The organism is Corynebacterium ureicelerivorans (genome assembly GCF_000747315.1).
Lineage (GTDB): Bacteria > Actinomycetota > Actinomycetes > Mycobacteriales > Mycobacteriaceae > Corynebacterium > Corynebacterium mucifaciens.
In genome coordinates, this window is record NZ_CP009215.1 from 561,278 (window position 1) to 672,929 (window position 111,652).

Annotated in this window: 129 protein-coding genes, 1 tRNA gene and 3 rRNA genes (2 of these 133 cut by a window edge); 100 read left to right on the forward strand and 33 right to left on the reverse strand. The window is 62.5% G+C overall.

Annotated elements, in window-relative coordinates:
• Positions 1-780, forward strand: the 3' portion of a protein-coding gene (locus CUREI_RS02810; protein WP_038610169.1) for a tyrosine-type recombinase/integrase. 447 nt of this gene lie to the left of the window's left edge; 780 of the gene's 1,227 nt are visible here — the last part of the coding sequence; its start codon lies beyond the left edge, outside the window; it ends in the stop codon at positions 778-780.
• Positions 781-837: 57 nt separating this feature from the next.
• Positions 838-1,014, forward strand: coding sequence for a helix-turn-helix domain-containing protein (locus CUREI_RS11900; protein WP_084768136.1), 177 nt, complete (start codon positions 838-840; stop codon positions 1,012-1,014).
• Here the strand turns inward: CUREI_RS11900 and CUREI_RS02815 are convergent.
• Positions 1,011-1,367: a helix-turn-helix domain-containing protein gene (locus CUREI_RS02815; protein WP_051952161.1), complete on the reverse strand. Its 357-nt coding sequence runs from the start codon at positions 1,365-1,367 to the stop codon at positions 1,011-1,013. The genes CUREI_RS11900 and CUREI_RS02815 overlap by 4 nt on opposite strands.
• 172 nt (positions 1,368-1,539) lie before the next feature.
• Between CUREI_RS02815 and CUREI_RS02820 the strand changes: the two genes are divergently transcribed.
• The 65 genes from CUREI_RS02820 (at position 1,540) to CUREI_RS03130 (ending at position 46,415) form a co-directional block, all read left to right on the forward strand.
• Entirely contained in the window at positions 1,540-2,151 is a 612-nt protein-coding gene (locus tag CUREI_RS02820) for a hypothetical protein (protein WP_038610172.1), read from the forward strand.
• 2 nt (positions 2,152-2,153) lie between these two features.
• Positions 2,154-3,185, forward strand: coding sequence for an AAA family ATPase (locus CUREI_RS02825; protein ID WP_038610175.1), 1,032 nt, complete (start codon positions 2,154-2,156; stop codon positions 3,183-3,185).
• A 229-nt stretch (positions 3,186-3,414) separates the two neighbouring features.
• Positions 3,415-3,798, forward strand: a complete 384-nt coding sequence (locus CUREI_RS11540; RefSeq protein WP_051952162.1) for a hypothetical protein — start codon at positions 3,415-3,417, stop codon at positions 3,796-3,798.
• Complete coding sequence (locus tag CUREI_RS02840; protein ID WP_038610180.1) at positions 3,798-4,019, forward strand: hypothetical protein; 222 nt, start codon at positions 3,798-3,800, stop codon at positions 4,017-4,019. The genes CUREI_RS11540 and CUREI_RS02840 overlap by 1 nt, the downstream gene beginning before the upstream one ends.
• Positions 4,020-4,871 carry a MarR family transcriptional regulator gene (locus CUREI_RS02845; protein ID WP_038610183.1) on the forward strand — a complete coding sequence of 284 codons (852 nt, stop codon included), beginning with the start codon at positions 4,020-4,022 and terminating at the stop codon, positions 4,869-4,871.
• Positions 4,868-5,305 carry a hypothetical protein gene (locus CUREI_RS02850; RefSeq protein WP_038610186.1) on the forward strand — a complete coding sequence of 146 codons (438 nt, stop codon included), beginning with the start codon at positions 4,868-4,870 and terminating at the stop codon, positions 5,303-5,305. Before CUREI_RS02845 ends, CUREI_RS02850 begins: the two co-directional genes overlap by 4 nt.
• An 86-nt stretch (positions 5,306-5,391) precedes the next feature.
• Positions 5,392-5,607 carry a hypothetical protein gene (locus tag CUREI_RS02855; protein WP_038610189.1) on the forward strand — a complete coding sequence of 72 codons (216 nt, stop codon included), beginning with the start codon at positions 5,392-5,394 and terminating at the stop codon, positions 5,605-5,607.
• A 131-nt stretch (positions 5,608-5,738) separates the two neighbouring features.
• Positions 5,739-6,023 carry a hypothetical protein gene (locus CUREI_RS02860; RefSeq protein ID WP_038610192.1) on the forward strand — a complete coding sequence of 95 codons (285 nt, stop codon included), beginning with the start codon at positions 5,739-5,741 and terminating at the stop codon, positions 6,021-6,023.
• The gene (locus CUREI_RS02865) at positions 6,023-6,244 is read left to right on the forward strand and encodes a hypothetical protein (RefSeq protein ID WP_038610194.1); all 222 of its coding nucleotides are present in this window, start codon (positions 6,023-6,025) and stop codon (positions 6,242-6,244) included. The genes CUREI_RS02860 and CUREI_RS02865 overlap by 1 nt, the downstream gene beginning before the upstream one ends.
• 201 nt (positions 6,245-6,445) lie before the next feature.
• Positions 6,446-6,898, forward strand: coding sequence for a DUF7432 family protein (locus tag CUREI_RS02870; protein WP_038610197.1), 453 nt, complete (start codon positions 6,446-6,448; stop codon positions 6,896-6,898).
• Positions 6,899-7,191: 293 nt separating this feature from the next.
• Complete coding sequence (locus tag CUREI_RS02875; RefSeq protein WP_038610200.1) at positions 7,192-7,395, forward strand: hypothetical protein; 204 nt, start codon at positions 7,192-7,194, stop codon at positions 7,393-7,395.
• Entirely contained in the window at positions 7,392-7,712 is a 321-nt protein-coding gene (locus CUREI_RS02880; protein WP_144242395.1) for a hypothetical protein, read from the forward strand. Before CUREI_RS02875 ends, CUREI_RS02880 begins: the two co-directional genes overlap by 4 nt.
• 147 nt (positions 7,713-7,859) lie before the next feature.
• Positions 7,860-8,357, forward strand: a complete 498-nt coding sequence (ssb, locus tag CUREI_RS02885; RefSeq protein WP_038610203.1) for a single-stranded DNA-binding protein — start codon at positions 7,860-7,862, stop codon at positions 8,355-8,357.
• A 60-nt stretch (positions 8,358-8,417) separates the two neighbouring features.
• The gene (locus CUREI_RS02890; protein WP_038610205.1) at positions 8,418-8,837 is read left to right on the forward strand and encodes a hypothetical protein; all 420 of its coding nucleotides are present in this window, start codon (positions 8,418-8,420) and stop codon (positions 8,835-8,837) included.
• Complete coding sequence (locus tag CUREI_RS02895) at positions 8,837-9,037, forward strand: helix-turn-helix domain-containing protein (protein WP_038610208.1); 201 nt, start codon at positions 8,837-8,839, stop codon at positions 9,035-9,037. The genes CUREI_RS02890 and CUREI_RS02895 overlap by 1 nt, the downstream gene beginning before the upstream one ends.
• A gap of 133 nt (positions 9,038-9,170) precedes the next feature.
• Positions 9,171-10,016, forward strand: coding sequence for a phage antirepressor KilAC domain-containing protein (locus CUREI_RS02900; protein ID WP_051952164.1), 846 nt, complete (start codon positions 9,171-9,173; stop codon positions 10,014-10,016).
• Between the two features lie 151 nt (positions 10,017-10,167).
• A complete protein-coding gene (locus CUREI_RS02905; RefSeq protein ID WP_038610210.1) occupies positions 10,168-10,347 on the forward strand; it encodes a hypothetical protein in 180 nt (59 codons plus the stop codon).
• A gap of 33 nt (positions 10,348-10,380) precedes the next feature.
• Positions 10,381-10,953 carry a WhiB family transcriptional regulator gene (locus CUREI_RS02910; protein ID WP_051952165.1) on the forward strand — a complete coding sequence of 191 codons (573 nt, stop codon included), beginning with the start codon at positions 10,381-10,383 and terminating at the stop codon, positions 10,951-10,953.
• A complete protein-coding gene (locus tag CUREI_RS02915; RefSeq protein WP_038610213.1) occupies positions 10,950-11,336 on the forward strand; it encodes a RusA family crossover junction endodeoxyribonuclease in 387 nt (128 codons plus the stop codon). The genes CUREI_RS02910 and CUREI_RS02915 overlap by 4 nt, the downstream gene beginning before the upstream one ends.
• A gap of 76 nt (positions 11,337-11,412) precedes the next feature.
• Positions 11,413-11,607, forward strand: coding sequence for a hypothetical protein (locus CUREI_RS02920; protein ID WP_038610215.1), 195 nt, complete (start codon positions 11,413-11,415; stop codon positions 11,605-11,607).
• Between the two features lie 107 nt (positions 11,608-11,714).
• Positions 11,715-11,900: a hypothetical protein gene (locus CUREI_RS02925; RefSeq protein ID WP_038610218.1), complete on the forward strand. Its 186-nt coding sequence runs from the start codon at positions 11,715-11,717 to the stop codon at positions 11,898-11,900.
• 2 nt (positions 11,901-11,902) lie between these two features.
• Positions 11,903-12,073 carry a hypothetical protein gene (locus CUREI_RS12425; protein WP_158407445.1) on the forward strand — a complete coding sequence of 57 codons (171 nt, stop codon included), beginning with the start codon at positions 11,903-11,905 and terminating at the stop codon, positions 12,071-12,073.
• On the forward strand, positions 12,066-12,596 hold the full coding sequence (locus tag CUREI_RS02930) for a hypothetical protein (RefSeq protein WP_038610221.1): 531 nt from the start codon (positions 12,066-12,068) through the stop codon (positions 12,594-12,596). The genes CUREI_RS12425 and CUREI_RS02930 overlap by 8 nt, the downstream gene beginning before the upstream one ends.
• Positions 12,593-12,925, forward strand: coding sequence for a hypothetical protein (locus tag CUREI_RS02935; protein WP_038610223.1), 333 nt, complete (start codon positions 12,593-12,595; stop codon positions 12,923-12,925). The genes CUREI_RS02930 and CUREI_RS02935 overlap by 4 nt, the downstream gene beginning before the upstream one ends.
• Entirely contained in the window at positions 12,922-13,272 is a 351-nt protein-coding gene (locus tag CUREI_RS02940; protein WP_038610226.1) for a hypothetical protein, read from the forward strand. Before CUREI_RS02935 ends, CUREI_RS02940 begins: the two co-directional genes overlap by 4 nt.
• Entirely contained in the window at positions 13,269-13,469 is a 201-nt protein-coding gene (locus tag CUREI_RS02945; protein WP_038610230.1) for a hypothetical protein, read from the forward strand. Before CUREI_RS02940 ends, CUREI_RS02945 begins: the two co-directional genes overlap by 4 nt.
• Entirely contained in the window at positions 13,466-13,708 is a 243-nt protein-coding gene (locus CUREI_RS12195; protein ID WP_144242396.1) for a hypothetical protein, read from the forward strand. Before CUREI_RS02945 ends, CUREI_RS12195 begins: the two co-directional genes overlap by 4 nt.
• Positions 13,705-13,992 carry a hypothetical protein gene (locus CUREI_RS02950; protein WP_051952166.1) on the forward strand — a complete coding sequence of 96 codons (288 nt, stop codon included), beginning with the start codon at positions 13,705-13,707 and terminating at the stop codon, positions 13,990-13,992. Before CUREI_RS12195 ends, CUREI_RS02950 begins: the two co-directional genes overlap by 4 nt.
• A complete protein-coding gene (locus CUREI_RS02955; protein ID WP_038610234.1) occupies positions 13,989-14,237 on the forward strand; it encodes a hypothetical protein in 249 nt (82 codons plus the stop codon). The genes CUREI_RS02950 and CUREI_RS02955 overlap by 4 nt, the downstream gene beginning before the upstream one ends.
• Entirely contained in the window at positions 14,227-14,487 is a 261-nt protein-coding gene (locus CUREI_RS02960; RefSeq protein WP_038610237.1) for a hypothetical protein, read from the forward strand. Before CUREI_RS02955 ends, CUREI_RS02960 begins: the two co-directional genes overlap by 11 nt.
• Positions 14,484-14,840 (forward strand): hypothetical protein, encoded by a 357-nt coding sequence (locus tag CUREI_RS02965; RefSeq protein ID WP_038610240.1) that lies wholly within the window; start codon positions 14,484-14,486, stop codon positions 14,838-14,840. The genes CUREI_RS02960 and CUREI_RS02965 overlap by 4 nt, the downstream gene beginning before the upstream one ends.
• Positions 14,837-14,998, forward strand: a complete 162-nt coding sequence (locus tag CUREI_RS12430) for a hypothetical protein (RefSeq protein WP_158407446.1) — start codon at positions 14,837-14,839, stop codon at positions 14,996-14,998. The genes CUREI_RS02965 and CUREI_RS12430 overlap by 4 nt, the downstream gene beginning before the upstream one ends.
• Positions 14,991-15,218 carry a DUF3310 domain-containing protein gene (locus tag CUREI_RS02970; RefSeq protein WP_038610244.1) on the forward strand — a complete coding sequence of 76 codons (228 nt, stop codon included), beginning with the start codon at positions 14,991-14,993 and terminating at the stop codon, positions 15,216-15,218. Before CUREI_RS12430 ends, CUREI_RS02970 begins: the two co-directional genes overlap by 8 nt.
• Positions 15,215-15,916, forward strand: coding sequence for an FAD-dependent thymidylate synthase (gene thyX, locus CUREI_RS02975; protein ID WP_038610248.1), 702 nt, complete (start codon positions 15,215-15,217; stop codon positions 15,914-15,916). The genes CUREI_RS02970 and thyX overlap by 4 nt, the downstream gene beginning before the upstream one ends.
• Complete coding sequence (locus CUREI_RS12435; RefSeq protein WP_158407447.1) at positions 15,913-16,089, forward strand: hypothetical protein; 177 nt, start codon at positions 15,913-15,915, stop codon at positions 16,087-16,089. Before thyX ends, CUREI_RS12435 begins: the two co-directional genes overlap by 4 nt.
• A complete protein-coding gene (gene nrdF, locus CUREI_RS02980; protein WP_038610252.1) occupies positions 16,086-17,033 on the forward strand; it encodes a class 1b ribonucleoside-diphosphate reductase subunit beta in 948 nt (315 codons plus the stop codon). The genes CUREI_RS12435 and nrdF overlap by 4 nt, the downstream gene beginning before the upstream one ends.
• Entirely contained in the window at positions 17,033-17,785 is a 753-nt protein-coding gene (locus CUREI_RS02985) for a hypothetical protein (protein WP_038610255.1), read from the forward strand. The genes nrdF and CUREI_RS02985 overlap by 1 nt, the downstream gene beginning before the upstream one ends.
• Positions 17,782-18,243 (forward strand): dUTP diphosphatase, encoded by a 462-nt coding sequence (gene dut / locus CUREI_RS02990; protein ID WP_038610258.1) that lies wholly within the window; start codon positions 17,782-17,784, stop codon positions 18,241-18,243. Before CUREI_RS02985 ends, dut begins: the two co-directional genes overlap by 4 nt.
• Positions 18,244-18,259: 16 nt before the next feature.
• Positions 18,260-18,496, forward strand: coding sequence for a hypothetical protein (locus CUREI_RS02995; protein ID WP_038610261.1), 237 nt, complete (start codon positions 18,260-18,262; stop codon positions 18,494-18,496).
• Complete coding sequence (locus tag CUREI_RS03000; RefSeq protein ID WP_038610264.1) at positions 18,489-18,908, forward strand: hypothetical protein; 420 nt, start codon at positions 18,489-18,491, stop codon at positions 18,906-18,908. The genes CUREI_RS02995 and CUREI_RS03000 overlap by 8 nt, the downstream gene beginning before the upstream one ends.
• A gap of 189 nt (positions 18,909-19,097) precedes the next feature.
• Entirely contained in the window at positions 19,098-19,685 is a 588-nt protein-coding gene (locus tag CUREI_RS03005; protein ID WP_144242397.1) for a ParB N-terminal domain-containing protein, read from the forward strand.
• A 251-nt stretch (positions 19,686-19,936) separates the two neighbouring features.
• Positions 19,937-20,329 carry a hypothetical protein gene (locus tag CUREI_RS03010; protein WP_038610267.1) on the forward strand — a complete coding sequence of 131 codons (393 nt, stop codon included), beginning with the start codon at positions 19,937-19,939 and terminating at the stop codon, positions 20,327-20,329.
• Between the two features lie 76 nt (positions 20,330-20,405).
• Positions 20,406-20,855 carry a sigma factor-like helix-turn-helix DNA-binding protein gene (locus tag CUREI_RS03015; protein WP_038610270.1) on the forward strand — a complete coding sequence of 150 codons (450 nt, stop codon included), beginning with the start codon at positions 20,406-20,408 and terminating at the stop codon, positions 20,853-20,855.
• 3 nt (positions 20,856-20,858) lie between these two features.
• Positions 20,859-22,100 (forward strand): PBSX family phage terminase large subunit, encoded by a 1,242-nt coding sequence (locus tag CUREI_RS03020; RefSeq protein ID WP_038610273.1) that lies wholly within the window; start codon positions 20,859-20,861, stop codon positions 22,098-22,100.
• Positions 22,101-22,114: 14 nt separating this feature from the next.
• On the forward strand, positions 22,115-22,339 hold the full coding sequence (locus CUREI_RS03025) for a hypothetical protein (protein ID WP_038610277.1): 225 nt from the start codon (positions 22,115-22,117) through the stop codon (positions 22,337-22,339).
• Positions 22,340-22,370: 31 nt separating this feature from the next.
• The gene (locus CUREI_RS03030; protein ID WP_038613831.1) at positions 22,371-23,930 is read left to right on the forward strand and encodes a phage portal protein; all 1,560 of its coding nucleotides are present in this window, start codon (positions 22,371-22,373) and stop codon (positions 23,928-23,930) included.
• A gap of 3 nt (positions 23,931-23,933) precedes the next feature.
• Positions 23,934-25,007: a phage minor capsid protein gene (locus tag CUREI_RS03035; protein ID WP_038610280.1), complete on the forward strand. Its 1,074-nt coding sequence runs from the start codon at positions 23,934-23,936 to the stop codon at positions 25,005-25,007.
• A 187-nt stretch (positions 25,008-25,194) separates the two neighbouring features.
• Positions 25,195-25,914 carry a hypothetical protein gene (locus tag CUREI_RS03040; protein WP_038610282.1) on the forward strand — a complete coding sequence of 240 codons (720 nt, stop codon included), beginning with the start codon at positions 25,195-25,197 and terminating at the stop codon, positions 25,912-25,914.
• Between the two features lie 20 nt (positions 25,915-25,934).
• Positions 25,935-26,816: a P22 phage major capsid protein family protein gene (locus tag CUREI_RS03045; RefSeq protein WP_038610284.1), complete on the forward strand. Its 882-nt coding sequence runs from the start codon at positions 25,935-25,937 to the stop codon at positions 26,814-26,816.
• A 75-nt stretch (positions 26,817-26,891) separates the two neighbouring features.
• Positions 26,892-27,326, forward strand: a complete 435-nt coding sequence (locus CUREI_RS03050) for a hypothetical protein (RefSeq protein WP_038610287.1) — start codon at positions 26,892-26,894, stop codon at positions 27,324-27,326.
• 13 nt (positions 27,327-27,339) lie between these two features.
• Positions 27,340-27,681 (forward strand): hypothetical protein, encoded by a 342-nt coding sequence (locus CUREI_RS03055; RefSeq protein ID WP_038610290.1) that lies wholly within the window; start codon positions 27,340-27,342, stop codon positions 27,679-27,681.
• Positions 27,678-28,022 carry a hypothetical protein gene (locus CUREI_RS03060; protein WP_038610293.1) on the forward strand — a complete coding sequence of 115 codons (345 nt, stop codon included), beginning with the start codon at positions 27,678-27,680 and terminating at the stop codon, positions 28,020-28,022. The genes CUREI_RS03055 and CUREI_RS03060 overlap by 4 nt, the downstream gene beginning before the upstream one ends.
• A 1-nt stretch (position 28,023) precedes the next feature.
• Positions 28,024-28,482, forward strand: a complete 459-nt coding sequence (locus tag CUREI_RS03065; protein WP_038610296.1) for a minor capsid protein — start codon at positions 28,024-28,026, stop codon at positions 28,480-28,482.
• 12 nt (positions 28,483-28,494) lie between these two features.
• Positions 28,495-29,091 carry a phage tail tube protein gene (locus CUREI_RS03070; RefSeq protein ID WP_051952170.1) on the forward strand — a complete coding sequence of 199 codons (597 nt, stop codon included), beginning with the start codon at positions 28,495-28,497 and terminating at the stop codon, positions 29,089-29,091.
• 138 nt (positions 29,092-29,229) lie between these two features.
• Positions 29,230-29,766, forward strand: a complete 537-nt coding sequence (locus CUREI_RS03075) for a DUF7426 family protein (protein WP_038610299.1) — start codon at positions 29,230-29,232, stop codon at positions 29,764-29,766.
• A 104-nt stretch (positions 29,767-29,870) separates the two neighbouring features.
• The gene (locus CUREI_RS03080) at positions 29,871-30,161 is read left to right on the forward strand and encodes a hypothetical protein (RefSeq protein ID WP_051952171.1); all 291 of its coding nucleotides are present in this window, start codon (positions 29,871-29,873) and stop codon (positions 30,159-30,161) included.
• Positions 30,148-37,275, forward strand: coding sequence for a phage tail tape measure protein (locus CUREI_RS03085; RefSeq protein WP_038610301.1), 7,128 nt, complete (start codon positions 30,148-30,150; stop codon positions 37,273-37,275). Before CUREI_RS03080 ends, CUREI_RS03085 begins: the two co-directional genes overlap by 14 nt.
• 9 nt (positions 37,276-37,284) lie before the next feature.
• A complete protein-coding gene (locus CUREI_RS11545) occupies positions 37,285-38,040 on the forward strand; it encodes a hypothetical protein (protein WP_144242399.1) in 756 nt (251 codons plus the stop codon).
• Positions 38,040-38,954, forward strand: a complete 915-nt coding sequence (locus CUREI_RS03095) for a hypothetical protein (protein WP_038610304.1) — start codon at positions 38,040-38,042, stop codon at positions 38,952-38,954. Before CUREI_RS11545 ends, CUREI_RS03095 begins: the two co-directional genes overlap by 1 nt.
• Positions 38,955-40,520: a hypothetical protein gene (locus CUREI_RS03100; RefSeq protein ID WP_038610307.1), complete on the forward strand. Its 1,566-nt coding sequence runs from the start codon at positions 38,955-38,957 to the stop codon at positions 40,518-40,520. It abuts the gene before it with no gap.
• An 11-nt stretch (positions 40,521-40,531) separates the two neighbouring features.
• Positions 40,532-42,748, forward strand: a complete 2,217-nt coding sequence (locus CUREI_RS03105) for a hypothetical protein (protein WP_144242400.1) — start codon at positions 40,532-40,534, stop codon at positions 42,746-42,748.
• A 1,143-nt stretch (positions 42,749-43,891) separates the two neighbouring features.
• A complete protein-coding gene (locus CUREI_RS11785; RefSeq protein ID WP_038610312.1) occupies positions 43,892-45,301 on the forward strand; it encodes a peptidoglycan DD-metalloendopeptidase family protein in 1,410 nt (469 codons plus the stop codon).
• Entirely contained in the window at positions 45,301-45,669 is a 369-nt protein-coding gene (locus CUREI_RS03120) for a hypothetical protein (protein ID WP_038610314.1), read from the forward strand. The genes CUREI_RS11785 and CUREI_RS03120 overlap by 1 nt, the downstream gene beginning before the upstream one ends.
• Positions 45,659-46,129 (forward strand): hypothetical protein, encoded by a 471-nt coding sequence (locus CUREI_RS03125; RefSeq protein ID WP_038610316.1) that lies wholly within the window; start codon positions 45,659-45,661, stop codon positions 46,127-46,129. The genes CUREI_RS03120 and CUREI_RS03125 overlap by 11 nt, the downstream gene beginning before the upstream one ends.
• Positions 46,110-46,415 carry a hypothetical protein gene (locus CUREI_RS03130; RefSeq protein WP_038610318.1) on the forward strand — a complete coding sequence of 102 codons (306 nt, stop codon included), beginning with the start codon at positions 46,110-46,112 and terminating at the stop codon, positions 46,413-46,415. The genes CUREI_RS03125 and CUREI_RS03130 overlap by 20 nt, the downstream gene beginning before the upstream one ends.
• Positions 46,416-46,561: 146 nt before the next feature.
• On the opposite strand, the gene CUREI_RS03135 is transcribed toward CUREI_RS03130, so the two are convergent.
• The 4 genes from CUREI_RS03135 to CUREI_RS03150 form a co-directional block, all read right to left on the reverse strand.
• On the reverse strand, positions 46,562-47,008 hold the full coding sequence (locus CUREI_RS03135; protein ID WP_038610320.1) for a hypothetical protein: 447 nt from the start codon (positions 47,006-47,008) through the stop codon (positions 46,562-46,564).
• A 2-nt stretch (positions 47,009-47,010) separates the two neighbouring features.
• On the reverse strand, positions 47,011-47,427 hold the full coding sequence (locus CUREI_RS03140; protein ID WP_038610323.1) for a hypothetical protein: 417 nt from the start codon (positions 47,425-47,427) through the stop codon (positions 47,011-47,013).
• A 327-nt stretch (positions 47,428-47,754) separates the two neighbouring features.
• The gene (locus tag CUREI_RS03145; RefSeq protein ID WP_051952174.1) at positions 47,755-49,713 is read right to left on the reverse strand and encodes an MMPL family transporter; all 1,959 of its coding nucleotides are present in this window, start codon (positions 49,711-49,713) and stop codon (positions 47,755-47,757) included.
• A 44-nt stretch (positions 49,714-49,757) separates the two neighbouring features.
• Entirely contained in the window at positions 49,758-50,825 is a 1,068-nt protein-coding gene (locus tag CUREI_RS03150; RefSeq protein WP_038610325.1) for an LLM class flavin-dependent oxidoreductase, read from the reverse strand.
• Positions 50,826-51,057: 232 nt separating this feature from the next.
• Between CUREI_RS03150 and CUREI_RS03155 the strand changes: the two genes are divergently transcribed.
• From CUREI_RS03155 to CUREI_RS03165, 3 genes are all read left to right on the forward strand, one after another.
• A complete protein-coding gene (locus CUREI_RS03155) occupies positions 51,058-51,723 on the forward strand; it encodes a hypothetical protein (protein WP_038610327.1) in 666 nt (221 codons plus the stop codon).
• Positions 51,724-51,828: 105 nt separating this feature from the next.
• A complete protein-coding gene (locus CUREI_RS03160) occupies positions 51,829-52,386 on the forward strand; it encodes an META domain-containing protein (protein ID WP_038610329.1) in 558 nt (185 codons plus the stop codon).
• 171 nt (positions 52,387-52,557) lie between these two features.
• Entirely contained in the window at positions 52,558-53,181 is a 624-nt protein-coding gene (locus tag CUREI_RS03165) for an META domain-containing protein (protein WP_158407448.1), read from the forward strand.
• An 80-nt stretch (positions 53,182-53,261) separates the two neighbouring features.
• On the opposite strand, the gene CUREI_RS03170 is transcribed toward CUREI_RS03165, so the two are convergent.
• A complete protein-coding gene (locus tag CUREI_RS03170) occupies positions 53,262-53,900 on the reverse strand; it encodes a CoA transferase subunit B (protein ID WP_038610333.1) in 639 nt (212 codons plus the stop codon).
• Positions 53,900-54,643 carry a CoA transferase subunit A gene (locus tag CUREI_RS03175; protein ID WP_038610336.1) on the reverse strand — a complete coding sequence of 248 codons (744 nt, stop codon included), beginning with the start codon at positions 54,641-54,643 and terminating at the stop codon, positions 53,900-53,902. Before CUREI_RS03175 ends, CUREI_RS03170 begins: the two co-directional genes overlap by 1 nt.
• Before the next feature lie 75 nt (positions 54,644-54,718).
• Between CUREI_RS03175 and CUREI_RS03180 the strand changes: the two genes are divergently transcribed.
• The 9 genes from CUREI_RS03180 to rrf all read left to right on the forward strand — a co-directional run bounded on the left by CUREI_RS03180 (position 54,719) and on the right by rrf (position 66,510).
• Positions 54,719-55,504 carry an IclR family transcriptional regulator domain-containing protein gene (locus CUREI_RS03180; RefSeq protein ID WP_051952175.1) on the forward strand — a complete coding sequence of 262 codons (786 nt, stop codon included), beginning with the start codon at positions 54,719-54,721 and terminating at the stop codon, positions 55,502-55,504.
• Positions 55,501-56,721: an acetyl-CoA C-acetyltransferase gene (locus CUREI_RS03185; protein ID WP_038610340.1), complete on the forward strand. Its 1,221-nt coding sequence runs from the start codon at positions 55,501-55,503 to the stop codon at positions 56,719-56,721. Before CUREI_RS03180 ends, CUREI_RS03185 begins: the two co-directional genes overlap by 4 nt.
• A gap of 86 nt (positions 56,722-56,807) precedes the next feature.
• Positions 56,808-57,839 (forward strand): siderophore ABC transporter substrate-binding protein, encoded by a 1,032-nt coding sequence (locus tag CUREI_RS03190; protein ID WP_038610342.1) that lies wholly within the window; start codon positions 56,808-56,810, stop codon positions 57,837-57,839.
• A gap of 10 nt (positions 57,840-57,849) precedes the next feature.
• Positions 57,850-58,824: an ABC transporter permease gene (locus CUREI_RS03195; RefSeq protein ID WP_038610344.1), complete on the forward strand. Its 975-nt coding sequence runs from the start codon at positions 57,850-57,852 to the stop codon at positions 58,822-58,824.
• The gene (locus tag CUREI_RS03200; RefSeq protein ID WP_038610346.1) at positions 58,817-59,818 is read left to right on the forward strand and encodes an iron chelate uptake ABC transporter family permease subunit; all 1,002 of its coding nucleotides are present in this window, start codon (positions 58,817-58,819) and stop codon (positions 59,816-59,818) included. Before CUREI_RS03195 ends, CUREI_RS03200 begins: the two co-directional genes overlap by 8 nt.
• Positions 59,815-60,570 (forward strand): iron ABC transporter ATP-binding protein, encoded by a 756-nt coding sequence (locus tag CUREI_RS03205; protein WP_038610351.1) that lies wholly within the window; start codon positions 59,815-59,817, stop codon positions 60,568-60,570. Before CUREI_RS03200 ends, CUREI_RS03205 begins: the two co-directional genes overlap by 4 nt.
• A gap of 614 nt (positions 60,571-61,184) precedes the next feature.
• A 16S ribosomal RNA gene (locus CUREI_RS03210) occupies positions 61,185-62,703 on the forward strand.
• Between the two features lie 412 nt (positions 62,704-63,115).
• Positions 63,116-66,206: ribosomal RNA gene (locus CUREI_RS03215) — 23S ribosomal RNA — on the forward strand.
• 186 nt (positions 66,207-66,392) lie between these two features.
• Positions 66,393-66,510 (forward strand): 5S ribosomal RNA (gene rrf, locus CUREI_RS03220).
• Together the 16S, 23S and 5S rRNA genes form the textbook arrangement of a ribosomal RNA operon.
• Positions 66,511-66,897: 387 nt before the next feature.
• Here rrf and CUREI_RS03225 read toward each other — a convergent pair.
• Together CUREI_RS03225 and CUREI_RS03230 are read right to left on the reverse strand one after the other, a co-directional pair.
• A complete protein-coding gene (locus CUREI_RS03225) occupies positions 66,898-67,551 on the reverse strand; it encodes a DUF3239 domain-containing protein (RefSeq protein ID WP_330216994.1) in 654 nt (217 codons plus the stop codon).
• A gap of 11 nt (positions 67,552-67,562) precedes the next feature.
• Positions 67,563-69,203, reverse strand: a complete 1,641-nt coding sequence (locus CUREI_RS03230; protein WP_038610357.1) for a DNA repair helicase XPB — start codon at positions 69,201-69,203, stop codon at positions 67,563-67,565.
• A 35-nt stretch (positions 69,204-69,238) separates the two neighbouring features.
• On the opposite strand from CUREI_RS03230, the gene CUREI_RS03235 reads away from it, so the two are divergent.
• A complete protein-coding gene (locus CUREI_RS03235; RefSeq protein ID WP_038610359.1) occupies positions 69,239-69,448 on the forward strand; it encodes a type II toxin-antitoxin system ParD family antitoxin in 210 nt (69 codons plus the stop codon).
• A 58-nt stretch (positions 69,449-69,506) separates the two neighbouring features.
• On the opposite strand, the gene CUREI_RS03240 is transcribed toward CUREI_RS03235, so the two are convergent.
• The 4 genes from CUREI_RS03240 to CUREI_RS03255 are packed head-to-tail and all read right to left on the reverse strand — an operon-like array spanning position 69,507 to position 72,287.
• Complete coding sequence (locus CUREI_RS03240) at positions 69,507-70,661, reverse strand: ABC transporter permease (protein ID WP_236627251.1); 1,155 nt, start codon at positions 70,659-70,661, stop codon at positions 69,507-69,509.
• Entirely contained in the window at positions 70,661-71,539 is an 879-nt protein-coding gene (locus tag CUREI_RS03245) for an ABC transporter ATP-binding protein (RefSeq protein WP_038610373.1), read from the reverse strand. Before CUREI_RS03245 ends, CUREI_RS03240 begins: the two co-directional genes overlap by 1 nt.
• Positions 71,536-72,033: a hypothetical protein gene (locus tag CUREI_RS03250; protein WP_038610376.1), complete on the reverse strand. Its 498-nt coding sequence runs from the start codon at positions 72,031-72,033 to the stop codon at positions 71,536-71,538. Before CUREI_RS03250 ends, CUREI_RS03245 begins: the two co-directional genes overlap by 4 nt.
• Entirely contained in the window at positions 72,030-72,287 is a 258-nt protein-coding gene (locus tag CUREI_RS03255) for a helix-turn-helix transcriptional regulator (RefSeq protein WP_038610377.1), read from the reverse strand. Before CUREI_RS03255 ends, CUREI_RS03250 begins: the two co-directional genes overlap by 4 nt.
• Positions 72,288-72,371: 84 nt before the next feature.
• On the opposite strand from CUREI_RS03255, the gene CUREI_RS03260 reads away from it, so the two are divergent.
• Positions 72,372-75,188, forward strand: a complete 2,817-nt coding sequence (locus CUREI_RS03260) for an FAD-binding and (Fe-S)-binding domain-containing protein (protein WP_038610379.1) — start codon at positions 72,372-72,374, stop codon at positions 75,186-75,188.
• On the opposite strand, the gene CUREI_RS03265 is transcribed toward CUREI_RS03260, so the two are convergent.
• Positions 75,185-77,233, reverse strand: coding sequence for a helicase-associated domain-containing protein (locus tag CUREI_RS03265; protein ID WP_038610381.1), 2,049 nt, complete (start codon positions 77,231-77,233; stop codon positions 75,185-75,187). The genes CUREI_RS03260 and CUREI_RS03265 overlap by 4 nt on opposite strands.
• Positions 77,234-77,286: 53 nt before the next feature.
• On the opposite strand from CUREI_RS03265, the gene CUREI_RS03270 reads away from it, so the two are divergent.
• A complete protein-coding gene (locus CUREI_RS03270) occupies positions 77,287-77,481 on the forward strand; it encodes a hypothetical protein (protein ID WP_038610383.1) in 195 nt (64 codons plus the stop codon).
• A 268-nt stretch (positions 77,482-77,749) separates the two neighbouring features.
• Here CUREI_RS03270 and CUREI_RS03275 read toward each other — a convergent pair whose 3' ends face one another.
• Positions 77,750-78,517, reverse strand: coding sequence for a resuscitation-promoting factor Rpf1 domain-containing protein (locus tag CUREI_RS03275; RefSeq protein ID WP_330216995.1), 768 nt, complete (start codon positions 78,515-78,517; stop codon positions 77,750-77,752).
• Positions 78,518-78,716: 199 nt separating this feature from the next.
• Between CUREI_RS03275 and CUREI_RS03280 the strand changes: the two genes are divergently transcribed.
• Positions 78,717-79,100 carry a cold-shock protein gene (locus tag CUREI_RS03280; protein WP_038610385.1) on the forward strand — a complete coding sequence of 128 codons (384 nt, stop codon included), beginning with the start codon at positions 78,717-78,719 and terminating at the stop codon, positions 79,098-79,100.
• Positions 79,101-79,133: 33 nt separating this feature from the next.
• On the opposite strand, the gene CUREI_RS03285 is transcribed toward CUREI_RS03280, so the two are convergent.
• A complete protein-coding gene (locus CUREI_RS03285; protein WP_038610387.1) occupies positions 79,134-79,637 on the reverse strand; it encodes a DUF2771 family protein in 504 nt (167 codons plus the stop codon).
• A gap of 11 nt (positions 79,638-79,648) precedes the next feature.
• The gene (locus tag CUREI_RS03290) at positions 79,649-80,437 is read right to left on the reverse strand and encodes a glutaminyl-peptide cyclotransferase (protein WP_051952381.1); all 789 of its coding nucleotides are present in this window, start codon (positions 80,435-80,437) and stop codon (positions 79,649-79,651) included.
• Between the two features lie 39 nt (positions 80,438-80,476).
• Here CUREI_RS03290 and CUREI_RS03295 point away from each other — a divergent pair, with 39 nt between their 5' ends.
• The 3 genes from CUREI_RS03295 to CUREI_RS03305 are packed head-to-tail and all read left to right on the forward strand — an operon-like array spanning position 80,477 to position 83,486.
• Complete coding sequence (locus CUREI_RS03295; RefSeq protein WP_038613847.1) at positions 80,477-81,157, forward strand: DUF3027 domain-containing protein; 681 nt, start codon at positions 80,477-80,479, stop codon at positions 81,155-81,157.
• A gap of 58 nt (positions 81,158-81,215) precedes the next feature.
• The gene (locus tag CUREI_RS03300) at positions 81,216-82,685 is read left to right on the forward strand and encodes an NCS2 family permease (protein WP_051952176.1); all 1,470 of its coding nucleotides are present in this window, start codon (positions 81,216-81,218) and stop codon (positions 82,683-82,685) included.
• Positions 82,686-83,486, forward strand: a complete 801-nt coding sequence (locus CUREI_RS03305; RefSeq protein WP_038610392.1) for a TrmH family RNA methyltransferase — start codon at positions 82,686-82,688, stop codon at positions 83,484-83,486.
• Here CUREI_RS03305 and CUREI_RS03310 read toward each other — a convergent pair.
• Genes CUREI_RS03310 through serC form a run of 3 tightly spaced genes read right to left on the reverse strand, consistent with a single transcriptional unit; the run spans position 83,483 to position 86,477 of the window.
• Complete coding sequence (locus tag CUREI_RS03310) at positions 83,483-84,328, reverse strand: DUF6928 family protein (RefSeq protein ID WP_038610398.1); 846 nt, start codon at positions 84,326-84,328, stop codon at positions 83,483-83,485. The two genes, CUREI_RS03305 and CUREI_RS03310, sit on opposite strands and share 4 nt — an antisense overlap.
• 18 nt (positions 84,329-84,346) lie before the next feature.
• Positions 84,347-85,312 carry a septation protein SepH gene (sepH, locus tag CUREI_RS03315; RefSeq protein WP_038610400.1) on the reverse strand — a complete coding sequence of 322 codons (966 nt, stop codon included), beginning with the start codon at positions 85,310-85,312 and terminating at the stop codon, positions 84,347-84,349.
• Positions 85,313-85,367: 55 nt separating this feature from the next.
• A complete protein-coding gene (gene serC, locus CUREI_RS03320) occupies positions 85,368-86,477 on the reverse strand; it encodes a phosphoserine transaminase (protein ID WP_144242401.1) in 1,110 nt (369 codons plus the stop codon).
• A gap of 147 nt (positions 86,478-86,624) precedes the next feature.
• Here serC and CUREI_RS03325 point away from each other — a divergent pair, with 147 nt between their 5' ends.
• The 7 genes from CUREI_RS03325 to CUREI_RS03355 all read left to right on the forward strand — a co-directional run bounded on the left by CUREI_RS03325 (position 86,625) and on the right by CUREI_RS03355 (position 92,061).
• On the forward strand, positions 86,625-87,920 hold the full coding sequence (locus CUREI_RS03325) for a citrate synthase (protein ID WP_038610402.1): 1,296 nt from the start codon (positions 86,625-86,627) through the stop codon (positions 87,918-87,920).
• 136 nt (positions 87,921-88,056) lie between these two features.
• Positions 88,057-88,416, forward strand: a complete 360-nt coding sequence (locus CUREI_RS03330; protein ID WP_038610404.1) for an FKBP-type peptidyl-prolyl cis-trans isomerase — start codon at positions 88,057-88,059, stop codon at positions 88,414-88,416.
• Between the two features lie 10 nt (positions 88,417-88,426).
• The gene (locus tag CUREI_RS03335; RefSeq protein WP_038610407.1) at positions 88,427-89,254 is read left to right on the forward strand and encodes an aldo/keto reductase; all 828 of its coding nucleotides are present in this window, start codon (positions 88,427-88,429) and stop codon (positions 89,252-89,254) included.
• A 198-nt stretch (positions 89,255-89,452) separates the two neighbouring features.
• Positions 89,453-89,791, forward strand: coding sequence for a DUF485 domain-containing protein (locus tag CUREI_RS03340; RefSeq protein WP_038610409.1), 339 nt, complete (start codon positions 89,453-89,455; stop codon positions 89,789-89,791).
• A 3-nt stretch (positions 89,792-89,794) separates the two neighbouring features.
• A complete protein-coding gene (locus tag CUREI_RS03345; protein WP_038610411.1) occupies positions 89,795-91,444 on the forward strand; it encodes a solute symporter family protein in 1,650 nt (549 codons plus the stop codon).
• Positions 91,445-91,523: 79 nt separating this feature from the next.
• Positions 91,524-91,940 (forward strand): DoxX family protein, encoded by a 417-nt coding sequence (locus CUREI_RS03350; protein ID WP_051952177.1) that lies wholly within the window; start codon positions 91,524-91,526, stop codon positions 91,938-91,940.
• 45 nt (positions 91,941-91,985) lie between these two features.
• Positions 91,986-92,061, forward strand: a tRNA-Arg gene (locus CUREI_RS03355).
• 224 nt (positions 92,062-92,285) lie between these two features.
• On the opposite strand, the gene CUREI_RS03360 is transcribed toward CUREI_RS03355, so the two are convergent.
• Positions 92,286-94,037 (reverse strand): hypothetical protein, encoded by a 1,752-nt coding sequence (locus tag CUREI_RS03360; protein ID WP_038610414.1) that lies wholly within the window; start codon positions 94,035-94,037, stop codon positions 92,286-92,288.
• A 389-nt stretch (positions 94,038-94,426) separates the two neighbouring features.
• Here CUREI_RS03360 and CUREI_RS12535 point away from each other — a divergent pair, with 389 nt between their 5' ends.
• On the forward strand, positions 94,427-94,768 hold the full coding sequence (locus tag CUREI_RS12535; RefSeq protein ID WP_201773338.1) for a helix-turn-helix domain-containing protein: 342 nt from the start codon (positions 94,427-94,429) through the stop codon (positions 94,766-94,768).
• 124 nt (positions 94,769-94,892) lie between these two features.
• Here CUREI_RS12535 and CUREI_RS03370 read toward each other — a convergent pair whose 3' ends face one another.
• Both CUREI_RS03370 and CUREI_RS03375 read right to left on the reverse strand, forming a co-directional pair.
• Positions 94,893-95,828, reverse strand: a complete 936-nt coding sequence (locus CUREI_RS03370) for a BsuBI/PstI family type II restriction endonuclease (RefSeq protein ID WP_038610417.1) — start codon at positions 95,826-95,828, stop codon at positions 94,893-94,895.
• 10 nt (positions 95,829-95,838) lie between these two features.
• Entirely contained in the window at positions 95,839-97,296 is a 1,458-nt protein-coding gene (locus CUREI_RS03375; RefSeq protein ID WP_038610419.1) for an Eco57I restriction-modification methylase domain-containing protein, read from the reverse strand.
• Positions 97,297-97,496: 200 nt separating this feature from the next.
• On the opposite strand from CUREI_RS03375, the gene CUREI_RS12200 reads away from it, so the two are divergent.
• The 3 genes from CUREI_RS12200 to CUREI_RS11910 all read left to right on the forward strand — a co-directional run bounded on the left by CUREI_RS12200 (position 97,497) and on the right by CUREI_RS11910 (position 100,237).
• Positions 97,497-97,943: a hypothetical protein gene (locus CUREI_RS12200; RefSeq protein ID WP_144242403.1), complete on the forward strand. Its 447-nt coding sequence runs from the start codon at positions 97,497-97,499 to the stop codon at positions 97,941-97,943.
• Positions 97,944-98,534: 591 nt separating this feature from the next.
• Positions 98,535-99,877, forward strand: a protein-coding gene (locus tag CUREI_RS11905) for an IS3 family transposase (protein ID WP_236627221.1) whose coding sequence is annotated in 2 segments (ribosomal slippage) — positions 98,535-98,976 and positions 98,976-99,877 — 1,344 coding nt in all. Because the reading frame shifts where the segments join, the coding sequence is not laid out codon by codon here.
• Between the two features lie 54 nt (positions 99,878-99,931).
• Positions 99,932-100,237 carry a hypothetical protein gene (locus CUREI_RS11910; RefSeq protein WP_236627252.1) on the forward strand — a complete coding sequence of 102 codons (306 nt, stop codon included), beginning with the start codon at positions 99,932-99,934 and terminating at the stop codon, positions 100,235-100,237.
• A gap of 28 nt (positions 100,238-100,265) precedes the next feature.
• Here the strand turns inward: CUREI_RS11910 and CUREI_RS11560 are convergent, their stop codons facing one another.
• The 9 genes from CUREI_RS11560 to CUREI_RS11915 form a co-directional block, all read right to left on the reverse strand.
• Positions 100,266-101,156, reverse strand: coding sequence for a DDE-type integrase/transposase/recombinase (locus tag CUREI_RS11560; protein ID WP_051952091.1), 891 nt, complete (start codon positions 101,154-101,156; stop codon positions 100,266-100,268).
• Positions 101,157-101,257: 101 nt separating this feature from the next.
• Entirely contained in the window at positions 101,258-101,944 is a 687-nt protein-coding gene (locus CUREI_RS12205; RefSeq protein ID WP_144242372.1) for a hypothetical protein, read from the reverse strand.
• Positions 101,945-102,656: 712 nt separating this feature from the next.
• Positions 102,657-103,232, reverse strand: coding sequence for a hypothetical protein (locus tag CUREI_RS03405; RefSeq protein WP_038613858.1), 576 nt, complete (start codon positions 103,230-103,232; stop codon positions 102,657-102,659).
• Positions 103,233-103,319: 87 nt separating this feature from the next.
• Positions 103,320-103,991, reverse strand: a complete 672-nt coding sequence (locus tag CUREI_RS03410) for a hypothetical protein (RefSeq protein WP_038610423.1) — start codon at positions 103,989-103,991, stop codon at positions 103,320-103,322.
• A complete protein-coding gene (locus CUREI_RS12210; protein ID WP_144242404.1) occupies positions 103,992-104,228 on the reverse strand; it encodes a hypothetical protein in 237 nt (78 codons plus the stop codon).
• Between the two features lie 173 nt (positions 104,229-104,401).
• Positions 104,402-105,169: an ATP-binding protein gene (locus CUREI_RS03415; protein WP_038610129.1), complete on the reverse strand. Its 768-nt coding sequence runs from the start codon at positions 105,167-105,169 to the stop codon at positions 104,402-104,404.
• A gap of 3 nt (positions 105,170-105,172) precedes the next feature.
• Positions 105,173-106,813, reverse strand: a complete 1,641-nt coding sequence (gene istA / locus CUREI_RS03420; RefSeq protein ID WP_084768122.1) for an IS21 family transposase — start codon at positions 106,811-106,813, stop codon at positions 105,173-105,175.
• A gap of 90 nt (positions 106,814-106,903) precedes the next feature.
• Entirely contained in the window at positions 106,904-107,782 is an 879-nt protein-coding gene (locus tag CUREI_RS03425; RefSeq protein ID WP_236627253.1) for an integrase, read from the reverse strand.
• A gap of 206 nt (positions 107,783-107,988) precedes the next feature.
• Positions 107,989-108,333, reverse strand: a complete 345-nt coding sequence (locus CUREI_RS11915) for a helix-turn-helix domain-containing protein (RefSeq protein ID WP_084768144.1) — start codon at positions 108,331-108,333, stop codon at positions 107,989-107,991.
• Positions 108,334-108,517: 184 nt separating this feature from the next.
• Between CUREI_RS11915 and CUREI_RS03430 the strand changes: the two genes are divergently transcribed.
• The 3 genes from CUREI_RS03430 to CUREI_RS03440 all read left to right on the forward strand — a co-directional run bounded on the left by CUREI_RS03430 (position 108,518) and on the right by CUREI_RS03440 (position 111,201).
• Complete coding sequence (locus tag CUREI_RS03430; RefSeq protein ID WP_144242405.1) at positions 108,518-109,681, forward strand: hypothetical protein; 1,164 nt, start codon at positions 108,518-108,520, stop codon at positions 109,679-109,681.
• Entirely contained in the window at positions 109,678-110,163 is a 486-nt protein-coding gene (locus CUREI_RS03435; protein WP_038610427.1) for a hypothetical protein, read from the forward strand. Before CUREI_RS03430 ends, CUREI_RS03435 begins: the two co-directional genes overlap by 4 nt.
• A gap of 99 nt (positions 110,164-110,262) precedes the next feature.
• Complete coding sequence (locus CUREI_RS03440) at positions 110,263-111,201, forward strand: site-specific integrase (RefSeq protein ID WP_038610429.1); 939 nt, start codon at positions 110,263-110,265, stop codon at positions 111,199-111,201.
• Between the two features lie 243 nt (positions 111,202-111,444).
• On the opposite strand, the gene CUREI_RS03445 is transcribed toward CUREI_RS03440, so the two are convergent.
• Positions 111,445-111,652 carry the end of a poly-gamma-glutamate biosynthesis protein PgsC/CapC gene (locus CUREI_RS03445; RefSeq protein WP_038610431.1) on the reverse strand. 806 nt of this gene lie beyond the right edge of the window, so 208 of the gene's 1,014 nt are visible here — the last part of the coding sequence; its start codon lies beyond the right edge, outside the window; it ends in the stop codon at positions 111,445-111,447.

The window sequence follows — 111,652 nt, forward strand, 5'->3', positions numbered from 1 at the left end:
ACAACGAACCAGCATGCCTACAAGCGACTTCGAGCCGCGTGCGCAGAAGCCGTCCGGCGCGAGATGATAGACGCGAACCCCGCGGCAGTACGGGAGGCCGGCAAGCGGGTACAGGCGCAGGAGAAGTACCTGCCGGAGGACTGGGAGCTCGCCGCGATACTCGACCACATGGACGCCGCGTACAAGCCGTTGACGTCGCTCATCCTTCATCATGGGGCGCGTATCGGTGAGGCTATAGCGGTGGAGGTGGAGGATGTGACGGTGACGCCGCGCCCGGTGCCGTGGCTCCCTAAAGTCGCCGTGGCGGTACGGCAGAACGCGCAGCGTCTCACCATCGACGGGAAAACCCGGATGGTGGTCATGTCCACCCCCAAGACGTCCGCGGGGAGGCGCACGATACCCATCATGGACGCGGACGCCCCGCTGTTCCTCGCTCACCTATGGGCGCATGACGGGTTGGCCACGTTGGTAGAGACTGACCGTGGGACGCGCAAAATGGTGCTGCTCACCCGCACCGCGACGGGGCAGATGGTGATGGACACCAGCTACCGCAGTATCTTGAACCGGGTGAAGCGGCGGGCCGGCGTCGACGCGGGTATCAACCCTCACACCGGGAGGAACTGGCTGATTACCCGCTTGGCGGAGCAGGGCGCGCACCTGAAGGAGATAGGCGCGCTGCTGGGGCAGGATGATGTTTCCACCATCCTCGACGTGTACATGAAGGTGCGTTCCGGGCGTACGGACGAGCTCATGGAGCGGGTGAGCGCCACCCTCCGGTAGTGTGTACTGTAGTGTCCACTAGTAGACACTAGGAGACGGAGAAAGGAACCGTGAAGCATGGCTGCAACCTTGCTCACTCGACAGCAGGCCGCGGACATTGTCGGCTGCAATGTCCGCACGATTGACCGGCGTATCCGGTCAGGCGACCTACCGGCCCGACGCTCAGGAAGGATGGTGCGTATCGACCCGGCAGACCTCGACAGGATGTTCAGCGACCCGAAACGCTGGGCCTAGCGTTCCAGCTGCTCGATAAGGTTCAGCGCGGCTGGTAGTAGCCGGTCAGGTAGACCCTCCACCTTGCTGTGGAGGGTCTTTCTTTGCACGTCGGCGGGGTTGTAGCCGGCTGCGGAGAGAACCGCGTGGGGGTCTGCGCTGACTGCTTTAGCGGCGGCGGTGAGCTTCTCCACAGAGGGGTTGACGGGTGTGAACTCGCCGTTGATAAGGTGCCCGCCGTCTTCTATGCGCCTGTAGAACGTGGGGGTTATTCCGGCGTTGAGGGCAGCTTGGCGTTTAGACAGTCCCGCCTGTTCTCGGGCGGTTTGGAGTATGCGCCCGGGGAGCCATTGTGGGGGCGGGTTGGGTGTCATGGGTTTTAGCGTATCGCACTAGGTTTGACTTTTTTACAAACTGTGTACTAGAGTGCATACCAGTACACACCGCAGAGTGCGTACACCGGGCTGCAACCCGGCAAAACGAAGGCCCGGCTGGCGCTGCAACACCAACCGGGCAAAGACGCTCACGGAGAAAGGAATTCAGACCATGAGCACCTCTAATCCTAACCACCCCGCCACACAGGGGCAACTAACCAAAAACGAGCGCGCAGCACGCCTCATCAAGCAGAAGTTCGTGCTCGACATGCTGTACGCCGTCCACAAAGACGAAACCGCCGAGCTCGCCGCGCAGTACGAACCCGGCGACAAGGCCGAAATCAAGAACGACAACGGCGTGAAGATTGGCACCGTGTCCATGTCCACCCCGAACAAGAAGGCGGTGCCGGACGATGATTCCGTGCTGCTGGGCTACGCCGTCGAGCACGGCCACGAGGTCGAGGACATGCTGCCGGCCAACGGCACACCGGAAGCCGCGGAAATCGTGAAGCTGGTCGAGGCCGCAGGCCGCGAAGACCTGCTGGTGCCGTCCGTGACCGCAGAGGTGGAGAAGGAAGTCTGCCAGGAGGTTCTGAAGGGCTGGGAGTTCAGCGGGGGCAAGGAGCTGCCGTTGGGCTGGGAGATTCAGGACGCCTCGAGCCCGCGATTCACAGTGGCGAAGGGGCGCAGCGCGCAGGCGAAGGCCGCGTTCGAGCGCGAGATGGAACCGATTAAGGACGCGCTGGCGCAGTCAGCGTTCCGCGAGATTGAGGAGGGCAAGTAACAATGACCATCACCACTAGGAAACCCACCGGGCAGACCTCATGGCCGTTTATCCTCCTCGCCGGCGTCGAGGGTGGAGGTAAAACTTGGGCCGCTGTCGAAGCAACCGGCATGGAATCGGTCGACAGGGCATTCTTCATCGAGCTTGGCGAGGGCATGGCCGATGAATACGGGCAGGTTCCGGGTGCTGACTTTGAAATCATCGAGCATGACGGCACCGTGGGGATGATTCGTGAGGCGATTGCGTGGGCGTCGGCGCACCCCGCTGCTGAAGGCAAGAACAACATGCTCATCTTCGATTCGCTCACCGAATTGTGGGAGCTGATCACGGAGAATGCGCAGGCCGAGGCAAACCGGCGCGCCACCCGCAAGGGGCGCAAGATTCCCGAGGGTGGCATTCGTATTGACATGGATCTGTGGAACCGGGCTGGCGACACCTGGGAGGGGGTGATGGGCCAGCTGCGTCGATTCCCGGGTGTGGTGATCGGCACCGCCCGCCTGGAGAAGGTCACGCTTATGGACGATGAGGGCAGGCCGACGAAGGAGAAGGACTGGAAGATTCAGGCGCAGAAGCGCTTGCCGTACCGGGTGCAGGTGATTGTGCAGGCCCGTCAACCCCGCACCTGGACAATGACGAAGATCGCTACCACGGTTCCGGCGTTGCAGCTGCAGCCCGGGCAGGAGCGGACGTTCAACGACTTCTCCGTGGTGAAGCTTTTGGAGACGATGGGGGTGGGGGCGAATACCGCGCCGGCGACGTTCCGCGAGGCGGTGCAGGACGATTCACTAGCCGATAATCCACAGCCGAAGCAGAAGCCGCAGCAGGAGGCGACGGCAGAGCAGCTGGCGGAGTTCGCTCGCAAGGCTACCGAGCAGTCCGACGAGGCGCTGAAGAAGGGGCTGGTGTACTACCAGCGCATGAAGGACACGCAGCGGGTGGAGATTGTGCAAGCGGAGATTAGCCACCGGGCGCAGCGCAACGTGCAAGACCAACTCGACGGGGAGGTGGTTGAGGGTGAGCTTGTCGAAGCCTAGCCTGCGCGCCCTTAGCTGGCGTGACCGCCAGGCGGTGCGGGTTATCGATTGGTGCATTACCCACTTGCCGTCGCGGGAGCTGTCCGAGGCCATTACGGAGGCGTTGAGCGCGGGGACAGTGCAGGTGCTCCTAAGGCACCTGCAGGAGTGGGAACGGCGCGCCAGGCCAAACACCTAGACGGGGCTGCAACCCCAATTTTGAAGCACGGAGAAAGGAAAAGCACGGACGATGAAGCGTTCCTACATGAAGCGCAAACCCGCGAAGAACGGGCGGGTGCCGGAGGAAGTGTACGCGGCGGTGATGATGCGCAACGGGGGCCGGTGTGAGGTCGGATTCCCCGGTGTCTGCACCGGGCGGGCGGAGGAGTTTCACCACCGCCAGTCGCGGGGGGCGTCGCGCAACCCGCACACCATCGGGAATGGTTGCGCGGCGTGCCACGCCTGCCACGACTACCTGACGCACCGCTCCCCGCAGGCGGGGCGCGACGTGGGGGCCGTGGTGTCGCGCCACTACACCGGCGACCCGGCGTATAAGCCGATGAAAGTACCGGGCCGGGGCTGGGTGTACCTCACCCCGGGCGGTGGCTACGAGAAAGCCGAGGGGGTGCAGTAATGAGGCAGGTAGGTATACCCGCTGACTTGTCGGCCATGCCCCCACGGGCGTTGAAGGTGTACGCGGTGCTGGCCGCGAATCGGTGGCCCCAAGGGTTGACGGTGAATCAGGTATCGGGTCTGACCGGGTTGACGTGGCGCACGGTGGATACCGCGTTGGAGGAGCTACGCGCAGCCGGCTACCTGGACGAGCACAACCAGCCGGTGGGAGGTGCTGCGTAGGTGGCGATTTATCGTGACGGCTCCATTGACGAGAACTGGGCGACGATTCCCAACGCCCTGTTTCGTTCCGGGTTCCCGCTGCGTGTGGTCGCGGTGCTGGGGAACCTGCTCACGCACCGGCCTGACTTCCCAGTGACGGTGAAGCTCATGGCCGAGCAGCTCGGTGTGACCCCGAAGACGGTCACGCAAGCGATCAATGACTTGGAGGAGCTGGGGTTGGTTGAGCGTGTCCCGGTTCCTGGGGAGCCTGGCAAGTTTGGGCGGAATGACTACCGGCTGCGTGAGCAGCGTTTGGTGACGTGGCAACCGGAGGTAAAAAATACCGACGGTGAGGGGGAGCCGGAGGTAAAAATTACCCACGGGCCGGAGGTAAAAATTACCCACGGGCCGGAGGTAAAAAATACCTACATAGAAGACCAAGATAAAACACTAGGTAGAACACCAACTTCCCCCCAAGCCCCCCAAGGGGGGCAGGGGGAGCTGGCCGTCCCGGTGCCGAGCCTCGCGGAGGACTTCGCGGACTGGTACGCGACCTATCCGCGGAAGGTGGGGAAGAAGGACGCGGAGAGGGCGTACAAGCGGGCCCGCAAAGACGGGGCGACCCGGGAGGAGCTGCTGGCCGGTGTCGAGCGTTCGGTGCGTTCCTGGCGCGTCGAGGGGCGCAGCAAGGACAAGCTGCCGTACCCGGCCACCTGGTTGAACCAGGGGCGCTGGGAGGACGAGGAAACGCTCGGCGCGGACGTGGGGCAGCGCGGCGATTATCAGCCAACGGCGAATGATGTGGCGCAGCAGATGATTCAGCGCATGCAGCAGCAGCGCCAGGGCAACGAGTGGAAGGAGCTTGAGCGGTGACGCCCGAGGAGAAGATTGAGCTTGCCGGCAACGTGATTACCTACGGCAAGGCGCTGGCACCTGACCGGTTCCCGCGCCCCACGGAGCAGGTGGTGGCCGTGTGGGCCGACGTGCTCGGGTCTATCAGCGTGCCGAAGGGCGTGTGGCCGGAGGCGGTGCGTGTGTGGGCCGTGGAGATTGCGGGGGAGCGGATGTGTACCCCGCGGGAGCTGAAGCAGGCTGCGCGGGCTGTGCTGGCGCGGTGGGAATCCGAGCCGGTGAAGCGTGAGCTGCTGGCTGCGCACCGTGAGGCGCGGCGGGTGCAGCGTGACCGGGAGCTGTCGGAGGGCCGGTTTGGTGAGGTGCGTGGGCACGCAAGGCCGGTGCTGGAATCGCGGCCTGTGGTGTCGGGTGCGGTGTTGGACGCGGTGAAGGATGTTGTAAAGCGTGTTTGACCTGTACGTTTGACATTATTACAAACTATGGAATAGGATTAGGGCAACAACGAAAGAGGGGCTGCAACCCCAGAAAGGACACCGCGATGAAAACCACCGCCGACAACCTCACCGCACAGAACATCGTCGACAAGCTCGAAACCGAGATGGCCATGCAGAACGGTTGGGAGTTCAGCACCACCCTGAAGGAATCCCTCGAAGACACCGTCCAAGAGCTTATGTACGCCGACGGCTCAGCCCTCCCTGCGTTCCTCCGCGACCTGGCCTACGCCCTCGACAACCTGGCCCTCGAGCTCGACTAACCGCAACCGCCAGCCTCCGGGCCGGCAATCAGCCCGACCAGCAGGCAGGGGAGTGCGAGCCTCCCCACGGGCACTAGGGGCACCCGCCCCGCACCAAGACGGCGCTGCAACGCCGAGGAAGGAACACAACGATGGACATGCTGCTCGAACGCGCACCCCACATCGCAAAGCACTGGCGGAGGGTGGGTGACCACCTCGCGTACGAGAACCTCACCGCGACCCTCGACTTCGACCCGGGGTGCCACGCCATCACGTTGCGCAACGAGGACAACGGGAACACCGAAACGATCCGCGTCATGACCGTGCGCAGCGTCGGGGCAGTCCTGCAGACGGCGCGCCTCGCCTACGACCTGCTGGCCGGCCCCGAGGCTCCGCGTGACCCCGAGGTGGACACGCTCGACGGGTGGGAGCGGTAGTGAACAGCAAAGCGCAGGAAGCCGACCGGGTGCGCATGGAGCGCGCCCTGCTCGGTGCCGGCATGGACGCGAAGCGGGCGTTGGAGAGCGCCGCCCGGGTAGCTCCGTACGACGAGCGACTGCGGGCATGGGAGGCGCTGGCAGACGCGGCGTCCCGGGCGAACCAGGCCCTCGCCGGGTACATGACCGAGTACGGGCTGATGGGGAAGGAGGGCGAGTGATGGAGGCTGCAATGCAGGTCGAGTTCTGGAACGCGGTGCTCGACGTGGCGTGGGTGCTGCTGCCGCAGGAGTGCCTGAACGCCCTGGCGTACAACTAGCGCGGGTGGAACCCTCTCCGGTTCGAGGCCGGGGCGCGCACGAGGTGGCAACACCGCCACCACTACTAGACCGGGCTGCAACCCGGAGGAAGGGGACACCACCATGTCCAAGAAGCCAGAATCCGCCCCCATGTCGGAGTACGCCGGCGCAACGCTAGACGAGCTGCCGAAGACCAACCCGCCCCGCTCATACGACGACGTGAAGCCCTACTGGGGCAATGTTGAGGGCGCGCAGCTGTTCACGGTGAACCAGCTGGTGCTGGAAACTCCGGAGCTGCTCGACCTGTGGAAGACGCTGGTGGCTGCAGCACACGAGAACCCGCTTGCCGAGGTGGACGGAACAACCATTCGCCGTGTGGCCGACGGCGACGAGATTAACCGCCAGATTCGGGAGAAGCGGTCCCGCTACGACCAAGAGCGCGAGGCGTTCCACCGACTGATCAACGGCGAGGTCAAGTACACCGTCTACCCCTCCACCACCAGCTACTACATGGAGCGGGAGAACATCGGATGGGATGAGGACTGGGTGCAGGAGAATTACCCCTCCCAGTCCTGACCGCCACCGGAGCCGGGCGATACTGCGCCTCGTGCCGACGGCTGGCACACCACACAATCGAATAGGTAGCCCGCGCCGGGCCCGCGCCCTTCACCGGGTGCGCTGCGGTTCAACCCCGCAGGCGGGCACGCAGGGGCGGTGGTGCGTTTTGGCGTACTTCAGCACCGCGCAAGGGCGTACCCGCTCACGGGCAATGCGACGGCACTATTCCCACCGTCGCGGGAGCGGCACTGCGACCCTGCGCCCCTCACCAACGTCACAAGACCGGCTGCAACCGGAGAAAGGACACCACAATGAAACTGCCCACCTTCACGGCCCTGGGCAACCTCGAAGGCGCACTCACGGGCGCGCTCGAGGAATGCTACGAGGCGCTGCACAGCTACCAAGACGCCGGCCTCGACAAGCCGTACGTCCACGCGAAGCTGAACCAAGCGGTCGCGGAACTGCGCGAGGCACAAAGCTACCTCCGCGCCTTCCCGGGGGCACCGTCGGCATGATGGGCACGCAAGACCCGCTGTGGGGCGAAACGCACCCGGCAGAAGCCGCCTACTACGCCAACATTGCTGTGCACCGCGGCTGGCACGTCGCAGCAGACCGGGCTATGGGCTACCTGGCGAACACCGGGCGTGAGTTCACCGCCGACGATTTACGCCGCCTCCTCGACCAGGCCGGCGACCCCACAACCCCGAACGCATACGGAGGCCTCCTCATGGCCTGGTCGCGCCGCGGGATTATCCGCAAGACCGGATACCGCTGCTCGACGCAGCCGAAGCGCCACGGAGGGGTGAACGCCGTATGGGTAGGCACCAAGTAGGGCACTGCCAGTACAGCCGCTGCACGGGGTTCATAGACCCCCACGACCGGCTAGGAGCGTACTTCGGGCTGTGCCCAACGCACGCCCGAGACGCGGAGACGAAACTGAAACTCAACCGAGACGAATTCAACGCAAGGAACAGGAAACATGGCACTTCCTAACATCAACATCGAGGGCGGAACCCTGGTCACAGACCCGGAGCTGCGCTACACCCCTTCGGGCGCTGCGGTGGCGAACTTCCGCGTCGCTGCCAACAGCCGCCGGTTCAACAAGGAGACGAATCAGTGGGAGGGCGGCGACACCACGTTCCTCACCTGCAACATCTGGCGGGAGGCCGCGGAGAACGTGGCCAACAGCCTGCAGAAGGGCATGCGGGTGAACGTCACCGGCGAGCTGCAGCAGCGCTCCTACCAGACGAAGGAGGGGGAGCAGCGCACCGTGTTTGAGGTGAACGTGCGCGAGGTGGCTCCGTCGCTGAAGTTCGCCACCGCGCAGGTGAACCGCAACCAGTCGAATGGCGGCGGGGGTCAGCAGCAGGGTGGCTGGGGGCAGAAGAGCGGCCAGACGCCGCAGAATGACCCGTGGGGCGGCGCGACCGGCGACACGGGCGGGTTCGGCGGCGGCGACCCGGAGCCGCCGTTCTAGGAACGCTCGCCGGGTAAGGTAACGGCGGGAACACAGAAAACAACAAGGGAGACGGAACCCATGAATAAGAAAATTGCAGCTTTGGCCGCGGCCACCGCGCTCACCCTCACCGCGTGCGGCGACACCTCCGACGAGGACGCAGAGCCAGCCACCAGCACCTACGAGTACAAAGACCCAGTAGATGAACAGGCGAAACCTACCCATGATTGGCTCATGGAGCAGGGTGCGAAGTCTGTAGGGCTGTCAAACGATACATTCCGCAGCGTCGTTATTTTGTCTTGCGGGTACGCGGAACAGGAACAGTCAGAGTCCCTTGAGACAATCCGCGCCAAGGGGGAATCTGCAATTCGTGCCCAGGTGAAGGACGTACCGGAGGATAAGGTGACCCCGGCGTTCTTAGCAGCTACCGCTACGGGTTGCCCTCACCTTATTCAAGGGCAGGGCGTGAATGGTTTGAAGCTAGTTCTTGCGGGGCAGTAGTGGACAGTGAGCATGACGAGCTGTTGGCCGCTGCCGTTGAGGCGCACCAGGACTACGAAGGCGCGGTGGAGGCTGCTAAGGCTGCACGCCGTTTGGAGTTCCAGCGAGCCGTAGACGGTGGAGTGAGCCGTGGGCAGATTGCGCGCCGGTTGGGTCGTTCAACAGCGTGGGTGAGCCGGATTGTTTCTGGCGACCGCTGACCATTGACAAAATGGCAAGGGTCGGGTAAGTTAAAGGGCACTAGGTCACTTAGACCTGGTGCCCGATATTTTTGGGCCACGGCGGTGCTACCAACACCCCGTGGCGTGGACTCAACTAATAAGGAGTTGAATCATGGGTCAGTTTGTCATACCCGCAGGGGCAGAACAATCCCCCACCCCTTTTGACGTGTATCGCCAGGAGCGCGAGGACGGCTCCGAGTTTTGGAGCGCCCGCGACCTCGCCCAACTCATGGGCTACCGCAAGTGGCAGAACTTCGAGAACGCACTGAACCGCGCCATTAAGGCAGCGCACAACCAAAAAATGGACGTTACCAGCCTTTTTATCCGATCTAGTAAAAAGACCGCGGGCCGTCCACAAGAGGACTACGAGTTAACCCGGTTCGCGGCGTACCTCGTCGCCATGAACGGCGACCCTAACAAGCCGGAAGTCGCGTCCGCGCAGGCATACTTCGCCACCCGCACCCGCCAGGCCGAAACGCAGCAACCCGCACAACTCACGGACGAGGAACTACTCTCCCGTGCCCTCATGGTGGCCAACTCCAAGATGGAGCGCCTGGAGGCCGAGAAGGCCGAAGCGGTGGAACTCTCCGAGGCTGCAATGGCGCGTGCCCACGTCGCGGAAGCCGAAGCGGACGAGGCGCGCCCCAAGGCAGAGGCGTTCGACAGTTTCATGCGAACCGACGGCACCTACTACATGGGTGCAGTAGCGAAAATGCTGGGCATGGGGCAAAACGAGTTGTTCCGCAGGCTACGGAAGGAACGAGTGCTTATCCCGTCGGGGCACCTGTACAACACCCCGTACCGGCAGTATGAGCGCTACTTTCTGGTTCGTCCGCACAAGTATGTTAACGCGGACGGGCGGGAGTTCTTGAAGCACACAACGTACGTGAAGCCGGCGGGGGTTGAGTTTATCCGACGACGGCTGGGGGTTGAGGCTCCGTTCGTTTCCGTGTCGTAGTTGGTTTCACGGAGAAGGGGAGTTTTGGGGTAGTGCTGCAACGCTATCCCCGGCCATGTAATTAGAACGTGTGTTCGTGTACGTCGCAAATGTGTTCTACCATTGACGGCACCGAGCCGACCGCATAACCACCCGGAGCAGACTTCCTAACATGATTGAGACAACAGCCCTCACCCCGCCTGGTGCGCCCTGCAAAGTCACCAGGGCGCACGACCCGAAGGACACCTTCACCGCCTACGAAATAGAGGTCAACGGCCAAACCATCGAGCTAGAACCCTCCCACGTCGCGGAGCTCTCCCGCGTGCTCACCCTCATTGCGGGTGGGAACTGAAACCGCTCGCAATACACACCCGATGGTGTTAGTGTGGCCGATGTGGAAGGCGCGAAATGCACATACCAAGACCGGGAGCTGTTTACCAACCCGGCTGGCCGTGACGCACCATCGACAGTGCGTGCGATACAGATTTGCGAAGAGTGCCCCATCATCAACCAGTGCGCGAAGCAGGCGCTGACAGCCGGCTCAAGTATCGACTTCAGCAACCAACACCCCGCGGTCGGTGTGATCCAGGCCGGGGTGTACTGCGACGGCTCGCAGCGCGCAGCTATGGAGCTCGCGGCCCGGGCGGGGGAGCTTCCCCCTGCCGTCGAGGTGACGCCGCGGGCGAAGGCAGGGGACAGGTGCAAAAGCTGCGGCACGCCAATGGTGCGGTGGACGCGTGACCGTGTGCCGGACGGGTACGCAATGCACCGGGGGCGGGGGTTCTGCACGAACTGCCGTAAGGCGTACAACGAGGAGTTGGCTCGGGCCCGGGCTAATGGTGAGGTACGGGTGGGGCTGCGGAAGCAGGTTGACCGGAAGCGCCACTCGGCCCCGCCCCGCCGTGACCGCGAGGTGGTTATCCAGTTCTCGTTGTTTGAGCGGGAGGCGCTGGCGTGACGCAGTGGGACTTGAAGTTGCCGTGGGTGAAGCCGCCGCTGTCGCTCAATGACCGCGAGCATTGGGCTCCTAGGGCGAAGAAGCAGAAGGCGGTGCGGGAGGCGTCGGCGCTGCTGGCTCGGCAGGCGGGTATCCCGCGGTTGGGGACGGCGAAGGTGCGGCTGGTGTGGTTGGTGGCTGACCGGCGTCGGCGTGACCGGGAGAACATCACTGCGACGCTGAAGCCTGCGATTGACGGGCTGGTGGACGCGGGTGTTGTTGAGGATGACTGCTGGTGGATTGTGACTGAATCGTCGTGTGCGATTTCGTTGGTAGAGAAGGGGTGTGAGGGGGTTTACCTGCAGGTTTTGGGTGAGCCGGAGGGCGTTTCGGTTTCCCTTTGACATTATGACAAAGTGTGTAATAAACTAGGGGTACAAACAAAGAGCAGAGGGGCTGCAACCCCAGAAAGGACACAAGATGGCCACCTACGCCACCACCGCCGACTACATCGAGCAGAACATCACCCCGGGCCTCGGAGATGTCGAGCTCACCAGCGAGCAAGCGCAGGAAGTCGCCCACCGCATGACCGAATGGAACGAGGACGGCCAGCTCGTGGAGCGCGAGGGCATGGACTTCTGGGACGTCGTAGCCGACGTCCGCGGCGACAACTAGCCCGACAAGGCAGGCAGGCGGGTTCAAGCCCCCGCCACGGGCACCAGGGCCAACCGGCCCGCACAACCACATAGACCGCGCTGCAACGCGGAGAAAGGAACCCCGTCATGTACCACGGGAACAACGAAGGCCTACGCGCCCTCGACATGGCAGAACAACGCCTCAAAGAAGCCCGCACCACCGCCACCCCAGCGGAACTGCCCGGCCTCAACCTCGCGCTGAACATCGTCCGCGACACCGCCGACGATGTGGCGCCCGCCCGCTCCCTCCACGACATCCTGCAGGGGGCCTAGCCATGACCAACCGCGCAATCATCTTCCTCATTATCGCGGCACTCGCTGCCCTGTCGGTGCCCGTAATCATGGCCGGCACCGGCGCAATCCTCCCGGTTGTTTACGCCCTCGCGGGCCTGCTGATTTACGAGCTGGCGACCGACCCCTACCGGAACGGAGACACCAATGAGTAACGAAACCGCACGCCTAGCCCGTGAGTGGGCTGAATCCCGCAACCCGAACAGCCTGACGGGTGCCGCTAAGGCTGCTCGCGAGCACATCATGGCCACCACAGACCCACTGACGATGGCGGACGTGGAGTGGAACGACGAGAAGCACTACCTGGCCGGGGCTGTAGACGCTGATGGGCACGAGGTGGTCATGCTGGATAAATTGCATGGAAATATCCGTGTTTGCGACGTAGACCAGATGGGCCTGGGTCGCCCGGTGCTGGAATCCCCGAAGACCATCACCCCGAACGGGAAGCGGTACGAACTGCGCGAGGTAGGGGCGCCGGAAGAACCGACCCACCCGGAAACGCTGGTGACCGAGCAGGACTACGCGAACGCGCCCGCCGGAACCGTAGTCGCGGAATCCCATTACTTTGCATGGCAAAAGAACCAATTCGGAGCCTGGCGCAAGGTTAAAACCCGGCTTACCGACCGCGAGATGGCAGGCACGGAGCGGCAGGTGCTGCGCTGGGGGTGGGGCAAGTGACCACCAACATCACCCCGGACAAGGCCCGCGAGCTACTCAACACGGCACGCCAAGAAGCGGGGGACGGGCAACGCCCCGTGACCGTGGCCGCGAAGTACGCCCCGCTGGTAGAAGCCACCCCCGCACTCGCGGAACTAGTCGCCAGCATGCACTACGAGTACGCGGTGCAGACAGGCATCGACGACAACGGTGATTACAGACACATGTACGACTGGCGACCGACCCACGACGAAGCCGCTGAAATGGTGGCCCTACTCAAGTGCATGAACCCGGACATTAAAACCCGCATTGTCCGCCGCTTGGTGGGGGAGCCGGAGGTAGTCGAATGAGCCGCTGGGAAGTGAAGCAGCACATCTACAGCAGGAAGTGGCTGGCCTACCCGAGGGACTACCACTCACTGCGACCGCAGACGGTGGTGGACGCGAGCGTGCCGTGTGTCCGCATGTTCCACCACCACGCCGAAGCCGTCGCCTACGCCGACCGCATGGCCCGCACCCGCGAAGTCGTGCTGCCCAGGAACCACGACCTAAAGAAGTCGGTACATAAAGACATTAACGGGGATTTGTACGCCAACTACAGCAGCGCCAACTACTGGGCGCAAGACAACTGGAACAAAGGCCCAAAACCCCTCGCACTCGCGCTACTCGCCCTCGCAGAACAGGAGGAACACACATGAGCAGCACCTACGGCCCGTGGCAGCGGTGGTTCGCGTGGCGCCCCGTGGAAACCCGCAACCACGGCTGGCGCTGGCTCCGTGTGGTTGAACGCCGCCGCCACTACCCCGACCCCATGCTCCCGCCACTAATCGGCGCGCAACCCGGCTGGGAATACCAACCAACCCCCAACAACCGACACGAAACCGAGGAAGCATGACCACATTCATTCGACTGTGTGGAGGGGAAACCGGCGTGGGCACCACCCGTGACGAGTGCCCCCACCGGCTGCATGACTTCCCGCTCCCCGACGGCTATGGGGACGCGGCGGAGGAAGCGGCACGCAGGATCGGCCACCGCTGGCAAAACGTCCGCTGCCCAGACTGCGGCACCTACGGCTGGAATCCGGGGACAAGCCGCTACAAACTCACACCCACCAAGACGGAGGAACACGAATGAGCACGTATCTGTACTTGCGGTGCGAATCGCACAACCCGCCAATCGAAAACGACGATGAATCCGGCCAACACCTACACGACCTAGAGCAAATCTGGGCCGACCTCGACAACCGCGACCGGATCGCCGCCGCCTGGCGCGACGGCATGATCCCCGAAGATTACTTCCGTCTCCACACGGCCCGGTTCCTCGTCGCGCACCCACACTGCAAAATCGGGGTCGTAGACGAATACGGACGCACCCACCACCCAGACGGCACCACACGAGACGAGGGGGAACAAGCATGAGCATTGATTACGACCGGCTACGGGAGCTGGTGGGGGAGATGGAGCAGGGTGTGGCGGCGACTACCCGCTACATCTGGATCGACCTCGCCCGCGAACTACTGCGCTTGCGGGACGGGGTGAAGCAGGTTGCCGATGACCTCGGAGAAAAAGCGGAATACGCCCCCAATGTCCCCCGGCGGGAAGCCTACCTCGAAGCAGAGCAGCGTCTCACCGACCTACTGAACGGAGACACCAATGAGCATTGATTACGACCGTTTGCGGGAGCTAGTCGCGGAGATGGAGCAGGGCGCAGCCGCCACCACCCGCTACACATGGCTAGACCTCGCACACGAACTGATCCGCCTGCGCGACGGAATCGAAGCGCAGCGCGACACGTGCACCAGCGCCGCGGCAATGTGCCGGGACTTCAACAGCCCGGACGCGCCAGCCGTCGCAAGCAACCTCGAATCCGTAGCCCGCGCACTCACCGGCCTACTGAACGGAGACACCGAATGAGCACTATCGACCGCGCAGCCGACGTAATCCGCGCCCACGGGTTCGACCCCTGCCGAGAACCGGAATGTATCGCGCAAGACCTCGCAGACGCGGGCCTACTCGCGCCAGACCTACCGACCCTGAAATCCGACTACGCCAGCATAGAAGTGCCGGTACGCAGCACCATCATCAACATGCACGACGATCCCGAGCGCTACGACGATGACAGCATCCTCGTCGGCACCTGGTTCGGGGAAGTGGAGTTCTCTCTCGGCAAATTCGACGAGGTGTCGGTCTACATGAGCATTGAACAGGCCCGCGACTTCGCCCACGCCTTGCTTGGGTCCGCCGACTACTCGGAGGCGAACCAATGATGGAGCTCAAGGAAATCAAGGTTGAACGCGAGGGTGGCTACGTGTGCGTCGCGTGGGACGGCGGACGGCTACGGCTAACCCCCACCACGGCAGCGGAAATGGCACGGCAAATGCGGGTCGCCGCAGTGGAGATCGCTAGCGAGGTGACCCGTGAGTGACCCTGTGAACCACCCGCAGCATTACACCGGGTTCAGCAACGGTGCGGAGGTCATCGATATTGCGGAGAACCTCACGTTTAACTGCGGCAATGCGGCTAAGTATTTGGCCCGCGCCGGAAGCGTCGACGGACGGGTGAAGGGCGACGTGCTGCAAGACCTGGAGAAGGCCCGCTGGTACATCAACCGCGAAATCAACCGACTGAAGGAGAACAACCAATGACCAGAATCGCCGAACCCGGCGTGACCCTCATTGCCCACACCACTGTCACCACACTGGACGGAACGCTGGATACAGCCCCCCACGCCGCCGAGTGGCTTGAACCCCAACAGGGCACCGCCCACGCGGAGTACATAACCGAGTTCGCTGGCAGGGCTTGTTACCAGAGCTTCAACCGCCCGAACCCGGCCACGGCCACCACCGCCGATTACCTACGCCGCACACTGTTCGAGCAGAAGCACTGGAGCATTGCGGAGCACGCCACCGCCACGTTCTACATCACCGGCGTGTCCCGCGCCTTCACCCACGAGTTAATCCGCCACCGCCACCTGTCGTACAGCCAACTCTCCCAGCGCTTCGTAGACGAGGGCCGCGCCGACATTGTGGTGCCGCCCGCCATGCGCGGCGAGGAGGACGTACTGCTCGAACTCGAGCGCGAAACCTCCCACTACTACAGCACCATCGTGGACGTGCTCACGGACGACGGCTTGCCCCGCAAGCAGGTCCGCGAAGCCGCCCGCGCCGCGCTCCCGAACATGACCGAAACGCGGATTGTGGTCACCGGCAACTTGCGCGCATGGCACGAAGTAATCGAGCGCCGCACCGCCCCGGACGCGGACGCGGAAATGCAAGAGGTCATGGGCATGGTGCGCGACCAGCTCACGACCATTGCACCGACCATCTTCCCGGAGGAGAAGTGAACGACTACATCACCGAAATCTGGGTTGGTGGCGTCAACGGCGGCGTCGCCTGGGGCGAATGGCTCCCCGTCGACGGCAGGGACTACACCACCCAAGACGCGGCGGTTGACGTAGCCGCCGAATGGGAGGCAGAAGGCTACACCGCACGAATCAAAAGGAAGGCAGCAGCATGATTGAACCCATCAACTGGAACACCGTCCCTGACGATAAAGACCTAGAGGTGTGGAACCGCCTCACCGGCAACTTCTGGTTGCCGGAGAAGGTGCCCGTATCGAACGACATTCCGTCCTGGAACCTGCTTACGGACGCCGAGCGCGAAGTGACAATGCGCGTGTTCACGGGCCTGACGCTGCTGGATACACTGCAGGGCACCGTGGGATCCGTCTCCCTCATCGGTGACGCGCAGACCCAGCACGAGGAAGCCGTACTGACCAACATCGCGTTCATGGAATCCGTGCACGCGAAGTCGTACTCCAACATCTTCATGACGCTGGCAGACACCCCGGCAATCAACCGGGCGTTCAGGTGGGGGCGTGAGAACAAGCAGCTGCAGTACAAGGCGGAGCGCGTGGAGGAGTTCTACCGAGGAAGCGACCCGGCGCTGAAGAAGGCCGCGTCCACCATTCTCGAATCCTTCCTGTTCTACTCCGGGTTCTTCTGGCCGCTACACCTGGCGAGCCACTCGAAGCTGACGAACACCGCCGACATAATCCGCCTGATTATCCGCGACGAGGCCGTTCACGGCTACTACATCGGCTACAAGTTCCAGCGGCACCTGCAGGACAAAAATGAGCAGGGCCAGCACGCCGTCAAAGAGATGGTGTACGAGCTCCTGTACGACCTGTACGAGAACGAATGCGACTACACCGAGGCGATCTACGACCCACTGGGCCTCACCGAGGACGTGAAGGTGTTCCTCCGCTACAACGCGAACAAGGCGCTGAACAACCTCGGATACGAGGCGCTGTTCCCCGCCGACGAGACGCAGGTGCAGCCTGAGATTATGGCGCAGCTGTCGCCCAATGCGGATGAGAACCACGACTTCTTCAGCGGCAGCGGCAGCAGCTACGTCATGGGCAAGGCCGAAGACACCACAGATTCGGACTGGGAGTTCTAATGGGGAAGGAGAAGGGCCAGTGCCAAGCGACCGGCAGATTCGGCAGGTGCCCCAACCGCGCCCGCAAACCGGGCTACCCGTACTGCCAGAAGCATGCGGAGGTAAAGGGTCTTCAGCACCCCCTTGTGTCCACCGAGGGCTCGCGGGTGCTCATTGCCGAGCTGAAGCGCGCCGGGTGGAGCAACCGCACTATTGCCCGCGAATCCGGGCTTGCCGAGAACACGATTCTCGGAATCGCGCACAACCCGACCATGCACCGCAGTACCGCGGAGAAGCTGCTGGCGCTGCGCGAGCTCGAGCCCGAACCGTTCCGCGTTGAGGTGTGGCCGTACCGGCGCCGGCTGCAGAGCCTGCAGGCCGCGGGCCACACCGGGCGCGACATTGCGAAGGGAACCGGCCTCCCAACGTCCACCGTGTCCTTCATCGTCAACGAGGAGGGCGAGTGGATAGCCCGCGGCAGGGCCGAGGTAATCGAACGGTACTGGCGGGAGCACGCCGCCGACCCGGTGCGCACCGCGACTGCGGCTGCTATGCGCGGTGGCTGGCCGGTGCCTATGTGGTGGGACGACATTGACGACCTGCGGGAGAAACCGGGGGTTACGCATTGCCGGGTGTGTCACGGCCTGGAGCCGTTCCGCAGCACAGGGCTGTGCAACGCGTGCAGGAGCCGGTTGTGGAACGCGCAGAACCGTGACGAAGTAAACAGGCGCCGGCGTGAGCGTCGCAGGAAAGCAAAGGAGCAAGCAGCATGATTGAGTTCTCGAAGGTGCACCCGGATGTGCCGACCCCGAAGCGGGCGCATCCCACGGACGCTGGCGTTGACCTCACCGCGTGGTCGATTGATACGGGTGAAGGGCAGGGCACTGACTGGGAGACGGACGTGATCAGTCCCGGCGTGTCCCGCGTGTTCGGAACCGGCGTTCGCGTCGCAGTACCCGAGGGGTACGTGGGGTTACTGTTCGCCCGCTCGTCGCTCGGGGTGAAGCGTCGCCTTGACGTGGCCAACGGCACCGGGGTGATTGACGCGGGTTACCGCGGCGAAGTGAAGGTGTGCTTGCGGAACACAGGCCGTATTCATGCGCGCCTTAAGCGTGGGGAACGGGTTGCGCAACTGGTGGTTGTGCCGTGCGACCGCGAGGAGTGGGTAGAGGTAGCGCACCTGGACAACACGGAACGCGGTGAAGGTGGGTATGGTTCCACAGGTAGCTAGGTCGTATCGTGGGGGCATGGCGACGAAAGTGTGCAACGTTTGCAATCGGGAGAAGCCGTTGTCGGAGTTCCACCGTCTTACTTCCTCCCCGGACGGGCACCAGTACACCTGCAAGGTGTGCATGAAGGAGCAGCGGGTGAAGTACCGCGCCAGGGAGAACACGTATGCGCGGGGTGCGCGGGCGGAGGAACGCCGCGAGTTGGCCTGGTATCGGGAGCACTACCCGCAGGAAGGGAAACCGTGGAATGAGTAATTTCTGGCGGATCAGTGATTATTTGGAGGCGCACCCCACCCCGTGGCGGATAGTGCGCCCGAAGCCCTCCACCACCGGCCTGGAAGGCCTGCGCGTGTACCCGGAGCCGGACACGGACGGCTACGAGGGCGTGCTGTACCGGGACGGGCGGGACACGGCAGCGGACGTTGTGGTGGACGCGAACGGCAAGGTGGTTGTAGAGTCCGCCGACAACGCGGGGGAGGCCTCATGGCTCGAGGGTGATGTGCGCGCCCTGGTGGACTTCGTAAATGCTGCGGGGGCGGCGATAAACGTGCGGACAGAGCGGCTATTCCCTGACTGGGCTAGCGGTCGAGCGGGCACATTATCGGAGACGGATAAGCAGCGGATTATGGAGAGTGCGAAGCGCAGGTTTAGTGGCCCGGTAGACTAGCTGGTACGCGAACCCCGCCCTCTACGTTTGTATGGCGGGGTCTTCGCTTGTGGGGTAGGTTTCGCCGTGGGGTGGGCCCTAACCCCGATTCGGCCCGTTGCTTTCATCGCTTCCCCTGGTGGTGCGAGCAGCGGGCCGCTCGTTCACCGTCGCCTGACCGCGTGGCCCGGTGGGGCACCATGCCCCGGTATGGAGACGAGAACAACCCTGCCGGTGGGTGACCTTCACCCGTACCGTGGGAACCCGCGCAACGGCGACGTGACCCTGATTAAGGCTTCCTTGTTGGAGCATGGGCAGTACCGCCCTGCGGTGGTGAATGACACCGAGGACGGTTGCATCGTTCTGGCGGGGAATCACCTGGTGCAGGCCATGCGGGAACTCAACGAGGAACACCCGAACGAAGGGTGGGGCGTGGTGTGGGTGCATATCGTCCACCTGGACGAGCAGCAGGCCCGCCGCCTAGCACTCACCGACAACAGGTCTAGTGACCTCGCCTCCTACGACCACGTCGCGCTTCTAGCGGAACTAGAAGCGTTGGATGTGTTCGACGGCACCGGGTGGGGTGAGGCCGACCTGGAAGCGCTCGAAGCCCTCACCGCCGACGCAGAACCAGAACCGGAGGGTGACGCCCCGGACGAGTTCCCCTACCCGGGCATGGCCACCGTCACTCTGCACCTGCTGCCCCCGCTGCACGAGCAATGGCAGGACTTCACCCGCGGGTTCGACAGCCCCGAGGAGGCATTGGAACACCTCCTCGACCACGGGGCGGGAGCATGACCCGCACGGCCCGTCAGAAGCGCATATCCCGCGAGCGCGCAGCCAGCAAAGCCAGCCTCGGGAAGAACTGCCCCACCCCCAACAAGCACGCCTACCCCAACCGCGGTGAAGCGCACGCCTCACTGCGCCGGCAATGGCGACAACCCCGCCCCGGCAAGCACCTCCCCACCCGCGTGTACCGCTGCCCCTGCGGAGCATGGCACCTCACCAGCAAGCCTGACCGCACCCGCAGGTGACGCACCATGCGAAGCATGAGTGACGGGAACATCACCTGCCCCGCAGCCGACGAGTGCGACGTGTGCGGGCGCTGCACCATGTGCCACCCCCGCGACCCCCGCTACGACCACGGCGGGCCGCTGCCAGCGGGCAATGGTGGGGTGAACCTGCACGGCCCCGGCTGGTACAGCACCGACCAAGTACGCGACATGCTCAACAAGGTGGGGGTGGACATGGAACACGCCGAACACCTCATGGAAGAAGCCCGCCAAGTGGTGGACTGCTACGTGCAGAGCTTCCTCCACACGCCGGACGAACACACGGCCACCCACTACCCCGACGGGGTGCTCCACACCTTCACCGGCCCCAACAACGACGGCCACACCCGCACCTGGACAGTAGCCACACGGTACCCCGACACCACCTAAACCAGCAGGTAAAGCCCTGACCCGCCCAGGCGCACAGAAGGGGGCGGAACACACAACCACAGCACAGGAGAACCCAATGCCCGCATACCCCACCGGCATGACCCCAGAACGCGCCGAGCGCGCACAAAAGGTCGTTGAGATGAAACACCGGCAGGGGCTCACGATGGAGAAGATTGCCGGCAAGCTCGGGGTATCCGAATCGCAGGTGCGGCGTGACTACCGCGACGCGATAGACGCGACGTTCAAACCCACCGTTGAGGAATTCGTGATGGAGGAGGTTGACCGCCTCGCCCTCGTGTACCAGCGGTTCCTGCCGGACATGTTGCAGCGCGAAGACCACGAGCGGGCGTTCAAAGCGGGGGAGAAGGTACTGAAGGTGTCGGAGCAGCGGGCGCGGCTGCTGGGCCTGAATGCGGCGGTGAAGTTCGAGGTGAAGGGGGAGCGCGTCTCCGAGCTCGACACGTTGGCGCAGGCGGTAGCCGCGGAGGTGGCCGCGCTCGAGAAGGCAGCTGGCGAGCAGGAGTAGCCCGTGGCAGTTACTCTGTCGCCGAAGCAGAAGCAGGCGTGGGCGCACTCCACCCGCTTCATCAACGTGTGGGACGGCAGTGTGTCCGGTGGCAAAACGTTCACCTGGCTGCTGCTCATGCTCCACAAGATTCAGAACGCCCCGGCGGAGGGCGACATTGTCATCATGGGGTACAGCCTGCCGTCGGTGTACCGTAACGTCTTCTCGCTTATCGAATCGCACCCGTTGTTCGCACCGTTCCGTGAGCACGTGCGCTACAACCACAACGCGGACACCGCCCTCATGTTCGGGCGCACCGTGCACGTTATCGGCATGGGCACGATCAAGGCGTCCGACCGTATCCGGGGCATGACCATCCGCTACGCCTTCGTGGACGAGGGCACACTCATGCCGCACGAGGTGTTCACCATGCTGCTCACCCGCCTACGTGTTGAGGGGGCGCAGTGCTTCATCACCACCAACCCGGGCAACCAGCGCCACTACCTGCTCACGGACTACATTCAGCGCCCGGACGAGACGGACACCTATCACGCGACGTTCACGATGGCGGACAACCCCGGGTTGCCGGCGGAGTACGTCGAGCGGCAGAAGGCCCTGTATACCGGAGTGTTCTACCAGCGGTTCATTCTTGGGCGCTGGGTTGCCGCCGAAGGGGCGGTGTTCCAGGGCTGGGACGAGGACACCATGACGGTGCAGGAACTCCCCGAGCTGCTGCAAACGTTCAGCGTCGGCGTGGACTACGGCACCGAGCACCCCACCGCAGGGTACGCCCTATCCCTGGGGCGCAGCGTCGAGGACGGGCAAGACACCTACCGCCTGTACCTGCACAACGAATGGTCACCCAACCCGACCCGGCGTGCCACAGACTTCGAGCTGGCGACCAGTTTTGAGGAGTGGACGGCGACGCTCCCGCACTGGCCGCAGTACATGTACGCCGACCCTGCCGCGGCCAGCTTCCGTGAGGAGCTACTACGACGCGGGCTCACCACCCACCGGGCCGACAACAAGGTGCTTGACGGTATCCGCACCTTGGACAGCCTGCTCATGGCCGGGCAGCTGAAGGTGCACGCCTCATGCGCTCACCTGCTTGACGAGCTACCGACCTACGTGTGGGACGCGAAGGCGGCGGAGCGTGGGGAGGACAAGCCCGTGAAGGAGCACGATGACCACGTGGACGCCGCCCGCTACGCGGTGCACTCGTCGCGTCACCTGTGGCGCGCAATGCTGACCGCTCCCGAACCCTAGCGAGCATAAGCGGCATGTACGACACCACGGACACCTGGTTCGACGTCAGCACCACCGAGGACGCGCTAGGTGACTTCATCATCATTGAGGCGAAGCAGGGGGAGCATGCTACCGGCGCTGCTGTCGCTATCCCGATAGAGGAGGCACCGTTCATAGCGCACGCGCTGCTCGACCTGTGGTGTAGTGACGATGAGGAGGAGGAGTTGGGGGAGGATGGTTGGCCGGTCGAGGAGGACTGACCGCCCCGCGAAACACAAGAACATGCCGGGCATGAGTATCCTCCCGCCCACCTCCGCTTGGCCCCCAGCCCACTACAAGCCGGCGCTCGACCAGGTGCGCCACGACGCTGCGGTGCTGTCCGGTGACCTGGCGGTGCAGAATGACCTGTACGCCGCCCGCCAGCCGAAGCCGTACACGTCGCAGTTCCAGTTCAACGGCGGGCTGTTCGGCAGCGTGGCTAGGGGCATGCTCGGCACCCCGCGCCCCAACAATGCAACCCCCGCGGTGACGCAGTTCGACACGTTGCCGTTCGACCTCGCCACCCTGTCCGCCGACGTGCTGGTGGGGGAACCGCCCCGCTTCACCCTGAACCCCGCGGACGAAGGCAACACCGACGCCGCGGTGGCGCTCACCAACTTCACCGGCACGGACACCTTCGCAGCCGACCTGCACCAAGCGTTCCGCTCATGCGCCGGCCTGGGCTGGGTGTACGGCAGGGTGGTGTGGAACACCGACATTGACCCGCACCCGTGGGTGGAGTGGGTAGACGCCGACCAGGGCATGCCCGAGTTCACCAACGGCAGGGTCACCGCCATTGTCTTCTGGGACACCTACCGGCAGGGCAAGCATGTGTACCGGCTGTTGCAGCGCCACACCGCGGGGCGTATCGAGTACGAGCTGCACCAGGGTGACGAGCACAAGCTGGGCATGGTGGTGCCGTTCACCGAGGTGCCGGAGACGGCGTACCTCGCGGACGTGGTGGACGCCGACAGTGGGGTGACCACCGGTGCTACCCGCCCCACCGCTGTGCTTATCCCGAACCTTGACCGCTCCCCCCAGTGGCGCACCGACCCGTACCTGCGTTACCTTGGCATGTCCGACGTGGTGAAGGGCGGGGAAGTGTGGCACTCGCTGAACATGCTGTGGACAGACCTCATGCACGAGGTGGACAGTGCGAAGGCGAAGCTCGTTGTGCCCGAGCACTACCTGCGCTCCAACGGGCCCGGGCGCGGCATGTCGTACGAGTGGTTCCGCGACGTCTACACCAAACCCCAGTCCGCCAGCCCAGACGCCGCGGACACCATCGAGCGGGTGCAGTTCGACATGCGGGTGGATTCCTACATGCAGGCAATCGACAACACGCATATGCGCGCTGTGTCGTCGGCGGGCTGGTCGAACATCACCTTCGGGTTGGAGAACGCCAGCGCCCAAATGACCGCCACCGAGATTCGGGCGCGCTCCACCCGCACCATTCACACCCACAAGGCTAAGAGCCGACACGCCCGCGCCGGGCTGGGGGAGTTGCTGACGGCGTGGCTTGAGATGGACGCTGCGCTGAACGGCTACGCCCCACCCACCCATACGGTGAACGTGTCGGTGGCGGAGCCGGTGCAGGCAACCGAGCTGGACGAGGCCACCACCGTGCAGACGCTGCGCAACGCCGGGGTCGCCTCAACCCGGTACGCGGTCACCCGTCTGCACCCCGAGTGGACGCAGGAGCAGATTGATACCGAGCTGGCCGAGCTCGCCCGGGAGCAGCGCGCCGAGGTTGGGGTGAACCCGTTCGAGAACGTGGGGTTGGACGAACCGCCGCGGGGCATGGAGGAGTAGTAGGTGCCGGCCCTTGAGCAGCAGTCGCGGGTTGTTGAGGCGTACCGTGACGCCGAGGTGTACCTGCTGCGCCTCATTGCCCGCTCGGTCGACGGGTCGGGCACGCAACGCCACTACATCGAGCAGCAGCGCGAACTGGCGCGCCTGCTGAAGCTCGCGCAGGCGAAGCTCGACCAGTTGGCCGGCCACCTTGACGAGGCGGTGCTGCAGGAGATGGAGGCGGAGTACGTGGCAGCGGTGCGGGAAGCCATTGCGCAGACCCCTAGCCCGGTGCCGTCCCTCATTCCGACGGCGGCTGTTGAGGCGACCGCAGTGTCCACCGCGACGGCGGTGGTGTCGCAGCACCCGCAGATTCTGCGCAGTGTGCACGACGCCTACCAGGAAGCGCAGCGCCTGACCGTCACCCGGGCCGTCGTGTCCGGCGAGAGCAACCAGCAGGCGGTGCAGTCAATGCTGAACCAGCTCGCCGACCGGGGCATAACCTCCTTCCGGGACGCAGCGGGCCGACGCTGGGGCATGGACACCTACGCGGACATGGCGGTGCGTACCGGGCGCATGAACGCGCTGAACCAGGGCCACATGGACGGCTGGCGCGACGCCGGGGTTGAGCTGGTGAAGGTATCGACGCACCCGGCCTCCCACCCGTGGTGCTACCCGTACCAGGGGAAGCTGCTGGCGATTCGGGGCGGGGCTGGAACCCACACTCTCACCGACCGGGTGACCGGGGAGCAGGTGACGGTAACAGCGGTGGCGACGTTCCAGGACGCGGTTGCCCGCGGATACCACCACCCGAACTGTAGGCATTCGGAGGGTGCCTACATCCCTGGGTTCACCTACACCGACCCGAAGGTGGTGTCGGAGGGGGAGAACGAGCGCCAGTACAAGGCGCTGCAGCGTCAGCGGCAGATTGAGCGGAATATCCGCCAGTGGCGCAGGCGTGAAGCCGTGGCCCTTACGCCGGAGGAGCGGGCCCATGCGAGGCGCAAGGTGCGGGCGTGGCAGGCAGCGCAGCGGGAGCACGTCGGCGCTCACCGCTTCCTCACGCGCCGGCACGAGCGGGAGAAGCTACGCGCATAAAAGAAAGGGCCACCCGGAGGCGCATCGTAGAGAGGCGCGGGTGGTGCTGTTGCTGCACAGTCTAGCAGGCAGTTTCAAACGTTGTTTGAAAGTAGGCAAACTGACCGCCACACGTTCCGTCACATACTCACCTCCGTTACCACCAAGGCGTGGAACACCACCCAAGCCCCCAAGGAGGAGACACACAATGGCGGACGAAACCCCCACCCCGGCAGACCTCGCCCAGGCCGCAGCTGACAAGGCGCAGCAGGCCCAGCACGACACCGAGCAGGGCGATTACGCCCAGGCCGGTGAGAACCTGCAGCAGGCCGAGCACGACCTGCAGCAGGCACGCGACAACGCCCCGAGCATGGAGGAGCTGCAGAAGCAGCTTGCCCGCTACGAGGCGGAGAACCGCAAGCTGAAGGACGAGAACGGCGACCGGCGCGTGAAGGCGAAGCAGGCCGAGGAACAAGCAGCGACGCTGAAGAAGCTCGCCCAGGTACTCGGCTTCGAACCGTCCGACGATGACCCCGAGGAGCAGATTAAGCAGGCGAAGCAGGCGGCGCAGGAGCGCGAAGCCGAGCGGGACAAACTGCAAGCCGAGCTCAACCGCATGCGCGAGGACACTACCCTCCGCAAGCTGGCGAAGGACAACGGCGCAGACCCCGACATGCTGGTGCCGTACCTGCGTGGCTCCGGGAACCTCCCCGAGTGGGGCAGCGACGAGTGGGACAGCAAGGCTGGCGAACTCGTCACCGACACGCTCAACCAGTTCCCCCAGCTGCGCGCCGGCAACGCCCCGCGCACGTCCGGGAACACCCCCAGCCCGACCCGCAACGACGCCACCCGCGTCACCCGTGAAGACCTGAAGGAACTCGCGGCGAAGGGCGACTGGGAAACCATCAACAAGCTCATGCAGCAGTAACGCCTTAGGAGGCAACCACTATGGCAGCACCCGTAACCAACCCGGGCCTCGACGGCTTCATCCCCGAGGTGTGGGCAGCGGCAATCATGGAGCCGTTCGAGAAGAACCTGGTGTACGCGCAGCCCACCATCGTGAACGACCGCTACTCCGGCGAGATTAACCGCGTCGGCGACACCGTCCACTTCGGCACCATCTCCGCCCCGACCGTCCGCGACTACAACGTGCTCGAGCCGCTGGTGTACGAGCAGGTCAACGTCGAGGACAACACCCTGAAGATTGACCAGGGCAAGTACTTCGCGTTCTACGTCAACGACACCGACGAATCCATGGCCGCGGGCCCGTTCCGCGACCCGGCTGTGCGCCAGGCTGCTATGCAGCTGCGCTCCGGCGTGGATACCTACGTCGGCGACAAGATGGTGAAGAGCGCTGGCACGAAGCTCGGCAACGTCGACGTGGAGCGCGGCTCCGAGAACGACCTGTGGGACGTCATTCTCGACATGCGCGCCGCGCTGAACAAGAACGGCGTGCCGACCGAAGGCCGCTTCCTGGTGCTCGGCCCGGATTCCGAGGCCGCTGCGCTGCGCACCCCGGGCTTCGTGAAGGCTAACGAATCGGGCTCCGACGAGACGCTGCGCCAGGGCATTATCGGCAAGCTCGCCGGGTTCGACGTCCTGGTGTCTTCCGACGCCCCGACGAACGCTGGCCGTGAGGGTATTGTGGCCGGCACCCGCGACGCGGTGTGGTACGCCCAGGCCATCACCAAGGTGGAGACGAACCGTTCCGAGGTTCAGTTCGCGGACTACGTTCGCGGCCTGAACGTGTGGGGTGCTGACGTTATCCGCCCGGAGGCGCTGGCTTCCGCTTGGGTGAAGGTCACCACCGGCGCAACCGCGGCTGCGTAACCGCGCAGCACCGACTAGAGGGGGCTAGGGGCATGCAGCCCCTGGCCCCCTTTACCTGTATCGAGGAGAGACACGATGAACAACCCGTACCAGGCGGAGCTGCTCGACACGCTGCGGGAGCATGACAACGCCGGCGACGAGCGCGAACTGAAGCGCCTTATCAACTGGTCGACGTCCGGCGTGCTGAAGTACACGCAGGCCGCGGTGTACGCGACGAACGATGATTACACGCCTGCCGAGACGTACCAGCGTGAGGCAATGGTGGAGGCGATTGAGGTGCAGTGCGCCACGGTGCTGTCGCTCGGTTTGGTGGCCGATGTGCTGTCCGGTGGGGCTGCGGCGGAGCCGACGGTCACCGGCACGTCGGACAACGGTGCCAGCTTGTCGTTCAGTGACGCGCAGGCCGAATCTGCCCGGGCGTGGCTACGCCGGGGTGAGCTGACTACGGAGGCGCAGATGATTCTGGACGCCGCGGGTCTTGGCCCGCAGCACCCGTGGGTTCGATACTAGATGGGAGGAACACGTGGACGCGGCAGCATTACGTTCCCAGCTGTGGGACAGGCACGAAATCGTTTTAGAGGGCGAGGAGAAGCGCACCGCCTACGGGGTGACACACGGCCCGCAGGTGGTGGTGCGAGGCAGTATCAACGCAACGGCCCGCACAGTCACCGCCCCCAACGGGAGTGAGGTTGTTGTGTCGGCGACGTGCCGGTGGCACCCGTCGGGCCCGCTTCCGAAGGTGGGGGCGAAGGTGACGCTGCCCGCACAGTTCGGGGTCGCGCCCCGGCGCGAGGTGGTGACCGCACGGCTGGTGGATTCCGGCACCGGGCTAACCCCCGCCCACGTGGAGGTGACGCTGCGGTGAGCTTGGAGTGGAACGCCGACGCGTTGAAGGCCCGTATCACCGCCGGCGCTCGCGCCGGGGTTGCGGAGGCGGCGCAGGCGGTTGCTACGGCGTCGCAAGACCTCACCCCGGTGCTCGAGGGCGTGCTGCGCGCCTCAACCTTCGTTCACCGCCCGGTTGAACAAGGCGGCGAGGTGCTGTCCGGCGTGGGCAACAACACCATCTACGCGGCCCGCCAGCACGAGGAAACTAGCTGGAACCACCCACGGGGCGGGCAAGCGAAGTATATGGAGACGGCCATGAACCAGAACACCGACGCTGTCAAGCAGACCATCATCAACCACATCAAGGGAGCGATCTAACATGCCGGATTACGGCACCGTGGGCTGGCAGCACGCCCACCCGGAGTTCGCGCTGCAGGTCGCGGAGTACCTGCACTCGCGGGGGATCGTGGCTGACCCGCACGGCGAGCAGCGCGACGAGCGCACAGCGGTGTACCTCAACGAGCTGCCGGCCGCCCCCGACCGGGCGGTGTGCGTGTTCGGCGTCCGGCGCGACCACTACACCTCGGACAGTAACCCGACGATTCGGTTCAGCCTCGCGCACCGCGCCGCCCCCGGCGACGTTCTCGACGCCGAGCACCTGGCCGAGTTGACGTTCCTCGCCCTGCATGACCAGACCGACCTGCGACTGACCGCCGACCAGACGCTTCTAGTCTGCAGGCAAGTCGTGAGCGACCCAGCGCTGCGGGACGGGAACAACCGCTGGGTACGGGTAGACACCTACCAGGCACTCGCGGCAGTCCCGAACACGCTTTCCTAGCTAGGAGGAAACATGGCATTCGCCAAGGCACCCAACAGCTGCGAGCTGAACAAGCAGCTCAACCGCGGCTGGGTCGCGCAGGTCAAGCCGAAGGGCACCGGCCCCGAGAACTGGCGGTTCGTCCGCGGCGCGACCACCATCAACCCCGTTGTGACCACGAACGGCGTGGACGCAACCGACCTCGATTCCGACGGTTGGGAATCCGAGATTGACACCTCGCGCTCCCTCGACATCGAGATTACGCACCAGTACGTCCGCCAGGGCGACACCGATGTGCTGTCCCCCGACCAGGAGCTGCTGCGTTACACCGGCGAATCGCTGGGCGCGGAGGGCCAGCTCGATGTGCGCGTGTGGCGCACCGACACCGACGAGGGCTGGGAGGCCACCTTCAACAACCGCTACGCCCCGGCTGGTGGTGAGGCGAACGGTATCCGCGAGGCGACCGCGAACCTGAAGTCCTCCTGCGCGCCGACGCGTATCCACTCCGTCGAGGAGGGTGCGGAGCGTCAGGATTCCGTCCCGTTCACTGATGAGGAGCTGCGCGCCCGTCTGCGCATCACCCCGGCCCCGGAAACCGAGGCCGACACCGAGGGTGAACCCGCCGCCTAACAGCGGCCCACATTCCGGCAACCCCCTGCGCCGTTCCCGTCTCCCGGGCGCAGGGGGTTGCCTCATGCCCACTGACCGCAGGCCGGCGCGGGGGACACTACCGGAGTACATGACCACAAGCGGGAGACGGGAGACACCGTGGCTATTGACCTTGGCGACCTGAAACAGTACAACGCCGAGCAGGGACTGAAGTTCGAGTGGGCGGGACGCAGCTACCACGTCCAAGCCGACGTGGAGCACGGGCTGGGATTCCACGCCACCCACCACGAGATGGACACCAAGCGGGAGGAGCTGCGTGAGAAGATTCGCAGCACCGACGCCGAGGAATCCAAGGCTGCAGCTGACAAGCTGCGCAGCCTGAACCGGTTCGGCACCTTCGAGCTCATGGCCCCCATGTTCGGCTCGACCTTCCACTACCCCACCAAGACGAAGGGGGCGCGGTTCACCGGGGGTATCCTCGCGGAGCTGCAGGAGAACGGCATGGACTGGGGCACCCTTGAGCGCATTGTCACCACCCTGTACCTGATGATGGTGAACTCCGAGGCTGTGGCGCAGGAGTACATGAAGACGGGAAAATTGGAGCAGGCCGTGGCAGTGGTGGCGGCGCGGGAGAAGTCCGAAACCGACGCCCTGGCGACCCAGCAGGCACCTGGCGCGACCAGTGGGAACGACTAAGACGCGACCTCGACGGGTGGGCGTGGGCGCAGGACAGTGAGTTCTGGTACGACCCGAACCCGGGCGCGTACTTCGAGGGCGACCCGGGCGGTGGCCCACCCGACATGGAACTACTGGGTGCCGACGGGGAGATTCTGACCCGCGAGTGGTTCCTACCCACCGAGGACAAGGGCGAGGTGATTCCCTTCATCGAGGTGTTGTCCCACTGGGTGCAGCTCGAGGGGGACATGCACCACTACTTCGGCGCTGACCTGGAAGACCCCGCGGTGAAGGCAAGGCCGTGGCGGTGGTTCGCGGTTCGCGTGGACTGGCTCATGTCGCGTGATTCGACGCTACGGCGCGCTGTCCGACCGCCGAAGGAACCCGAGCAGAATAGCGCGCATGGCGACGCTTGACCTGGGTAAACTTGGCTTTGAGATTGGTGTGGAGACGTCGGGCCTGGATAAGGGCCTGGCGGACGCGAAACGCCGCGTAACCGACTTCGAGAAGCAGCTGGACAGCGCCGGCAAGAAGAAGCTGGCTCCGGTGGTGGACGCCACCCAGATTACGAAGCTGGACACCTCGCTGGGGAAGGTGTCGCAGTCGGCGTCGAAGCTGTCTTCCTCGCGCATTAACCCCACGGCGGACACCGCTGGGCTTGACCGGCTGCAGTCTGCGGTGCAGTCGGCGGAGAAGTCGAGCGACGAGCTGTCGAAGAAGAAGATTCGGCCCGACGTTGACGAATCCGGCGTTGACCAGGGGTTCAAGAGCATTGTGGGGAAGGCGGCGGGCGCTGCTGCAGCGGTGGGGGCCGCGTTCAGCGTTATCGACTTCGGGCGTGGTGTGCTGCAGGCCGGCAATGAATTCCAGTCGCAGATGAACACCCTCACCGCTGTGTCCGGGGCGTCGGCGCAGCAGCTGGCTCTGGTGCAGGCGAAGGCCCGCGAGCTGGGTTCCGCCACTGATCTCACGGCCACGTCGGCGTCGGACGCTGCAGCTGCAATGACGGAGCTGGCGAAGGGTGGGTTCACGGTTGACCAAGCCATGAGCGCGGCGAAGGGCACGCTGCAGCTCGCGTCCGCTGCGCAGCTCGACGCGGCGCAGGCCGCAACTATCCAGTCGCAGGCTTTGCAGGCGTTCGGTCTGGGCGCGGAGCACGCTGCCCGTGTGTCTGACATTCTCGCGGGTGCTGCGAACGCCTCGTCCGCTGAAATGACCGGTATCGCGCAGGGTCTGCAGCAGGCCGGTACGGTGTCTAGGCAGTTCGGCCTCACCATCGAGGACACGGCGACGGCGCTGGCTATGTTCGCCAACGCCGGTATTCAGGGTTCGGACGCCGGTACGCTGCTCAAGACGGCAATGCTGGCGCTTACCGACCAGGGTAAGCCCGCGCAGCAGGCGATTGAGCAGCTCGGCCTCACTGTCTACGACGTGAACGGGAAGTTCGTCGGCATGTCGTCGCTCATGGGGCAGCTGCAGGTTGCTTCGCAGAACATGACCGAGGAGCAGTACCAGGCCGCGACCGCCACCTTGTTTGGGTCGGACGCTATGCGCATGGCGGGTATTGCAGCGCAGCAGGGCTCGGAGGGCTTCGACAAGCTGAAGGAGGCCGTGACCCGCCAGGGGCAGGCCGCGGAAGTGGCTGCTGCGCAGACGCAGGGGCTCCCGGGCGCTCTCGAACGCTGGGAGAACACCATTGAAGACCTGCAGCTTGGCGTGTTCGACGCCATGCAGGACGAGCTGGTGGGGTTGGCGAACGCCGGCGTCGATATGGTGAACGCGCTGCAGCCCGCGATTGAGGGGGTGGCGAAGGCCGCTGCTGGTGCTGCGGGGGATGTGCTTCAGTTCGTGACGGCTGTGGCGCAGGCCCCGCAAAGCGTGAAGGACGTGACCGTGGGGCTGGGTGAGTTCGCCGCGATTCTGGCGGTGCTGAACTCGAGCCCGGCGCACACGGTGTTCGAGAAAATGTCGGGCGGGGCGAAGACGGCGAAGGGGGCGCTGTCCGGCGTGGCGGAGGCGGCGCGTGAGGCGTCGGTGCAGTACGGCGCGCAGGCTATGGTGCTGCGTGACACTGCGCGGGAGCAGTCGGTGCTGGCGAAGACGGCGGACACTGCGACCGCCCGTTCTAACGCGTTCTGGGCCGCGCATGACGCACGGTGGGCTGCTGGCGCTGCGACGGCGAAGGCGCACGGCGCTGCGATTGGTGGCGCACTGCAGCACATTGGTGGGAGCGCGAAGGCGGGGCTCGGCTCGGTGGTGGCCATGCTGGGCGGGCCGTGGATGGTTGGGTTCGCGGCGGCGGCAACCGCTGTGACCGCGTTCGTGTCGGCTGGTAAGGCAGTCGATGAGGCGAACCAGCGTATCGAGGATTCGTCGCGTAAGGCCGCTGAAGCGCAGCGCGAGCTCGTCCTGGCGGCGTCTGGCACCGAGGGCATACTGTCCGGCGACGCACTATCCGCCGCCGAGACGATGGTTGAGGGTGCGCTGGCGAACATCACCGCCAAGGGCGAGGCCGCGAACAAGGTGTTCGGCAGTGTCCGCACCGCGATTGACGAGGTGGGGGTGGGCACCTTCCTCCTACAGGGCATCACCAGCGACGCCACCGCGGAGTACCAGTCCGCGCTCGACGCTGCCCGCGGGTACGGCGACCAGCAGAAGGCGCTGTCCGACGCGCTGCGCGACACCGGGCTGACGATGGACGATGTGAACCGCGTCGTGGCCGAGGGCGGGCCGGAGTACGACCGGCTGGTGGAATCGCTGCGTGGCATGGGCCCACAGGGCGAAGCGGTGGCGGATTCGCTGGGGCAGGTGCGTGACGAGATTGAGCGCACCGCGCAGGCTGGGCGCGAGCTGCCGGAGAACTACGTTCAAGCAGCTCGAGCGATTGACCTGCTGGCGGATTCCGCGACGTCGGCGGAGGACAAGCTGGCCGCAATGGACGCCCTCATGGTGGCTATGGGCCTGCGCCCGAAGGACGCGGAGCGCGCCATGCTCGACTTCAAGGAATCCCTGGACAAGACCGGCCAGGAGATTGAGATGATCACCCGCTCGTCGGACTTCATGGGGCAGGCCATGTTCGACGCGTCGGGCAAGCTGCAGCTCGAGGGTGCGAACCAGGCGACGGCGGAGCTGCAGAAGAAGATTGACGGCCTGGCGACTGACCTTGAGCGCGCTGCGCTGAAGGGCGCGGACATGGACGACGCTATGGCGAACATGGAGCCGACGCTGCAGGCGATTCAGCAGGCGTGGGGGCTGACCGACCAGCAGATGGAAGGCATCCGTGACAACCTGCGCGAGATTGCTGGCACGTCGACGTTTGCGGTGCAGCTGCAGGGCGCGGACGAGGCGACGCAGGAGCTGTCCGCGATTCTCGCCATGCTGAAGGGCGCGGAGGAAGACCAGCACGAGATACGCATGGACATGCCCTCGGAGCATGTCATGGCTGCGCTGGACGAGATGGGTGTGGCCGTCAATGACCTGGGCAACGGGAAGGTGTCTATCCCGGTCACGGCTGAAACCCGTGAGGCGATTGACCAGCTGCAGGAGGTGGCGTGGGTTGCTGACGAGGCCGCGTCTAAGGGCGTGACGATTGACGCCCTGCTGAACACCGACCAGCTTGAGGGGTCAGCGGCGCACGCGCAGGAGATTCTGGACATTCTGGCTATTCAGAACCCGTCGCCCGAGGCCGACGTGATTATTCAGAAGCTGCTGAACGGTGTGGATGTGTCCCACGGTGAGCTCGCCGCCCTGGCTGCGGTGTCCTCCGTGCCTACCGCTGACCTTGAGGCGAAGCTGCTGCACGCGGGTGTGGACGGTGCGAACAGGGCCCTGGGCACGATTCCGAAAAGCACCAACACCGATCTGAAGGGCAACGCTAACAATGTGGTGAAGGAGGCGGGGCGCGCTAAGGACTCCGTGAACTCTGTCCCCTCGGAGAAGACCGTCACGTTCTGGGCCCGGTTGCGCGGTGCCTGGGACGCGATTCGCGGACACTTCAACGGTGGCGTGGTCGGCTTCCACTCGGGCGGGCTGGTGCCTGGGTTCGCGGACGGCGGATTCATCCCCAACATCCCGGGTATCTCGGACACCGAGCGCGACCCGATCCTCGGTATTGATTCCACCGGGGTGCCGGTGGCGCGCATTGAGCCCCGAGAGTACGTGGTGAACCGTGCTGCCACGGAGAAGAACCTCCCGCTGCTGCACGACATTAACGCGGGCCGTGTCTCGATGGAAGACCTACCGGGCTACGCCGACGGTGGTGTTGTGTCCCCGGCGCAGCTGCTGGCGTTCGCCGGCGGCAAGACGGTGAACGGCAAGACTGCCCCGCGCTCCCTGGAGGGCGCAACCTACGTGTGGGGCGGCGGTCTGCTCGGAAACTGGGGCGACTGCTCCGGCGCCATGTCGGGCCTCGCTGCAATGGCGGTGGGCATGCCCCTGCAGGGCCGGAAATTCGCCACCGGCAACGAGGGTTCAGTGCTGTCCTCGATGGGGTTCAGCAGCGGTCTGGGCTCGGGCCCGCGCTTCGCTGTCGGCTGGTTCAACGGTGGCCCGTACGGCGGACACACCGCGGGCACCATTTACGGCGCTGACGGCACGCGGGTGAACGTCGAAATGGGCGGTGGCCGCGGCAACGGCCAGATTGGCGGGCGCGCAGCCGGAGCCGACCACTCGAGTTTCACCAACCGGGCGTACCTGCCCCTCATGGGCCCGGGCTCTGGCGATATCACCGACCCTGGTTCGTACGGCGGCGGCGGCGGGGACGTCGTGAACACGTCGACGGATTCCGTAACGATGAAGAAGGCAGGCAAGACCCGCAAGGTCGATTGGGGCACCGCCTCGCAGCTGGCTTCCGACGTCGAGGCCCGCAACCACAAGTACAAGCAGCTGGCGCGCTACAACGCCGGGCTGTACGACAAGGGCGGCATTCTGCGCGACGGGCAGATCGCGGTGAACATGTCGGGCCACGACGAGTATGTGATACCCCCGGCGCTGACCAACGCGATTGTCACCTACCTGCCTCAGTACGCGGAGGCGCTGCCGGGTGTGACGAAGGCGCTCAACGACTTCACCACGCTTGGTAACCAGGTCGCCGGCGCGGGTATGAACCGTGCTGCGCTGACGCAGGTGGGGTGGAACACCACCCTGCAGGCCCGCGCCGACCTGCAGAACCTCCCCGCAGACGCCAGCCCGTTCGACCGGTGGGCCATCTACGCGAACCGCACCGCTGGCGAAGCGCTCATGGGCGCTGCGTCCATGTCGAACTCGCAGTGGATTGAGGCCGGCGAGAAGCTGGGCCTCGACTTCCTCGGCGAGTATGCGGGCGGCATTGCGAGGGCGCAGGAGGAGATTGAGGATTCCTACGTCGCGCAGGTCGACGCAGCGGACGCCCTAGTGGAGGCGGAGGCCAATCTGGCGGACGCGCAGCGGGAGCTCAACGAGGTTATGGAAGGCGCGCCGGAGCTGTCAAAGGCCACCGCCCGCAAGGTTGAAGACGCGGAGCGAAAGGTGGAGGAGGCCCGCAAGGGAGGCGACGCGAAGAAGCTGGCGGACGCGGAACGGAACCTGACGCGGGTGCGTGAGGACGCTGCCGAGGAGTTGGAGAAGAACGGCGCGAAGGACGCGCAGGCTATTCTCGACGCCCGCCAGGCCGTCACCGCTGCGGAAGCCGACCTAACCACCGCGCAGGGCGTGGTACAAGCGGCTGCGGTTGCTACCGGGCAGGCGCAGATAGCCATGGCCGTCGAGGTTGCCTCGGTTGTCATCAAGCTGACAAAGAAGGTCGCAAAGGTAGTCAAGAAGGTCGTGGAGGCCGAGCGTGCGGCTCGTGTGGGTGCTGCCGAAGCGCACGCCCAGATTATGGCGAACGTGCGCGACTTGACGGAGGCCACGGAGCAGCAGCGCCGTGTTGTCGGCGGGCTCATGGCGGACATGGTGCGCATGAAGCTGCAGGTGCTCGATTCGACATGGAAGGTGCGCCAGGCGCAGAACTCCGTGTGGACGGCGCACCTCGAGGGCCTGGTGGGTATCCGCAAGGCGGAGGCCGCGCTGCAGGCGGAGCGCGACAAACTCGCAGGTAAGCAGCACTATAACTTTGTGGGCCTGGACATTGAATACGACCGGCTGATTGGCAACATCCAGTCGGGGCTGCTTGATATCGAGGCGAGCGAGCAGGACATGCTGGACATGTCCACCGCCGCGATGGTGGCCCGTATCCGGGGTGAGCAGGGCCTGTCAGACGCTTACGGCGACGCAATGGCACAGCGGCTGCGCACTACCAAAAACCTCACGAAGGAGGAGGCTCGCCTGGTCTCGGCGGTGTTCGCCGGGCGATTCGCTGGCTACAACGACGAGACGGCGTCCCTTGAGCAGCGAAGAGCGTACGCGAGCGCCTACTACTCCATGCAAAAGGCCGGCCTCGAGGGGCTCATGGAGCAAGCCACACGCACCAGCGCAGAACTGCAAGCGCTTGAGGCGCTGCGCTCCGCCGCCCAGTGGGAGCGCGAGAAGAACGTTCTAGCAATGCAGCTGGATTCGCTTGAAGCCACCTACAGTCAGCACGAGGCCGTGAAGCAGCTTGCCCGCCTGGGACGCGACTTCAACGACGAGGTGGCGCGGTACAACCGCCTTCAGTCCGGCGCTATGGGCATGCAGTCAGACGAGGCGATTATCAAAGCAGAGATTGCGCGCCTGCAAGCGGAGAACGCGCAAGCCCGCAAGGACATTAAGGACACGAACTTCCGGGCCTTCTGGGACTTCACCAAGAATGGGCGCATCCTGGGTATCCAGTCGGAGGCGTCGCTGACGAACCAGGCCGCGAAGGCGACACTGGCCGCGAACGACGAGCTGCTGGCGGAGCTGAACAACCGGCTGGAAGCCCTCGGTAAGACAGTGGAGCCGCTGTCGAAGGAAGACCAGCGCATTATCGAGATGGCGGGCATGTTGCGCGCTAAGGGTGAGAACGAGCGCGCAGACCAGCTCATGCGCAGCACCTCATACGGCAAGGCTCGTGATGTGCAGCTGCTGGACGATATTGATTCGCGGTTGGCTGACATTGCGAGGGAGCGTAAAGACACCTACGACGGGCTCGTGGACGCTATGGACGAGCGTGCCTACCAGGGTCAGCGTCTACCGCTCGACATGCAGCGCTACTACGCGGAAGGGATGGAGGCGTCGTATCGGTCGGACGCAGAGGGTTACCGCGAGGCTGACGGGGCTACACGGGATGCCTGGTGGAACCTCGCTGATTGGCAGCGCGAGTACGCGGGCGCTGCTGCTGACATGTCCAACCGCAACCCGGATTCGATGATGATGGGGCTGAACGTCCAGAACGAGCGGGGCGCTGCGCGCAACCAGACGCTGATTCGCATGGACTTGACGCAAGGCGCGCTTATGTATTCGGACGATGTGGAGGCGGCGTTCAAGCGCCTCGCGTCCGAGATGGACGGGGTGAAGATTGACGTGCGACAGTTGCAGCGGGCTGGTGCGCCGACCGGCAAGACGGTGCAGCTGAAGCGCGCCGGCATTCGATAGGAGATGAACATGGGGCGGAACGCAACGATTGAGTTGTTCGACGTCAACGGCATGGCGTGGCGGTTGAATGACCCTACTTCCCCCGTGCGGATTGTCCGCGGGGGATTGGGCGAGCTGTCTTCCCGGGCGGTGGCGACTACGCGAGCCGGTGAGGTGGTGCGTGGCGGGTCGAAGCTCACCCCGGTCACGACTTCGCTCACGGTCGGGTTCTACCCCGCGCCGGGGGTTGATCTCGGGGAGGTGCGCCGCGCCTTCCGCGCTGGGTGGGCGAATGATGATTACTGCAGGCTGCAGGTGACCCCTAACGACGGGATGGCGGCAACGGCGCGTCTTCGCCTACCGGATGATACCGGTCTGCCACCACGCGAAGTACTGACCCCTAACCTGTTCGACACGTTGCAAGTGCCGGTGTACTGGGATGACGGGTGCTGGCTGTCCTACATGGTGGGGGAGGGTCGAACCGAGGTACGCAACACCGGTGTGTCGCGGGTGAAGGTGTGGATTCGGTGGCAGCAGGGCGGGACGGTCACGCTCCCCTCCAGGCGGACGTTTGAGCTGCCGACGGTGCCGGAACCGCGCCGGGTTCTGCTCGACCGGGCTAAGGGCTTCCCGGTTACGACGGTGGCCGGCGAGCCTGACCGCGAGCTGACTAGGGAACTATGGGGGCAAGTTGTTGAGGAGCGAATCATGCCGCGGAGCAGCGGCGTGTTCACCCCGCCGCCTGGTGGACGGGTTGAGTGGGAGATAGGAGTGCGGGAGCCCTAATGCTGACCGAGACACAGTGGCGCGAGGAGCGCGCCCACATCGACCGGGTGGTGGAAACCGACGGCGAGTGGGTAGGCATCCTCGACGGAGAGGGGGAGCCACTGTGGGAGCTGGAAGCGTTTGAGTACGACGTTTCTACCCGTAACCTCGATGTGACCGAGGGGACGCTGACGGTGCCGGTCGTGACCGGCGACGGCACATTCCACCCCCTCGTAACCGCGTTCTTCGGCGCAGGGTTCGGAACCGACGCGGGGGCGATTCTGCAGCCCGGGGAGAACCTCGGGTACATGCTGTGCGTGCAGAAGCCAGGTGGGATTGAGGGGCGCATGGTGTCCACCATCTCGTACCCGACACTGGAACCCGGGCCTGACGGTGAACCGGCGACGCTGACGTTCGAGACGATGGAACTGCTGGGGGAGCTGAACTTCGTTCTCGCCGCGTCTATCCCCGACACGTGGGGGGCGCAACCATTCGAACGGTGGGACGCCGACCAGGGCGGGGTGTACAAAGTGGCGCGGGAGCTTTCGCCCGTCGAGATTGCCACCACCTCGTGGGTGCTAACAACCGCACCAAAACAGCAAGGTTCCATTGATGTTCGGCATGTCGTGTCCGGGCCCGCGGTGCAGCGCATATCTGAAGTGATTCAGGACAGCCTCGACGCAGCCGACCGGCTGGACGGCACGCTGGAAGACCCAGCGTTCGTCGTATCACCGGGGGAGGGCGATTCCCCGGTGGTGCGTATTGCACGGCGCGATGACCCAGTGTGGGGGACGGTAGCCGAGACGGCGCGACTGGCGGGCGTCGAGCTGTCGGCGCGGCTGTGGTGGCCCGGCGACGCCCCGGTGCCGACGCTGAAAGGGGAGCAGCAGTGGCAGAAGGCAATGGGCGTGATTCGAGTGAAGGCGGAGAGCTAAATGGTGAACCTTGTCGGCAAGGTGCCCCCGCTTGAGGCGTCTGGCGCGGAGGTGACGCTGGTACACCCGACGGCGACCACGGTGGTCGGCCAGTGGGACGTGACATATCCGCAGGACATGCCGGAGGAGCAGCGCCCCGACCTGGGGCCGACGCGAACCTTCGGCTACGCACATCGCCTGGTGAAGCAACCCCCGCGATTCGCCCGGCGTCATGTACGGCGGGATATCCAGATTGACGCCCGCGACAAGAACGGGTGGTCGGACGCTGAATCGCAGATTGATTCCGCGGCTCGCGAGCTGTCCGGGGACGTAGTGTTCCAGCGCACTCTCACGGACGATGAGCTAGGGGCTCTGGTGCCGAATGTCGATTTCGCGCAAGGTGACGTACTCCCGCTTCTGGTGTGGGGCATGGTAGTGCCGGCCACGTGCACCAGTATTCGCTACTCTCTGCAAGACGGGGTGCGTACGGCGGAGGTCGGGTTCGGCCCGGCGCTGATGTCTGACACTACCGACCTGGCGGAGAGTATGCGTCAGATTGACCGCCAGATGAGGGCGGAGGCCGCGGGCATTGACGAACAGCTAGCAAGCCAGCTGGACGAGGCTAAGTCGCACGCTAACGCCGTCGTGGCGGTGGAGCGTTCGGAGCGTGTGGCTGATGTGGCGCAGGTGCGTGAGGTGCTGGGTGGCGCGCAGGCTGATGAGGGGGATTTGCTGGCGCAGTTGGCGGCGGTGCAGTCGCAGATCACCGGGATGGTGGGGGATGGTGAGACCCCTCCACCCCCTGGCTTGCTGAACTCGTATCTGTGGATGAATACCCAGCTGTGGGAGGCGCAGCGTGAGATTGACGAGGCTCAGGACCAGCTGGCGGAGCAGCAGAATGCCCGCCAGAATGAGCAGGGCGCGATTATGGACGCGATGCAGGCGCAGCTGGGTCGCATGGGGGATAGGGCGTGGCAGGTCGGCACTGATGGTGATGGCGTGTGGCGCGTCGACGGGAGCACGGTGCAGGCGCTGGGTTCGTGGGTCGGTACGGCGGTGCTGGACGTGACACACACGAGGCGCAGCGGCAACACTGATGTCACGGTGACCACGTATCCGAGGGAGGTGCGTCGGGTGGATGTGGGCACCACCCGCAGCTGGAAAATGGCCAGCGACGTGCACGCCGCCGTCTTCCACTACCAGCGCGCTGACGGCTCATTGACCCGCCTTGACCAGCGACTGCCGCGATTCGTGGCGGGCACATGGTGGACACCAGTGCGCACCGTCACGGTGGAGAAGGACCGCCTGGTCTCGATGGAGCTGCGTGTGGATTGGGCTGCTGCGGATCGCGGGTCACTCTATGGGGTGCGTATCACGGTCGACGGGCAGACGGTGGCGGAGGAATCGTCCACGAGTGTCGGGCCGCTGAGCTTTCTGGGTAGTGGTGCCAGGTCGCAGTCCGTGTCGCGGAATATCGATGTTAAGGCTGGTCAGACGGTGCGTTTTGAGGCGCGGTGTAATCACTCGGGCGAAGTGCAGCGTACGGCGTCGGGTGGCAATACTCGCCTGTGGTGGATGGAAAGCTAGGAGGAAAAAGAATGGTTCGTGTTTCTGGCCCGTTGCGGGTTGTGACGGATAGGCCGCTGCTGGTCAGCCAGGTGCGGGTGCGTGCTGCGCGTGACCGTGCGGAGCAGGGTGGCCTGACTACCTCGTTTGACGATTCAGTACCCGTCGATGGCGGGCAGCTGGACATGGTGGTGCTTCCTGGGCCTGCGGTGATGATGCTTGAGGTCACGGGCGGCTTCTCCCATGCGGTGAAGCTAGTCGTGCCGGACGTGGCGGAGGCGACACTTGAGCAGTGTGTGGTCGCTGCCCAGGTGGCGGGCGATACTGACCGGCGTGTGTTGGAGCGTCTTGCGGGTGAGGTGGCGCGTGACGTGGCTGCCGTGTCGGACGCGGCGGCCAGGGCTGAAGCCTCCGCAGGCAAGGCCGCCGCCTCCGAGCAGGAAGCGACTCGGCAGGCTGAAGTAGCGACGGCGGGCGCTAACCGTGTGGGGTCGGCGGAGCGCGTCTTGGAGGCGGAAGCGGCGGCGGTTGGTGCTGCCACGTCGGCGGCCGAGGACGCTGAGGCTGTGGAGGCGTCTCGGGCTGCGGTTGCTCAGCTTTCGCAGCAGGCGGAGCAGTCGAGCGTTGCTGCGGCGGATTCGGCGAGAAAGGCGTTCGATTCGCAGACTGTAGCCGATGAGAAGGCTTCCGCTGTCTCCCGCACGCTGTCTGAGTTCTCCGCTGGTCTGGACCGCAATCAGTCGCTCTATGAGTCGCTGCAGGACGCGCTGGCCACCACGGAGGCGTTCAGGAGCAATCAGGCGTTTTTGGAGGAGGTCAAGACCCTTCTCGCGGAGGGTGACGCCGCAACCATTGAGAAGATCACTGGCGCAGCCCCGGAAGCCTTGGACACTTTGGGTGAGCTTGCGGCTGCTCTTGAGTCCGGCGACGAGGCTTTGCGCACGCTGATCGAGTCGAAGACCTCTCGTCTGCGTGGCCTGCCGGAGCCTATGGCGAAGCAGGTGGACGTGGCTGCGCTCGTCGGGGAGAATCGCGCCGGATTGGCGGAGGGCCACACGTACAGTGACCCATCTACGGAGCAGGTGATGGGTATGGTGTCGGCGGCGATGGCGTTGGCGCGGGGCGTGAAGCCTGCGAGCCTGCCGGACGGGGCGGAGGTCATCGAGGGGTATTCGGCTGCGGCGAAGCGAAACGTGCGTGTCCTCCGGAGCACGCCTGGCAACGGCCTGTATTGGGGGATGTGGGTATTCCCCGTGGACAGTGTGGTGTCGGGTGTTGTGGAGGCCCCGCACCCTGTTTTTGACGGTGGCTCCGATGACATTGCTGTGCAGGTGTGGCAGCGCTCCCCTGCGGGGACGGTACTAGCGGTGGCTGGGTCGCACCGCACAAACCCGGACGGTACTGACCCTAGGGATGCTGCCCACAATACGAAGTCGATGTGGCACAAGGTGACCACGAAGATTGCGCAGCCGGGGCAGCCGGAGCTGCAACTGCATGGTTTTGGTGATGCTTCGATGCCTGGTGTGGGGGCGGTGGTGTCGTCCGGGTCGTCCCCGCTGTCGGCGGGCGTGATCCGCACGGAGGCCTTCATCGCATCCGCTGGTATCACGACGGCACGCCAGTGGGACGGGTCAGCCACGAAGCTCATCGGCATGGCGAACATTCAAGGTGACGTTGCGGCGCAACGCGGAAACCCATTCCTGCACATTGAGCTGGCGAAGACGGTACGTGACAACCCGCAGAAGCTGGTGGACGCGATTGTTGGAGCGGGCTTTCTAACAGGGGAGAATGCGGCGCTGCTCACAAACGAGTACCCAAAGCCAGTAGGCTCCGCTAACTCCCGTGGCTCGTCGATGACGGCGGCGCGGGCTGACCACACGCACCGACTGGTGCAGAATGACCCTGCTGACGGTGAGGTTGTGGTGCGTCAGGATGGTGGGTGGCGGTCGGTGCCTACGTCACAGATTGCTCCGCCGATTCCGCAGAGTGTGTTGGACGCTACTGCCCAGGTCGAGGCTGCTACTTATAGTGCGACTGCTGGCACCATCATGAGGCGCACGTCGAAGGGAGCTGTGTCGGTTGCTGATCCGACTGCGGGGGTGCATGCAGCGAACAAGAACTATGTGGACGCCACTGTGCAGCAGGGGTTGGACACGGTGGTGCGGGAGGCGCGGGCGTACACGGACGCGCTGATTGTGGAGGGTGACACCGGCGCGGCGGACGGCAAACTGCACATCGTCTACGAATAGGAGCGGGCATGCCTATTTATCATCAGGGCCGGAAGGTCAAAGACGTGTTCCACCAGGGCCGGAAGGTGAAAGAAATCTGGCACATGGGGCGGCTCATCTACGCCGCGTCGCGGATACGTGGGTTCGAGGGCTTCATCGACCAGATGGACTTCCGAATGGCAGCCGCGTCCTTGACTGCGACTACCGCGACAGTACCCGTCCGCAGCAGCAAGCGAAGCGAGTTGCACATGGTGGCGGGGAGCGACTCCGCCCTTACCGTGACGCAGGGTGGTAGGCGCGCCCTCCGCATGGAGGTGCGGGGCGGAATGGTCTACGCGGAATCCACGTCTCCGAGTGGCCAAAGAGTCATTCTAAGCGCGCCGTGGACAGGCGGCATGCACGCAGTAGCGCTTTTGACGGATTTGGACGGACTGACCTCATATAAAGTCACGCTACTGATCGATGGTGTGCAGGTCGCTACTACCGTCAACAGCGGCGGCATATTCAACAGCCAGGATGTTTTTACGCCTGGTTATGCGTCAGTCGCCGCCACGAACACCGCCGCGTGGGGCTTCAGAGGGGGCCAAGCCGATAGCCCTGATTGGATTGCGGAGACGCTTCGTCCCGGCTTCGTGTCGTGGCGCACCGTGTCACCCAGCATTCAGCTGTTGGTGCCTGGGGGTGAGGTTTCGGCGTGGGCCTATAGCGGCGGCCAGGGCGGCCAGGGCGGCGGCACTGACCGTGCGGGCAAGAAGGGTGCACCCGGAAACGGTGCGCCGGTGTCGGGGTTCACTCTCGACATGCTCCCCAACGTCACTGTAGGAGAAGGCGGCAAGAGAGGTCGGGGGAGCTCGATTTCGAGTTCCGGCAACGTGGGTGTCCCCGGCGGTCCCACAACTATCGGCGGCTGGTTCACCACAGCCACAGCCACTACACGCCCCACTCCCCAAGCATGGGGTAGCACATACACCGGCACCATCCCCGGAGAAGGTGGTGCAGGAGGTAGCTCAGGCAATAAGACCGCTAGTGGCTATGGGGGTGACGGGTCTTCCGGCGAACCGGGTGGCCTCGTCATCGCCCGACGCTGGCCATAACACCCCACTAACACACAACCCCTGACCGCACACGCGGCAGGGGTTCACTCATACCCAAAAGGAGGACACAATGAGTTACCGCAGTTGGCCCCTACCGCGCAACAAAATCCGCATCACGTCGCGGTTCGCTGGCCGCACAAACCCCGTCACCGGCAGGCCGGAGAGCCACTCCGGCACCGACTTCGCAGCCCCGGACGGCACACCGTTCTACGCCGTCGCGGACGGCACCGTGCAGTACATCGGTAAGGCGTCCGGCTACGGGCAGTGGATCGTCATCGACCACCCCGCCGAGGTTGGCGGAGGGTGCTCCGAGTACGGCCACATGTGGAACGCCTCCGCCACCGGGCTGAAGGCGGGCGACCGAGTGAAGAAAGGCCAGCTGCTCGGTTACGTCGGCTCGAACGGTCAATCCACGGGCCCGCACCTACACCTCACCATCTACGAGCGCGGCTACCGCTCGAAACGCGTCGACCCCGAAACCTGGCTAGCCGGAGCAGACTACCCAGGCGAAGCACCCGCCAAACCCTGGACGCCACCAGCGGTGCCGGGCACCATCTTCGGTATCGACATCTCGAGCTGGCAGAAGAATTATCCGCTGTCGAAGGTCAAGGCGGACGGCATGGAGTTCGTCATCATCCGCTTGTGCGACGGCACCTACCAAGACCCGCTGTTCCAGTCGCACCTTGAGGACGCGGAGAAGCAGGGTCTGCTGGTGTCCACCTACTGGTACCTACGCGCACCCTCCGAAGGCACCACCATTGCCCAGCAGGTGGACGTCATCGACAAGCAGATGAACGGGCGGCGTGACCTCGGCGTGTGGATTGACGTCGAATCCGTCGACAAGCAAGGCCGCGCCCTGCTCACCAAGGACGATGTGTGGGCGGCGAAGCGCGAACTCGAAGCCCGCGGCTACCACGTGCCCGGAATCTACTCCGGCGCGTGGTACTGGGAAAAAATGCCCGGCGGCGAACCGCCCATGCACGGGCTCGGCCACCTGTGGGTGTCCAACTACGGCAAGAACCGCAAGGGTGACCCGCGGGAGACGTACCTTGCCGACGGTGGGGCGAACCACCGCGGCTGGACGTACCCACTCGGCGACCGCAAGCCGGACATTCTGCAGTTCGGCTCCGAAGGTGTCGTGGGCGACCACTACCCGGTCGACGTGAACGCCTACCGCGGCACCCGAGATGAACTCGCCCGAATCTTTAACCCGAACAACACCAAGGAGGAACCCATGACCACCTCCTACCCGTGGCCGGACAGCCCCGCCGCACTCAACGACGCGAAAACTGCCGCCCAGGCCGCAGCCCGCGACGCTGCGGACATCCGCGAGCAGCTGCGTGGACGCGGAGACGCGGGCTGGGAACAGCTCGGCCAAAACCAGAACGGCCAGAACCTCACACTCGTGGACGCGGTAGCTGCACTACGCCACGACGTGGCGGAATTGTCCCGCAAAATCGACCAGATCGGAGCCAAGTAATGAACACGAACATCTTGGAACGCGCCGTCAAGGGCGTGCGCAGCAAGCAGTCCTCACTCGCATTGCGTAAGGAGTCCCTGTCCGCCCTCGCTGCGCTTCTGGCGTGGATGGTCACGCTCATTGCGGAGAATGCTGACACTATCCCGGCTGCGGCTGGCAGTGTGGGCCAGGTGGTGGCGGTTGCGGCGTCGGCGTTGGCGTTTGGTATCGCCCGTTTCACTGTTCCGGCGTTGACGGTTGGGCAGCAGCAGCAGATCATTGCGGAGGCGGAGCGTATTGAGCGTGCCGATTCGGAGGCTGCGGAGCCGGTGACGCTGCCGGTCTACACTGGCCCGACTGTGAACGGGGGGAAGCACCGTGCCGATTGAGCACCTACCGGAGCGCATGAAGCCGGGTGCGCGGCAGGTGCGTGACTGGGCGCGCACCGTCGGTCCCGCACTTCTTATCCTCGGTGTGGGCGCGGTAGCTCGCGGCATCTCCTACACCCCGTTGCTCATGTCGGAGCATGCGCGGCAAGCGCATCCGGTAGAGGGAACATTGCCCATGTCGGTGTGGGCGTGGGTGTGGATTATCGCCGGGGTGGCTGCGATAGTGGCGGCGTGGTGGCCGCGTGCCGCCCCCGTGGCGGTTGGTGCCTGCGTCGGCTTGAACCTGCTGTGGGGCGCGTCGTTTATCGCGGACGCGATTGCGAAGGGCGCCGTGCGTGGTTGGCTACCCGCAGTCGGCTACCTGTCCATCGCAGCCCTCGTCCTGTGGGCCGTGTGGTTCGGTAGTCGTGAGCCGACGGTGAGCAGGGAGGAGATCGCTTGTGAGCTTCGACGTGAATAGCGTCGCCCCCATCATCATTGCTGTAGTCACAGCGCTAGGTGCGTACGCGGGCACGAAGGTGACTACAAAGGCGCAGAAGGAGGCCGCGGAGCCCGCGAACTGGCAGACGTTGACCACGGAGATGAAATCCTTCTTCAAAGAACAGCTGGCGGAGCGCGACAACCGCATTGACGCCCTTGAGTGCGAGCTGGACGCCACCCGCGCCTACATCGACCACCTCTCCACCATTCCCGAATTCAAAGACCCACCATTCCCCAGCTTCAACAAGTGGCGCGCCTGCCGCTAACCCACCTGGCCCCCATTCTGGCTATGCGCCAAGGTGGGGTCTTTTTACGTTTGTGGGGTGTGCTACATTCTGGGTGTTCCCCGCCTTGCGGGGGTGAGCCGTAGTACAAAGGCGGCTTCTTTCTGCCCCGCGTTAGCGGGGTTTTCTTATTTCACCCAGCGCTGCACCGTGGACGGGGTGCGACCGCACAGCTTCGCCACCTGGTACGCAGTCACGTCGTACGACATAGCGTCGCGCACCCACTCCGTGCGGGCGTCTTTCAGCTCCGTGGTGACCGCTTCGAGCTCGCGCACCTGGTCGTCGGACCACTTAATCTGGGCCATGTAGACGGCCTGGTGGTAACCGTCGCGCCCAGCCCGCGCCTTAGCGAGCGCGTCCGCAAACAGGCTTTCCACCCACACGCGCTGCTCCGGTGCAAGCTCGGACATGGCATTGTCGTAGTCGGCTTCCGACGCGGCCAAGCTCTCGCGTGCGGAGCGCAGTGCCACGGCGTTACCGCCGGCGACCTCCGCGCCCACAGCCTTAGCCGCCAAGCCGATGAGGATGATCTTCTCGCCAATGTGGGAGAGGGTATCCGGGCTGATGATTTGCACGGCTAGTTCTCCTGCTCGAAGTAGCTGGCGACCTGCTCTGCGGCCTTCGGGATTTCCCGGTCGCGGAACTCGCGCATGAACGCCTCCACCTCGCCTAGGCGGCCCGCGTCTGCGAGTTTCGGCAGAATGTTCATGCGTTCGCGGCGGGTTTTGTTTTCGAGGAAGTGCGCGTACATCTGCTTCGAGGAGTCGTAGTCTAGTCCGTGGTGCTCGGCGCGGATGCGGTCGGCGAGGCGGGGGTTGATGACGTCGAGCAGCTCAAGCTTTGCGATTGCTCGGCTGTGGTGGATGTCCATGATGTTGGTGTAGGCGTCCCAGGATTCGTCGTCTTTGTAGTCGCGGAGGATGTCGAGGTGGGTTGCGTAGATGCTGTTTTCGAGGATCTGGGTGGTGATGGTGATGATCTGTTGGCGGTTCATGGTGTCTCCTTGTGGGGGCTGTTCTTTGCTTGTGAATCCATTATGACGCATTGCGCACTAGTATGCAATGCGTACTAGTGTAGGGGTAGGAAACGGGGGTGACGCCAACGCCCGCGGGTCACTGTCGCGTCACTTTCCACAGTGACAGCACAGTGAGGAAAGTGACACCGCAATTACGGCGGGAGGTCTGGAGGTTGGGGGAAAGTTGAGGGAACGTACCTTCTTCCCCTGGTGAATATGCCGGTGGGCGGGGTGTCGGTTCAATTCCCGGCGGCTCCACCGAGTGCGAAACCCCCGGTCATGACGACCGGGGGTTTTATGTGTGGCCTATGCCTGCTCGTTGCTGGTCTCGGCGTGCGCGCCGAGCGACGCGGGGCGCGCTGGCCACCAGAACTTTTCTCCGAAAAGCAGCACGATGGCGGGAACAACCAAGCTGCGTACGATCAGCGTGTCTAGAAGTACGCCGATGCAGATCACGATGCCTATCTGGGCCAACACCACGAGCGGAAGCACACCGAGCGCCGCGAACACCGCAGCCAGGAGGATGCCGGCAGAGGTGATGACCGCACCGGTCGATCCGAGCGCGGAGAGAATGCCCGCACGAGTGCCAGTGGCCCGCGAGTCTTCACGTGCACGTGTGACCAGGAAGATCGAATAATCGATGCCGAGGGCGACGAGGAAGACAAACGCATAGAGCGGCGTCGTGGAGTCGAAACGTTCAAACCCAAGCAGGTGGTGCGACAACCACCAGCCCAGTCCTAGTGCTGCCCCATTGGTAAGGAGGACCGACCCGGTCATCACCAGAGGTGCCACAACCGAGCGCAACAGGACGAGCAACGCCCCGAAGATCAAGCTGAGCACGAGGGGGAAGATGAGACGACGGTCTTCCGCGGCGGCGGTCTCGGTGTCGTAGAGCTCGGCGTCCCCGCCGCCGACAAGCGCGCCGGAGCCTCCCAAGAGTGAGCGCAGCTCTTCAGTCGTGGCACCTGAGACTTCGAGGAATCCATCCTCGGCCGGGCGGGGAGACAGCCCGGCGTCCTCCAGCCGCCGCGTGGTCCCCTCGATGTCGTCAGTCGCAATAACAGCTGGAGTAGCCGAGATGTTCGGGTAAGCGTCAGAGAGCTGCTGAGCCGCCGAGATGGACTCTGGCGTATCGATGAACTGGTCGGATTGGGTAAGACCGGTGACGATATGTGTCGCGCCCAGGGACATCACCCCCAGGGCGAGAAGCGAAGCGGCCAGGATCGCGGCGGGCCGGCGTTGGACCGTGCGCCCGACCGCGTTGAAGACCGTGTGGTTCGTCTGGTCGCCCACCTCTGGACGCCGCGGCCAGAAGATCCAGTTGCCGAAGAGGAGAAGGACCCCGGGCAGCACAAACATGCCGAAAAGAAAAGCGACCGCCACACCGAACGCTGCCGCAGCCCCGAGTGATCTGGTCGTCGGAGTGTGCGACGCGAGCAAGCACAAGACACCCAATATCACCGTCGACGCCGAAGCTGCAGTGGTCCGCAGCGTTGGGATCCAGGCCCGGGCCATAGCTTCGAAACGGTCGTGGAACTGGGTGAGCTCGTCCCGGTAACGCGAAATCAGCAACAATGCGTAGTTTGTCCCCGCGCCGAAGACGAGGACGGAGAGAATTCCGCCCGTCGATTCGTCCCATTGGATGCCGAGCGCATCGAGCACTCGTGGGTAGAGGAGAGCAACGAGGCGGTCAGCAAGACCGATCACCGCCAAGGGGATGACCCACAGAATCGGGGAGCGGTAGGTGAACACGAGGAGCTCGGCAGCGATGGCGGCGGTGACCGCAAGGAGCTTGACGTTCGCCCCGGAGAACACCCCGGCCAGATCGGCTCGAATGGCGGCGGGTCCTGTCACCGACGCCTCGATGGAATCGGGTAGTCCCTCTCGCGCGTCCGCGCGTAGTTGCTCAATCGCCTCAGTGCTGCCGGATGCTGTGCCGTCAGCGACCTGCAACGGGATCAGCACTGCAGTTGCATCGTCGTTGGGGATGAGCGGGCCGCCGAGTGCTTCTGCCTTGTCTCGAAGGAGATCCATGTTTTCCGTGACCGGCCCGGTGAAGAGGACCAAGGCGGCTGCGGTGGCCTCGCGGTCCTCGCCGGCGGCTGCCTCCCGCTGCGCAGCCACGTATGTGGAATCAAACCCGTCCGGCAATGACGCGGTTTGGGAACTGGGTGCATCTATCGGATCGAGGAAGAAGAGCAGTCCGCTGACTGCAATGAATACCAGGGCCAGCCAGCGAAATGCCCGGAAGAAGGAAGAGTTCACAAGGGAACTACAAACACGTGGGCATGTTTGCGGAGGCTCGTTGGCTAGTCGATCGAGTAGCCCGTGACCGGCCCCTCGGTGTTGGGCTGCCAGCCGAGTTCCGGAGCCACATGGGTGGCGAAGTTCTCAAGAATCTTCACATTGGCGTCCACGCCCAAACCGGTGGGGACGGTGATGAGCAGGGTGTCGGCGGCCATGACGGCTGGGTCCGCCTTCAACTGCTCGATGAGCTTGTCTGGCTCGGCGGCGTAGGTGCGGCCGAAAGTGGAAGCGCCCACGTCAGGCAGCATGCCAACCTGGTCGGAACCGGAGGCCTGCATGCCGAAGCGCTGCATGTCTGCGCCATCGACGATGGGGAAGATGGAGCGGGAGACGGACACACGCGGGGTCCAGTCGTGGCCCGCTTCCTTCCAGGCTGCGCGGTAGCGGGTGATCTGTTCCGCCTGGATCTCGCCCAAGGTCTCGGCGGTGGTCTCGGAGACTAGAGTGGACGACATCAGGTTCAGCCCGTCCTTGGCGGTCTGCTCCGCCGAAGCGTGGGTGCCGGAGCCGTAGAAGATGTGCTTGCGCAGCTCAGGTGTCATGGGGAAGACCGGCAGGGCGGAGCCGGGCTGGAACATGTTGGGGTACTGCCGCTCCAGCGGTGCTGCGGTGGCGAACCCGTTACCGTCCACCGCGGCCATGAATGCCTCGAGGTGGGCGCGCGCTACGTCCGCGCCGTTGGGGGCCTCGCCCTTGTAGCCGAAGGCCTCCCAGCCGCGCTCCGCTACCTCGGGGGCGCCGCGCGAGACGCCCAGGGCTACGCGGCCGCCGGAGAGCTGGTACAGGGATGCGGCTTCTTCGGCGAGGTAGAGCGGGTTTTCGTAGCGCATGTCGATCACGCCGGTGCCCACTTCGATGCGTTCGGTGGAACCCGCGACCGCACCCAGCAGCGGCATCGGAGCGGATGCCTGCGGCACGAAGTGGTGAACGCGAAAGGACGCGTTGTTCACGCCGATCTCGTCGGCGGCCTGAGCTATCTCCAGGTGGGTCTTGGCGATTTTCTCCGCGGATGGGCCGCGCTGGCCGCCGAACGCGTAGTGGCCGAAGCTCAAGAAACCGAAGGCTTTCATTGCTAAACACTCCTGTTGGTGACGTATCAACAAGTAGGGTAGTGCCTCGTCCGCAGATTGTCACGGCCTCAGACAGGCTGCACCACAAACCCCCGAGTGAAGGACCCCTAGTACGGCCCAAAATCGCGCATACTCGGGAGGGCTTACTCGGGGTTTGTGAGGCTAAGGGTGGCAGGAACTTTTACGCCTCCTCAAAACGGCGCCGAAGCATCGGGCTTTAGTCTCCGGTGGCATGAACCGCAACGCCGTCGCAGCACTCGCCGCCACGACCTTCTTGGTCGTCGGCTGCAGTGGCGCGCCCGAGGTGCAGCACGTGACGGTGACTGAAACCGTGGAGGCACCGGAAGCGAAAGCGCCGGAGCCTGAGGAGCCAGCGCAACAAGCTGATGCTGCTGCGGCGGGGGAGACGGAGCACGTCGAGAAGCAAGGCGGAATCCCCGGCGCCCCGCTGGCGTACCCGGGTGCCGGCGGCCCCGTCCCGGACAACGCTCGGCCGATCAGAACGCTCAAGAGCATCGGCGATAGCCCCGTGCAAAACGCGCTGTTTGTCACCCCGTCCGGCAACATCGGCTGCATGATGAACCTGGCGGACAAGCCGATGTTCGACTGCGGCGTGAAGTCCTTTATGGAAAGCGAGCAGTTTGGCATCGGTGAGCTGGGTACACCGAGGTGGATGATGGAAATCCTCGGCGGCTACCCACGCGAGCAAACTGAGCCGCCGCTTTACGACGACTCCGTGTGGCCCCCGGACAGCGAATCCGCCGAAGTTGTGCAGTACGGCGAAGTGGTCAACCACGGTCCGTATGTGTGCGCGGTGGAAGAAACCGGCGTGACCTGTTGGGACTCTGAAAGCGGCAAGGGGGCGTGGCTGGAGCGCGGCGAGGTGGTGTTCTTCTAGGCCGCCCTAGCGCTCGCTGGCCGTTGGGTTAAAGGAGTGTCCAGGTTACTTAAAAGCTTTGTTGGGGCCCTTTAATGCTGCGAAATGCCAGGTAGGTTGGCGCTCATGACCTCAAAGACTGTAAAGACGTTGTCCGCAGCAACTGCTCTCGCCGCCCTCGCCGGCGGCTTTATTGGCGCAGGCACCGCCAACGCGCAGATGTCTTCCAACGGTCCCGCCGACATTGAGGGCTGGACGCAGATGGGCTGGTCTGCGTTTAGCGGCTCCGTGATTAACAAGGGTGGGTCCCACATGCTGCTGAAGAACCTGCCGGAAGGCGCGAAGCCGCTGCCCGCGGCGAAGGCGAAGGCTGCCCTGGAGGGGCCACTGCCAGTCAAGGGTGACGCGTCCATGACGGTCACCTTCGGCCCGGACGGCAAGCTGTCCTTCTTCGACGGCTGCAACGCCGGTAGCGCCGGGTACTCCATCGACGGCGCCGGTGCCGTGAAGGTTGGTGCCATCGCTCAGACGCAGCGCCTGTGCGACCCGACCAGCATGAACAAGGCGGACGAGCTGACGTCCATCCTGCGTTCGAACCCGTCGGTGTACCGCTTCGACAACGAGACGATCGCCCTGGCGGCCCAGGGCAAGGCCATCGAATTCTCAAAGACGGCTCCGAACTGATCCACGCCGCTTAACCCTCCCGCTGCCCACCTCTGGGCAGCGGGTTTTTGGTTTTTACAGAGCGCTAGTGCGTATGGCGAAGCTATGAACCGCGTCAACGCAAATGTGGAGTTACGTTGAAGTTTCCTTGAGTCCCTTGTTCGCCTGAAATCGCTCGGTAGCGTGATGGCCATGGTTACTTCGACCAAGACCCTTTCGACCAAGACCCTAAGGAAGTTGTCCACAACGACCGCAGTCGTCGCCCTCACGGGTGGCCTGCTTGGCGTCGGAACTGCCGACGCCCAGGAGCGCCCCGAAGCCTCCAGCATCGACCAATTCGTGCAGATGAGCTCGAACCTGTTCGGTGACTTCGGCGGCGCACCCGCGCCGGCCCCAGCGCCGGAGAATCCGGCACCTGAGAACCCGGCTGGCTCTGATCTGATCCAGCTGATCCCGGAGGGGGCAGATCATCTCACGGATGATCGCCTCAGCTCCGCGCTGGACACCACGCTGCAGGCAAAGAAGAACAAAACCATCACCCTGGACTTCCGCGAGGACGGTGTGCTCCACTTGAACGACGGCTGCAACTCCGGCACCGCGAAGTACCAGACCGACAACACCGGGGCGCTGCACCTGAGCGACTTCACCGAGACCAAGATGGCGTGCGAGCCGGGCGCACAGAAAGACGCCGACGATCTGAAGATGGTCCTCCAGTCCAACCCGCAGCTGTTCCAGCTCGACGCGTCAACCCTGTTCCTCGCGAGCCAGGGCCACGGCATTGAGCTTCAGAAGATGCACGGCCGCGATTACCAATAACGCACTCGAGTGACGCGGGATAGATAACCGAAAGCCCCAGGTCGCAGACGCGGCCTGGGGCTTTCAGCTGCGCGGGGGTCTTAGATGGCAACCTCGAACGGGGCTTCGGTGGCTTCGCGGACGGACTCAACGGTCTCGCCTGGGGCAACCTCTGTCAGGGTGAGGCCTTGCTTTTCGTCCACGGAGAACACGGCCAGGTTGGTGATGATCTGGTCGACACACTTCGCGCCTGTCAGTGGCAGGCGGCACTCCGGCAAGACCTTCGAGGTGCCCTTCTTGGTGGTGTGCTCCATGAGCAGGATGACCTTCTTGGCCCCGTGCACGAGGTCCATCGCGCCGCCCATGCCCTTGACCATCTTGCCTGGGATCATCCAGTTGGCCAGGTCGCCGTACTGCGAGACCTCCATGGCCCCGAGGACGGCCACGTCGATCGCGCGGGAGCGGATCATGCCAAAAGACGTAGAAGAGCCGAAAAACGATCCGCCCGGTGCCACCGTGATGGTTTCCTTGCCGGCGTTAATAAGTTCTGGATCGACCGCGTCGTCGGTGGGGTAGGGGCCCACGCCGAGGATGCCGTTTTCGGAGTGCAGCACCACCTCCACGTCTTTGGGCAGGTAGCCCGGAATGAGGGTGGGCATCCCGATGCCAAGGTTGACGTACTGGCCGTTTTCCAGCTCTTGGGCTGCTCTGGCCGCCATTTCCTGCCTGGTCCAAGCCATTACTCGCTCACCGTCCTAAATTCGATTCCGGTCTCCTGCGGGCCCACCTCGACTACGCGGTCGACGTAGATGCCGGGCAGGTTCACCTCGGCCGCGGGGATCTCGTCTACCACGTGCTCCGCCTGCACGATCGTGATCTTGCCGGCCACGGCTGCGTCGGGGTTGAAGTTCTGCGCGGTCTTGGAGAAGACGAGGTTGCCAAACCGGTCCGCCTTGTGCGCGTGCACGAATGCGAAGTCCGGTGTCAGCGCGGTTTCCATCACGTACTGCTCACCGTTGAACTCGCGCAGTTCCTTCGGGTGGGAATACTCGGCGATGGTGCCGTCCGGGTTGTAACGGGTGGGGATTTCCCCTGTGGCCAGCGGGGTGCCCACGCCGGCTTTGGTGTAGAACGCGGGGATGCCCGCGCCGCCAGCGCGCATGCGTTCTGCCAGGGTGCCCTGCGGGGTGAACTCGACGGTGAGCTCACCCTCTAAGTACTGGCGCGCGTACTCCTTGTTCGTGCCCAGGTAGGAGCCGATGGAGCGGGAGATCCGCTTGTCCGCCAGCAGCAGGCCGAGGCCGAAGCCGTCGGTGCCCAGGTTGTTGGAGATGATCGTGAGATCGCCGGCGCCTTGGGCGCGCAGGGCGTCGATGAGCCGGGCGGGGATGCCCACCAGCCCGAAGCCGCCCACGGCGATGGAGGCGCCGTCCGGGATGTCGGCAACCGCCTCCTCCGCTGAAGAAACCACCTTGTTAATCATGTGCGCATAGTAACTGTTGTTCGGCTACTGCACAAGGGTTCACAAAGCGAACCTTAATCGGCTAGGATCACACGCATGTCTGGTAGTGATGTGCAACTCGTACAGAGCCTCACTCGGGGTCTGGCGGTCATCCGCGCGTTCAGCGGTGCCCGCCCGCGCCAAACGCTTGCCCAGGTCGCAGAATCGACGGGCCTTCCACGCGCGACGGTGCGCCGGTTCCTGCACACGCTCGTTGCGGAGGGATATGCCTCCAGCGACGGCACGGTTTTCTGGCTCACCCCGAAGACTCTCGAGCTGGGTTTTTCGTACCTGTCCAGCCTGGGTCTTCCGGCGATCGCGCAGCCGCATTTGGATGGTCTGTCGCGCACGCTCAACGAATCGAGCTCGCTCACCGTCCTCGACGGCTCCGACGTCGTCTACGTCGCCCGCGCCGCCGCGAACCGCATCATGAGCGTCAATATCACCATCGGCACGCGCTTTCCCGCTTACGCGACGTCGATGGGCCGCGTGCTGCTCGCCGATCTCCCATCCGCGCAGCTCGATGCCTACCTTGCCGGCACCGCGCTCGAGCCCATCACGCCTGAGACGGTCACCAGCGAGGATGCGCTCAGGCAATTGCTTATCGACGTCCAAAGGCAGGGCTACGCAATCGTCGACCAAGAGCTCGAACTGGGCCTGCGTTCCGTGGCGTGCCCGGTCCGCGGCAACGACGGCAAGGTCGTGGCCGCGGTGAATCTGTCGGCCCATGCTGGGGCGGTGGGGCACCGGGAGGTCGTCGATAGGCTGCTGCCCCCGCTGCAGGCAACGGCGAGCGCGATCGAGCGTGACCTGCAAACAACCACTCTGAAGGAGAAATCATGAGCGACCCGAACGATATTGTCATCTGCAACCCCAAGCGCACCGCAGTCGGGCGCTACGGCGGCGCATTCGTCGGCGTGCCGGTGCAGGAGCTGGCCGCGACCGTGGTCAAGGCCGTGATCGAGGATGCCGGGATCTCCGGCGACGCGATCGACGACATCATCCTCGGCCAGGCCTCGCCGAACGGCGCCGCACCCGCGCTAGGCCGCGTTGTCGCACTCGACGCTGAGCTGGGCGTTGACGTGCCCGGCATGCAGCTGGACCGCCGCTGCGGCTCCGGCTTGCAGGCGATCGCCACTGCCGCGGCGCACGTGGCTGCCGGTGCCGCCGACCTGATCGTCGCGGGCGGTGCGGAATCCATGTCCAACACCGAGTACACCGTGGACGGAAAGATCCGCTGGGGTGCAAAGGGCGGCACGATGGGGCTCAAGGACCGCCTGCAGGAGGGCCGCGAGCAGGCGGGCGGCAAGCACCACCCGATCCCGGGCGGAATGATCGAGACTGCGGAGAACCTGCGCGAGGAGTACTCGATCGCGCGCGAACGTCAGGACAAGCTGGCGTTGGCGTCGCACGCCCGCGCCGCGGCGGCGCAGGAGGCTGGAGACTTCGACGCCGAGATCGTGCCGGTTTCGGTGCCGCAGCGCAAAGGTGATCCGGTGGTGGTGGACAAGGACGAGCACATCCGCCCCGGAACCTCCGAGGAGTCGCTGGCCAATCTGCGGCCGGTGATGGGCAAAACGCTGGAGGCGGCCACGGTGACTGCCGGCAACGCCTCTGGCCAGAACGACGGCGCCGCCGCGATGATCGTGACCACCCGTGCCAAGGCCGAGGAGCTGGGCCTGGACCTCTACGCTGTCCTGCGCGGCTGGGCCGTCGCTGGCGTCGCGCCGGAGACCATGGGCATCGGGCCTGTCGACGCCACGAAGAAGGTGTTCGACCGCCTCGGCCTGACCTTCGACGACATCGACCTGATTGAACTGAACGAGGCCTTTGCCGCCCAGGCACTCGCAGTGCTCGATGCGTGGGGGATCGCCGAGGACGACCCACGCGTGAACCCGGTGGGCTCCGGAATCTCGCTGGGCCACCCGGTGGGTGCCACCGGCGCGCGCATGGTGGTCACTGCCGCGCATCAGATGCGCCGCACCGACGCCCAGCGTGCGCTCGTGACCATGTGCATCGGCGGTGGTCAGGGGCTTGCTGCGGTGATTGAGAAGGCTTAATTCGGGGGCGGGTTTGGCGGCAAAGTTTGGTTAGCCTAATGTGGGTCAGGTAACCCTTACCTTATGGACCGAAAGGAAGGACGACCGTGACCCGTTTCTCCCGCACCCCTCTCATCGCTCTCATCGCGGTCGGCGCCCTCACGCTGGGCGCATGCTCCACCAGTGAGTCCGGCACGGATGCCGCCGCTGGTTCGGAATCGGTGGCGACCGAAGGGGCGTCGGCAAGCAATGATGCTTCCGAAGGCACCGTGACCGTCACCGACAACTACGGCGAGAAGACCGTGCCCACCCCGCCGAAGCGGGTGGTCGCTCTGGATAACCGCTCCTTCGAGCTTCTGGATTCCTGGGGGATTAAGCCCGTCGCCGCGCCGCGCGACATCGTGCCTAATTCCATCCCGGGCATCGCGGACGACGAAGACATCCTCAACATCGGCAACCACCGCGAGCCGAACCTGGAAACCATCGTCGCCGCCGATCCGGACGTGATCATCTCCGGCCAGCGCTTTGAAAAGTTCGACGACGAACTGCAGAAGCTGGTCCCGGACGCCACGTTGCTGGACTTCGAGCCGCGCGACGGAGAGCCGATTGACCGCGAGATCATCCGCCAGACCTTGGATCTGGGCGACGTCTTTGGTAAGCAAGCCGAGGCTGAGCAGGCAGTTCAGGAATTCACCGAGGCTGTCCAGCGCACCCGCAACGCCTACGACCCTGAGCAGAAGGTCATGGCGCTGAACGTCTCCGGCGGCGAGATCGGTTACGTCGCCCCGGGCGTGGGCCGCGTGTGGGGGCCGCTGTTCGACCTGATTGGTTTCACCCCGGCGCTCGAGGTGGCGAACGCCTCCGACGACCACCAGGGCGACGACATCTCCGTCGAAGCCATCGCCAACGCCAACCCGGACTGGCTGCTCGTGCTGGACCGTGACGCGGGCGTGAAGTCCATCACCGACTCCCCGGAAGCGCTGTCCGTGATCGACGACTCCGCGCCGCTGAAGAACGTCACCGCGGTCAAGGACGGCCACGTCTACGTCGCCCCGGCGGACACCTACACCAACGAGTCCATCTACACCTACACCGAGATTCTCAACCAGATCTCCGAGCAGCTCGAGGCAGGCAAGTAGTCTGTCTCCGATGACTGACACAACGACCACCACCCGCCCCAAGCTTCTGGACTGGAAGCTCGGGGCGGGTGTCGTCCTTGTTTTAGCCCTCCTTGCCGCGTCGCTGATGGTGGGGCAGTACGACATCCTGGGCACCGAGGACGGCTGGGAAATGTTCCGCGCCACCCGCGTGCCGCGCACGATCGCGCTGGTACTCGCGGGTGCGGCGATGGCGATGAGCGGGCTGATCATGCAGATGCTCACCCAGAACCGATTCGTCGAACCCACCACCACCGGCACCACCGAATGGGCCGGGCTGGGGCTGCTCGCGTCGTTTTTGCTGTTCCCGGACGGCTCCGTGATGACGCGCATGCTGCTCGCCGTCGGGGCCGCCTTCATCGGCACCATGGTGTTCTTCGCGTTCCTGCGGCGCGTGACGTTGCGTTCCAGCCTGGTGGTGCCCATCGTGGGCATCATGCTCGGCGCGGTGGTCAGCGCGGTGTCCACCTTCATCGCGCTGCAGACTGACCTGTTGCAGTCGCTCGGGGTCTGGTTCGCCGGTTCGTTCACCAGCGTGATCGCCGGCCAATACGAGATCCTCTGGGTGGTGCTACTCGTGGTCATCGCCGTGTTCTTCTACGCCGACCGCCTCACCGCGGCCGGTTTGGGCGAAGACATCGCCACCAACATCGGCCTGAACTACAACCGCATCGTGCTCGTGGGCACCAGCCTCGTCGCGGTGGCCACCGGCGTGGTCACGGTTGTCGTGGGCAACCTCCCATTCCTCGGGCTCATCGTCCCCAACATCGTGAGCATGCTGCGTGGCGACGACCTCCGGTCCAACCTGCCCTGGGTCTGCCTCACCGGCATCGGGGTGGTGACGCTGTGCGACCTACTCGGACGCATCGTCATCGCGCCGTTCGAGATGCCGGTGTCCGTGATCCTCGGCGTGGTTGGCGCCGCCGTCTTCATCGCCCTGATTGTGGGGAGGAGCCGGAATGCGTGAGGTAGGCGCGTTTCAAACGTCGCAAAGCAAACGGCGCTACTGGCTGCTCACCGCATCGTTGGTGGTGGCCGCGCTGCTGTTCACCGCGGGCCTGCTGTCCTGGGGAAACCCCATGGACTTTGGCACCCGCGGCTACTGGCTGATCGCGCAGCGCCGCCTGAACTCCGTCATCGCCATGGCGGTAGTGGCGCTCTGCCAGGCCGTGGCCACAGTGGCGTTCCAAACGGTGACGAACAACCGCATCATCACCCCGTCCATCATGGGGTTCGAGTCGCTGTACGTGGCCATTCACACCTCAACCGTGTACTTCCTCGGCGCAGCCGGGCTGAATAACGCCCGCACGCTGGAGATGTTTGTGATCCAGCTCGTGCTCATGGTGGGCTTAAGCCTCATCCTCTACACGTGGCTGCTTGCCGGGGACAACCCCAATATGCACGCGATGCTCCTGGTGGGCATCGTGCTCGGCGGGGGATTAGGAAGCGTGTCGACGTTCATGCAGCGCCTGCTCACGCCGAGCGAGTTCGACGTGCTCACCGCGCGTCTCTTCGGCTCAGTCAACAACGCGGACCCGGAGTACTACCCGCTGGCGGTGCCGCTGGTGCTGGCGGCGGTTGTGCTGATGTTGCTGAATTCGCGGCGCTTGAACGTCCTTGGCCTGGGGCGGGACGTGGCGGTGAACTTGGGCGTGAACCACAAGAAGCACGCTGTGTACACCCTAGTGCTCGTGTCCGTGCTCATGGCGGTGTCCACCGCGCTGGTCGGGCCGATGACCTTCCTCGGGTTCCTGGTGGCCACGCTTGCGTACCAGTTCGCGGACACCTACGACCACCGATACGTGTTCCCCATGGCGGCGCTGCTCGGCTACTGCATTCTGGCGGGCGCGTACTTTGTCATGAACCACATCTTCTACGCCCAGGGCGTCGTCTCCATCATCATCGAGCTGGTCGGCGGCCTGACGTTCCTCATCGTTGTCCTACGAAAGGGGAGACTGTGATCGAGCTCAACGAGGTGAGCAAGGCCTACGGCGACGACACCGCAATCGGGCCCGTCTCACTCCAGATTCCTGCTGGCGGTATCACCGCGCTCGTCGGCCCGAACGGTGCCGGCAAGTCCACTCTTTTGACGATGATCGGGCGCCTGCTGGCGCTCGACTCCGGTTCCGTGCACATTGGGCAGATGGACGTGACCTCATCCAGCTCAAAAGACCTGGCCAAGGTGGTTTCGATCCTGCGGCAGGAGAACCACTTTGTCACCCGCCTGACGGTACGGCAACTGGTTGGCTTCGGCCGATTCCCGTACTCGGGTGGGCGCTTAACGGCTAAGGACGAGGAGATCATTTCCCGCTACATCGACTTCTTCGGTTTGCGGGAACTGGAACACCGCTACCTGGACCAGCTCTCGGGCGGGCAGCGGCAACGTGCGTATGTAGCAATGGTGTTGAGCCAGGAGACTGACTACGTGCTTCTCGACGAGCCCCTGAACAACCTGGATATCTCCCATTCCGTGGAGATGATGCAGCACCTGCATTCTGCAGCCCGCGAATTCGGCCGGACCATTGTGATCGTTTTGCACGACATCAATTTCGCGGCCCGGTACGCGGACTATATCTGCGCGGCCAAGGACGGCCAGGTATTCGCGTTCGGAACAGTGGACGAGATCATGCGCGACGATCTGCTCACCGAGATCTTCAATACTCCGGTGCAAGTGATCGAAGGGCCTCACGGACCCATCGCGGCATATCACTAAAACCGTGTTCTGCCTGGGTGTTTGTGTTGGTTTAGGGTTCGTGGTTATATATCCATCCGTTGCTTCTGAGCGGCCCGAGCGGTTGGTCAGGGGGAATGGTTAAACTACATAAGGTTACCGCGGGGTAAACGGTGGTTGAACGCGAGTTTGACTTCTGGTTTATGTTGTGTGTAGCTTGTAGCGAGGCTGCTTGACTGGCTGGGCTGTGATGGTCTGGTTGGTGGGTGTGCTGGTGTTGTTTGAGAACTCGATAGTGTGCCAATGTACTTTTGTTGCGTGGGTGTGTGTCACCTGCCCTGTTTTGTGCACTGTGTGGTGGATGCCTGCTTTGTTGGGTGTGTGCCGGTGGTGGCGTGGTTGAATTCCAATAACTAATCACGTCATCTGTTTGGTTCAGTGCGTGTTGGGGTGTGGTTGACATGCTTTTTACTCGCGTATTTGTGATCGGCCCTTGTTTTGCCCCGTCGGGTTGGGGGTCGGTTGTTTTTTGAACCTTGTAATTTTTGGAATTTTTGTGCCAGTTCAGCATCGCTGCCTTTTTGGTGTGGTGGTGTTGGGTGGTTTGTTTTTGGTTGGGTTTCGGGCTTTTCACGGCCTTGTTTCTTGCTGAAACTTTTGTGGAGAGTTTGATCCTGGCTCAGGATGAACGCTGGCGGCGTGCTTAACACATGCAAGTCGAACGGAAAGGCCCAAGCTTGCTTGGGTACTCGAGTGGCGAACGGGTGAGTAACACGTGGGTGATCTGCCCTGCACTTCGGGATAAGCCTGGGAAACTGGGTCTAATACTGGATAGGACCACTTCTTGGATGTTGTGGTGGAAAGTTTTTTCGGTGTGGGATGAGCTCGCGGCCTATCAGCTTGTTGGTGGGGTAATGGCCTACCAAGGCGTCGACGGGTAGCCGGCCTGAGAGGGTGTACGGCCACATTGGGACTGAGATACGGCCCAGACTCCTACGGGAGGCAGCAGTGGGGAATATTGCACAATGGGCGCAAGCCTGATGCAGCGACGCCGCGTGGGGGATGACGGCCTTCGGGTTGTAAACTCCTTTCGCTAGGGACGAAGCGTTTTTGTGACGGTACCTGGAGAAGAAGCACCGGCTAACTACGTGCCAGCAGCCGCGGTAATACGTAGGGTGCGAGCGTTGTCCGGAATTACTGGGCGTAAAGAGCTCGTAGGTGGTTTGTCGCGTCGTTTGTGTAAGCCCGCAGCTTAACTGCGGGACTGCAGGCGATACGGGCATAACTTGAGTGCTGTAGGGGAGACTGGAATTCCTGGTGTAGCGGTGGAATGCGCAGATATCAGGAGGAACACCGATGGCGAAGGCAGGTCTCTGGGCAGTAACTGACGCTGAGGAGCGAAAGCATGGGTAGCGAACAGGATTAGATACCCTGGTAGTCCATGCCGTAAACGGTGGGCGCTAGGTGTGAGTCCCTTCCACGGGGTTCGTGCCGTAGCTAACGCATTAAGCGCCCCGCCTGGGGAGTACGGCCGCAAGGCTAAAACTCAAAGGAATTGACGGGGGCCCGCACAAGCGGCGGAGCATGTGGATTAATTCGATGCAACGCGAAGAACCTTACCTGGGCTTGACATACACCAGATCGTCGTAGAGATACGGTTTCCCTTTGTGGTTGGTGTACAGGTGGTGCATGGTTGTCGTCAGCTCGTGTCGTGAGATGTTGGGTTAAGTCCCGCAACGAGCGCAACCCTTGTCTTATGTTGCCAGCACGTTATGGTGGGGACTCGTGAGAGACTGCCGGGGTTAACTCGGAGGAAGGTGGGGATGACGTCAAATCATCATGCCCCTTATGTCCAGGGCTTCACACATGCTACAATGGTCGGTACAACGCGCATGCGAGCCTGTGAGGGTGAGCGAATCGCTGTAAAGCCGGTCGTAGTTCGGATTGGGGTCTGCAACTCGACCCCATGAAGTCGGAGTCGCTAGTAATCGCAGATCAGCAACGCTGCGGTGAATACGTTCCCGGGCCTTGTACACACCGCCCGTCACGTCATGAAAGTTGGTAACACCCGAAGCCAGTGGCCTGTCATGGGAGCTGTCGAAGGTGGGATCGGCGATTGGGACGAAGTCGTAACAAGGTAGCCGTACCGGAAGGTGCGGCTGGATCACCTCCTTTCTAAGGAGTTTTTTTSTGGCTCACAGTTGTGGGCTTTTTTGTGTGGTTGATGTCGCCGAGTGTGCGACTGCCATGAAATATGTTGTGCCGGGTGGACGCACACCTAGTGGTGGTTGGTTGCTTGATCTGGATGGTCAGGTGGCGTACTGCTTAYTGGTGGGTTGTKTGCTGTGTGGTGCTGTGGGTGGGTGATGCGCACCTGTTGCGTGACAGAAGGTTTGTAAGCATTGGTGCACTGTTGGGTGTCTGGGGCAGCACAGGTTTGTGTGTCCTTGTTGGGCCCYTKKYGTGRGCYGGCGGCGGTTGTTTGCTGGTTTGTGTGGGGGTTGTGTTGTGTGAGAACTGTATAGTGGACGCGAGTATCTTTCTTTTTTGTGTTTTGGTGTTATTTACCTTGATTGTTTGTGTGTCCGTGTGTTTTGTTACGGGCGTATGGTGGATGCCTTGGCATGCTGAGCCGATGAAGGACGTGTGAGGCTGCGTTATGCCTCGGGGAGTTGCCAACAAAGCGTTGATCCGAGGATGTCCGAATGGGGAAACCCAGCACCGGTTGTGTGGTGTTACCCGCAGGTGAATTCATAGTCTGTGTGGGGGTTGACGCGGGGAAGTGAAACATCTCAGTACCCGTAGGAGAAGAAAACAATTTGTGATTCCGTGTGTAGTGGCGAGCGATAGCGGATGAGGCTAAACCGTGTGCGTGTRAGACCTGGCAGGGGTTGCGTGTGCGGTGTTGTGGGGTGTGTGCGTGTGCAGGCTGCCACCTGCAGGCATGATTCGCGCGTGTCAGTGGAAGCATCTGGGATGGTGCGCCGGAGAGGGTGATGAGTCCCGTACGTGAAGGCATGTGTGGTTGTGTGGTGCATGTCCCCGAGTAGCAGCGGGCTCGTGGAATCTGCTGTGAATCTGCCGGGACCACCCGGTAAGCCTAAATACTCAGTGTGACCGATAGTGGATTTAAGTACCGTGAGGGAATGGTGAAAAGTACCCCGGGAGGGGAGTGAAAGAGTTCCTGAAACCATGCGCTTACAATCCGTCAGAGCACCGTTWWGTGTGTGATGGCGTGCCTTTTGAAGAATGAGCCTGCGAGTCAGCGGCATGTCGCGAGGTTAACCCGTTTGTGGGGTAGTCGTAGCGAAAGCGAATCCGAATAGGGTGTTTTTAGTGGCATGTCCTGGACCCGAAGCGGGGTGATCTACCCATGGCCAGTGTGAAGCAGCTGTAAGAGGTTGTGGAGGCGCGAACCCACTTAGGTTGAAAACTGAGGGGATGAGCTGTGGGTAGGGGTGAAAGGCCAATCAAACTCCGTGATAGCTGGTTCTCCCCGAAATGCATTTAGGTGCAGCGTGATGTGAGCTTGCCGGAGGTAGAGCTACTGGTTGGTTGAGCGGGACTATCATCTTAGCGACGTCAGCCAAACTCCGAATGCCGGTGAAGTGGTGCATTGCAGTGAGACTGTGGGGGATAAGCTTCATAGTCGAGAGGGAAACAGCCCAGATCGCCGGTTAAGGCCCCTAAGGGTGTGCTAAGTGGAAAAGGATGTGGGATCGCGAAGACAGCCAGGAGGTTGGCTTAGAAGCAGCCATCCTTGAAAGAGTGCGTAATAGCTCACTGGTCGAGTGGTTTCGCGCCGACAATGTAGTGGGGCTCAAGCACACCGCCGAAGCCGCGGCAAGCCTTTTTGGCTTGGGTAGGGGAGCGTCGTGTGTGGGGTGAAGCCGTACTGTAAGGAGCGGTGGACTGCATGCGAGTGAGAATGCAGGCATGAGTAACGAATGGCAAGTGAGAATCTTGCCCGCCGGATGACTAAGGGTTCCTGGGTCAAGTTCGTCTTCCCAGGGTGAGTCGGGTCCTAAGGCGAGGCCGACAGGCGTAGTCGATGGTTAACGGGTTGATATTCCCGTACCCGTATATGCGCGCCCAGTATCGAAGCGGTGATACTAACCACCCTGATCTGCTGACGTTGATCACTCTTTGAGTGGTTGGTTGGTGGTGATGCGTGGGGCCTGATCCGTTGTAGGTCAGTGATGGGGTGACGCAGTGAGGTAGCCGAGCCGCTTATTGGATTGCGGTGCAAGCGTGTGGCACGACAACATTGGTCAAATCCGGTTGTCWTKTGTGTGAGGCGTGATGCGTAGCCCTTKKGTGGGTGATGTTGGTGATCCTGTACTGCCGAGAAAAGCCTCTAGCGATGTGTGTGTACGGCCCGTACCCATAACCGACACAGGTGGTCAGGTAGAAAATACTAAGGCGAGCGGGTGAACTGTGGTTAAGGAACTCGGCAAAATGCCCCCGTAACTTCGGGAGAAGGGGGACCCATGCTGGTCAAGCATGTTTCGTGTGGTAGCTGGTGTGGGTCGCAGAGAAGAGAGGGGAGCGACTGTTTATCAAAAACACAGGTCCGTGCGAAGACGGTTAAGTTGATGTATACGGACTGACGCCTGCCCGGTGCTGGAAGGTTAAGAGGACCTGTTAGGGCTTTTTGGTCCGAAGCGGAGAATTTAAGCCCCAGTAAACGGCGGTGGTAACTATAACCATCCTAAGGTAGCGAAATTCCTTGTCGGGTAAGTTCCGACCTGCACGAATGGCGTAACGACTCCCCTGCTGTCTCAACCACAGGCCCGGTGAAATTGCAGTACGAGTAAAGATGCTCGTTTCGCGCGGCAGGACGAAAAGACCCCGGGACCTTCACTATAGCTTGGTATTGGCATTCGGTGCGGTTTGTGTAGGATAGGTGGGAGACTTWGAAGCRTGCACGCTAGTGTGTGTGGAGTCGTTGTTGAAATACCACTCTGACCGTAGTGGATATCTAACCTTGGCCCATGATCTGGGTTGGGGACAGTGCCTGGTGGGTAGTTTAACTGGGGCGGTTGCCTCCCAAAATGTAACGGAGGCGCCCAAAGGTTCCCTCAGCCTGGTTGGCAATCAGGTGGGTAGAGTGTAAGTGCACAAGGGAGCTTGACTGCGAGACGCACTTGTCGAGCAGGGACGAAAGTCGGGACTAGTGATCCGGCACCTACTTGTGGATGTGGTGTCGCTCAACGGATAAAAGGTACCCCGGGGATAACAGGCTGATCTTCCCCAAGAGTCCATATCGACGGGATGGTTTGGCACCTCGATGTCGGCTCGTCGCATCCTGGGGCTGGAGTAGGTCCCAAGGGTTGGGCTGTTCGCCCATTAAAGCGGCACGCGAGCTGGGTTCAGAACGTCGTGAGACAGTTCGGTCTCTATCCGCCGCGCGCGTTGAAACTTGAAGAAGGCTGTCCCTAGTACGAGAGGACCGGGACGGACGTACCTCTAGTGTGCCAGTTGTTCCGCCAGGGGCATGGCTGGTTGGCTACGTACGGGAGGGATAACCGCTGAAAGCATCTAAGCGGGAAGCCTGTTTTGAGATGAGGTTTCGTTTGAGGTTCCCAGGAGACGACTGGGTTGATAGGCCGGATCTGGAAGCGTAGTAATGCGTGGAGGTGACTGGTACTAATTAGCCGATAAACACCAACACACAAGGGTTGTTGGTAGGTAACACCGCGTAAAACGCATGTAAGAGTTCGTGCTCGCGTCCACTGTGCAGTCGCTGACACAGCACACCAATATCGCCACCACATGGTGTGTGGTGGTGGGTTGGCTGACGGTGGCTAGATAATTGCATATGTTCGCTGTGTTTGTCAGTGTTGTGCATGCCCTGTGGGTGTGTCGGTGGTTGATGGCGGCGGGGAAACGCCCGGTCCCTTTCCGAACCCGGAAGCTAAGCCCGCCCGCGCTGATGGTACTGCTCCCGGGAGGGAGTGGGAGAGTAGGTTACCGCCGACGCGTAAAACTTGATATGTTGTGGCACCCGCCACCACACCTGTTGCCCCGTGTTGGGGATCTGGTGTGGTCGGCGGGTGCTTTCCCGTGTGCGGGGTGGGGGGTGCTCGTAAGAGTTGACATGGGCCTGTGCGCCGCCAGGGGAAACACCGTCCCGGACGCGTCTTACCGTCAACTCTTACACCCGGGGCCAGGTGGTGTGGGCAAGTCCCAATCTCAATTGGCTCGGCATTTCACCCTTGAGGTCCGAACGCCCTTGGAGCGGAGGCCGGGTTCACAACCTGCCGCCGGCGGTCGATGGGTCGGTCGCGAGCTCACGATGTGGGGTGCAAAACGCCCGCGACCGGGTCCGGTTGCGGGCGAAAACTAGGGGCGGAACGGAGGCGGGTCTTAGAGCTCCACGAGCGCGTTCTTAGATTGTTCCACCAGATCAGCTTTCCGGCGGGCGCGGTCCAGTTCGTTCCACTGCTCTTGGGGGATGGACTTCCGGGCCTGCGCAACGACAGACTCATCGGGCGTACCCCAGGCGATAGGCATAGGGGTGATGGTCTGCCAGTGCTGCTGGTCGCGCGCGGAGCGTTGTGCGCCGACGGCGGCGACGGGCACCTTGGTGCCGACCTTGTCGGGAGTGTTTGGAAGCGGCTGCATCACGCGCGACGTGATAGCCCACCGCGGCGGTAGGGCAGGGTCCACCTGCGTGTTCACCAACGCGGTCAGGGTGATCGTGGTGCCGGCTCGTTCGGTAATGATGGCGGGGGCGAGGGGGTGCGCGTCGTAGAGCTCTTGCGTCTTGCCCACGCTTCGTGGGATCAGGAGCGCCACCACGAGCATCAGCACTCCGAACAGTATGAGGCCTACGGAGCCGAGCCAATGCCACGGCGACGAAGAGTCGACCAGGAACCACACGGCGACGCCTGCGATAAGGGCGATAACGAAGATCGCGATGCCAGAGGCGACCAGGCTACGGGTGTCCCGCACCATTTCGTTGTGCTGCTTTGCAAAGTCCTCGTCGACGTCGAACTTGAATACCTTCATGCCACTCATGGCATGTAAGTCTAGAGGTCGGCCGCGTCCACCAGCCGGTACGCGTAGCCTTGCTCCGCAAGGAAGCGCTGGCGGTGCATCGCGTATTCCGCGTCCAACGTATCCCGCGCGACCACGGTGTAGAACACGGCTTCGGCGCTGTCTGTCTTCGGCCGCAGTAGGCGTCCTAGTCGCTGGGCCTCCTCCTGCCGCGAGCCGAATGTGCCGGAGACTTGGATGGCCACGGCGGCCTCGGGTAGGTCGATGGAGAAGTTGGCCACCTTGGACACCACCAGCGTCGAGATCTCCCCGTCGCGGAATGCCTGGAACGCCTGCTCGCGCTTTTTGGTGGTCGTCTTGCCGTCGACGAGCGGAGCGCCGATGCGCTGCGCGATCTCCTCGAGCTGGTCCACGTACGCCCCGATGATCAGCGTCTGTTGCCCCGCGTGCTGGGCCAGTAGCTTGTCGACGACTTTCAGTTTGCCCGCCGAGCAGGCTGCCAGCCGGTATCGTTCCCGGGTCTCCGCGGTGGCGTAGGTGAGGCGCTCTTCGTCGGTAAGCGTGGTGCGCACCTCCACGCACTCGGCGGTAGCGATGTAGCCCGCCATCTCGAGTTCTTTCCACGGGGCGTCGTAACGCTTCGGGCCGATGAGGGAGAACACGTCGTCCTCCCGGCCGTCCTCGCGCACGAGGGTGGCCGTGAGCCCGAGCCGCCGGCGAGATTGCAGGTCTGCGGCCATGCGGAAGACGGGCGCGGGGAGAAGGTGCACCTCGTCGTAGATGATCAGGCCCCAATCTCGGGAATCGAAGAGCTCGAGCGCCCTGTATTCGCCCTTCGTTTTGCGGGTGACCACTTGATAGGTGGCGATGGTGACGGGGCGGATCTCCTTGCGCTCGCCGGAGTATTCCCCGATTTCCTCGGATGTGAGCGTGGTGCGGCGCAGCAGCTCGTCGCGCCATTGGCGGCCGGCGACCGTGTTGGTGACCAAAATGAGCGTGGTGGTCTGCGCCTGGGCCATGGAGGCGGCGCCCACAATAGTCTTGCCGGCGCCGCACGGCAGCACGACGACGCCGGATCCGCCTTCCCAGAAGGATTCGGCGGCGTAGCTCTGGTAGTCGCGGAGCTCCCAGCCGTCGTGGTTCAGGGCGATTGGGTGGGACTCGCCGTCGACGTAGCCGGCCAGATCCTCCACGGGCCAACCCAGCTTGGTCAGCTCCTGCTTGATTTGGCCGCGGGCGGAGGGGTGGACTGGGACCGTGAGGTCGTCGATAGGCTTGGCAATGAGCGGCTGGATCTTTTTGCTACGCCTGACCTCAGTGAGGATGGCGGCGTCGTCCGCCTCGAGGATTAGCCCGTGGGCGGGGTGCTTGACCAGCTTCAGGCGGCCGTAGCGGGCCATGGTCTCGGCGACGTCAACCAGCAGCGACTGGGGGACGGGGAAGCGGGAGTAGCGCTCCAGCGCGTCCACCGCTTGCTCGGCATCGAAGCCTGCGGCGCGCGCGTTCCACAGCGCGAGGGGCGTAATGCGGTAGGTGTGGATGTGCTCGGGCGCCCGCTCGAGCTCCGCGAACGGGGCGAGGGCTGCGCGGGCCTTGGGCGCGTCCGGGTGCGCGACTTCAAGCAGGACGGTCTTGTCCGATTGGACGATGAGCGGGCCGTCGCCGAGAGCCATGTGGAGTACTCCTCAAGGTTGGTAGCGTGGCCGTTATGGCCAAGAACACTTCAGTTGTACTCGGGGAACGCTACGACACGTTCATCGCCCAGCTTATCCAGGACGGGCGCTACGCCTCCGCCAGCGAAGTCCTGCGCGAGGGTTTGCGGCTGGTGGAGGAGCGGGAGCGGAAATTCGACGTGGTCCGCCAGGCCGCGGAGCGCGGTGACGCCGATGCGCAAGCGATTATCGACGAGCTCCGCTAGACCCGCACCGCAGGCTTACGCCCGACGCAGCACCTGCGACCACTTGGTCACGCTGCCGTTATTGAGAATCGTCCGCTTGTAAATGCGGGCGGCGGCCCACACCGCAAGCACCGTGGCCAGTGCCGCAATGGCGAACGACCCGGCGAGTTGGAGGGCGGTGAAGTCCCCGGCGGCGTAGGACAGGGGGGGCGGCGAAGATGGAAAACGGCGGGATCCAGCTCATCACCTGCATCCAGGTCGAGCTGGTGCTCATCCAGCCGAAGGCGGGGATGTACGCGCTGGCCATGATGAGTACGAGGATGGGCATCTGGGTGGACTGTAGGTCTTCGGTGCGCTGCACCATCGCGCCTGCGGCTGCGTAGAGAGCGCCGAAGAACAGCATGGATAGCAGCCACGCCAATAGGAGAACCGGGAAGACGGACCAGTCGAGCTCGACGTCGTCCACCAGCCCCGACACCTTCAGGCCCACGCCACCTACCGCCAACAGCAGGGCCGTGGCGATAAAACCGAGTATGAGCGTGCCCAGGAGCTTGCCGGCCAAAAAGTCCAGCGGGCGCACGGTAGCGAGTACGAGCTCGACCACGCGGGAGGATTTCTCCTCGGTCACGCGGCTGCCCACCTGCGCAGCGAAGGTGATAACGGTGAAGATCACCATCATGAGGGCGGCGAAGGTGGTGAGGAGCCTGGCAAAGTGCTGCTCGGTATCTTCGCCGCCCGTGGCGTCGTCCACGTCCACCGGCACGACATCGATGGTGCGGGAGGCGGCGGCGTAGTCCTCGAGGGAAACGCCGAGCGTAGTGAGCGTTTCGGAGCGGGTGTAGCTCTCGGCAAGCGACTCCATGCCGCTCATGACGCTGACAGAAGGCGTGCCGTCCGAAATTACCTGCCACTGGTCGCCGTCAGCCACGAGCGCTGCGTCCACGTCGCCATCGCGCACCATCCGCATCGCCTCGTCGCGGTCGGACGCAGCGCGGGGCTCGTACCCGGAGCCGGACAAAAGCTGCGTATCGACGCCGACGGTCGCCACCGCAGTTGCCTCAGGTGTATCTTCCTTGTTCTTCTGCCACGTTCCGAAGCCGATGAGGCCCACCACTGCGAGAAGCATGATCGCCAGGGTGGCAATCACGCCTTTCTTCACCAGCAGGATCTGCACCTCACGGGCCGCGGTGGTGGTGATCGTGTGCATTGGTGAGTACGTGCGTTGGGTTGTCATTAGTGCACGACCTCCTTGAACAGCTCTGCCAGGTCGGGCACGACCCGGGTGAATTCGTGGACGGGGCCTGCCGCCATGGCGGCCTGCAGGATGCGCTGGTCGTCGTCGGTGCTTGGGGTCTCGAGGACAACGTGGTCTGCGGAGTCGTGGACAAGCGCAACGCCCTCGGGGATCCAGCCGCGGGCCGATGTGCCCACCCTGTACCGGATGGGGCCTTGGTCGCGCAGCTCGGCAACGGTGCCTTCGGCCACCATGTGGCCGCGGGTGACGATGCCGACGCGATCGCACAAACGCTGTACCAGGTCAAGCTGGTGCGAGGAGAAGATAACGGGCACGCCTTGGCGCGCGCGGTCTATAAGCATCGTGCTCATCACGTCCACAGCGACCGGGTCGAGGCCCGAGAACGGCTCATCCAGGATCAGGACATCCGGGTCGTGGATCAGCGACGCCGCGAGCTGGACGCGTTGTTGGTTGCCCAGCGAAAGGTCGTCGAGCTTGTCGTTCAGTCGCTCGCCGAGCCCCAGCGTTTCGAGCAGCTCGGTGCCGCGCTGTTTGGCGGAGGCGCCGTCGACGCCGTGGAGCTTGGCCAGGAAGACCAGCTGGTCCAGGATTTTCTCTTTGCCGTACAGGCCGCGCTCCTCGGGCATATAGCCGATGCGGCGGCGGGTGTCGTCGTCGAGCGGGCGCCCGTCGAGGAGCACCTCACCGGAATCTGCGGCGAGCACGCCGAGCGCGATGCGCATGGTGGTGGATTTGCCGGCGCCGTTTGAGCCGACAAAGCCGTAGATCTCGCCGTCGCGGACGGTAAAACTCATGCCGTCTAGGGCTTGGACCTCGCCGAAGCGCTTGTGCAAGTTTTGGATTTCTATTGTTGTCACTTGTATTCCTCCTTGCGATTAAAGGTAACGGCGAAGCCGACCATTGGCAGCGGGTAGATGATGAGGAAGGTGAACAGCATGAAGTAGCCAGCCGCCATGAGCGCTACAGAACTGTCAGTGTCACGCAGCACCCCAAGCATCATGAAGACGAAACCGCCAATGCCGGTGAGCGCGGAGTAGGCCTTGAGCGCGCGCTTGCGCCACACGTCCAGGACGTGGCGCTCGTACTCGTCAACCTGGTCGTCCGGGGCGGTGTCGACGTGGTCGTGCGCGGCGCGCAGCATGGACCAGCAGTACATGCTGATGAGCATGCCCGCAGTCAGCGGGAACACGGAAGGCCAGTGAGTGTCCGACGCGAGGCCGACGACGGTGCCCGCGATCGCCACAGCAATACCGGCGAAGAACACGACGATTAGCCAACGGACGTCACGGGGGTTGCGGAAGCGTTTGGCATTGAGCGGGTCTTGTTTGCGGATGGCATCGATGCGGTTCATTTGGTGTACAGCTCCTTCGACATGGGGGCGAACTCGGTGCGGGAAAACACGGCTTCGACGGGCAGGTCGAACACCTCGCAGATGCGGAAGGCGAGGTCGAGGCTGGGGGAGTGGTCGCCGCGCTCGAGCGCGCCGACGGTTTGCGGGTTGACATCGATGAGTTCTGCGAGCTGGGCACGCGACAAGTCGCGTTCGGCCCTGAGAACGCGGACCCGGTTGTAAATCGGGTCCTTCGGTATCTTCTTCGGTGACATATATTGAAGCGTTGTATAAACACAACGTTTTGTCAATTTCTGAGTGCAAAAAATCTCGCGATACTGAAGCGATAGTATGGCCCTATGACTGCAACTGTTTCCTCCCCATCAGCGCATCTCGCCCGCGAGCTCGGTTCCGACCAGACCCTTTCCACCCGCCCCATCGACCGCATCAAGTACGCCCACGACGCATCGCACTTCCTCTACACACCGGACGTGGTGGTGGAGGCGCGCACCGCCCATGACGTGGCGGCCGCGTTCCGGGCCTCGGCGACGTCGGGTGCCCCGGTGGTGTTGCGCTCCGGCGGCACCTCGCTGTCCGGGCAGGCCGGCGGCGCGGGCATGCTGGTGGACGTACGCAAGCACTTCCGCGGCGTGGAAGTGCTCGACGGCGGCAAGCGCGTGCGGGTCCAGCCGGGGTCGACGGTCCGCCAGGTCAACGCGCACCTCGCCCCGTACGGTCGCAAGATTGGGCCCGACCCGGCGTCCGAGGGCGCGGCCACGCTCGGCGGCGTGATTGCGAACAACTCGTCGGGCATGGCCTGCGGCACAAAGTTCAACACGTACAACACCATCGAGTCCATGACCTTTGTGCTCCCGTCCGGCACCGTAATCAATACGGCGCACCAGGACGCGGAGGCGCAGTTTGCGCGGGAGGAGGCGGAGCTCGTCGATACGCTGGAGCGCCTCAAGCGCCGCGTGCGCGACAACCGCGAGTCCGTGGAAACCATCGAGCGCCACTTCGCGCTGAAGAACACGATGGGCTACAGCCTGAACGCGTTCGTGGATTACGACTCTCCGCTGGACATCTTCATGCACCTGTTGGTCGCGTCCGAGGGCACGCTTGCGTTCATCGCGGAGGCTGTGCTGCGCACGGTCGAGGTGCCGAGGCTGAAGACCACCACCATCGCGGTGTACCCGACGCTGGACGCGGCAACGCGCTCGCTGCCCGCGCTGTTCGACTCGCAGGCGGCCACGCTGGAGCTGATGGACTCCCGCTCCATCGCCGTCGGGCGCACCTTCGACTCCGTGCCAGAGCAGATCACCGGCTTCGAGCTGTCCGGCCAGGCGGCACTTTTGATTGAGTACCACGGCAACGAGGCCGAGCAATTGCGGGAGTTGGAGCAGGCGGGCTCCAAGCTGCTGGCCGATTTCGACCTGGAGACCCCGGCCGCATTCACCACCGACGCCGCCGAGGCGGCGAAAGCCTGGGCCTTCCGCAAGGGCCTCTACGCCCAGGTGGCGGAGGCTCGGCCGTCCGGCACCACCGCGCTGCTCGAGGACATCGCCGTGCCCGTGGGCGACCTCGCCGACACATGCGGCGGGTTGCAGCAGCTTTTCGACGCCTACGGCTACGACGACGCCGTCATCTTCGGCCATGCCAAGGACGGCAACATCCACTTCCTCATCACCGACCGGTTCGAGGGCGACGACAACCTGAACCGCTACGACGGGTTCAACGAGGACATGGTCGACCTGGTCCTGGGGGCCGGCGGCAACCTCAAGGCCGAGCACGGCACCGGGCGCGTCATGGCGCCGTACGTGCGCCGCCAGTACGGCGACGAGCTCTACGAGGTGATGGTGGAGCTCAAACGCGCGGCCGACCCGCGCGGGGTGATGAACCCGGGCGTGATCATCACCGACGACGAACGCGAGCACATGAAGAACTTCAAGCTCAACCCGCAGGTGGAAGATGAAATCGATTCCTGCGTGGAGTGCGGCTACTGCGAGCCGGTGTGCCCCTCGCGCGACATCACCATGACCCCGCGCCAGCGCATCGTCGTGCGCCGCGCCCGCGCGAAGGCAATCCAGGACGGCGACACCGAGCTGGTCAAGCACATCGACGAGGCGTACCAGTACGACGGCATCGACACCTGCGCAGTGGATTCCATGTGTGTGACCGCGTGCCCGGTGAAGATCGACACCGGCAAGTTCATCAAGTCGCTGCGCCGCGGCCAGGCGGGTGCCGTGGAATCCGCAGGCTGGACGGCCGCCGCGAAGGCGTGGGGCCCGGGAAACACCCTGGCGTCGGCTGCGCTGACCGGGGCGTACTACATGCCCACGAAGCTCGTGCAGAAGGTCACCGACGTGGCCCGCGCACTGGCGGGCGATGACACCGTGCCGCAGTACCGACCCGAGCTGTCCAAGGGCGGTGCCAAGCGATCCAAGGTGTTTGGCACCCGTATCGGCGCGCCGGGTGCGGAGCCGTCCGGCGTGTTTGTCCCCGCGTGCGTGAACTCCATGTTCGGCCCGCAGGGCAGCGGCGTGGGCGCCTCCGAGGCGTTCGCGAAGCTCGTGGAGCGCGCGGGACTCTCCCTCGTTGTCCCGGAGGGTATCGACGGGATGTGCTGTGGCACCCCGTGGGCGTCGAAAGGCATGAGCACCGGCCACGACGTTATGCAGCGCCGCGTCAACGACCAGCTCATCGCCGCCACTGACGGTGGGCGTCTGCCCGTGGTCGTGGACGCGTCGAGCTGCACGCACGGCTTCCAAGACATGGCCGAGGGCATCGGCATCACCGTCGTCGACGCAATTGAGTTCGTCGAGGAGCAGGTCCTCGAGCGGCTCGAGGTGGCGCACAAGGTGGACTCGGTGACGCTGCACCCGACGTGTTCGACGACGCACCTCGGCATCGTCGATACGCTGAAGCGCGTCGCCGGGGCCGCTGCCGAAGACGTGCGCGTGCCCGCCGAGTGGAACTGCTGCGGCTACGCGGGCGACCGCGGCATGCTGCACCCCGAGCTCACGCACGCGGCGACGAAGCGCGAGGCCGAGCAGGTCTCCGAGCTGGGCTCGACCTGCCACGCCTCTTCGAACCGCACCTGCGAGCTCGGCCTGACCGCAGCGACAGGCAAGGACTACGAGCACATTCTCGAAGTGCTCGAGCGGGTGAGCCGCTAGGCCAGCACGGCCTTGGTGATGCGCGGCAGCGCGATGCGCACCACCTGGTCGGCGGCCTCGTCCAAGGCGTCGACTTGCCCTGCGCTCACCGACAGCGGCAGCACGGTGAGCGTGCGGCCGCGGCCCTGCCTATCGACGAAACCTACGCTCACGTGCCGCCTGGCCCGCGCCGCCGCGCGCAGTGTTTCGAACGTGGTGCCACCCGATTCCGCGGCGGAATCTGCTTCGGCAGCACGCAGCTTGGCCACGATCGCTTCGACCTGCTCGTCGGTGGCCCGGGGCGCGCGCGGCAGGGTCGACGGGGTCGCCGCGACCAGCGCCGGCTCGGGTGCCATGTTGAGCGTGGCGCCGTGGTTATCCTCCGCGGTGGGCTGCATACCTGCGGCGCGGAGATCCGACATGAGCTTGCTCAGCGGCAACTCCGACACCGCGACGGTGGGGGCGAGGATGCGCAGCCCGCAGCGCTCGGCGGCCGTGGCGATCAGTGCTGGGTCGGCTGAGCGGATGTAGCTCAATGCGTTGCCGGCGCGGATGGCGCCGTGGGTGCGTGCGGTGTCGTCGACGAGGAACGTGATGGCCTGCGGGACCTCGCCAAGCACGTGCTGCTTGAGCCAGGAGTGAACCTCCTCCGCCGTAAGCCCCCCATCGAGCCCCCGGCGCACGGAATCTTCCGTGACCCGCCACACGCTGGCCAGGCCCGGGGACTCAAGCTCCGCGATGCGCTCGATGAACGAGGCCATGTCCGGCTCCAGCGGCCCGGGGGCGAGCATGGTCATATCGCCTTGCGCGATGAGCGTGTCCACGGAGGCTGGCACCAGAGACGCTGTGGCCGACGCGACGTCGTCGCCTTGAAGCAGAGCGCGCAGGGGAGTGGACTGCGCCAGATCCGGGGTGCCAGCGAGCGCGCCGACGAACTCTGCTTCCTCCACCACCGCCTGGGTGAGCTGCGGCGAGAACCCGGACGCCTCCAGCGGGGCGTGGAAGAGCAGCTGCTCCGTCCGGCCGGCGCGGCGCAGGATGGTCAACCGGGCGTTGCGCACCGCTGGCGCGTGCATGTCTGCGGACAGCAGCTTCGCATCCGTGTCCACGCGCCACGGGGATGCGGCCCAGCCAACCAGGAGGATGGCCCACTGGTCTGCGAGGGTGGCGTCGATCCAGGTCAACGCGTCGCGCGTGGCGGACAGCACGTCCTGGTCGTCCACGTTGCCGCGGCCGATCAGCCCCGCGGATTCGCCAACGGTGATGAGCAGGCGCGGGTCGAATCCGAGCCCCTTCTCCAGGTTCGTCGCCGCGCGCACGCCGACGGTGCCGTCCTTGTTCAACGTCACCGGGGTGTCCATCAGCGCCATGACCAGCTGGCGCATTTGTCGCACGGCATCGAGGCCTTGTGTCACCGCCGCCTCGTCCACGCTGTGCTGATCCACGGGCGGCGCTGCGGGAGGGTTGAGCGGAAACTCCCGTGGGGGCAGGCCGCGCATAGCGTCGCGCACTGGCCGTGGCAGGCGCACAGTGTTGGCATCCACCCGCACGAGCAGCCCGGCAGCGAGCAGGCGTGGCACGGGCGCCGAAGGATCAGCGTCCGGGCCAGCTGCGGACGTGGTGCCGACCCCGCCGGAGGCAGCCAGCGTCTCCAGCACTTTTCGCTCGCGCGCCGGGAGCGCGGCGAGTGCCTCGGTGGCCCCGTCCGGCAGTGTGTCGGTCACACGCCACCCTGGGGGAAGCGCGGACAGCGTGCCGGGTGCGATGCGTAACCCGTCGACCGGCCCGAACACCAGGGCAAGCTCGCGCAGGTGCCCCACGTCGTCGAACCCGGAGGCGTCCACCGGGTCCAGCTCCGCTCCGGCGTCCGCCAGTTTCTCCAGCACTGCGAGGTCGGCGGCTGAGAGCTGCCGCAGCGCTCGCGAGGCAGATCCGGGCAGGCTCAGCCGGGTGGCCAACGACCCGGAAGACGGCGGGGTGGGGAAGAAGGCATCCGGGCGGGAACGGATGAGGGCGCGAAGCTGATCGTCGTCAAGCGAATGCAAATATTCGGGGAAAGTAGACATTGCGGGGGTGAGTTTACGTGCGTTTTCGTAGAGGGCGTGAAAGAATGATTGGCATGGCTAAAGATGTAGAGAAGATCGGGCGCGCAAACCCCGCGTGGCCCACGCACACCCCTGGTAACGGCCACCCGGTCACCGAGATTTCTTCCAAGCTCACTGGCGCCTCCAGCCCGTTCGGCGACGAGCTGATCCTGCCGCTTCCGACGGAAGAGACCGGCTACGTCCACCCGACGACGCGCATCAACCGCTAAGCAGCGGCGCGCTCAAGGTGGCCCCACGAACGGTGGGGCCACCTTTTTCGTGTTCGCGGCCGCCGGGCCACGGATCGTCTAGGAGCGGGAGCGGGCCGCTAGACGATCGGTACGCTATTGACAGCCGAGTTCATTATCACCTGGGGAAATGCGAGCTGAGCGCGCGGATCGTCTAGTAGGCCGCTAGACGATCCGGGAGGCCACCCCGGCAGCAGAAAACCCGCCCGTCTGCGCGGTGCAGGCGGGCGGGTTCTTGCATACCCAGCGCTTAGCGGGGCAGGTAGGTCTGCTGCAGGGAAGCGAGCGTGTTGTTGACCTGCGCGTTGAAGCCGTTGACCTGAGCGGTGACGTCGGCGCCGATGATGCCTGCGACCTTGAGGTAGTCGCCCGCCAACGCTGCATCGATAAGCGCCTTGTTGGCGGTGTAGAAGGCGTTGTAGTCGTGGCGGTTGGCAGCGTAGCTGTCCTTGACCGCTGTGGGCACCTGGAAGCCGAGCGCGTCGACGGAGTCGCGCATCTGGCCGTACAGGGCGTCGACCTCAAGCGTGGACGCCTTCTGCGTTGCCGGGGCCGCCGGGGCGGGTTTCGGCGCCGGCCGGGTGGCCTGCGCGTCGCGGTTGGTCGGCGCGGAGTTCAGGCCGTAGCGTGCGGAGCAGGCGGGCCATGCGCCCCAGCCCTGCGCGGCGAGGGTGCGCTCGGCCACGATGATCTGCTGCTCGCGGGTTGCCTGGTGTGCATACGGCGCGAACTGCTCGCCGCCGTAGGCGCGCCAGGTGCTGGCAGAGAACTGCAGGCCGCCGTAGTAGCCGTTGCCGGTGTTGATGGCCCAGTTGCCGCCCGACTCGCACTGTGCGAGCTTGTCCCAGTCGGAGTCCGGGGCAGCGGTCGCCTGCGGGGCGACGACGCCTGCCAGTGCTGCGGCTGCCGCGGTACCTGCCAGCGCCCGCTTGCCCGCGGAGGTGGTCTTCTTGGAGTGGCGTCCCATGGTGTGTTTCCTCTCGTCGTTGACCGCCAATTCTCGGGACAGCCTAACCATTTGTAACGATTGTGTCACGTAACCGGCACGAAATGGCGCATTCGCGTCCTAGAGGCGGGGTATTCCTGCTGGTCGCATTAGCTGCCGAGGAGCGCGGTGTTCTGCATCACAGTCGCTATGATGGGCTTCGCGGTGTAATGTAAACGCTTTATTTTGGCCCGTATCGTGCGGGCCGATCCGGAACCTGAAGGAGGATGCCATGCCTATTGGAAAGGTGAAGTGGTACGACACCGACAAGGGATTCGGCTTCGCGTCTAACCCGGGCGACGAGGACGTCTTCATCGGCAAGTCGGTGCTGCCCGATGGCGTGGACGAGCTCGTCGCCGGCCAGCGCATCGAGTTCGACTTCGCCGCTGGCCGCCGCGGCCCGCAAGCCCTGCGCGTGAAAGTGCTGGAGGAGCCGAAGCGCCGTCCGGTGCACCGGCGCAAGCCCGAGGAGCTGGGCAGCATGCTCGCGGACGTGATGACCTTGATTGAGACGCAGGTACAGCCCGCGCTGACTAACGGGCGCTACCCCGACCGCAAGGAAGGCCGCCAGGTCGCAGGGATCCTGCGCGCGGTCGCCCGTGAGCTGGACGCTTAGCGGACGCACCTTCGGCCATGCCCGCCTAGCGGACTAGTTGAAGCCGACAGACCACGTGGCGATGACGGGAGTTTCCTCCCCGTCATCGCCTTTTTCAATGTCCAGGGTGGTGATTTCCGCGACGACGAGCTTCGCGCCGGATTCGGTGACCGCCGGCGCGGTCTCTTCACCGGACTCGCCGGAGGTGAACACGCGCTCGGTGTTGGCTGCGGGGTCGTCGTAGATGAGCAAGAGGCGCCAGCTGTTGCGCTCGATTTCACCGGGCACGGTAAACGTCGCCTCGCCCTGGTCGGGCAGACGCACGCTCGGCGGCTCCCCGCCGGGGCACTCCACGTCCAGCTCGCAGACGGTGTACACGGGGATCTGCTCCGTCTGGCCGCCCGCTGTCACAGTTACGTCGAGGTCGCGGACCGGGGTGCCGGGCTTGCTGTCCTGGTAGTGCAGGTAGGCGTAGACCGCCCCCACCAGCGCGAGCACGCCCACTAGGGCGATGGCCAGAACTTTCCACTGCTGCGAAGACGCGCGTTGTTGTGCCATGGCCGGCAATCCTACTTGACGGCGTCTTCGTCCTGGAACGTCACGCGGTACATGTCGGGCCAGCGCTTGCCGGTGAGGTAGAACTCCTCGGTGCCGGGGATGTGCGCGATGCCGTTGAGCACGTTGTTCGGGTCCGGCTCCGCGTTGTTGGGCAGCCCGGAGGCGTCGATGACGGCTGTGACCTTCCCTGAGCTCGCGTCGATGCGCATGATGTTGGTGGTGGTGAAGATGTTGGCGTAGACCTCGTCGCCGACGCACTCCAGCTCGTTGAGACCCGTGACCGGCTGGCCGTCCAACGTCACCGTGAAGCGGTCGCGCTCCTCAAAGGTGTCCGGATCCATACGGCGCAATTGCGCTGTGCCGTCTGAAAAGATCACCTCGTTGCGGCGGGCGCAGATGCCCCATCCTTCGCCGTCGTAGTACGCCCGGCCAGCTTCTTCCAGCGTGGTGGCGTCGCGGCGGATGGCGGTGCCGTCTTGCCAGGTAAGTTGCCACAGTGTGTCGTCGATACGCGTGATGCCCTCGCCGAAGAATGCCGTGTCCAACGCCGCTGACCGCAACTCCTCGCCGTCGGGGGTGCGGGTGTAGAGGCGCGACTCGCCCTCTTGGCCGGTGCCCACGTAGATCGTGCCGTCCTTCGCCACTTCGAGGCCTTGGGTGAAGCTTGCGCTGTCGAAGGGCAGGCGCTGCTCGACGTGGGCGGTGAGGCGTTGTATTTCCGGGCCGGCTGACTCGGGGGAAGAACAGCCCGCCAGCAGTGCAATCGCGGAGCAGACGGCGGCGGCAGTGAAACGACCCATGCCGACCATCCTGCACCACGTGGGCAATAATGGGGAACCGTGTCACGATCCAACAATCGTTCCCGGAAATCCAAAAAGCGCAGCCACCTGCTGTCCCAGGGCGCAATCGCGACGGCACGGGAGGCGCTGGAAGACGTCGCCGACGGCGAGGTTGGCGAGCACATCGGCGTCACCGGCCTGAGCCGCAACGTGGCCACCCACCGCTTCGCCGCGGACGTGCCCGGCTACGCCGGCTGGGAGTGGAACGCCGTGGTCGCCTGCGCTGACGGTTCCGACTGCGTCACCGTCAACGAGGTGGCGCTCGTGCCGTCGCAGGGTGCGCTCGAGGCGCCGGACTGGGTGCCGTACTCCGAGCGCCTGCGGCCGGGGGACCTCGGCCCCGGGGACATCATGGAGCTTGCGCCTGACGACGACCGCGTGACCGACGACTCCTTCTCCCGCGATGCCGTTACCTTCACTGGCAGGGAGAACAAACGGTACCTCACCGTCACGGGCCTAGAAGACGCGAAGAAGCGCTGGCGCACCGGGGACTTCGGGCCGAACAGCGAGTTTGCTGAGAAAGCCGCGCTGTCGTGCCGTTCCTGCGCCTTCTACATTCCGTTGGACCAGCCGGTGGGGGAGCACTTCGGCATCTGCGCAAACGAGTACTCGGCGGACGGGCACGTGGTGGCATCCTCCTACGGCTGCGGGGCGCACTCGGACACCACGGTCGCGGAATAATCGTTGGGGCGCCCCAACGATTGGCGTTTTCGCAGGCAGGGTGCGAAACTGTTGCGACGTGAGTACCACCACGGGAGCAAAACTGCGTAGGGAACAGCCGCAGCCGCGCGGCGCGCTGGACTCCTTCTTCCACATCACCGAGCGCGGATCCACGGTGGGCACCGAGGTGCGCGCCGGGGTAGTGACGTTTTTCGCGATGGCCTACATCGTGCTGCTCAACCCGCTGATCATCGGCACCAGCCCGGACCGCGAGGGTGTCGTGCTCGGCATCCCGCAGGTTGCCGCAGCCACCGCGTTGGCCGCCGGCGTGATGAGCATTCTGTTCGGTGTGATTGCGAAGTACCCGTTCGGTATCGCAACAGGCTTGGGCATTAACACGCTGGTCGCAGTGACCATGGTGGGGCAGCAGGGGCTGACCTGGCCCGAGGCGATGGGCTTGGTGGTCATCGACGGCATCATCATCGTCCTTCTGGCCGTTTCCGGCTTCCGCACCGCGGTGTTCAACGCGATCCCGAATTCGATGAAGGTGGCCATGAGCGTGGGCATCGGCATGTTCATCGCCACCATCGGGCTTGTCGACGCAGGCTTTGTCCGCCGCGTGCCCGACGCGGCCATGACCACCGTTCCGGTCCAGCTGGGAGCGGGCGGCTCCATCTCCTCGTGGCCGACCCTCGTGTTCATCCTGGGCCTGTTCATCTGTGCGTTCATGGTCGTGCGCGGCGTTCGCGGCGGCCTTTTCATCGGCATTGTGATCACCACCGTGATCGCGATGGTCGTGGAGCGGCTCACCGGTGCCGGCTCCTCCGCGGATAACCCGGAGGGCTGGAGCCTGGCCGTGCCGTCGCTGCCAGACTCTCTGGGCGGCATCCCGGATCTGTCCATCGTGGGCGACGTGGATCTGTTCGGCGCGTTTGTCAACGTCGGCGTCGTCTCCGCGTCCCTGCTGGTGTTCACGCTCGTACTGGCCAACTTCTTCGACGCGATGGGCACGATGACCGCGCTTGGCCGCCAGGCCGGCTTAGCGGATGAAAACGGCGTGCTGCCGGACATGAAGCGCGCCCTCGTGGCCGAAGGCTTCGGCGCGGTTGTCGGCGGCGCGGCCTCCGCATCCTCCAACACGGTGTTCGTGGATTCGTCAGCCGGCATCGCGGACGGCGCGCGCACGGGTTTGGCCAACGTGGTCACCGGCGTGCTGTTCCTCGCCGCGATGTTTTTCACCCCGTTGTACGAGATCGTGCCCATCGAGGCCGCTGCGCCGGTCCTCGTGGTTGTCGGCGCAATGATGATGATGCAGGTTGGCCAGATTGAGTGGAACGACTTCACGGTCGCCCTGCCCGCGTTTTTGACCATCGTGGCTATGCCGCTGACGTACTCCATCGCCAACGGCATCGGCGTCGGATTCATCGCCTTTACCCTGATGCGCGTGTTCGCGGGCAAGGCGAAAGATGTCCACTGGATCATGTGGCTCATCTCCGCCCTGTTCGTGGTGTACTTCGCCCAGGGCCCGATCTTGGCGGCGATCGGGTAAATGCTGCACCCCATCCACGACCCAGCAGACCCCAGACTCGACGACATCCGCGACCTCAAACACTCCGACAAGGAAAAGAACTTGGTGTTCGCGGAAGGGCCGTTGGTGGCGGGCCGGCTGGTGGTATCCCGCTTCCCGGTTCGCGCCGTCTTCGGCTTCGGCGGCCGCCTTGCCTCGTTCATGGAGCACTACGGCGCGGAACTGGAATCGCGCGGCGTGCCGGTCTACGAGATCACCCGCGAGATCATGGGGAAAGTTGCCGGGTACGACATGCACCGCGGCCTGCTGGTCTCCGCCGACAAACCGGAGCCGCTCAGCGTGGGCGAGGTAATCCAGGGCGCGCGAACGCTGGTGATTTTGGAGGGAGTTGGCGACCACGAGAACATCGGGTCCATCTTCCGCAACGCCGCCGGCATGGGCGTGGACGGCGTGCTCTTCGGCGCGTCCACCGCGGACCCGCTGTACCGGCGCAGCGTCCGTGTCTCTATGGGGCACGTCCTGCGCACCCCGTTCGCGCACCTCGAGGGAACCCCCACGACGTGGCAGCGCTCGTTGGACCAGCTGCGCGAGGCAGGGTGGTGGCTCGTTTCCCTCACCCCAGCTGACGACGCCGTCGAGCTCAAAGACGCGATCGGCGGGCACGACAAGGTGGCGTTCCTCGTCGGCGGGGAAGGGCCGGGGCTGACCACGCACGCGATGCGCGCCACCGATGTGCGGGCGAAGATTCCGATGGCGGAGGGCACGGACTCGCTCAACGTTGCGACGTCCGCGGCTATCGCGTTCTACGAACGGATGCGCTAGCGGTCGAAGTGCCGGATGCGGTGCCGCAGCGCACCCAGGAACTGCGCCCAGCGCTTGCGCAGGCCGCGCCCGACACGCTTTGCCGCGGCCACCGATGCGTCGGCCAGCTCGGCGAACTCGTCGCCCGTCTGCTCCTCCGGGGTGTCTTCGTAGTCGTCGTACGCCTTCGACGTCTCCGCCAACTTCGCGGCCGCGGCATCCGTAGATTTCACGGCGGGCGCCGTGTGCTCCTCAATCTTCGGCTCCGGGCGTCCGTCCACCGCGTAGCCCACCACGTTGATGTCCGGGCCGTCTTCGCCGATGGCGACACCCAACCAGTGCCGCTCCGCCGCCAGCGCGAGGTCCTTCGGTTCGAACGGCAGTGCAATGCCCCCGGCCTGCTCCGCTCGCTCCCCAGCCCAGAACGGGGCCTCGAACGGCTCCGGCAGGCCGTGGTCTTCGATGACGTGGTTGCGGGTGGCACAGAAGCTCCGTGTGACGGTCTCGCCGGTGAAGTGGGCGAACCCGCCGTAGTCGCTCTCCGTCCCCGCCGCAATGACAAAGACGTCGGAGGCGGGCAGGGCAGTCAACCACGGTGAGCCGCTGGAGAGGGCCGACGCGTCGTCCACGACCATCCGCACCACAGAGACCCCGGGGAAACCCGCGATGTAGAACTCGTCGCGCCCAGGCACTGAAGAACGGTTCAGCGGGAACGAGCCGATCGGCGTGATCGGCCACGCGGGGTTAACTTGCGCGAGCAACTTCCGGCCGAACCCGCGGTCCGCCTTCGGCTCGCGCGCGAGCACGCCGGCAGGATCGGCGGAGTTGACATACCAAAACGTAACGACCGCTGGGAAACTCATGGCCACATCCTAAGAGGTTTACCGCTTCGGGCGCTTGGTATTCGTGCGCACGCCGAGCAGCACGTCCTCCCAGTGCGGCGTGACGGCCTTGCGCCGGCGCTGTTTCGGCTGCCCGTCCTCGCTGGGGTCGCGCAGGAAGTCGCCCTCGACCACATCATCCTGCCTATCGACGACCTCCGGTTGACCCTGCCCCGTTGCTTCCCCCGACTCGTCTGTTGCAGCTGCGTCGGCAAGGTCCGCGCCGTCTGCGATATCAGCACGCACCGCTGAGAGGGAGCGCACCGGCTGCGCGAAGTTCGGGTCGGTCAGATCCGCGGCCATGGCGTTGCGAGCTTCGGTTTGGGCACCGGAACCCATGGTGCGCGTGAAGGTCCACAGCGCCTCGTTCTCGGTAAGCCCGGCCTTCCATGTGAGGTGGACAACCCAACTGTCGCCCTGCTCGCGGGTGGCGTCCCACTCCGCGTCGCTAACGGAGTGCCCGCGGGCGGCGAACGCGGTGGCCAAGATCTCGAAGAGGGTCTGCTTCGCGGGTCCGTCTTCGCGCACCGGGTGGGACTGCTTGGCGGCCTCGGCCACTTGGGCGCGCTCTAAAAGCACGGGGTGGGCGTAGACGTCCAAGCGGCTTTCGGCCACCCCCATTTCCGCAGCCAACTCAGCAGCGGACGCGCCCGCGCGCAGGCGGGCCTGGATCTCGTTCGGCCGCATCGACAGTGGGGTGGCGTAGAGGGGGTCCGGCTCTGGAAGCGTGCGCTCCACTGGGGTGGGCGCCGGTTCGGGGGCGGGCTCGGGTACGGCGGGCTCTGCAGCCAGCTCAGCGGACGGCTCCGCTGCCGGTTCGGACGCTGTCTCGGGTGCGGCGGAACGGGCGTCGCTAAGCGAAGGCTCGAGCTGGGTGCGCGCCAACTGATAGCGCATGCCGTTGTCGTCGCGGAGGACGAAGAATGTCTCCGTCGACTCCTCCTCCAGGATGTACAGCTCGCGCATGGGTCACCTTTCCGCTGGACAGATACGCGTCCAGCTTAACGGACTGCTCACGGTCTTATCGGCTGCCCACACCGGCGCTTAGCAGCCAGTCCACCGCTTCGGTCAGCGCACGCACATCCTCCGGGTCCACGGCGGGGAACATGCCCACGCGCAGCTGGTTGCGTCCCAGCTTGCGGTACGGCTCCGTATCAACCACACCGTTGGCGCGCAGGGCGGCCGCGAGCGCGCCGGCGTCGACGGTGTCGGCGAAATCGATGGTGCCCACCACCTGGGAGCGCAGCGCGGGGTCCTGGACGTAGGGGGTTGCGAGCTCGTGCGCGTCGGCCCAGGCGTAGAGGTAGTTTGCGGATGCGGCGGTGCGCGCGGTCATGGCATTTAGTCCACCCTGGTCCAGCATCCAGCGAATCTGCTCATCCAGCATGATCAACGTTGCGATGGCGGGGGTGTTGTACGTCTGGTTCTTCCGGGAGTTCTCCAGCGCAATGTGCAGGTCCAAAAACGCGGGGACGAAGCGGCCCTCGGCGTGGATGCGCTCGATGCGCTCGATCGCAGCGGGGCTGAGGCACGCCAGCCACAGGCCGCCGTCGGCTGCGAACCCTTTCTGCGGCGAGAAGTAGTACGCGTCGGCGGCGGTGATGTCCACGGGGAGGCCGGCGGCGCCGGAGGTGGCGTCGATAAGCGTGAGCGCCTCATCGTTCGGCCGGGTGACTGGCACGGCGACGCCGGTGGAGGTCTCGTTGTGCGCCCAGGCAATGGCGTCGGCCTCAACGTCGGCCAGGAGGGCTGGGTCGGTCGCCTCCGTGATCGCCGGGTCGGCGAGCCACGGGGCGCGGGCGGACGCGGCGGCGAACTTCGCGGAGAATTCGCCGTAGCTCAAGTGCGCGGAGCGGCGTTGGACCAGGCAGAAGGTCGCCGCGTCCCAAAAGGCGGTCGTGCCGCCGAGGCCGAGGGCGACCTCGTAGCCGTCGGGGAGACCGAAAAGATCGGACAGTCCGGAGCGGATACTGGCGACGAGGTGCTTCACAGGGGTCTGGCGGTGCGACGTGCCCATTGCCCCCGAACGGGCGACGGCGTCGAGCTGCGTCGGGCGGACCTTTGCTGGACCTGATCCGAAGCGGCCGTCGCGGGGGAGCACGTGCGCTGGTATTTGCGGGTAAGTATGCACGGCTATGCATGGTATCTGTGGTGCACCCTTCCAGCCGTAAATGTTGTCGGGCGCGTCACAAACTTTGCTAGAGTGCCCTACGTAGAACAGGTTGCAGGGGAGCACTCCCAACGTCAGCCGAGAAAACTTACCTGGAAGGGGAAATCAGTGGCTACTGAGAACAAGGACAAGGCCGTACTCCACTACCCGGGCGGCGAGTACGAGATGGACATCATGCACGCCACCGAGGGCAACGACGGTGTCGTGCTGGGCAAGTTCCTCGGCGAGACCGGTCTGGTCACCTTCGACCCGGGCTACGTCTCCACCGGCTCCACCGAGTCCAAGATCACCTACATCGACGGCGACGCAGGCATTCTGCGCTACCGCGGCTACGACATCGCGGACCTGGCGGAGAACGCCACGTTCAACGAGGTGTCCTACTTGCTTATCAACGGTGAGCTGCCCACCACCGACGAGCTGGAGAGCTTCAACTCCGACCTGCGCCACCACACCCTGCTGGACGAGGACTTCAAGGCCGCGTTCAATATCTTCCCGCGCAACGCGCACCCGATGGCCGTGCTCGCGTCCTCCGTGAACATCCTCTCCGCCTACTACCAGGACCAGCTGGACCCGCTGGACGAGGAGCAACTGGACAAGGCGACCGTGCGCCTCATGGCCAAGCTGCCCATGCTCGCGGCCTACGCCTACCGCGCATCCCGCGGCAAGCCGTACATGTACCCGGACAACTCGCTGAACCCGCGCGAGAACTTCATGCGCATGATGTTCGGGTACCCGACCGAGGACTACGAGGTCGACCCGGTTGTGACCAAGGCCCTGGACAAGCTGCTCATCCTGCACGCGGACCACGAGCAGAACTGCTCCACCTCCACCGTGCGCATGATCGCCTCCGCGCAGGCCAACATGTTTGTCTCCATAGCCGGCGGTATCAACGCCCTCGCCGGCCCGCTGCACGGCGGTGCGAACCAGGCCGTGCTGGAGATGCTCGAGGACATCAAGAACAACCACGACGGCGACGCGACCGACTTCATGAACCGCGTGAAGAACAAGGAAAAGGGCGTGCGCCTTATGGGCTTCGGCCACCGCGTGTACAAGAACTACGACCCGCGCGCGGCGATTGTGAAGGACACCGCCCACGAGGTGCTCGACCACCTCGGCGGTGACGAGCTGCTCGACCTGGCGATGACGCTCGAGGACATCGCGCTGAACGACGACTACTTCATCCAGCGCAAGCTCTACCCGAACGTGGACTTCTACACCGGCCTGATCTATCGCGCCATGGGCTTCCCCACGGACTTCTTCACGGTCCTGTTCGCCATCGGCCGCCTGCCGGGCTGGATTGCCCAGTACCGCGAGCAGCTGGCAATGAACACCAAGATTAACCGCCCGCGACAGATCTACACCGGTTACCAGCAGCGCGACTTCGTGCCGCGCGACCAGCGATAGGCTGACCAGGTAAGCACTGACAAGCTAGCGCTTTGACGCTGCACCGCCGAGAACTCCGCTTCCCTTATACTTTCGGGAGGAAGTTCTCGGCGGTTTCGTGTGAACCGCGTATTCACTTGCAAGGAGTTGCAACGTTATGGAAAAGCCGTTCATTGACAAACCGGAGGGCCCGGCACCCGCAGATCTCGTCATCGAGGACGTCACTGTTGGCGACGGCGCAGAGGCCGTCGCGGGCGGGTTTGTGAAGGTGCACTACCTTGGCGTGGACTTTGAGACGGGCGAGGAGTTCGACTCGTCCTGGGACCGTGGCGAGGCTGCGGAGTTCCCGCTCACCGGCCTGATCCAGGGCTGGCAGGAAGGCATTCCGGGCATGAAGGTCGGCGGCCGCCGGCAGCTGACCATCCCGCCGGAGAAGGCGTACGGCCCCGCAGGTGGCGGACATCCGCTGTCCGGCCGCACGCTCGTGTTCATCATCGACCTGCTCGACGCCAGCTAGGAGATCCGCGATGCGTATCCCAGTGACGACACTGAACGACGGCTACGATTTCCCCCTCCTTGGCCTGGGCACGTACAAGCTGACGGGCGACGAGGTGGAAACGATCGTGCGAACCGCCATCGAGTTGGGCTACCGCCACATCGACACCGCTGCGTTGTACGACAACGAGGTCGAGGTGGGCAAGGCGATCAACAACGCCATCAAGGCTGGCGACGTCACCCGTGAAGAGCTGTTCGTGACCACGAAGCTGTGGAACGACGATCAAGAGCGCGTCGCCGAGGCCTATAAAGAGTCGCTCCAGCGCCTGAACCTGGACTTCGTGGACCTGTACCTCGTGCACTGGCCGTGGCCGCAGCACGGGACATACGTGCAGGCGTTCGAGCAGATCACGCAGCTGCAGGGGATGGGTCAACTGCAGTCGGTCGGCGTGGCGAACTTTTACCCGGAGGTGCTCGACGAGATCATTCAGGCCACCGGCATCACCCCGGTGCTCAACCAGGTGGAGCTGCACGCCGGGTTCACCCAGCCTGAGCTGCGCGCGTACCACGATAAGCACGGCATTGTGACCGAGGCGTGGGCGCCTATTGCGCGCGGCTCGAACTTCGACGACCCGGTGATCCGCGCGGTGGCCGATGCGCACGAGGCAACGCCTGCACAGGTGTCGTTGGCGTACCTGATGAAGCTGGGGTGCTCGGTCGTGCCGAAGACCTCCAGCCCGCAGCGTCTGGTGGAAAACCTCGGCGCCGTGGATCTTGAGCTGAGTGACGACGACGTGGCCGCACTCGACGGCGTTACCGGGGAGCGTCTGTCCGGTGACCCGCTGACGTTCCCGGGCTAGTCCCCTCGGGGGTTAAGCACCGCCCAGCTGCATTCGTGCAGCTGGGCGGTTTTTGCATACCGGGGACCACGGCGAGAGATGAACACGACATTAAAGCGTGGTGTGTGTGCTAGGTTACATTTACGTTGTTGAGTCGAAGATCCCATACTTCGACACGGCAAAGTCCATGTTTCTGTGCAAAAAGAAAGGATCGAGGCAATGGCCGGTTCCACAGCTGCCCTTAAGCGTCGCGAGCCAACTCCTGGCGAGTTTGTCGCGATGCAGCAAAGCCCCGAATTCCAGGAACTGCGAAGCACCTTCCGCGGTTTCACGTTCCCGGTGATGATTGCGGCGTTGCTCTGGTACGTCTTCTACGTCGTCATTGCAACTTTCGCCCCTGACGCCATGGCCCAGGACTTCCTGGGGCTCAACGTCGGGTTGTGGCTCGGCCTCGCCCAATTCTTCACCACGTTTTTGATCACGTGGATCTACGTGAAGTGGGCCAACAAGAATATCGAGCCGCGCGCGGCTCATATCCGCGAAGAGATGGAGGGCTAAACCATGCAGTCGTACCTGCTCGCCGCCGAAACCGGTGAGGGCACCGGTAACCCGGTCCTGAACATTGCGATCTTCGGCGCCTTCATCGCAATTACCCTGTACATCGTCACCCGCGCCGGTAAGACCACGAACGAATCGGCGGATTTCTACACCGGAGGAGCGTCGTTTAGCGGCACGCAAAACGGCCTCGCCATCGCCGGTGACTACCTCTCCGCCGCATCGTTCTTGGGCATCGTGGGCTCAATCGCGCTGAACGGATACGACGGGTTCTTGTACTCCATCGGATTCTTCGTGGCGTGGCTCGTCGCGCTGCTGCTGGTGGCGGAGCCGCTGCGCAACGTCGGCCGGTTCACCATGGCCGACGTGCTGTCGTTCCGTCTGCGGCAAAAGCCGGTCCGCGTCGCGGCCGCGTTCGGCACGCTGTTCGTGTCGTTGTTCTACCTCATCGCCCAGATGGCCGGCGCTGGGTCGCTCGTCTCTGTGCTGCTCGACCTGCATTCCTACACCGCCCAGGCGATCTGCGTCGGCATTGTTGGCGTGATCATGATCATCTACGTCCTCGTCGGCGGCATGAAGGGCACCACGTACGTCCAGATGATCAAGGCGGTGTTGCTCATCGCCGGTGTGCTGATCATGTCCATCCTCGCCTTCATCACCGCGAAGGGCGGGTTGACGGCAGTGTTCGACCAAGCCATCGACACCCACGCAGCATCCGGCTACTTGGCGGAGAAGAGCTACCAGGCCGAAGACATTCTCAAGCCCGGCCTGAAGTACGGCGGATCCACCACCTCCAAGCTGGACTTCGTCTCCCTCGGCCTGTCGCTGGTGCTTGGTACCGCGGGCCTGCCACACGTGCTCATGCGCTTCTACACCGTCCCGACGGCGAAGGAGGCGCGCAAGTCCGTCACCTGGGCCATCGTGCTTATCGGCTCGTTCTACCTGCTCACGCTGGTGCTGGGATACGCCGCTGCCGCGTTCGTCGGCCCGGACCGCATCCTCGCCGCGCCAGGGGGCGCGAACTCGGCGGCGCCGCTGCTGGCATTCGAGCTCGGCGGCTCTATCTTCATGGCGCTGATCTCCGCGGTGGCGTTCGCAACCGTGCTTGCCGTGGTTGCGGGCCTGGCCATCACCGCCTCGGCATCGATCGCCCACGACGTGTACGACGCAGTGCTTCGCGACGGTCAATCCACCGAAGCGGAGCAGGTCCGCGTTTCCCGCATCACCGTAGTCGTGCTTGGCATCGTCGCCATCATCCTTGGCATTCTTGCCATGCAGCAAAATGTTGCTTTCCTGGTGTCCCTGGCTTTCGCCATCGCGGCGTCCGCGAACCTGCCCACCATCCTGTACTCCCTGTACTGGAAGCGCTTCAACACCACCGGCGCGGTGGCGTCGATCTACACCGGCCTGATCTCCGCGCTGGTGCTCATCGCGCTTTCCCCGGCGGTGTCCGGCAGCGCAACCTCGATGTTCCCGAACGCGGATTGGGCAATCTTCCCGCTCTCGAGCCCCGGCCTTGTGTCCATTCCGCTTGGCTTCCTGGCCGGCATCGTCGGCACCTACCTGGGTAAGCCGGACAACTTCGACCAGCTCCAGGCCGAGATGGAGGTTCGCTCCCTCACCGGCGTCGGGGTGGAGGCTCCCGTAGACCACTAGCCACGCCGCGTGCCGGAGTGGGCCAGCGTGCGGGTCTATGCTGGGGCAGGCCACCAAATCACAAGAAAGGTTGCCAATCATGGGTTTGTTCTCGGGTTTGTTCTCGGACCGCGAAACGTCGCAAAAGCGCACCCGCCAAGCACTGGGTGTCATGATGACCACAGCAGGCATTAGCCACCTCACCTTCGCCCGTAAACCGTTCCAGGCGCAGGTGCCGAACTGGTTCCCGATGAAGAAGGACTTCGTTGTTGTCGCCTCGGGCTACGTCGAGATCGCTGCCGGCCTTGCACAACTGCTGCTGCCGAAGCAGAAGAAGCTCACCGGTATCGGGCTGGCGTCACTGTACTGGCTCATCTACCCAGGCAACATCGCGCAGTACGCGGAGAAGCAGAATATGCCGGGGTTGGACAACGACCGTGCGCGTCTGATCCGGCTGTTCGGCCAGCCCGCGCTCATCGCGGCCGCACTGTGGGGTGCCGGCATTCCGAAGAAGTAGCGTGGTTTCTAGGTTGCCGCAGCCCTGCGGTACCCTAGCGCCATTGCCCTAGTAGCTCAGTGGATAGAGCACTTCTCTCCTAAAGAAGGTGTCGGAGGTTCGATTCCTCTCTGGGGCGCCATGGGGAGTTTCGAAGAATCTCGTGTGATTGTTCGAACAATTACCCTCAACACTCAAAAACGCCCTTACCTGCAAAAATGGGTAGGGCGTTTCTGTTTGTGTGAAGTTGAGTTTCGAGTTTCCGTTACCGATTAGCAGCCGAAACTAGCTGATTTTCTCTTCTCGCTGATCGCCTTTGCCCGCCACACTTTGCGGGTGGCGGTTGATGGGGGTGAAGTCGATTTTCTAAGCGACCTGTGGCGGTGCGTTCGCGTGTTGAATTTCGGAGAGGAATTCGTCGGTGACGCGACGCGTCTCAGGTGGTGTGGGTGGTTTCGGGGTGTCGAAGTGAATAACCAGCCTGTGCAAGTACCGCTTAATCAACCCAACGTTGACACTGACAGCACCTAACGCGACAAACACAGCGTTAGCCGCGAAGCCACGAATCATACGAGTGGTCTGATCACCGATAGATGAGTAGCGGCCAGACTTCAGCAAATCGTTTCGTGACTCAATCGTGTTGCGGCCACGGTGATAAATCGAAGCCCATTCGTTCGTCGCCCACGCAGGACCCTGCTGAGCATATTTCGCTCCGATTTCGAGAGGGATACGCAAAGTCTTGTTGCCCTTGAGCAGTCCAGAGCGTTGAGCCTTCGGAGGTAAATCCTTCTCGAAGACCTTCACCGCAGTGTCAGCGAAGTTCTCGGGACGTTTCACACCCGGAACGAGCACGGTCGTGTATTTCCCGTAGTTCGCGGGGTTGTAGAACACGGTCGTGCCATCCTGAGTGACAGTCTTAATGCGAAGCTCAAAGAGCTTACGCTTCTCAATACGAGCAGCGAACTGCACCTCATCAATCCTGCCAGTGTGGAAATCAACACCGGCATTGACAAGATTTTTCGGCATGCCAGCGAGATACCACGTGCCATCAATCAAATCCGCACCTTGATAGTGCATACGGAAACCGAGCGAATCCCCACGCTGATCGCCTATCATTTTGTAGCCCGCGAGTCGAAGCGGGATAGCAAGGTTTTCGGACTTCGAGTTCGGCAGATAGGCACGGTCACCAATGAAATACCCTTTCGGCATCTCAGAGTCGTTGATGATGTGAGACAACGCGTCTTGTGCTCGTTTGCCGATATTGTGGCCGGGTTTATCCAGTGCCATGCCGAGTAATAGTGATGGCATCTCGTCGTCGGTCTTGCTGAACGTCATGACAGCAAGCGTCGCTTCATACGCCCACATCGTCTTGTAGGGATCGTCCTCCTGTGACCCGTCATGGTTCCCCTCACGCACGTACCAGCCTGCATCAGGTTCAGAGGAAACACGGCGAGCCCCGCGAGCAGAACCAATCCGAGCGGCCTTGATCGGGGTGCCGTCAACCGCGACGTCACCTTCCCAGCGGTTAAATTCTTCTTCTCCGATGAGTTTCGCTGCGGCCATGATGAGGCGGTTGTTGAAGAGGGTGAGGCGTTGCCTGCGTGCCTCAACGAGGTCTGGGTTACGGGTTGCGACTAATTCTGCGTATTCCTCTTTCGTGAGGCGACGCTTATAGGTCATTTCCGGGAACGGATCGACCACACGCAGAATCGCGTGATAGGCGTGCCAGAGTTTGTCGTACCACTGCTTACGGCCCTTTAGGCTCTTGTAGTCAGTTTCGTTACGGGCGGGAAACCCGAGAGTTTTCAAAGCGTTGTCCGTAGCCCTGTCGCAGATGATGTCACGAGCCTTCGTCAGGTGCATCGGCTGGTTATCAATCGCCAGCATCGCCATCAGTACAAGCACGCTACGGATGGGGATTTCACGCGGCCGGCCGACACCACCAACGCCGATGCCGTCTTGCTCGGTCCAGAGCTCGATGAGGTCGATGACACCAGAATCGTGAACCACATCGAATGGGGTGCGGAGTTTCGCGACATCAACCTGGTCGAGGTAAATCAGGCCAACATCTGATGGGGTTCCATCGGCACGCAGGGCGGAGTGCGTGGAAAACGTCATGGGGTGTCACCTCCCCTCAAGGGGCGTTGAGGCGTACAGAAACAGCCAACTTCACACCCGTGCTGTGTTGTCGGGTGAAGCGGTGCAGGTTCCGCAAAGTGCGGACGGGCATTGGTCGCGACTAACGCGAAAACAGATGCGTGGTGGGTGTTATGCGGTCGTAGAGCAGTTCGCTCGATACGAGACGGTAGGTAGTGGGCGGTACATGGTGTGTCCCCTTTCGTGGTGAGGGAAGCGACCCCTGGTGGTCGTTTCACCAACCGTTCAACCGTGATGATACTGGTCGGAAAAACGACCGTCAAGGCCAAAACCGCAGGCCACCACTTCGTTATCCGCCCGTTAGCGTGGCGTGGCCCGAAACCACACCAGCACTGACCTACGGTCAACCCATGCCCGCGAAACAACCCACACCCCGCCAGCTCTACCCAGACTGGCCAAAATACAAAGTCGACGACCTCGCACACGAACGGGTACGGCAAGCAATCCTCAAACTGCAGGATGTCATGCGAACCTCGACCGAGCTGACCAGCATCAACAAAGTGGCCCAATACTGCGGCGTCGGAGAATCCACCCTCGCTGACTTCATGGCGGGCAGAACATGGCCAAGCATCCTGACCCTCGCCCAAATTGAAGTTGGGCTGGGCGAAACCATCTGGCCCGTACGTCAACGCATGGACGCACGGGAACGCAAACGAGAATCGAACAGACTGGGCAAAGAAACGCACATATAAAGGATCACGGCCAACGCGATCCCATTTCGAACAAGTCGCACCAATTCAACACAAACAAGTCGAAAGCAGCAGGCCCACGGCCCGCACACATTTTCCCATCTAGCCGGGAATCCGGCCACATGGCTTAAGAATATGGGCCTAAGAACCTTTGCCCATCAAGGTGAATCATGTGCGTAGGTTCATCCGCAACCCACGCTTCAGTTTCCCACGCTAAATCCAACAGATAAGACCGCATCGTCCGCTTGTCAGGAAAACACGACACCAACACAAGACCCGCAGAAGAGTTACCGAACAACTCATGCAACTCCCTATACCGAGAGTGGTCAACAGGTCCATGAGTTGAACAAGCCTCCATCAGATACAGCCAATTCTTGGATGGCTCGTACACAATCAAATCGGGCATCTTGCCGTGCTCATCGAGCTCAACCCCCAAGCCCGCAAGCGTCTCAGAATCGAAATGCACCAGCTTCTGATCAGCATCCCCGATATACAGCACACGACCGTTGTCAATGAACTGCGGGCAAAACTTTTCGACCATGTCTTTGATCAGTTCATTCTGCCCACCCTTTTTCAGCGAAAGGTCCACATCACCTGGAAGTGACACCACAAACCTCCCTTGCTGTCGAGCCGCCTGATGTTGCTGTATCAGGGTTAACCTCTCAGCTAAGTACTGCTCCACGACTGACTCAAAATCCGGTGAGCCATAGGATTGCACGACCTCCAACGCTTCGGGGGTGAGTTTGTAGTTGTTCAGGCTTGAGTTTGTGGGTCGGTACGGGTCGTCAGCGTTCTTAATAACGAATCCCGCTTCACCGAACTGCTTCAGCACGAAACGGCGAACCGTCTCCCGGCTGTTTTCTGCGATTGGGTAGCCGAGCTTAAAACGCATGAAATCCATCAGCCCACGGACTCCATACATCTCGTTGGTGGCTTCTGTCCAAGAGTCGTTTTCATCAACATGAGCCAACGCGAGGAGTGTTCGTGCGGAAATATCGTTAGTTCTTCTCGCGTCGAACCCTAACTGGGTGAGAATATCTTTCGCCTCGTCAAGGGTAGCCATGCGTTACAGGCTAGCTTCCCATGACTGTGGAAACGGCTTCATCGGGTGACTTGTTTTGTAATGTCGCAAGAGTATGAAGCTGTTCGACAGTGGGGTAAGGCATCATTTTCAGATCGCCCGCGTTGACCTGTGTATGGCCAGAAAACACGCGGAAAAAATCGTCCACATGGGTTGAGTTCAGCCATGTTGCAAGACCAACCGCTAATTCTGGGTCGAACCCTTGGCCATTGTGGTGGAAGAAGTTTGTTTTGTTGTCGAACGCCGCGATAGGTCCGTCCCAAACTGCGGCAACGATTCGTCGTTTTTCCTCTTTTGCACTGAAACGTTTCACCAGAACGTAGGAACCTGCGGGGACAAGATTCTTGTCACTCTCGACGTCGTTGGAGATGTAGTACTGAGGTTTGGTGACAGTCGGTTTGGGGTGGGTGATTCCTTGTTGATTGAAGTGTGCCGGGTAGACGATTGGGACAGTACTGGTGTTTGGTTCTGTGGTGAGTTTGTCGCGTGATCGGAAATCAACGACTCGGCCTGTAGAGACGTTGAACGGAAGTTCGTCAAGGGTTGCGGTGGCCCTCGACATCCACGCGACAGCGTTTTCATCTTTATCGGTGGCGGGCACGAAGATGACGTCGCCTACTACGACTGCGTTGTAATCGACGGTGCGTGAGGCCACATCGTGCGCTTGAGACTGTGAGGTGGAGAGCTGGACTTTTTGTGGCGTTTGTTTGCCGGAGGTGAAGGTGGTGATGATCGATTCTTGGAGTACACCTGTGTCTTTGAAGACTTCTTTGCGTGACTCGAAGGTGTGAATAGATTCGATACTGGTGGAGTCGAACATGAATTGGCGGAACCTAGTGAAGTAGGTGCCGTTATAGAACGAGCGTGGAGTGATTGCGGTGAGGCGGCCGTTTTCGGTGAGAAGTGTTTTGGATATGGCTAGGAACGCGGCGTAGAGGTTTGGGGCGTGGATGCCTTCGGCTTTGAGGTGGATTGATTCTGGGGAATTCGCGGCGAGTTTTGCGTAGGGAGGGTTTTGGATGCAGAGGTCGAATTTGCTCTGCTCGGATACCTCTTCGAAGAGGTCTTGTTGGTTTGTGCCCCAGTAGATGAAGTCCGCGTTGTGGATTTCGAAGGTGACGTTCGGGTTGTGGGCGACGCAGTCTTCGAGGGTTTGTGTTAGTTGCGGTATGAGGTAAGTGTCTTTTTCTACTGCCGTGATACGGATGCGGGTGTTCGGTGCGATTGTGGTGAGACGGTCTACTGCTGCGGCGGTGAGGATGCCAGGTCCTGCTCCGGGGTCGAGTAGTGAGATTGTTTCGGGCAGGTTGCTGTTGGGGATGAGTCGTTCTGCCATGAGTTGAGCGACTTCGACGGGGGTGAAGAATTGTTCGGACTGTGCAAGGTTTTCTAGTCCGATGGTGTGGGTGGCGTCGATGCGTCGTTGCTCAGCTCGTTGCAGAAGGCTCAATGTTTTTCCTCGATGTGCGGGCGGTTAAGTGTGTCAGTGTAGTTCGGGTTTTGCGGTGCCACTATAGCCGGGTACGCGGCCAATCTGAACCTGACAGTCGCGATAACTTCCAATTGAAATAATCTGCCAAATTTTCAACCGGTTGCATTGTGTGGTTGTTGTAAAATCCAGTCAAGATAACTTATAGATTGGAAGATTTAATGCACCCACAACAAAATCCCGTCAATCGTCCACATTCGTCAGAAGGGGCGTGGGGTGATCAGTATGTCGCACCACCATATGGCTACGCATCGGATCGCCTTGGCCCGCAAGGATATGTATCTGGAACGCAGTCAGATCCGAGCTTTTATCCCCCGCCTCAACCGCAATCGGGTTATCAAATTCAGCCGCAATCGGGTTATCAAATTCAGGCACCTCCGCGTTTTGAGTTTGCACCGATTCCGCCTGCTAAATCTCGGAAAGGCTGGAAAGTCTTCTTCTATTGCTGTCTAACACTCACGGCTTTCCTCTTTTTTGTTTCGTGCTCGGCGGTCGTCGGTGCCAACGCCACGGAGGTGGGGGTGTCCGATTCGGTAGTGAAGGCCACTGAAGAGGGTGTGGCTACCGACGATATCCCCCTGAATCTAACCAAATCTGAATCCGTGTAGCGGTGTCTTGCACCGCATTTTGGAAGCACTAACAGAACTGAAACCCCATAAAGAATCGAAGGAAATTATGCACAGCAATTATGAACACGCGGGCCGGATGCCCGACCATCGAGATCAAGAGCGTGAGTTTTATCCAAGCGTCGAGAATCCGCAATCATCACCGGGCACAAAGAAGAAACGACGGTTTTCCCTCTGGGAACCAATTAACGAATGGATTGAACAAGGGAAGACGTTGCAATGTCGCCGATGCGGCAACATTCGAACCCGCATGGAATTTGTTCAAGTCTCGTCCATGAGTAGTCACAAAGGAAATGGATTAGGTGGAAATGCAAACAATGCGGCGAGGGCGGGAGCGGGGATGATGACCCTTGGAATGTCCAATGCTGTCTGGAAGAAATCACATGGTTCTTCCTCAACAACACACCGAAACCAGAGAATGGTACTTTGTGAGAATTGTGGAAAAACTTGGGCTTTCCATGGCTGACTACCAAGAGCCGGATACCCGGCTACACTAAACCTCTCACTTGTTTGAACTGCTCCCCATTAGTTGGACTGAGAAATCAGTTACCGACTAGTGGGGAGTAGTTTTCTTTGAGAGCGCGAAGTTCGCTGAGTGAAGAGCAGCGTGAGCAGTTGGTGGAGTGTTTCGAGCGGGGCATGGGATACCGAGCAGCTGCGAACATCGTCGGGGGTTCGACAAGCGCAATACGCAACCTCTATCGGCGGTTTCAGCTGCGTGGCAGGCTATGTCTTGTGGAGAAACCGACTAAGCAGCAGTATTCGTTCGAGATCAAGAAGGAAGTTGTCCAACGCCACCTTGCCGGCGAGACAAGGATGGATCTTGCACGTGAGTTTGGCCTGTCGTCAGACCAACTCGTCAAAGATTGGTCCTGGAAATGGCGCAAAGGCGGCGATGAGGCGCTAATGCCGAAGCCGAAGGGCAGACCCAAAGGCTCGACCGCACTGAAGCGGCTTACAGAAGAAGAGAAGCTGCGCCGTCAGATCGCACGGTTGGAAGCGGAAAACGCTTATCTAAAAAAATTGCGGGACTTGAGGAATCAGGGACGCGCCTGAAAGTTCAAGCGATCGTCATCCTCAAGTCGCACCACCGCTTGGAGTACCTCCTAGACGCCGCTGGCATCCCACGGTCGACATTCTTCTACCACCAGAAACGACTCAACGAGCCAGATAAACATGCTGTGCTCAAAGACGCGATCCGGGAAAGCTTCGAACGCAACAAGCATCGCTATGGCTACCGGCGGGTGCTGCTGGACCTGCGTAACCAGGGCTGGGTGGTCAACCACAAACTCGTCTACAAACTCATGTGCGAGATGGGTCTTCGAGCCAAGATCCGCCAACGCAGGCCGTATGTTTCCTACGCTGGGACGATCAGCCACATCGCTGACAACACACTTGACCGCAAGTTCACCCCGGATAAGCCGAATACCGTCTTTGTCAGCGACGTCACCGAGTTCAGGGTCGCAGGCCGCAAGATATACCTGTCACCGGTGATGGACTTGTTCGACCGCTCCATCGTCGCTCACACCGTTGCCACATCGCCGTCGATAGCCTTTACCGCCGATTCTTTATCCAAGGCAATCGCGGCGTGTGCGCCTGAACCCGGGTGGATGATGCACACCGATCAAGGCTTCCAGTACCAGCATGCCTCCTGGCGTGACCTGATCGGCGACAACGGTGGTGTTCAGTCGATGTCGCGAAAAGCCAACTGCTACGACAACGCGGTCATGGAGAACTTCTTTGGACACTTGAAGACAGAGATGTACCACGGTGAAGTCTTCGACACCGTCGAGGAGTTCAACCAAGCGATCGACGAGTACATCGGGTGGTACAACACCGAACGCGTCCAACAACGACTCAAGGGCCTGACCCCGATGCAATATCGGAATCAGACCCTTGAAGCCCTCACCGCCTAGAATTAAACCAGTCCAACTTTCGGGGGCTAGTTCAGTTGATGAGAGGTTTTTCTTTTGCCTGTTTTTGAGACTCTTGAACCGTTGCAGATCCCATCGCGTGACGCCCGCATCATCCGCGTAACAGTGGATGCGAAGTGGTGGCTGAACGATGAAACAGATATGCACAACACCCGCAGTGTCACGACACATAAACATGATCACGTGTCGCAAACCACGCACGGCCTGGACCTTGCTGACACAGTGAAAACAATCAGCAACACCATGCTGCACTACGGTTCATTCCCTTTGCCTGAAACACGTGTACTGGCCGAGCGGGCAGAGTTCATTCGTTGCCGCGTTGGGTCTGCGGACTTCCTGTGAACCACACTGGTGGCCGTTGTGTTGTTGGCTAGGTGGTTTTGGCTATGTTTCGTTGTTTAGCCAGGGTTGTGTATTGCCCGTCTGGTCCGGTGGTGAGTCTGTCAAAGACGAACCAGTCCAGATAATCGTCAAGATACTTCATAAACTCCTCGGTTGTGTGCTTTTCGGGGCGAATTCCACTGGCGTGAAGTTCGCGCTTGATGGTGCCGAAGAACCCTTCTACTCGGGCGTTGTCGCCGCTGTTGCCGAGCCGGGATAGGGACGGCACCATCAACCAGGCGTTATCGCACGGGTTCTCGTCTGTGCAATGTGTGCATTGTTGCTTGTCGTGACTGATATCAGTCAGTCGGTCAACCCAATCGATGTGGCGGTAGTGCCAGCCACGGTCGGTGTGCAGTTCGGGGCGTTGGCCTGGTTGTATTTGCTCGAGCCCAGCTTCAAGCATCGTGTTGGTCAGCAACGCCGCTGGTCGCGTTGCGCAGGTATACGCGATGGGCATGTTGTCGTGGAAGTCGATCAGCGGGCTAAAAAAGACTTTGCCGTCAGCGCATTGAAACTCGGTGATGTCGGTGCCGAGTCTTTGGTTTGGCGCATCGGCATAGAAATCGTGTACCAGATCCTTCCTGCCCGCCTGCCTGCGACGATCCGCCTGCGAACGATATCTTTGCGAAACGTGGGTGCCATTTTTGGTGACAGTGTCGATGTCTCCAACCAGACATCGATTTGCTGGGCGATGCGCAGTTTCGCCCTTGTACGAGCTGTAGCGCTTCGTGCGTTTCATCTTCGGCTGCAGGTGTTCTTCGCGCATGATCGTACGAATCGATTTTTCCCCCAGCGACAGACCGTTCGCTTTGCACACTTCACTCACGCGGCGGTAGCCGTAGACCATGCGGTTGCCCTCACAGGCGGCGGTAACCATTGCCTTGGCCTGGCCTTTTCGGTCGACTAGAGGGTGTTTTAACCGCCTGCATGCCGACTTGTAGGTGTTGTATTTCAATCCGTAGTAGGCGCAGCAACGCGTTACTTGGTATCCGACGTCCCGGAGTCGTCTGACAGCCGTAGCGACGACCACGCTATCGAGCGTCTCCGGGTTTGCGCTTTTCCCTCAGATTCCATCACCGCCTCAAACAGCGCTTTATCCGCCAGACGCATAAACCGCTCTTGACGCAACAGGTCTTTGAGGGTCTCAACGTCATCCGGCAACGCTGCCTCATCAAACGGAGCTGTTGGCTGCTCATGGTTGCGTGAATGTGCACTCTCACCGCGCGGGGCGCGTTGTGATTGACGTTGTGTTTCGGCCTTCTTGCGCTTGCGTTTTTGGGCTTCGTGGTGTTCTTTCACACGCGCCAGTGTCGCCTGTTCTATCTTCTGCGGTGTCATCCCACGCCGCGAACCCGCATCCGGAGCGAACTTGTGCGTCCACGCCGCCACGGAACTCGCAGCGACCCGAAAACGCCATCCAATCTCGCGGGTGGATGCCGACGTTGTCACATTCGCCCGGACGACCTCAGCAATCAACTCGGCAGAACGCCAACCTTTATCGACCCCGCTGCCATGACGGGCGTTGCGTGCCCATCCCGAAATTGAAGCGGTAGAAGGAACAGACCTACATTCCTCCCGAATCAACTGCGCACGAACCTGCGAAGCAGCAAGCCCCTGCCCCGAAAGCTCAACGGCACGCTGCCGTACCTCCGGCGGATAACTCATCCTCGAACTCCGATCCCGACGACCGATGGTTCACAGGAAGTCCGCACAGCCCGTTGATGTCGAAATCGGCGGGGAAAAATTCAGTGACGCCATTGTTTTCGACATGCAATACAACGGTGACAACTCACCGTTGACAGCGGCGTTCCACACTCGCACCGACATGCCCGAGAGTCTGGATCGCTTCGGTGAAATTGTGGCGGGGTTCCTTACACGAGAAGAGACGAAACGAGCAAGCTAACCAAGAAGAATCGGGGGACCACAAACAAATCGAGTCCGTATCAAGGTGAAATAGGCCCGCTCCCGCCGTCCCTTTCTCGTGCGGTTGGATGGGGCTGGAACAGTGCCCAAATGCACGATGGAAACGTGGCGGGCCCCATAACGATATCAAGCCCTCCCTGAATCCCTTTACGTTCTTCATGGGTCAAGTGCATACCGCCGCCTTGGTGAGAGGGAGTATGTGTGTTTTCAGGTTGGAATCCCCGCTCAGGAGTGCAGTGAACTTCACCGCCCCTGGTCAGGAAGGCGAGAATTTCCCTACGACCTTTCCTCCCATGCCCCATACAGGCCAAATGGACGTGCGATTGTTTCTCCTCGGTTCAAACAGCTTTCCAAAACGCCAGTCGCAATCACCGACAAACAGGTAACTCCAAACCCCTCCGAGCTATGAGCTGCCGCCCCATACGGGAAATCGCAAAAACACGAAACCAGCCGCCTAATCGCCATCCCGACTAATAAACTGCTGCAACCCTTTCACTCCGTAATCCGGGATGCTTTGACGGTCCACACCGAACGTGTGACGCACCTCGATAACCATGTCAACAGTGTCACTCGCGAACACCTTCGGCACAGTGCTTGGGAGCTTCTTCGGGTCCAATGACCGCTCAACGATCTGCCCACCAGCCAATTGATTCTGATCCCCCAAAAGGTACTTACCGTTAAAACTCAGAATGGAACCCTCTGAACCATCCGAGTTAATCGTCGCGATGGTAATAGTCCGAATCTCAGTCATCGTTCGACCCACGTTTTTAATCGAGAACCTGAACTCCGCGTGGTCTCTCAACGGTGCTTCTTCATGCCCCCAATAGAAGAAGACAAAGTTGATATCCAACACCGCCCCTTCCCTCTCCCACGCCTGCTTCGTGAACCGCAGCGTCGCAACAGCAACCACCAACGCCGCCAACGCAACCACCAGCGATGCCCCCGACAACACCAACGTCGGCCACTGCGGAGAAGGAGCAGGCCAATTCGACACATCCACCGGGACAGGCGTGGGCAAAAGCAAAATCACACCCCTGATCCTAAGCCAGCACACAAACCCCCAGCATGCGTGAACCCCGCCGAGAACAACACTCAACGGGGCACAACACACACCAACCTACGACGCTTGAGAACCCGCCATAATCAACGCCACAAACTCCCGCAACCCCAACACCTCCACCTTCGCATCATCCAAAAAATAACACCGCCGCACACCCGCACTGTCAGTCGTCACCACACACGCAGGGCTTACCGAATCGTCTAATTCCACCGACGTTTCCACCACATCGTCACACCACGGCACCGGCACCCAATCAACAGCATTCTTCAACGGGTCAATGAAAAACCGTTTGCCACCATCAAACCCAGCAACCACCACCGCATCCGGCTCACGCACCAAACGAAAAGCCGCGGCCTCACCCAGCCCGAAACGCGACACAAACTCACGCACCTGCCCATCCCGCATCCACGCATCAATAGCTGTGTGAATCACTTTCGTGGCGTCACGGCCAGAAACAACGTGCACATTCGTAGCAGTAGTTGACCATGTGCTTGATTTGCCCGTTCCACGCTGCACTAACCCAAACGTGTTGATTCCATTATCAAACCAAACAGTCCTGACCATCCTCACCCAGCGACCGGCCTCACCATCAACGAACCCACCCATAAACCTATGGCGAGGACGAATCACCACGCGGACTTTCTTGCCGTCATCTAGCTCTCCTGTGAACAGAATCGCCGCCGTTTCGTCGTGCTTCAGACGGTTCATCAGCATCGCAATATTTTCCATCTAGACCTCACCTTCAATCGTCGCCTCATGCTCGCGGAGTACCCGCACCACAGTTCTCGCCGCCGTGTGCACATCAACTTCCTGCACCGGGCCGGCGACCATAAACACCGTTGTTTTTCCCCGGTGTGAAGCAACAATGCGGTCATCCGAAACACGCTCAACCTGCCAACACGATTCCTCCCCATCGAAAACAGGCCACAGCGTCACCACATTCGACTCCGGGTTAATCACCGCCACACGACCATCAGCAAGCTACGCCTGCACAACCCAAAACTTCTCTCCCACAAACATCCCTCCTACGAACGCCCATCTACTGTTTAGACCACGTGTTTAGTAACGGTGTGGTGAGTATCGGGTAACGCCCGGGTGAGTATCGAGTAACACCCGGGCGTTTTGGGGTTTCGGCGGGGTTATGGGGCCAGTCGCATGTTGGTGCCTTCGAGTGTGATGATTTCGGCGCCGGCGACGAGTCGGTTGAGGATGGATTCGGCGATGACGGCATCGGGGATGGATTTGTACCACTCGTCGGGTGTGAACTGGGATGTCACGATGGTGGATCCGCGGGGTTCGCGCTCTGCGAGGATGTTGAGCAGTTGGTGTGCGGTGACGGCATCGATTGGGGTGGTCAGGAAGTCGTCGAGGACTAACACGTCTGTGTGGTGGAGGTCTTCGAGGAATGTGATGCGGGCTGGGTCGTCGTGTTTGAGCACGGCGAGGTGGTTGGCAAGTGTGTCGGTGCGGAAGAAGCGTGCGGAGTAGTCGTTTCGGCACGCCGCGGTGAGTAGTGCTTGGGCGAGGTAGGTTTTGCCGACGGAGGATTTGCCCAGGATGACAATGTTTTGTGCGCTTTGGCACCATTGGCAGTGAGCGAGTCGGGTGATTTGCTCTTTGTTGATGGTGCGGCCGGGCGTGTAGGTGATGTCTTCGATACAAGCATCGGGATTTGGCGATCGGGATGCTTTGAGCAGTTTGTTGACTCGCCTCTCACGCTTGGCCGCTACCTCTTTGTCGAGTGCGTAGAGCACCTTGTCGGAAAAGCTCCAATCGTCGAAGGCGGGATCGGCGGCGATGTCGATGACGCTTTGTCCGAAGGCGGTCATGCGCAGGTCGGTAAAGACCGGCAGGACTGATTCATCGAGGAAGCGGGCAGATGCTGATGCTGGCTGTGGGTGGGGCATGGGTTATGCAGATCCCTTCTTGGTGAGGTTTTCGAGGCTGAACTGGGCAGCACCACCGAGGTAGGCGCCGCGGGTGTCACGCGCTGTCGGCGCAGGCGCGCCGTCAGCGGGTCTGCCGGTTGGTTGATCGGTTGGCAGGTCAGTGCCTGTAGGCCGTGTGGAGGTGTCTTTGCGCACGGCGGCCATCATGTTTTTCACCGCGGTATACGACACAGCACGCCTAGCACCGTCGGTGGACACCAACCGCCTGCAGGCTTCTTCGAGGATTGGCTTGTTGGTGTGTTTGCCCATGCTGAGCACGTTGCGGCACGCTTGGTACGCCTGGGCAGGGATCGCTTTGGCTTCGATGAGCTCGGCAATCACCTGGCGGGTGGCCGGCCCGATCTTGGCGGCTTCGCGCAGGAAGTACTCGCTTGTCCACAACCCACGGGTGTCACCCATGTTCGCCGGGATGTGGTCGGTGTCGGTGACATACACCCCGCGGGCACGTGCGAGTTGGTGGGTGGCCACACGCTGCCCGGCGTCGAAGACGGCGAGACTGTCACCGGTGATACGCACATCCACGGTGCGGCCCACCAGCTGGTTGGGCACCGAGTAATGCGCGTTGTGCACTCTGATGTGGAAGTTCGGCGCGACTTTGGCGCGTTTCCATTCGGTACGCTGCCACGGCGTTTCAGGCAGCGCGGTGAGCACGTCGCGTTCGAACTGATCAAACAATGCGCGCCTGCTCGTCGCATTGCCGCGAAACGGTTCGGCAGCGTTGATCCCATCGACTAGGACGGTGATTTTTGCGTTGAGCTCGTCTATTCCGGCGCACTGGTGGCCATCGAGTGCGTGGATAACGTTCTGGGTGACAATCTTGACTGCAGCTTCAACGCTGGCCTTATCCTTGGGACGTTTCGCCCGAGCCGGCAACGCGGCGGTGTTGTAGTGCTCCAAAAACTCCTCGTAGGTGGAGTTGACCCGGCGATTCCTGTCCGCGGCACTGATCGCATTCGAAGCCGTTGAGGCATTATCCGGCACGATGACCTCGGCAACCCCGCCGAAGTACTCGAACGCGCGGATATGAGCTGCAAGCCACGCGTCCTGGCGCTCATCCGCGCACGCGCAGGCGAACACCATCCCTGAATACGGCAGCGAGGCGACAAAGATACTGACCTTCAAGCCTTGCCCGCCGGTGGGGTCAAACAACCGCATCTTCGTGCCTGCCCAGTCCACCTGCATCGTATGGCCTGGGAGATGGGTGATTCTGGCGGTCAGCCCGGCTGCATCGACGTGTTGAGCCACAAGTTGGCGAAACCGCTCGTAGCTGTAGTACCGCTGGCCTGTGCCCGCAGGCTGTGCGGTGTAGCGGCCCCACAGCACCTGCAGGGTCACCTTGTTGCGCCCGGTGCGCGCCTTGGCGACAGCGTCGAAATCGATCGGGACGAAATCCCCCTGAGCATGGCTGCGCCCGTCGACGAACCAGTCCGCCAGCTCATGATCCGCAACCCCACGAAGTTGCTCACGGGTTGTGATGTTGTGTTCCACCAGCGCATCGCGAGCCTTTTGCACGGTGGTGTGCGAGCACCGCGAACTCGAACAGATTTGACGGACAGACCAGCCTTTGAGCACTTGATCCATTACCGCCCGGTAGTCAGTCACAATCAGACTCCTCTGGTAACGCCGCGTGCCCTGAAGTCACGCGGTCACCAGAATCCTCCCCCGGACTGTTACTGGATGCTCACCAATGCGTTACTCGATACTCACCACGGTGTTACTAGATACGACCGCGCAACAATCTACAACATGAAGCGGGCTAGTGTGCTGACCAAACAAATGCCGAGAAACCCAAACCTCATCAGGGTCAATCTCAGGGCGAAACGCCTCATATTTGCGAAGCTGACGAATCCCCGCCACCGCACAGATCAACCAATCCGGTATCCGCAACTGCAGCAGTGTCACAATCCACGTCGCCCGCATCCTCCTCACCGTGGGGCGAAGAACACCGGGAACAGGTTGCGTCAGTGTTTTCGTGACAACAGCATCTGGGTGCCGGTTGGAAACATTCGGCCGTAGCACATGTTCAGAGCTGTTTTCTGGTTGAAAAACGTGAAGTTGCTGCCCGTACGGGTCGAGCATCGGAATGACACGACCAGCAAGTAAAACAACCGCCCCTTGTTCATCGAAACGAATTTGGTTCCACCGAAGTTGCGACATCTCTGATGCGGTCAACCCTGCACCGAAACCGAGGGAAACAATTTTCTTCCGCTCGTCCGCCACAATTCCCGCTGACTCAAAAGAGGCCCACGAGTGAATCAGTTCCTGCTCCCTTTCGCTATATGGGCCTGTCGGGTCGGAAGCGGGGTACGGGTTGTATTTCCTTGGCCCTTCCCATGTGTCGTTGAGAGCTTCCCCGATGCGTTTCAGAGTTTTACGTTTGTCGGATTTTGACGCCCGTGACACGTCGAGGGATTGAACGTATTGCTCGATGATTTCGTCATCCAGCAACACCTGTGTTTCAAGCTCGTAGCCCGTGTCAACGCAGTACGCTGCAATCCCAGCAAGCGGACCTGTGTATCTCCGAAATGCGATGTCTGGGTGGAATTCAGCGAACTTTTCCGCGTGCTCCACAACCCACGGTCGCACCTTTTGCCACAGATTGTCGGGGACAGTTTTTGGCGTGTAATCGTGTATCGAGGCCAGTGTTCCTCCAAAGATCAGGCACATTGTGTAGCCGAGTTCTCGGCCACGTGCGTGATGTGGAGGATAAGCGGCTAGCCGGGTAATCGGCTATCGTTTTCGCTGCAATTGGTTGGGGGTTTACGTAGAGGATTGCCCTACGTGGTTTTCCTGTTTTGCTTCACGGGTTGGGCTGGCCAAAGTTTACGTTCAAGCACTGTTTCAAGACGTGCTACTGTCTCCGCTGAAGGCCAACCAGCCCCGTTCAGAAGTTGATGAAGTACCGCGTGCGAGGTGCCGACTTTGCGGGCAAGGTCACGAAGGGAGGTCACTTCCCCGGTGTCTAAGGCCTCGTTGAACGCTGTGCGGAAGTTGTGGACGAGACGCAACAACTTTCGGTCGTTCGGATCGCTGATGGACTCCACATCCACATCAGGCCAACCCTCATACAACGTCGCGTAATCCTTCTTCGGAGGACGACCACGAACAGGCGAACCAGACATGCAACACTCCCAAATCGATTTGCTCGACAGGAACGATGTTAGGTCTTTTTACCGACCATCACAACGGGCATTAAGTGGTCCTACATGCATAAAAATTACTTGTCGATCAAATGCCCACCGGACTTGAAAAATGGACGATCCAGACAACTAACTCAGAGTGCTCAACCGTTTATACTGAACGATTGTGACTCAAACTGATCCGAACATCGAAACAGTCGCCTCTCTGCACCTAGACGGCGACCGCTTTGAAGATTTCGGAATGCCCGCTGCAAACACGAAAGAAGTAGCAGCGTTAGACGAGCTTCTCTACCAACTCATTGAACTTCGCTGGCGAGCAAAGCACCCCGAAAGCTCCAAACTGCCGAATAGTTTTAGGAAGGCCTACGAGCTTCGCATCAACACTATTGCCGAGGGAACAGCAACACCACTCCTGGAAAGAAGGCGAAGCACCCCAGATGACCCAACACTTTTTCCCGCTTCCTCTGACGAATTCACGGAAGATTATCGACAGGCAGTGGAGGAGTTGGAAGAAATCCTCCGGCTTGCGTCTGAGCACGGACCACTACCCGACAGTGTTTACGCTTTACCCTTGCCAGCAATCCGAAACCTAGGTTCCACTCTCCGCGACGACGAGAAGCTTCAAGTCGGACATGGGAGAGTCACAGACTGGAGTACGAAACCGACCTATACGACTTCCGCTCGTGAATACGTACTTGACCAGCTTGGTAAACCGCAGTTCAAACATGTCACATACAGCGGACTCGTACGAAGCACAAACGTATCGAACGGCACCTTCAACTTCGTAGATGCGGCATCCCGTGTTTCAGCAACCGCCACATACGATCACGGCTTCGAACTCGACATTGATGGCCAAAACGAACAGACATGGGCGTGGGTCGAAGTTAAAGGACAAGTCGAATTCACCAATAAATCAAAGTCGCACGTCTTCATTTCAGTTGACAGCATCCATACGGATCAACTAACTACTGAATACAACCGCCTCCAAGACCGACTCAAAGAGATCGGGGAGCTGCAACCAGGCTGGCTTGACGGCGAAGAAGGTGACGGTTTCACCCAGGGGCAACTAGAAAATGCCCATGCGGTCGTCAAAGCTGCTGTAAACGCGGGCAAGTTACCGAAAACAGTGGCTCCATCAGTCGATGGTGCAATCGTCTTCTCTTGGGTGAGCGACAACCAGCACTTCTCCGTTGAAGTGGAACCCGAAGGTGGATTCTATTTCCACAAGTCCAACACAATCTCAATGAATGCCATCGACCAAGAAGTAGAAACACTCAGCAAACACCCCTCAGACCTCATCACCGAATGGGTAGAGAGGATTGTCGAGTGACTCAACCACAGCGGATAACTGAGTCTGAGCAGATAATGCTACGGGTCATCAATGCCCGGTTTTTCGACAATGGGATGGTGACGGAGGAAGCCTTCAGACTCACTACAAGAGATAAGGACCAGCTCTCGGTCAATCAAGAAAGCAAGATAACTCCAAGCGAGGCACTGGAGCAAAAATCCACGATCCTCCGGGCGAGGAAAGAAAGCGAAGGAAAGCCATTCAACCCACCTCCTGCGGTTGCGAGGATGACTGTAGGTGAAATTGAGGACATTCCTTTGCCTACCGAGGAGGGCGAGTTACACGATGGCGAACAACCGGCCCTGTCGGTTTGGGATGACTCAATGCTCGAAGACGCACCTGATAGCCACGCCTATATTGATTTTGGGCAGGCGTATCCGTCGAAGAAACGACTCAAAGCGATCTATAACCGTTTAGCTGCTATCAGTAATCAGAACGGTAAGTTGTTCCGACCTGATTCCTAGCCGGATTATCGGCTACCAAACATGCACTTCACCTCCTAGTTTTCCTGGGTGAAGTAAGGTGCTCAGTTCCAAGGTGCTATTCCTTTTAGCGTCATTGGAATGCACCCAAACGACGTCTACAAAAACAAACCCACATCCGTACCAGACAGCACTTGGGATGAAATCGGAGAATTCGTCTGCCAGACTGTCACTGATTTCATCAATACCTGCGACACAAACGTCACCCGGAGACGATTCGAAGACATCCGAAACGCCACCACAAAACACATCAAATACTGCTACGAGATGGGCTACGACCTCGATTACGCAGTTATCTTCGACGATGAAATCATCCAACAATCCGTCGCCACCAACACCCACCTCACCACCGGGTCCCAAGGAGCTATCCGAAGCAAACTCACCCTGGTAGGTGAAACCCTCAACCCCAACTTCGAAGGCAAACGCCGATACCACACCTACGCCCGCTCCAAAACCACCCAGCCGTACACAGCGAGTGAGCAACAACGCATATGGCAATGGGCTAACTCACGGCTACGCACAGAAGAACGACTAACGATGAAACAAGTAATTGTCGCGTGTGGGTTAGGTGGCGGACTGAAATACGGAGAGGCGGTGAACCTGCGGATGAGAGACGTGTTCCTCGACGCCGGAGGGGCATGTCTTCACGTGGGTGAAAGAATTGTACCTGTGGTCGCTGATTGGGATGAGGGATTGCGGCAGAGGCTAAGAGCCAACCCTAATCCTGACGAATATCTCATCTACCCAGATATGCAACGCCGAGACAAAATTATGAACAGGTTCATCACCGAAGAACCAAACGCTGCTGTTCTGGTGCCAACCTTCGAGAAGATGCGAGTGACGTGGATAGCGGAGCATATGAAGCACTTTGTTCCCGACACCGCAATCGCTAACGCTGCTGGTGTGAAGAGTCTGCGGAACTATGAACGATTCCGACCCGCCGAGCAATCTCTGGAGCAGTTCCGTGGTCTTATGCACCGTGCGGAGACCAAACAGGCGGGACTTGTCGTTGTGAAATAGTTGGTCTTTTGTCTTAGACCCTGTGCCTTGGAGGTACAGGGTCGCTTTTAGAGGCGGTAGGGTGTGAGGAAAACTGAAAACTGGTAGGAGGAGCGGGTAAGTGCAAGGTGTTAAACACCCAGCATCGGGGATTGTTCGAATGCCCCCCATGTTCTACACAGAAACCCCGAGGCGCTGCGTTAGCAGGCTCTCGGGGTCTTCGCTTGTTGGTGCTTGATTGGCCCTATCCGCGAGGCCGCTGCGCTAGGCGGCGAGTGCGAAACCGGGGATCGCAACCGCGCCGGTGACAAGCGCCGAGATGGCCATTCCACCGGCGGTCTTCTTCGGGCCGTACTGGATTAGGTCGTTGGCCACGATCGCCGGCAGCGCGCAGTACACAATGCTGCGGGCGCCGTCGAACTGCACGCCGGTGAGCGTGTTCAGCACGTACTCGATTGTCAGCACCGACACA

Bases quoted from the DNA above. Each gene is read 5' to 3' on its own strand.
- CUREI_RS11900 (WP_084768136.1), top strand. From the start codon at position 838: ATGGCTGCAACCTTGCTCACTCGACAGCAGGCCGCGGACATTGTCGGC.
- CUREI_RS02815 (WP_051952161.1), bottom strand. From the start codon at position 1,367: ATGACACCCAACCCGCCCCCACAATGGCTCCCCGGGCGCATACTCCAA.
- CUREI_RS02820 (WP_038610172.1), top strand. From the start codon at position 1,540: ATGAGCACCTCTAATCCTAACCACCCCGCCACACAGGGGCAACTAACC.
- CUREI_RS02825 (WP_038610175.1), top strand. From the start codon at position 2,154: ATGACCATCACCACTAGGAAACCCACCGGGCAGACCTCATGGCCGTTT.
- CUREI_RS11540 (WP_051952162.1), top strand. From the start codon at position 3,415: ATGAAGCGTTCCTACATGAAGCGCAAACCCGCGAAGAACGGGCGGGTG.
- CUREI_RS02840 (WP_038610180.1), top strand. From the start codon at position 3,798: ATGAGGCAGGTAGGTATACCCGCTGACTTGTCGGCCATGCCCCCACGG.
- CUREI_RS02855 (WP_038610189.1), top strand. From the start codon at position 5,392: ATGAAAACCACCGCCGACAACCTCACCGCACAGAACATCGTCGACAAG.
- CUREI_RS02860 (WP_038610192.1), top strand. From the start codon at position 5,739: ATGGACATGCTGCTCGAACGCGCACCCCACATCGCAAAGCACTGGCGG.
- CUREI_RS02870 (WP_038610197.1), top strand. From the start codon at position 6,446: ATGTCCAAGAAGCCAGAATCCGCCCCCATGTCGGAGTACGCCGGCGCA.
- CUREI_RS02875 (WP_038610200.1), top strand. From the start codon at position 7,192: ATGAAACTGCCCACCTTCACGGCCCTGGGCAACCTCGAAGGCGCACTC.
- CUREI_RS02880 (WP_144242395.1), top strand. From the start codon at position 7,392: ATGATGGGCACGCAAGACCCGCTGTGGGGCGAAACGCACCCGGCAGAA.
- ssb (WP_038610203.1), top strand. From the start codon at position 7,860: ATGGCACTTCCTAACATCAACATCGAGGGCGGAACCCTGGTCACAGAC.
- CUREI_RS02890 (WP_038610205.1), top strand. From the start codon at position 8,418: ATGAATAAGAAAATTGCAGCTTTGGCCGCGGCCACCGCGCTCACCCTC.
- CUREI_RS02900 (WP_051952164.1), top strand. From the start codon at position 9,171: ATGGGTCAGTTTGTCATACCCGCAGGGGCAGAACAATCCCCCACCCCT.
- CUREI_RS02905 (WP_038610210.1), top strand. From the start codon at position 10,168: ATGATTGAGACAACAGCCCTCACCCCGCCTGGTGCGCCCTGCAAAGTC.
- CUREI_RS02920 (WP_038610215.1), top strand. From the start codon at position 11,413: ATGGCCACCTACGCCACCACCGCCGACTACATCGAGCAGAACATCACC.
- CUREI_RS02925 (WP_038610218.1), top strand. From the start codon at position 11,715: ATGTACCACGGGAACAACGAAGGCCTACGCGCCCTCGACATGGCAGAA.
- CUREI_RS12425 (WP_158407445.1), top strand. From the start codon at position 11,903: ATGACCAACCGCGCAATCATCTTCCTCATTATCGCGGCACTCGCTGCC.
- CUREI_RS02930 (WP_038610221.1), top strand. From the start codon at position 12,066: ATGAGTAACGAAACCGCACGCCTAGCCCGTGAGTGGGCTGAATCCCGC.
- CUREI_RS02940 (WP_038610226.1), top strand. From the start codon at position 12,922: ATGAGCCGCTGGGAAGTGAAGCAGCACATCTACAGCAGGAAGTGGCTG.
- CUREI_RS02945 (WP_038610230.1), top strand. From the start codon at position 13,269: ATGAGCAGCACCTACGGCCCGTGGCAGCGGTGGTTCGCGTGGCGCCCC.
- CUREI_RS12195 (WP_144242396.1), top strand. From the start codon at position 13,466: ATGACCACATTCATTCGACTGTGTGGAGGGGAAACCGGCGTGGGCACC.
- CUREI_RS02950 (WP_051952166.1), top strand. From the start codon at position 13,705: ATGAGCACGTATCTGTACTTGCGGTGCGAATCGCACAACCCGCCAATC.
- CUREI_RS02955 (WP_038610234.1), top strand. From the start codon at position 13,989: ATGAGCATTGATTACGACCGGCTACGGGAGCTGGTGGGGGAGATGGAG.
- CUREI_RS02960 (WP_038610237.1), top strand. From the start codon at position 14,227: ATGAGCATTGATTACGACCGTTTGCGGGAGCTAGTCGCGGAGATGGAG.
- CUREI_RS02965 (WP_038610240.1), top strand. From the start codon at position 14,484: ATGAGCACTATCGACCGCGCAGCCGACGTAATCCGCGCCCACGGGTTC.
- CUREI_RS12430 (WP_158407446.1), top strand. From the start codon at position 14,837: ATGATGGAGCTCAAGGAAATCAAGGTTGAACGCGAGGGTGGCTACGTG.
- thyX (WP_038610248.1), top strand. From the start codon at position 15,215: ATGACCAGAATCGCCGAACCCGGCGTGACCCTCATTGCCCACACCACT.
- nrdF (WP_038610252.1), top strand. From the start codon at position 16,086: ATGATTGAACCCATCAACTGGAACACCGTCCCTGACGATAAAGACCTA.
- CUREI_RS02985 (WP_038610255.1), top strand. From the start codon at position 17,033: ATGGGGAAGGAGAAGGGCCAGTGCCAAGCGACCGGCAGATTCGGCAGG.
- dut (WP_038610258.1), top strand. From the start codon at position 17,782: ATGATTGAGTTCTCGAAGGTGCACCCGGATGTGCCGACCCCGAAGCGG.
- CUREI_RS02995 (WP_038610261.1), top strand. From the start codon at position 18,260: ATGGCGACGAAAGTGTGCAACGTTTGCAATCGGGAGAAGCCGTTGTCG.
- CUREI_RS03000 (WP_038610264.1), top strand. From the start codon at position 18,489: ATGAGTAATTTCTGGCGGATCAGTGATTATTTGGAGGCGCACCCCACC.
- CUREI_RS03005 (WP_144242397.1), top strand. From the start codon at position 19,098: ATGGAGACGAGAACAACCCTGCCGGTGGGTGACCTTCACCCGTACCGT.
- CUREI_RS03010 (WP_038610267.1), top strand. From the start codon at position 19,937: ATGAGTGACGGGAACATCACCTGCCCCGCAGCCGACGAGTGCGACGTG.
- CUREI_RS03015 (WP_038610270.1), top strand. From the start codon at position 20,406: ATGCCCGCATACCCCACCGGCATGACCCCAGAACGCGCCGAGCGCGCA.
- CUREI_RS03025 (WP_038610277.1), top strand. From the start codon at position 22,115: ATGTACGACACCACGGACACCTGGTTCGACGTCAGCACCACCGAGGAC.
- CUREI_RS03030 (WP_038613831.1), top strand. From the start codon at position 22,371: ATGAGTATCCTCCCGCCCACCTCCGCTTGGCCCCCAGCCCACTACAAG.
- CUREI_RS03040 (WP_038610282.1), top strand. From the start codon at position 25,195: ATGGCGGACGAAACCCCCACCCCGGCAGACCTCGCCCAGGCCGCAGCT.
- CUREI_RS03045 (WP_038610284.1), top strand. From the start codon at position 25,935: ATGGCAGCACCCGTAACCAACCCGGGCCTCGACGGCTTCATCCCCGAG.
- CUREI_RS03050 (WP_038610287.1), top strand. From the start codon at position 26,892: ATGAACAACCCGTACCAGGCGGAGCTGCTCGACACGCTGCGGGAGCAT.
- CUREI_RS03065 (WP_038610296.1), top strand. From the start codon at position 28,024: ATGCCGGATTACGGCACCGTGGGCTGGCAGCACGCCCACCCGGAGTTC.
- CUREI_RS03070 (WP_051952170.1), top strand. From the start codon at position 28,495: ATGGCATTCGCCAAGGCACCCAACAGCTGCGAGCTGAACAAGCAGCTC.
- CUREI_RS03080 (WP_051952171.1), top strand. From the start codon at position 29,871: ATGGAACTACTGGGTGCCGACGGGGAGATTCTGACCCGCGAGTGGTTC.
- CUREI_RS03085 (WP_038610301.1), top strand. From the start codon at position 30,148: ATGGCGACGCTTGACCTGGGTAAACTTGGCTTTGAGATTGGTGTGGAG.
- CUREI_RS11545 (WP_144242399.1), top strand. From the start codon at position 37,285: ATGGGGCGGAACGCAACGATTGAGTTGTTCGACGTCAACGGCATGGCG.
- CUREI_RS03095 (WP_038610304.1), top strand. From the start codon at position 38,040: ATGCTGACCGAGACACAGTGGCGCGAGGAGCGCGCCCACATCGACCGG.
- CUREI_RS03100 (WP_038610307.1), top strand. From the start codon at position 38,955: ATGGTGAACCTTGTCGGCAAGGTGCCCCCGCTTGAGGCGTCTGGCGCG.
- CUREI_RS03105 (WP_144242400.1), top strand. From the start codon at position 40,532: ATGGTTCGTGTTTCTGGCCCGTTGCGGGTTGTGACGGATAGGCCGCTG.
- CUREI_RS11785 (WP_038610312.1), top strand. From the start codon at position 43,892: ATGAGTTACCGCAGTTGGCCCCTACCGCGCAACAAAATCCGCATCACG.
- CUREI_RS03120 (WP_038610314.1), top strand. From the start codon at position 45,301: ATGAACACGAACATCTTGGAACGCGCCGTCAAGGGCGTGCGCAGCAAG.
- CUREI_RS03140 (WP_038610323.1), bottom strand. From the start codon at position 47,427: ATGAACCGCCAACAGATCATCACCATCACCACCCAGATCCTCGAAAAC.
- CUREI_RS03150 (WP_038610325.1), bottom strand. From the start codon at position 50,825: ATGAAAGCCTTCGGTTTCTTGAGCTTCGGCCACTACGCGTTCGGCGGC.
- CUREI_RS03155 (WP_038610327.1), top strand. From the start codon at position 51,058: ATGAACCGCAACGCCGTCGCAGCACTCGCCGCCACGACCTTCTTGGTC.
- CUREI_RS03160 (WP_038610329.1), top strand. From the start codon at position 51,829: ATGACCTCAAAGACTGTAAAGACGTTGTCCGCAGCAACTGCTCTCGCC.
- CUREI_RS03165 (WP_158407448.1), top strand. From the start codon at position 52,558: ATGGTTACTTCGACCAAGACCCTTTCGACCAAGACCCTAAGGAAGTTG.
- CUREI_RS03170 (WP_038610333.1), bottom strand. From the start codon at position 53,900: ATGGCTTGGACCAGGCAGGAAATGGCGGCCAGAGCAGCCCAAGAGCTG.
- CUREI_RS03175 (WP_038610336.1), bottom strand. From the start codon at position 54,643: ATGATTAACAAGGTGGTTTCTTCAGCGGAGGAGGCGGTTGCCGACATC.
- CUREI_RS03180 (WP_051952175.1), top strand. From the start codon at position 54,719: ATGTCTGGTAGTGATGTGCAACTCGTACAGAGCCTCACTCGGGGTCTG.
- CUREI_RS03185 (WP_038610340.1), top strand. From the start codon at position 55,501: ATGAGCGACCCGAACGATATTGTCATCTGCAACCCCAAGCGCACCGCA.
- CUREI_RS03195 (WP_038610344.1), top strand. From the start codon at position 57,850: ATGACTGACACAACGACCACCACCCGCCCCAAGCTTCTGGACTGGAAG.
- CUREI_RS03200 (WP_038610346.1), top strand. From the start codon at position 58,817: ATGCGTGAGGTAGGCGCGTTTCAAACGTCGCAAAGCAAACGGCGCTAC.
- CUREI_RS03225 (WP_330216994.1), bottom strand. From the start codon at position 67,551: ATGAGTGGCATGAAGGTATTCAAGTTCGACGTCGACGAGGACTTTGCA.
- CUREI_RS03230 (WP_038610357.1), bottom strand. From the start codon at position 69,203: ATGGCTCTCGGCGACGGCCCGCTCATCGTCCAATCGGACAAGACCGTC.
- CUREI_RS03235 (WP_038610359.1), top strand. From the start codon at position 69,239: ATGGCCAAGAACACTTCAGTTGTACTCGGGGAACGCTACGACACGTTC.
- CUREI_RS03240 (WP_236627251.1), bottom strand. From the start codon at position 70,661: ATGACAACCCAACGCACGTACTCACCAATGCACACGATCACCACCACC.
- CUREI_RS03250 (WP_038610376.1), bottom strand. From the start codon at position 72,033: ATGAACCGCATCGATGCCATCCGCAAACAAGACCCGCTCAATGCCAAA.
- CUREI_RS03255 (WP_038610377.1), bottom strand. From the start codon at position 72,287: ATGTCACCGAAGAAGATACCGAAGGACCCGATTTACAACCGGGTCCGC.
- CUREI_RS03260 (WP_038610379.1), top strand. From the start codon at position 72,372: ATGACTGCAACTGTTTCCTCCCCATCAGCGCATCTCGCCCGCGAGCTC.
- CUREI_RS03265 (WP_038610381.1), bottom strand. From the start codon at position 77,233: ATGTCTACTTTCCCCGAATATTTGCATTCGCTTGACGACGATCAGCTT.
- CUREI_RS03270 (WP_038610383.1), top strand. From the start codon at position 77,287: ATGGCTAAAGATGTAGAGAAGATCGGGCGCGCAAACCCCGCGTGGCCC.
- CUREI_RS03275 (WP_330216995.1), bottom strand. From the start codon at position 78,517: ATGGTTAGGCTGTCCCGAGAATTGGCGGTCAACGACGAGAGGAAACAC.
- CUREI_RS03280 (WP_038610385.1), top strand. From the start codon at position 78,717: ATGCCTATTGGAAAGGTGAAGTGGTACGACACCGACAAGGGATTCGGC.
- CUREI_RS03285 (WP_038610387.1), bottom strand. From the start codon at position 79,637: ATGGCACAACAACGCGCGTCTTCGCAGCAGTGGAAAGTTCTGGCCATC.
- CUREI_RS03290 (WP_051952381.1), bottom strand. From the start codon at position 80,437: ATGGGTCGTTTCACTGCCGCCGCCGTCTGCTCCGCGATTGCACTGCTG.
- CUREI_RS03305 (WP_038610392.1), top strand. From the start codon at position 82,686: ATGCTGCACCCCATCCACGACCCAGCAGACCCCAGACTCGACGACATC.
- CUREI_RS03310 (WP_038610398.1), bottom strand. From the start codon at position 84,328: ATGAGTTTCCCAGCGGTCGTTACGTTTTGGTATGTCAACTCCGCCGAT.
- sepH (WP_038610400.1), bottom strand. From the start codon at position 85,312: ATGCGCGAGCTGTACATCCTGGAGGAGGAGTCGACGGAGACATTCTTC.
- CUREI_RS03330 (WP_038610404.1), top strand. From the start codon at position 88,057: ATGGAAAAGCCGTTCATTGACAAACCGGAGGGCCCGGCACCCGCAGAT.
- CUREI_RS03335 (WP_038610407.1), top strand. From the start codon at position 88,427: ATGCGTATCCCAGTGACGACACTGAACGACGGCTACGATTTCCCCCTC.
- CUREI_RS03340 (WP_038610409.1), top strand. From the start codon at position 89,453: ATGGCCGGTTCCACAGCTGCCCTTAAGCGTCGCGAGCCAACTCCTGGC.
- CUREI_RS03345 (WP_038610411.1), top strand. From the start codon at position 89,795: ATGCAGTCGTACCTGCTCGCCGCCGAAACCGGTGAGGGCACCGGTAAC.
- CUREI_RS03350 (WP_051952177.1), top strand. From the start codon at position 91,524: ATGGGTTTGTTCTCGGGTTTGTTCTCGGACCGCGAAACGTCGCAAAAG.
- CUREI_RS03360 (WP_038610414.1), bottom strand. From the start codon at position 94,037: ATGACGTTTTCCACGCACTCCGCCCTGCGTGCCGATGGAACCCCATCA.
- CUREI_RS12535 (WP_201773338.1), top strand. From the start codon at position 94,427: ATGCCCGCGAAACAACCCACACCCCGCCAGCTCTACCCAGACTGGCCA.
- CUREI_RS03370 (WP_038610417.1), bottom strand. From the start codon at position 95,828: ATGGCTACCCTTGACGAGGCGAAAGATATTCTCACCCAGTTAGGGTTC.
- CUREI_RS12200 (WP_144242403.1), top strand. From the start codon at position 97,497: ATGCACCCACAACAAAATCCCGTCAATCGTCCACATTCGTCAGAAGGG.
- CUREI_RS11560 (WP_051952091.1), bottom strand. From the start codon at position 101,156: ATGGTTACCGCCGCCTGTGAGGGCAACCGCATGGTCTACGGCTACCGC.
- CUREI_RS12205 (WP_144242372.1), bottom strand. From the start codon at position 101,944: ATGAGTTATCCGCCGGAGGTACGGCAGCGTGCCGTTGAGCTTTCGGGG.
- CUREI_RS03410 (WP_038610423.1), bottom strand. From the start codon at position 103,991: ATGGAAAATATTGCGATGCTGATGAACCGTCTGAAGCACGACGAAACG.
- CUREI_RS03415 (WP_038610129.1), bottom strand. From the start codon at position 105,169: ATGCCCCACCCACAGCCAGCATCAGCATCTGCCCGCTTCCTCGATGAA.
- CUREI_RS11915 (WP_084768144.1), bottom strand. From the start codon at position 108,333: ATGTCTGGTTCGCCTGTTCGTGGTCGTCCTCCGAAGAAGGATTACGCG.
- CUREI_RS03440 (WP_038610429.1), top strand. From the start codon at position 110,263: ATGCACCCAAACGACGTCTACAAAAACAAACCCACATCCGTACCAGAC.